We start from the raw sequence: 115,343 nt of genomic DNA, 5'->3' as shown, positions 1-115,343 counted from the left end.
CGGACCACGGTCGCGAAGGTAGCCGCGGGCGCCGACGTCGTCGTGACGTCGTACGCGATCTTCCGCCTGGACTTCGAGTCGTTCGCCGACGTCGAGTGGAGCGGCTTGATCCTGGACGAGGCGCAGTTCGCCAAGAATCACCAGACGCGCGCCAACGAGTCCGCGCGCCGCCTCAAAGCGCCGTTCAAGCTGGCGATCACCGGCACGCCCATGGAGAACAACCTCATGGAGCTGTGGGCGATGCTCGCGATCGTGGCGCCGGGACTGTACGGGTCACCGACCAAGTTCCGCGAGGACTACGTCAAGCCGATCTCGGGTGAGGGCGACTCGACGCCGCTGCTGGCCCGGCTCCGCCGTCGGATCCGGCCGCTGCTCCTGCGCCGCACCAAGGAGCAGGTGGCACCCGAGCTGCCCGAGCGGCAGGAGCAGGTGCTCCGCGTGACGCTGGACCCGAAGCACCGCCGGATCTACGACACGCACCTGCAGCGCGAACGGTCGCGGCTGCTGGGTCTGCTCGAGAGCTTCGACGAGAACCGGGTGGCGGTCTTCCGCGCCCTGACGACGCTGCGCCGCATGGCGTTGGACGCCTCGCTGGTGGACCCGGAGTACGAGGGTGTCCCGTCGGCCAAGCTGAGCCTGCTCGCGGACCAGCTCGCGGAGGTCGCCGCCGAGGGACACCGCGCGCTGGTGTTCTCCCAGTTCACGTCGTTCCTGGCCAAGGCGGCAGAGGTGTGCACGTCGCTGGGGATTCCGTACGAGTACCTCGACGGGTCCACCCGGAAGCGTTCAGAGGTGATCAACCGGTTCAAGGACGGCACCGCTCCCGTGTTCCTGATCAGCCTCAAGGCCGGCGGGTTCGGACTCAACCTCACCGAGGCCGACTACGTCTACCTGCTGGACCCCTGGTGGAACCCGGCGACGGAGGCGCAGGCGATCGACCGGACGCACCGGATCGGGCAGACGCGGAACGTGATGGTGTTCCGGATGGTCTCGGAGAACACCATCGAGGACAAGGTGATGGCGCTCAAGGCACGCAAGGCCCGGCTTTTTGATGCGGTGCTGAGTGATGACGCCGGAGCGTTCGCGGGCTCGCTGGGCCCGGAGGAGATCCGAGGCCTGCTGGAGGCTTGACCGCGGGTCGCACCGACCGCTGGTCGAGCTCCCCCACCGCTGGTCGACCTTGTCGGGACCCAGTCGGAACCGTTGGTCGAGCTTGTCGAGACCCCCGCCGGCCGCCCCCTACCCCTCGTCCAGCTCCACCACCAACCGCCGAGTTGCGACCTGTCGATACGCGTCCTCGACGATCGCCGCGATCTCGTCCCAGTCGACATCGACGTCGAGCCGCACCCCCAACCACCCACGCACCCCGACGTATGGCGGCCGGTAGAACCGGTCCGGTTCCTTCTCGATCGCTTCTTCCTGAGCGCCGGGCGCGGCCGCGCACCAGATCGCGGGCGGACCCCCGTGCCCGTGATCAGAGAAGCTCACGAAGGTCTTCTTCACGAACCAGGTAGGTGAGCCGTGGCTCAGCTTCTCGGTCACCTCGGGCAGAGCGAGGCAGATCTCGCGTACACGATCGAGCGGCTCGGTCACCAATGGACCTCCGTCGTCTCGTGGCGGGCGCTGTCCCGTCCCATCATCCTCTGACCGGTACCTTTACCCCGTGGCAGACCTGATCAGCGCTATCGCCGCCCTCCTGTGGCCCCTGCTCGTGATCGTCGTACTGCTGGTCTTCGGACGGCAGCTCCTGTCGAAGCTGAGAAACTCCGACGACGTGACGCTCGAGTTCGGCGGACAGAAGCTCAACTTCAAGCAGGCGACCGACCAGCAGTCGGACATGATCACCGACCTGCAACGCGAGGTGGCATCGCTGAAGCGACGGCTGGACCACGCGGCCACTGTTCCCGGGGAAACTACGTCCCGGCCAGGGGAGCGAACCCCGCCGGGCTACGCCTTGCCGGATCCCGAAGCGGAAGCCGCTGAAGACTCCGAAGGCGCTGTGTGGGGGCACGACGACACCTCTTGGATGCTGGAGGAACAGGAGCGCCGGATCTCGTTGCCGACCAGCCCCGCGCTCCGCTCGATCCTCTGGGTCGACGACCACCCAGAGAACAACGCGGTCCTCGCCGACTCCTGGCGGCGCGATGGCGCACACGTCGAGATCGCGCGCTCGACCAGCGAGGCGCTGCAGCTGCTCGAGCGCCATGCATACGGCCTGATCATCTCGGACATGGGGCGTCAGGAGGCGGGCGTAGACGTCCCGGACGCCGGGCTACGTCTGCTGACGAAGTTCCGGACGACCGATCCGGTGACGCCGTTTGTGCTCTACGGCAACGTCGGGCCCTTCGCGGTAACCGCGAAGGCGGCCGGCGCGACCATGGTGACGGGCTCGACGTTCGAGCTGATGGAGTTCGCGAGCAGCTTGGGGATGCTCGACCAGGTGTGAGGCCACGCGTTGGCCGGACCCAGCTCCGCTCGTCGAGCTCGTCGAGACCCCTACTTCCGCGTCGCCGCCAACGCCCACGCGACAAGAACCGGCTGGCCAATAAGCCGGAGCGCACGCTTGCGATCGGTGTCCAGGCCGAACCCGTCCCGATGCTCCACAAGCTGAGCGATATTTCCCGGGAACACTGCGACGAAGAATGCCGCCACCAACGCCCCGAGCCGACGTCGGAGGGGCTGCTTCCAAGTGGCCACTAGCGCGGCACCAAGGCCGATCTCGACAATCCCCGATCCGACCACGACGGTGTCAGGATCGACTGGCACCCAGGCCGGGACCTGGGCTTGGAATTCCTTACGCGCCTTGGTGAGGTGTCCGACGCCGGCCGTGAGAAGGACGGCGCCTAGGGCTACTTGGCCAATACCGCGGATGACGGTGCGGGTGGTTTCCATAGGGCCCATCTTGTGCCTTAGTAACGCCGTTCGGCGCCCCCGCCAGGCTCTCACGCCCAAATTGAATGGAGGTCGTGTGGACGACCTGCCGATTTGCGGCGCGGCTCACCCACCAGATCTGTTGTGCACCGCCACTGGCTCCGGATTCCCAGCGATCTTGGTTTCCAGTGCGCGGGGTGTTTCTAGGTCTGCTTCAACTGCCCGGCGACGGCAGCTCCATGTGCCTCAAGATGTGGAGGCGGTGCCCCTCCGCACCAGGAGTTTGGCTCAGTACAGGGGCGTCACAGAAATTTCCGATCGGCTACAGGTCAAGCGCCAGCTAGACAGGCACTATCGGCCGACGAGTGCCTGTAGCTCGCCAATCCGGATCTGGGTGCTGTTGCTCTGCCCCGGGACCTCGATTTGACCAGACTGGCCGCCGCCTTGCCATTCGACGGACCAGTACGCCGTGCCGGTCAGGGTGAGGTCGCCCGGAGTGCTGTTGAGCTCCGGCCCGAACCCACAGGTGGGCGACGGTTCCGCACTGTTACGGCCGTCATAGGGCGTGCCTGGGGCGTTGACCCCATCGCAGGTGATGGAACCGCGTGTGGTGCCGCTCGCGTCGGTGAGGGTCCACTCGACACGATCAAGCGTGCCCGTGGCACTGACAGTTAGTCCACCGTCACGCTCGGAGCGCGTAATCGGGCCGACAGTGTTCTCCGCGCGATTAGCGATCCACAGCCAGATGGGGAGTCCGATGGCACCCACTGATCCGGGATCGGCTGTGGACGGCGGCGGGGTGGATCCAACCTCTCCCATGGTGAGTTGCATCTGGGCGACGGCCCGGCGGGCGAGTTCCTCTGCCGAAGGCCCTGCTTGGGCTGGCGGTCCGGGAGCCCAGTCCAGCGTTGCACCTGGACACGGATCTGGCCCACCAACGCAATCGAAGGGGCTACATTCCACAATCACACCGTCTGTGTGGTCGCCCCAGACGTCCTTGTGCACATTTGGATCGTCCGTAGCCACGCGTACATAGCAATAACCATCCCAGGCACCGAACTCACTTGAGCATGGGATATCCCGTCCTTCGAGCTCACAAGTTCGAGGGCCTTCGCCATCTCCCTCATCACCACCGCCACCACCAGGATTTCCGCCACCACCGTCTTCCTCACATATCGTTTTAACGGTGCCGTCCGGTTGCAGAACTTCACGGCATTCCGCCGCAGCGGACGATATATCGACCGATAGAACGGTGAGGAGCGAGAGCATTGCCGCTAAAGCCACCCGGTAGGTCCAGGCGCTGCGGTCGACTATTGTCAACATGCCCGCTCCACTTGTCGGTCCTCAGCATCGATAGCCCAACCTCGGTCGCTGCCGTGATGCCGCATCTCATACAGGAGGTAGTAGCGCGTTGGAACACCAGACTGTCGCTTGATTTCTTCGCCGCTCTTTTCGAATGTTCGGACCTCAGAAAAATCAACGCATACCTCGAAGTTAACGCGCTCATAATTAGGTTCTGGCGCGCGATACCCAGTAGTTATAGCTGACTCGATTCGAGCAGCACCCGTCGTATATTGGCCGGCACCCAAGCTCTGCTCATAGGCAACTCCCATGGAGTCACGGATCTCAAAACTCCCCCAAAACGGGACGAGCTTTCGCTCCCAGTCCTGATATCCGTTGTTTGCTACCGACGCCGTCGTCTCGTAGTACTCAACGAGGCGCGCCTTCGCGTCTGCGATGTTCTTTGCCTTGATCTGCGCTGGCGTCGTCGGCTCGGGTGAGGCCGTCGGGGACGGCGACGTCGATGGGCTCCGTGACGCCGAGACCGATGCCGAGGGTGACGACGAGCCCGGGCCGGGGATCGCGCCTTGGACCGTCTCCGGCTCGAACACTCCTGAGCGCACGACCGCGAACCCGGCTACCGCAACGACTGCGACTCCGATGAGGATGGCGATGGTGCGCGTAGGCGTGATGGCGGACGAGACCATCCGGCGACTCCCTCAACTTCGGGCAGAACTCAGTGAACACGGCCGTAGCAAGAGTGCGCTATATCCGTCTTCCCGGCAAGGTGCTTCCGTGATAATTCACAACATCCGGCCAACATAGGACATGGGCAGCCCAGGAACTCGTCATGAGGCGCCTATGTCTGCGCGCAGACTCATATGTCTTCGTTGCGCATATGCAACCCGGGTGGCGGATGCTGGAATGCCTCTACAGGCTTGGGCTATGAGCGATTTCACCAGGCCCGATGCCGAGCACCGCCCCGATCGCGGCGACAAGATCGAAGGGAGCGGTTCGTGAGCTTCTTCCAGCGCACCGAGGACTTCCAGCCTGAAGGATTCGAGGACGTGGTGGGTGAGCTCGTCGACTCGATCCGACGTTCGTTCACCGGAATCGTGGTGGATCACCTCGAGGACCTGCTGGCCACCCCGGATCGCCACATGTGCCTGGTCGACCGCCACGTGAGTCTCACGGAGGACGACCGGGACTACACGGTCGACCTGCTGCTCTTTCACGTGACTCAGATGCGCTACATCGCTATCCAGGTCCAGGCCGGCCGGTTCGATCCAGCCCTCGTCGCCCGTACCCGTTACACGCTCGACCTAGTGGATGACCTGGTTCGTGTGCCCGACGTTCACGGCCCAACGGTTGGCGTCCTGCTCTGTACCGATGCTGCGGCTGACCAGCAGCCTGGGCCCGTCGCGATCATGCTCTACGACGGCGTGGCTGCCGCTGAACAGGCCGAACTCCCACTCTCGTTGGAGCTCACCGCGCTCATCGACCGCTGCCTCGACACGACCGGATCCCGGCCCTCGACGTCATGAGAATGCACGACACTGAAGACCTTGTGGTCCGACGCTAAGGTCAGCCGCCGTACAGGTCTTCCACCAGTCGCGCCCTCGCCTCAAGGATCTCCAAGCTGCCTGACGACGATACGGTCGTCCCCTCTCCCGCCACGTCGTACCAGGTCGGCTCACCGGCCAATCGGAACTGACCGTGCCAGGTGGTGGTGAGAGAGATGATCGCTTCGCCCGTCTTCGCGTAGGCGTGGGCGACCGTATGCGCTGGGTAGGGCGCGCCGGGGTCGCTGGTCACCAAGGGCGCCGATCCGTCGCCGAAGTCCCATGAGTAGTTGCTCGGGACCGCCCGGATTTCTACGGGTATGCCGAACAGACTGGTGCTCATTGTGCGGGGTTGGCTCTCGGTGAAGGCGATCGTGTCGACGTTGACGAGGGTCCAACCGTCCGGTGGCTGCACGTTCACCTCGGACGGTGCGATCTGCATCTCCTGGAACGCCTTCGCCGCGGCAGCCGGGATGTCTATCTGCTGGCGGCGTTCGGCCAGGCAGGACTCGTCCTCGACCAGTGCGGCATCTGACCAGCCGTTCGCTTCGCGTCGCTGCTCGAAAAGGGCGCCGACCGCATGTTCATCGTCCTCGCACTCAATCCCGGCGTAGGCGAGCTGGTGGCCCTCGTCGCAAGATTCGGCGAGCGCGGTAGCACCTCCGAGATCGCGGAGAAAGCACATAGCCGGAGTGACACGCCATTGGCGGACGGGCGGGTCATTCGGTACCGATCCCCCACTGCGGCCCTTCCCGACTTGAAGGCCTCGATCACCCGACCGGGCGATCGCTTCAACCGAAATTCGGTCGTACTCCGAGGTGCCGCTGAAGGTCGGCTGCTCTTCGGGCTGGACAACGGACAAGGCTAAGGCGACTACTAGACTCACCGCAGTTGTGGCACTCACGATTCTGGCCTCGGTGCGATCGCGACGACAACCCAGCGACCATCCTTCTGGGCAACCTCAACTCGGTGTGCTGAGGTCTGTGGTTCGGCGGAAGCAACTGCAGAGCCTGCCGGATCTAGCGTCGTAGATGCTTCCTGGGTCACCTCGACGTCCAGCGGGTAGATTCCCGTCAAGTCGTCACGAAGGTACTGGTCGAGAACCTTCACCTCAGTTGTTCCGCCTACGAAACGCTGGTCACGATCCTGGATCCGAGCCGTATCTCTCAGCGCTTGTTCGCAGAACCCACAAGCCCGGTGCGACATCGCCTCGAACTCCTCGGTATCCCCCGTCGCCATCACGTACGGGTAGAGCTCGATGAAGTACTCCGCGGCAGCAGCAGCTCCCTCTGCGTCGTCGCGCTCCATCGCTTCCGGCCGCTCCGGCTTGGTCGGCACAGACGGAGAGGGGCTCGCAGACGCGGTAGGCGTCGGATCGCCGGTTGGACCGGTACTCACCTCAGGGTCCGGAGCCGCACCCATGCAAGCGGACAAGGCCAGCCCAGCCGCCAAAACCAGCCCCGCAATACGCATCGCCGCGCCATCCATCCGCGTCCCCCTGCCACTCACGCCCCACCGTTGCATATCCGCAACGGCCAAGAATGACGCTAGCTCGGACGACGAGATCCGGAAAGTGGGTGCTGTGGATAACCGAGGTCGAGCCTGTCGAGACGGGTCTCGACAGGCTCGACCAACGACAGGGGCGGGTTAGCCCCGAGCGCTCCGGCCCGCGTCAGCTTCCCGGCGGCGGTCCTGCTCGTCCACCTGCGCCAGCAACTCCTCGGTGTCCGGCTCGGGCTCCATGGCGAGCTGCTCCAGGTGGTCGCGCAGGCGGTCGACGAGCCGGCCCACCGCGTCCCGTCGTCCAGAGGCGATCTCCGCGCGGATACCGTTGCGCCACGACCGCTCGTCCACGGGGTCGGCGAGCCGCCCCACCTGCGACGCGTGCCGTGCCATCGCCACGTCGCCGGCGAGCAGCGCGCGGCGCGCGACCTCGTGCGACACGTCCACGACGCCCGACGAGATCGTGTGCATCAGCTGCTCCGCCCACACGTACTTGCGCAGCGCCACACCCTCGAACGGCCGGCCGCGCACCAGGTCGAGGGCGGCCAGGAGGTCCGGCGTCGGGGTCTGCGTCAGGTCTGGACCGACCAGGTCGCAGAAGGAGTGCCAGTCCGTCCTGACCCCACGCAGCCGGTAGCCGGCGGACTCGAGGTCGGCCTGACCGCCGTCGTCGGCGGACCAGTAGCGCGGCAGGTACTCGAAGCCGTTGGCGTCCGTCCCGAGCCAGCGCCGCGCCCGCGAGACCGCGGAACGCCGGGTCGCGAGGTTGGGCTCGCGCGACGGCCACAGCGCCTTCGAGATGTCCGACCCGCGCGAACCAGGGTTGAACGCCAGGAACGCGATCAGTTCCGTGGCCTGCCGCTGGTGGGTGGACGGCAGCTCGACGCCCGTCGTACCGGCGAGCTCGACGGTGCCGAGCACCCGCACGACCGGAGCTTGGAGAACCTCGGTCTCGACCGGCTCGACCAAAGAACCAGGCTCGATCAACGAACCAGGCTCGACCCGCGAGACAACCTCGACCCGCGACTGCGGATCCGCGACGACCGGTGTACCCAGCGGCGGCGTCGCGACGCTCACCGCTGCCGTCGCCCACGGCGAGAACGTCTCGGTCTGCCCGGACGCCGAACCGCCGCCTCCGCTACCCGTCCCGAAACCGGGCGCCGGCGCGTGCCCGGCCCCCTCACCGACCGCGACGTCTGAATCCGCGGCACCGGCGCGGACAACATCCATCGGGATCTCCTCCAACGTCGGTTCGGTGCGGTCGATCGAACGGCTCCAGGTGGGGCCGGGTGCGGTCTCGGGATCGGCCAACAAGGCCAGGGCTTGTGCGTAGGTGGCGGCATCGAGCTGCTGTGGACGCACCGCGATGTAGGCGGGCATGAGGATGCCGCGAGTGGTGTCGCCGTTGGTGAGCTCGCCCGTGAGGTCGAGCGCCCAGTCGCCGACCTCGGCACTGGACGTCACGGCCGCGATGCCCACACCGGGCACTCGCTCCACCAGGCTCTCGAGCTTGGCGCGCTCGACCAGGCCGAGCCGCTCCCCCACCAGCAGGATCTCGGGTGTCCAGGCGTCCGTCGCCAGTCCGCGACCGCGCGCCTCGGCGACAGACCCTGCGCCCACCTGGGCGAGCGTCCGGTCGACGTCGGCCGCGCGGGCCTCCAGCTCGCGGATGATGCCCGCGAGGCTGGGGACGTGCCGGACCCGGCCCGTGTCGACGACGCCAGGCAGCTCGCCGAGCGTGCCGACCACTGTGACCTGCAGGTCGTCGGCCCAGAGGCTCGTCGCCAGCTCGACCGCGAGCGCCGCGAGCGTCGCCTGTGCCGCGGCGTCGGTGCCACGGATGTCGAGGCATGCGAGGTGCTCGAGGTCGAGCATGAGGTGCGTGTTCTCGTCGTCGTGGCCGACGGTGACGAGGGCCGGATAGGGCGCCTCGCCGGCGTCAGCCACGGCGGTCGAGGTCCGCGGCTCTCGCGAATCGACCCGTGCCGCCGCATCCGCGTCGCCTGCCGCGAGCTGCCAGACGAACCGGTCGGTGGTGCCGGCCCAGGGTTCGGGCAGGTCGGCGGCTCGATCGAGGTGGAGCTCGACGAACTCGCCGCTCTTCAGGCGTGCGACGCGTACGCCTGGAAGCGGGAGGCCGCGTTCGCGGTGCCACCTCGCGAGGCTCCGCAGCGCGCTGTCGACCTGGCTGCGCCCGAACGGGTCCTCGACGGTGCGGAGGTCACGTTCGAGCGCGCCTGCCGGCGTGTCCGGTCCGGGTACGACGACGGTCTCACCGGGCGTACGGCCCTTGTGCACGCGGCGGCGCTTCACGGCGACGAGCGCGATGAGCCCCGCGGCGAGCAGCCCGCCGACTCCGGCCACCGTGCGGATGTCCACGGTTTCGTCGATGTCGTCGACGACGTCGGACACGGCGTCGGACGCCGAGTCGAGCGGCGACGTGCCGCCGGCGGTGACGATGGCCGCTGCTCCGGCTGACGCCGTGGGCCGCGCGGTGGTGGCTCCGGCCACGTCAACGGTCGCCGAAGCCGACACCGGCGGCGCCGTCTCCACGGCGACCTCAGGTGCGTAGTCCCCGGCGACGGGTTCGTCACCGGTGAGCTCGTCGGGCAGTACCTCCTCGGTGACGGCGTCGCCGACCGAGGTCTCGCTCACGTCGGAGTCCGGTACGGGGGCGGCCTCTTCGGCCGGGCCGTCGGTGTCGGTCTCGGCTGTCCGCTTGTCATCCGACGTCGGATCGCTGCCCGTGGTGTCGTTGCCCGACGCCGCCTCGGCGGCCGAGGGCTCCTCCTGCGGCATGAGCTCGTCGGCGATCAGGCCGTCGCCGAGCGTCGTGTCCCCCGGCGTCCGGTTCTGCGGCGCCGACTCGTCCGGCTCGAGAAGGTCGTCGTTCCGGAGGTCCTCGGGTGTCACCTCGTCGAACTGAGGCCCGGTCTCCTCCTTACCCGCGGGCGGAGCCTGCGGGACGAGGTTTCCCTCCGCGGTCTCCTCCGGAGCAGGCTCCCTGGTTTCGGGGCCGCGGAGACCGGCGGCGCCGGTCCCTGCGTCCGCAGGGTCGGGCGTGCCCGTAGCTTCCGAACCGCTCTGGTCGTCGCCCTGCCCAGCACCTTCCTGCTCCGCGCCGGGCTCCTTGGGTCCCGCGTTCTGGCCGGCGCGGTTCGGCTCCGTGGCAGCTGGGGCCTCACCGGCTGGCTGCTCGTCCGAGGGCTGCCCCCCGCCCGGCTCCACGACGTCGTTCCCCGCACCGCCCGGCTCCTGGATGTCCTCCGGCTCGACCTCCACGGCGCCCTCAGGCGTCACCTCGGTATCCGGTACGGCCTGCTCCGACTGCTCCGGATCGGGCTGAACCGGCGCGGGCGGGGCCGACTTCTGTGCTCGCCCGGCCGCCCCGGCCGCGGACTCCACGCCCGGTCCATCGCTGCTCGACTCATCAGCGCCGGCGTCCTCCGGTGCCGACTCCGCGGGCCCGGCGGACTCGCTCGGCTCGTCGGCCCCGGTGTCGGCGCCCTGATCGGCGGGCTGCTCGGCCTCGTCGGCCGGCTCGTCCCCCTGCTCCTCGGTATCCGGCGAGGGCTGTGCCGCGTCGTCGGCCCGGTCGTCCTCGGCTCCGGTGTCCCCCGTGGACTCCCCCGCACCCGGGACCGTGACGGTCCAGCCGGGATATATGAGGTCGGGGTCGGTGAGCCGGGCCCCTCCTGGCTGCTCGGTGTCCCGGGAGGCCTCGTAGACCTCCGGATACTTGGTCCCGTCGCCGAGCTCCTCCTCGGCGATGCCCCAGAGCGTGTCGCCCGGCTCGACGACGACCTCTACGGCCTCGGCGCCCCGGTTGCGCACATCGACGGTGTCCTGCGGGTCGCTCGACCCGGCCGGTTCGGCGGTGTCACCGTGAGTGCTCTTCGACGGCGCGAGGCCGACCGGCTCGGCGCCACCGGCGTCCTCGCCGTCACCGGGCTGGCCGACCGAGGTCGCCGCGACCCCTACGTCGACGGACGCCGGAAGCTTCAGCACCCACCCCGGCTCGATCCAGTTCCCGGCGTCGAGCGCGTTGCCGTCGGCCTGGCGGACGCCGTAGTTGAGGTCGGCGATCTGCTTGAACAGGGCGCCGTCGCCGAGGGTGAGCTCGGCGATCCGCCACAGCGAGTCACCGGGCTGCACCGTGTAGGTGGCCGGCGGCGTCTCGTCGGCTCGGGCACGCTCATCGACCTTCTCGGCGGTGCCGGCAGCAACCTCGGCCACGGCACCGGGCGAGACCGGCGCGGACACGGCGGTCCCGGTCGCTCCTGTCTCGAGCGGCGCCGTCGCGGCCATTGCGGGCGCGACCGCCGGAGCCGCGACGAGCATCGTGATCACCGCGCCGACCAGCGCTGCCGCGGCACGCTGCTGCGTCCCGAGCCCGCGCACGTGCGGCGAACGCCGCCCGCGCAGCGCGGCGATCACCTCGACGACCACCGCGAGGGCGAACGTGAACCACGCGATCCAGCCGACGACCTTGACGAGCCCGATCAGCACGGAGCCGGTCACGTCGGGGCTGGACAGCATCGAGATGATCCGGTTGATGCTGACCGGTCCGGTCCACACCGGCCCGCCGAGTATCCACAGGCCGACCGGGATCCCGACGACGAGCGCGATCAGCAGCAACGCCGCGCCCAGTCCTCTGACCACGCGTACGCCCGTGCCTGACCGCGGTCCACCGGGCTCGCCCGTCACCGCACGACCCTGGACTGTCGAGGTGCTCATCAGGGTTCCTCCTGTCCTATCCCGCGGACTGCTCGCGCCTCGGCATCGGCCGTAACACTGAGCGAGCTGATTCCGATCAACGTGAGGAACGTGGTCTCGTAGGTGAGCTGGGTACCGACGTCGACGGTCGCACCGTTGACGGCGGTCACACCGCCCTGCACGCCCAGCGCGGCAAGAGTGTCGGCGGCGGCCTGGGTCGCGCGCGCGGGATCGATCTCAGGGGACAGACCCATCTGGGCGCGGTCGATCCGGATCTGCTGGGCGGCCGCTCGGGCCGCCTGGTCGGCGGCGTACTCGGCCTCGTCCTCGGCCTGCAGCCGGCCACCGCCGTCCACCACCAGGCCTATCGCGATGATGAGCGCGGGCACCATGCCGGCCGCGAGGATGTTGACCTCGCCCCGCTCGGCCCGCAAGCGACGTACCCACATCCGCCCGACCCCCCTGGTCATGACCGCCCCCGATAAGCGTCCAGCACCGATGTCCCGGTAGCACTGATGGTCCGTGATCCGGGCGCTCCCGGCAGCCCGAGATCGCGCAGCGGCACCACGCACTCCACCCGCACGGTGATCGTCCCGACGGTGCCGAGCGGCAGGTCGAACGCGTCGGTCGCCGGCGTGACCGACGTCGACGCGCAGCTCACCCCGGAGTTCATCAGGGTCGACGTCGCGGTCGACGTCGCCTGGGCGCCGGCCACGGCCGCCGTCCGGCTGATCGATGCCGCCCGCGCGGCCTCGTTCGCCGCTGACTGGACCACACCCTCGGCGAGCACCAGCCGCCCCGCCATCACGAGCAGCAGCCCGATGAGCAGCAGCATCGGGAAGACGACGACGGTGTTGATCGCGACGTTGCCACGCTCGGAGTGCCCGGGACTCATGGCCCCACCGCTCCGGAGGTGAACCGCTCCACCGGACCGGTGGCCGACTGCTCGATCTGAAACCCGAGGAACCCCGGCACTATCGACGGGGCCAGCCCCGTCACGGTCGCGGTGGCCATCTCTTCCCCACGTGTCACCAGCACATCGACCCTCGCGAACGCGTCGCGGCCACGAACGAGGCGTGCGGCAGCCTCCGCGTATCCCGAGTCGATGCTGCCACCCTCGACGCGAGCAGCCTGGACGGCCCCGTTGGCCACCGACTGGGCGGTGTTCTGCGCATGGAAATAGAGCACGCCCTGCACCATCCCGAAGATGAGCATCAGGACTATCGGGTACGTCAGGACGGTCTGGAGAGAGGTGGCACCGCGTTCGTCCATGCTCTACCCGCCGCCCTCGAGCTGCGCCATGTAGCGCCGGACCAGACCCTGGATCGCGGCGCCGAGTGCGACCGCGATGCCGAGGCCGATCACGGACAGCACCACCACCTCGATGGACTCCAGGCCGGCGTCGTCGGGCTCGCCGTCGCGTCCCGCCGCCAGCCGACGACGGAGCTCGGCCGAGCGCTCGGCGAAGCGGGTGTTGAGGGCGTCGACGCGACCACGCGCCGCTGCCGCGTGCAAGGACGCCCGTGCCGCGGCGCGCGACGCCGCCGACCGGCCCTGGCTCAGGTACTGGTTCATGGTGACTCCCGGGGGTGCTGTCGACTTCAACAAATGGGTAAGAAGCGGCTCGTGTGACACCGAGGGGGTGCCACGGGGGGAACCGGTTCAGGGCGCAGTCTGAAACATTGTGACCCCGATGGGAAATATAAGCATCAAAAAGTACACAAAAACTGTCATAGTCCCCGGCACGGTCATCCGCACGGTCGCGTCGTGGGCGAGCTGTTGCTCGACGTCGAGCTGCGCGTCGCGCATCGCCGCCGCCTTCGACTGGAGCTGGTCGTGGATGGCCGAACCCTGCGTGCCAGCGAGCTCCACGATGGAGGCGACCTCGCCGAGCGCGTCCACCTCGACCTCCTCGCCGAGCTCGCGCAGCGCCACCCACGGCGCCTGCCCCTCCCACCTGCTCCGTTCGAGCGCCGCGGCGATCCGCCGGAACGGCCAGGAACCGGCCACCTGTGCCGCGGCAAATGTCGCCTGCGTCGCGCCCGCGCCCGAGATGCGCTCGATCGCGAGCAGCTCGAGATAGGTCGACACCGCGCGGGAGAACTCCTGCCGGGCGCGCTTCGCCTTGCTCCGGGCGTCGAGGTCGGGCAGGAACCAGGCTCCGAGGGCGAACACGAGCGTCACGCCGAGCGGCACCGAGACGGGCATGCCCAGGTTCAGCATGCTCACGCACAGCCCGAGGAACGGCACCCCGACCAGCACGATCACCGTGCCGAGCGCCTTCTCGCCGTAATGGTCGGTGGCGGTCTTGCCGATGAGGTCGAGGTCCGAACGGGTGGGGCCCCAGCGGCCGAGCACCGAGACGGGCAGCCTGCGCTGCGCCCATGCCCCGAACGTCTGGGTGTACCGCTGGGTGGCGGTGAGCTCGCCGCCGTCGGACACCGTGATGGGCTCTACCTTGTCGTCGCCGCTCAGGCGGTCCAGCGCGGACTGGAGCCGCGGCGTCGACGGCAACAGCTCGCGCACCACGAGAAACAGGCCGAGCCCCGCGACGAGGCCGCTTCCCACTGCCCAGGGCCACATGTCAGGCCCCCCGCTCGTCGGGCAGGAACCGCGGGATCGGCTGGCCGAGGCTGATCCTGCGCATCCAGAGCAGGCAGATCACGTACGCGCAGAACAGGATCACCGCCACCACCTGGCCCAGCGGGGAGTCGTATCCGCGGAGGTACCCGGTCATCGCCGTGCCGGCCAGCACGACAAGGGTCACGATCGTCACCCAGCGCACCGTCGCGCGTCCGGTCGAGCGCTCCGTCTCGATCTCGCGCCGCGCCTTGGCCTGCGCCGAGAGGGACTCGGCGAGCTGCCGGAGCGCCGGTGCGACGGCACCCGTGCGGTTGTCCGACTCGAGGATCATCGCCGAGGCGATCATGTCCGCCGAGTAGTCGTCCATCTCGTCCGCCCACCGGTAGAGGGCGGGCTTGATGGGCTGGCGTGCCTCCAGGCGCGCCACGAGCCGGGCGAGCGAAGGACGCACGGACGGCGCAGCGCTGTGCAGGGTTGCCGCGATTCCCTGCTCCAACCCGACGGCTCCGCCGGACAGCACACCGATCAGCGATCGCACCCAGGCGGTCAAGTCGGTCAGCTTCTCCACCTCGTTGGACTGCGTGGTGGTACGGAACAGCGACGGCAGGCCCACGATCAGCGCCGGCACGATGAGGATGAGGGACCACCATCCGGTCGCTATCCCGATCACGAGGCCCACCACCGCGCCGATCCCGAGCAGCCTGCGCTGGGCATAGAGCGGACCGCCCTTGGTCAGGCCGAACAGCCGGAGCAGCCCGTGGAAGGGCGGCGTGGTCCGGACGGTCTTCGGCGTCGCCTCGTGCTTCTGCGAGCCGACGGCGACGAACCACAGCCCGAGGCCCAGGGCCAGGCCGACAACCACCGCGATGAGCGTGGTCATGGGTTCCCCCAGAGCCCGTCCCGGTAGTTCAGCAGACCCGCGTCGAAACCTTCTGCCTCCAGGTCGGCGAGGAACGACGGGGTTGTCTTGGGCACGGCGCGGCCGTTCGGGCCCGGCTCGAAGACGTCGGTGATCGCCACCGGGTTGCCGGCCTCGCCGCGCGTCACCTCGATCACCTCGGAGACGTACCGACGGCGGAGGCCGTCGGCCCCGACGTCGACCCGGAGGAAGACGATGAGGTCGACCGACTGCGCCACCTGCCGGTACGCGTACGTCTCGGAGAGCGTGGAGTCCTGCACGGCCATGCCGACCAGGCGTTCGACGACGTCGCGCGCGCCGTCGGCGTGCACCGTCGACAGCGAGCCGTTGCCCATCTGCATCGCCTGGAACATGGACACGATCTCGGGCCCGCGCACCTCGCCCACGATGATGCGCGAGATGTTGTGCCGCAGGGACTCGTACACGTTGACGTTCGTGTTGATCTCGCCCACACGACGGCCCGAGGTGTTCATCTCGCCGGAGCCCTCACGCGTGCGCAGGGCCACCACACGCTTGTGCTTCTCGGGCTCGAGGTGCAGGTAGAGCTCGTAGTCGGTCTCGATGGTGGCGATGGACTCCCAGGAGTCCAGGCCGGCACAGAGCGCTCGGAGCAGGGTCGTCTTGCCGGACCCCTGGCCCTGCCCGGAGACGACTATCGACTTGCGGGCCCGGACCGCGGCGGTCAGGAACTCGGCAAGCACCGTGTCGATGGTGTTGTTCCTGCGCAGCAGCTCGAGGTCCACCGACTGCAGTCGCTGCAGCCGGATGGTGACGCGCGGCCAGGGCACCACCCAGCCGACGGCGGCGAGCCGCACGCGACCGGGCAGGTCCAGGTTGAGGAACGGGTTGGCGCGCGTGAACGACCGCTCGTTCGCGGGGTCGCGCGCCGCGAGGAACTGCAGGAAGTCGATGAGCTCGGCGTCGGAGTCGGCGATGGGCTCCGCGTAGGCGCGGCGGCCGTCGCCCATCAGCATGAGCACGGGCGCGGTGCCCGTGATCTCGATGTTCTCCACGTCCGGGGTGTCGATGAGCGGCTGCAGCCGACCCAGCCGGAAGAGGGCGTCGAACAGCGCGCGCGTGACCTCTACCTGGTACTCCGGGGTCCAGTTGCGCTGGCCGCCGGAGAGCAGGGCGTCGTTGTGGTCGCGCACCACCTGCTGGATCAGCTCCTGGCCGAGCGCCTCGCGCTGCTCCTCGTCCAGCTCGCGCGTCGCGAGCGCCGTCGTGAGCCGTGCGGAGACCTCGCCGCGCAGGCTGTTGACCTGGCGCCAGAACTCGGAGTCGCGCAGCCGCGGGTTGCCGGGCTGGCCGTGATACTCCCGGCCGGCGCGGGCGACCGCCCCGACCCAGGGAGAGGCGCCGCCGCCGGACGAGGACAGGGCGCCGCCGTTCGTCGTCGAGGCTCCGGAACCTGTGGCGCGCGCGCCGCCCGCCGGTTCCGCGGGCGGGTTCCGGTACAGCGGCGGGGCCTGCCCGGGGCCGCCGTCGCCGGCGCGGGAGCGCTGGGGCAGGCCGGAGGCCTTACGGTCCGCCTCGCGGTTCTCCTCGTGGAAGATCGGCAGCGAGGAGAGGTCGGGAAACTCCGGGGCGGTCATGCGTGTCCCCCGCCGTCGCCGCGCCACGGCCCGCCGGCGTGCACGGCTTGCGGGCCGCCGTCGGCGTAGACGGGTGGGCGACGCGGGCCGGACCCACCGCCGCCGTCGTCGCGCGGGCCGGTGGCGAACCTTGCCCGCCGCTTCTCGACGCGCTCCTGGAGGCGCGAGATCACGGGCCCTGCCGACCGGACGAGCGGCGACGTCGAGTACTTGCGTCCTGCGGGCGACCCCACGGACAGCACCTCGGCGTTCACCGGGTCCCACGCGATCGAGCCCACGGTTCCGAGGCCGAGCGTGCGCGCGATCTCGTTCGCGTCGTACGGCCGGCCGGGCCCGACGGTCAGTGCGGTGAGGTTGGTGAGCTCCCGCGCGGCGGCGTCCACCACCGAGGTGCGGGACTTGACCAGCTCGCGCGTCACCGCGATGTCGGGCAGGCGTGAACCGGTGGTGATCAGTACCTGGTCAGCGAGCCGGACGAGTGGTTCGCGGTCCTCCCGCACGACGCCGCCCGTGCCGAGCCGTCCCAGGTCTACCAGGACGTCGATGCCGCCGCGTTCCAGCGAGACCAGCTGGTTGGCGAGCGGCCCCCAGAGGTTCGCGACGGCGGGGGCGGTGTGCGGGCTGACGATGCCGGGCAGCAGCTTCTTGTCCGGATCGTTTCGAACGAGAGGAATCGTCTGCCCCCAGAAGGAGGCTTCGAGGTCGCCGTGGGAGTGCGCGATCGCGAGCGGTTGCAGGCCGCGGTCGTGTGGCAGCTGGCCACGGAAGTATCCGGCGAGGATCGAGGATCCGGCCAGGTCTGCCTCCACGAGGAGCACCGGCCGGGGCCACTGGAGCGCCAGCACGAGGGCTGCCGTAGTGGTTCCCGGCGAACCCTTCGCGCTGGCGAGGGCGATGAGGGCCACGCGGATCACCCGGCCCCGACGGCGTCGATCACGATGGCCACGCGGCCGCTCGCGGCGCGGGCCGCGAGGTCCGCCGCGGTGGAGGACGTGACCTGCACGTCGACGACCGTCTGCTCACCGATGGCGATCGGCTGCGTCGAGACCACGGTGGCCGCGATCGCGAACGGTGCCCGGGCGGGCGGCTCGCCGCCGGTCGCGGGCGTCTCGACCACGCGCACGCTGTCGCCGGCCTTCAGGGCCTGGGTAGGCATCTGGTTGGGGGCGAGCGCGATGCCCACGATGGACTGCCCGGCCGGTGGCCGGAGCTCGGTCGCGACGCTGTCGGCCGTCAGGAGCTGACCTGCCTTGAGGTCGGCCGTGGCTACCTTGCCCGTCGTCATCTCGTCGATCTGGTCGGCGAGGACCGGCTTGAGCAGGGTCGACCCCGCCCCCACGGGCAGCTCGGCAACCCCGAGGTTCGCGGCCGTGACCGGGGCGCCCCGTGCGACGTCCTTCGTGATCGCCAGAACCTGGTAGGTCTGACCAAGGGTGCTGACCAGGTACACCGACCCGAGCACGCTCAGTGCCACGAGCGCGAGCCCGAGCGCGATGAGTGCCGGACGGCGGCGGGCGCGCGTCGGTTTGAGCGGCCCAGGGGGTGCGGGTCGCTGGGGTTTCGTCGCGGACCGGGCGTGCTGGTCCTGGTTCGCGACCTTCGTGCTACTGCTCACCGTGCCGTCTCCTCCGAGCCCGTCGGCGGAGTCCGCCTCGGGTTCCCCCGGTGCGGGACCCATCGAGGTTCCCATCCGTGCGCCTGTCTCCACCGTGCTCCCTGCCCCTGCTGGTCGAGGGCCTCCTGCGAGTGTCACGCGAGTGTCACCGCAGGTAATCCTCAACTACGCGGGCGGACCCGGCAGGTTGAACGCTAATCAGCGTTCCAGGTGACCGCTAGGTCAAGGAGACTTCAAAGTTGTGGAGATGGCTTGAATATTGAGTGACCTTGAAAGGATCTGCCGATTACGGGTCGATACCACGACTGTGGTGTTGACTCGGCAGGTCCGGCCATGAGAAGAGGGTCCCCCACTGCCTCGCCTGCGCAAAAACGGGCCGGGGTGAACTTTCGGACAGACCGAGAGGGCCCCGCTGGCGGTGGGGCCCTCTCGCGATGACATGAACTTCCGACAACTTCAGGGCTTCACGCACCCCCCAGTGCTCAGCCCGTCGGTCGCCGTCGTCCCTCACCGTCCCGTTCGCCCGGCTGTCCCCCAGACAGACCACCGGACTGAACGGCTTCCGCCAGCCGTCGCACTGCGCGACTCGCCCGCTGGCGCAAGGCTGCGTGCGAGATGCCCAGCTCGTGGGCCACCCGCCGCTGATAGTTCCCGCGACCCGAGCCGAGCTCGGCGTACTCCGGGAGATCGGGGTCCGGCGCGTACAGCCGCGCCAGAAGTGCTGACTCGTCCCGCGTCAGGACGCTCTTGTCGAGGCCCCACGCGATGACGTCGAGAACCTCGCCGGTCGCACCGAGCGACATGCTCGCGAGCGAGTAGACGACGTCCGGCTCGGGCTCGGGCGTCGTCGGCCGCTCGAGGACGGTCAGCGTGGTCGTGTCGGTGGGGATCTCCGCCACCCGGGGACCGCGGCTCGCCCGCCCGCCCTGCGCGTGCGGTGCCCGGTCGCCGACGACGCGCGTCAGGGTGTGCCCCTGCAGCCGCATCGCCACCCGGCTGCTGCGCTCGAGGTCGTAGTGGGTGATCGCGTCCCACATCGCGGCGGCGGCCTCCTGCTCGAGGTCCTGCACGTCCGGGTAGTGGCGGCGGGACCGGCGCACGATGGTGCGGACCGCGGGAAGCATGCACTGCAGCACCGCGCGGCCGGCGGCGAAGCTGCCGCCCGCGTGCTCGACGATGAGCGCGTACAGCACCTTGTCTGCGTCGTCGGGGGCGAGCTGCACGGTGCCACCCGTACGCAGTCCGGCGAGCTGCGGGAAACGTCCGACGAGACGCGCGATCTCCATCGCGAACGACCGCGTGCGGACCAGGTCGGCCCAGTCGTGGTCGAGCTCGCGCATCAGCGTCCCAGCTGGTGCAGGTGTACGTGCAGGCATGGCGGTTCCCCCCTCCGATCAGCCTTGAGTCCATCCGGGGGGTGTTGCCCGCCACTGTTGCCCGCTTCTTCTGGGCCTGTGTGACCTGCGTCACAGTCGGCCAAAACCCGGGCATCACCGATGTCACACGAACTGCCGACCTGCCATTTGTGCTGAGCAGACGCAAGAGACGTAGGAGACGGAGAAACGGGAGAGGCGAGATGAGCAAGGACGAGCTCGACCAGGCGCCCGGCGCCGGACTCGGCAGCACCGACCTCGGCAGTGCGGGTGTCCGCAGTGCGGATCCGGATGCACCGGACTTCGACCACACGTGGTCACTGCTTCGTGACACCGCTGAGGTGCACGCGGCCCGCGGTGAGGTGGCACCCCTGGTGCGCGACCTCATCGCATCCCTCTCCGAGGACCCCCTCGGCGAGGAAGACACGACCGTCCGCCTGACCGAGGCGCTCGACAGCCCTCGCGTACGCAGCGCCCGCGAGGCACGCGAACGCATCCGCGCGGACCTGCAGAACGAGGTGCGGACGCGATGAGCTCGCTCCTCGAACGCCGGCGCGGCAAGAAGGCGGCCAAGCCGGCCGAGCTGCCCGCCCCGGCCGACGGCGCCTCCAGTACCGGCTCGCCCTGGGCCGGAGGACCCGACCAGCCCGCGACTCCCCCGTCGTCGGGCGGCGGAGGCAGCGGTGGCGACGGCGAGAATCCCCCTCCCCAGGTGGTGGAGTGGTCCAACGGGCCCGCCCTGGTGACCAAGGCCTGGGGCGCGGTGCTCGCGCTCGCCCTGCTGGCCGGGCCCGCCGCCCTGGCGTGGACGCTGCTGCGCCCCCAGCCTGCCCCCGTGTCCGCGACTGCCGGTGCGGCGAGCACCGCGGAGGAGGCCGCCGCGAACGAGCGTGCGATCGAGCTCGTGGAGACCTGGCTGCGGGCCGACAGCAACGACCAGCAGCTCCTTGCCTCCCTGACGAACGCCCCGGTCGGCTCTCTTCCCCAGACGGGCCTGACCATTCGCGACTCGTCGGTGGCGCAGATCGAGCCGGCGGACGACGACGTGTGGTCGGTGACCGTCGGCGTCGACGTCGCGGAGCCGGCGCCCGGTTCGACACCCCCGCCCGCGGGCGACGGAGCCAAGGCCGGCGAGGAGACCGAGGTGCCGCTCGTGTGGGTGCGCCGCTACTTCCAGGTGCCGGTACTGGTCGACCGCACGGACACCGAGTGGTCGGGCCCCAACCTGGCGGTGACCGCTCTCGCGCTGCCCGCACCCGTCCCCGGGCCCGCCGCGGCCGCCGAGCCGCCGGACCTCGACTACCCCGAGACCATCTCTCCGACGTCCGCCGCCGGCCAGTCGGCCGCCGGGTTCCTCGCGGCCATGATCGCCGGCGACGGCGAGATCACGCGTTACCTCCGACCCGGCACGTCGATCTCCGCGATCACCCCGGCCCCCTACACGGCAGTGACCGTGTCGGGTATCAAGGGCACGCACGAGGTCACGGACGACCCTGCCGACGACGACGGTACGCACGCCCTGATCACCGCCGAGCTCACGCGGCTCGACGGCAACAAGACCACCGCCCAGTACGTCCTCACGCTCGTCGCGCGGGACGGCCGCTGGGAGGTGGCCGGCCTCGAGCCGGCCGTCCGTATCAACACGACGCCATCCGGCACGATCGACTCCGGCACCGCCGGAAACTAGAAGGAGAGAACCATGATCAACGAGATTGTTATGGCCGGCGGTTTCCTCGACCTCATCACCGTCAAGTCCGAGGAGGTCAAGAGTGCTATCGAATCGGTGACCTTCGTGGTCGTCATCCTCATGGTCGTCATCACGGCGGTGAAGACCAAGATGTCGATCGCGGCGATCCTGATGTCCGCGATTGTCGGCGGCATCGTCCTGTGGCTGGTGAACGGGGGCATCAACGTCACCTCCGACCTCGCCAGGGACGAGTTCGACTCCGCCCCGGCGATCGTGAACACACAGGTCGTGGACCCACAGACAGCACTCTGACGGCCGCTGGGTCCGACGGGGCCAGGCATATGGGCAGGATGCCGAGGGCACGACACAGGGTTGGTCAGGTGGGCGCTCTCGCGCGCCCAGCACGTGGTGAGGAGGGTGTCCGGTGACCGAGACCGCGAAGTTCTACACGAAGGCCCGCCGCATCCCCATGCTGGTGGGGAAGCTACCCAGCGGCGGGCGCATCTGGGGCGGCCCGTACACGATCACCCAGGTGGGTGCGGGCGCCGTGGTGGCGTTCGCGCTGTGGCAGACCGCCCCGCTGTGGGCGCGGCTGGGCGGCTTGATGAACATAGTGGTCGCCGTCGGCGTGGTCGTGGGCGTCGTCTGGGCAACGGGCAAGCTCCCGAGCAGCGGGCGCAACCCGGTCGCGTTCGTCATGGACGCGATGAACCTGACCACCAGCCCGGGGCGCCTGGCGGGCGGGCAGGTATCCCTGCCCAAGCCGCGGCTGATCACCCACCGGGTGATGGTCGTGCTGCCGCGACAGACCGTCACCCCGTCCCGTGCCGAGGCGGCGGCCGAGCAGTTCCGGCCGGCGGCCGGTGTGAGAGCCGGAACAGTCGAGCCACAGCCCCCAGCCGTGGCCCGGCCGATCCCGGCCGAGCTCCTGCCCGAGCTGACCGGGCGAGGGCCTTGGGCAGCAGCAGCGGCGGCGGCCGCCGCCGGACGCAAGAACGCCGACCTCACCGGCGTCGGGCAGCTGCTCGCCGGCAAGCCGCAGGACCCCGAACGCACGGCCCCCACCACCCCGCGAGAGGACTGAGCCCCCATGCTGAGCCACATCTCGGCCCTGACCGACGGCCTCATGTGGACCCGCACCGGGACCGTGTGGGCGGTCTGGCGCGTGTCACCTGTGCCGTACGCATTTCAGCCCGACGACAAGAAGCACGCCGCGCGGCGGCACCACACGGCGCTCTACCGGGCGCTGCGTGGCGAGTCCCTGCACCTCGGCCTGACGGCGGCCACCGACCCGGCGTCGGTGGTGCTCTCGATGATCGAGGGCGTCGACCTGACCGAGCGCGAGGCGTGGGCCGCCGAGTGCGAGGCCACCCTCGACTTCCTCGAGCAGATCCCGATCGGACGGCGCGTCCACTGGATCGCCGCACCCCTGGCGAACCCGGGCGCGAAGGCGTTCATGGAACCGCTGCACGCGTCCTGGACCACGCTCCAGGACACGCTGATGATGCCGCGCTCCGTACCGGGCAGGCATGCGGTGGGTGAACGGGCGGCGCAGGCGGAGGCACTGCGCAAGGAGATGCCCTCCGCGTTCGACCCCCGGCCGGCGACGGTCGCCGAGATGGCCTGGATGTTCGGCCACGCGATGCAGCGCGGCCTGGGGCTGGACACCGCGGTGCCCGTCGACGGGTCCCTGGACGCCGAGATGCACCTGTCCGGGCCCTCTGTCCTGCCGTCCGCACTGGTGGACCCGGCCGGGCAGACCGACTCGGAGAAGAAGCTGGGCCCGCTGCAGATCCTGAAGCGGCCCTACGTCAAGGTGATCGACCCGACCAACCCCGAGCTCGCCTCCTACCAGACGACGCTCGTGGTGAGCGATACGCCGTCGGGCGGGATCGTGTACCCGGGCTGCGAGTGGATAGGGCGCGTCGACGAGTCGGGAGTGCCCTGCGACTGGGCGATCCGCATGACCGTGCGGTCACGCGACGAGGTGACCAACCGCAACCGGCGCGCGGTGCGCACCCTGAACGACCAGTTCGACCAGCGCTCCGAGGAGGAGCGCGCCGGATCCTCCCTCGACACGACGGCACGCGCGCTCGGCGAGTACCAGGCGGTGATGGACGCGGACGAGCTCGAGGTGGAGGTCGACGCCACCACCATGTTCACGGTCTCCGGCCACACCCCCGAGCAGGCGCTGGACGACGCCCGCGACCTGACCAAGTACTTCGCCGCCATGCAGTTCTCGCTGCGCACGGACCCCACGATCCAGCCGACGCTGTTCGACGCCACCCTGCCCGGCATGCCGACGCCGCGGGCGGTGCGGGAGTACTCGCAGATCACCACCGCGCGGGCCTTCTCGGCGGCGGTGCCGTTCGCCACGACGGAGCTCGGTGACACCTCCGGCGCGCTGTTCGCCCTGGAGATCTCGAACGGAGCAGCACGGCCCAACCCGGTGTTCGTGAACCTGGCGGGCGCTACCGACAAGCTCGACGTCGCGCTGGCGATGGGATTCGTCGGCGAGCTGGGCGCGGGCAAGTCGGTGAGCATGAAGACGGTGGCCATGGACAACGTCGACATGGGTGCCACGCTCATGGCGGTGGACCACACCGAGATGGGTGAGTGGGGTGTCGCCGTCTCGGAGATCCCGGGCTCCCAGGTGGTCGAGATCTCCGAGGACGCCACGGTCTCCATGGACCCGCTGCGGATCCTGCCACCCGCCCAGGCACCCCGTGTGGCGCGTGCCTTCATCACGGTACTGCTGTCGGTGCAGACCAAGTCCGAGCAGAACGTGCTGCTGTCCAAGGTGCTCCAGACCGAGTACATGTGGCGGAACGAGATCACGTCGCTCGGCTCGCTCGCCCGGCACCTCGAGCAGGACTGCGAGTACCCGGGCGCCCGGATGCTGGCCGACGAGATGCGCATCTTCTCGGAGCTGGACTTCGGGCGCGCCCTCTTCGACGACTCGCTGCCGCCGCTCGACCTGAGCTCGCCGGCGATAGTGCTGCACACCCACAAGATGCAGCTGCCCTCGAAGGCCGACATGGAGCACGGGCACCTGTTCGCGGAGCTCAAGGCCGAGAAGGTGTTCGGCCGGGCCACGTTCGCGCTGATCGCTGCCCTGGCCAGGTACCGCTGCTTCGCCGACCGCTCCCGGCTCGACATCTTCGCCGCCGACGAGGCGTCCAAGACGATGTCGTCGCCCGAGGCGGCCGAGGAGATCGGCATGTTCATCCGGGACGGCCGTAAGCACAAGGCCGCCCTCCTGCTCGGCAGCCACGACGCGGAGGAGGACTTCGGCAACGAGGTGGTCCGCGGGCTGATCCCGTTCCGCGTGCTGCTGCGCCACCGGGACGCCAACCTCGCACGCCGCGGGCTGCGCTGGCTCCACGGGCTGCCCGTGGGCGCCCCGGTGGACGAAGGACTCGTCAAGCTCGTCACCGAGGGCACCGCCCCGGTGACCGACGCCGCCGTCGGCGTGACGGAGGAGCGGCGGGGCGAGTGCCTCATCCGCGACTTCCAGGCCCGGTACGGCCGGGCCAAGGTCATGGCGCCGCTGGTGGAGTCACGTGCGCAGACCGTCAAGACCACGCCGACGAGCTCCACGGGCGCGGTGATCGGGTCATGACCCGGCTGGCGCCGCTCGCGGCAGCGGCTGATCCAGGCGGTGGGCTGAACCTGGAGGACACCCAGGGCGTGAACATCGACCGGTTCATGCTCCAGTGGGACACGGGTTCGCCGTGGAACCCGCTGAACGTCGACTCCGAGATCTTCTCGACCCTCGCCGGCATGTTCTGGGTCTGGTACCGGGACATGGTCGCCGTGCAGATCTGGGTGCTCGACTGGGTGCTGGGCATGGACTGGCTCGGCTACATCCTGGCGCCGCTCGCGGGGCTGAGCATCATCATCCAGGGCATGATCGCGCAGATCGGCCTGCTCAACCTGATGCTGATCATCCTGGCGTTCGTGGTGGGCTTCTGGCTGCTCAAGGGCCGGTACGCGGGCGGGTTCATGGAGCTGTTGATCGGCTGCCTGATCGCAGCCCTGGCCACGGGGTTCCTCGCCAACCCGATGGCGACCATCGGCGGCGAGCAGGGCGTCATCATGCAGTCGCGGAACGCCGGCATGGACATCGCCACCGGTTTCGCGACGGAGGGTGCCTCGTTCGAGCGCGACTCGACGGTGATCCGCGAGGGTCTCAAGGGTCAGCTCGTGGACACCCTGCTCCGCGCGCCGCACCAGATCATCAACTACGGCACGGTCATCGACGGCACGGGCTGCGAGGACACCTACACCGAGAACGTCGGCCGGGAGAACGCGGTCGAGGCGATCGGTGGCTGCGACGAGGCCTACCAGGAGGCGGCGTCCACCGTCGACGCCGGCACCGTCGTCTCGACGCTCAGCCTGCTCACCACCGGCTTCGTGTTCCTGCTGCTGTCCGTGGTGATCGTCGGCGGCACCATCTTCGCGGTGCTGCTGCTGGGCTGGTCTGCGATCAAGCTGCTGTGGCAGCTCCCCGTCGGCGTCATCTCCAGCGGGACCCGCGCCCAGCTGTTCCGCACGTTCGCGAGCGTGGCGTTCGGCGCGGTCCTCGTGGCCATGGCCACGATGTTCCTGGTCGCGTGGATGAGGATGCTGCTCGGCTTCTACGACGCCACGAGCGGCCTGCCGTTCCTGGTACGGCTGTACCTGTTCAACACGCTGGTCATCGCGGGCGCCGTCTTCTACGTGCTCATGGGTGCCAGCGTTCGCCAGGCCCTGCGCGGCCTCGCCGACAAGCTCGCGGCTGCCGGCGTCCCCTCCCAGGTGGGCGAGCCCGCCGCGATGCCGTGGGACGGCACCGCGAAATGGCGTGACCGGTACAACAAGGCGAGGGAGTGGGCGGGCGTCGGCATCGGGCCCGCTCCGGTCAAGCCGAACGGCGACGGCGTCAAGATCGACGGCAACGACATACAGGCCGCCGGCCCGGCCGCCATGGACGGTACTCCTGGTGGCGGACCGGTGGGCAGCTCGGCGGGCGGCGGCGGGGGCATGCCGAACGGCGCGCCGGGCGACGACAACCGCACGGTCCCCATCCCCGTGGGCGCCGCCGGACAACCCGTGGGCCCCGACGGCACCCCGGCCGACGGGGACGGCAGCGGCAACGCCTGGACCAGTGCCGCGCGCACCGCCCAGGACGGATCGCCCGACGGCGGACGCGCGGGCACCGAGCCGTTGCCGGAGGGGACGAACGCCGGTGAGAAGCCGTCGAACGAACCCAGCCCGCACCTGCCTCCGACGGCCGGCGAGCGCCTCAGCGACCGGCTGGGCAGCGCGCGCCGCACGGGGACGTCGGTGGCGCTGCAGGCGGGGGCGATGGTCGCGAGCGGTGGTACCTCCGGCGCAGCCGTCGGCGCCTCGAAGGCGCTCAGCGTGGTGCAGAAGGCTCGCCAGGCCAAGCAGGCGCTCGGCGCCGCGCGTGGTCTGGGCAAGCGGGGTGAGCGGTCGAAGAGCGCCGCCCGGCTGGCCCAGTCGTTCAACGCGGCACGTCAGGGTGGGGCGCCGCAGGCCGGCGGGCCGCAGCCGTCGGCGATCGTCCACAACCCCGGCCGCCGTCAGATGCGGGGGCTGGGCCGCTGATGAAACGTGTAGTCATCGTGGTGATCACCGTGGTCGCTCTCGCGATCGGGACCTGGATCGGCTGGCCGCGCGAAGGCGGCTTCGTCGACCCGACCGCGCAGGAGAGCGACGGTGTCGTCACGCCCAGGGGGCAGGACGACTTCGCGAACCCGGAGGGCTCGCCCGAGAACGACCCGGGCGAGGTGGCCGCCTCCGAGGAGGTCGAGGGCGAGCCGGCGGCCGGCGACCCCGCCGTCGAGGTGACGGCCGAGCCGGAGTTCGACGAGACGGCGCCCAGCGAGCCGGTCGAGGCGGTCTGGGACGAGACCGTCCGGACGGCGGCGCGTGAAGCGGCACTCGCGACGATCACCGCGTTCGCTGCGACCGACCAGGCCGCTGACTCCTGGTGGGCGGACCTGAAGCCGATGCTCACGCCGCAGGCCCGGCCCGTCTACCAGGACGTGGACCCCCGGCTCGTGCCGGTCACCGAGGTGACCGGCGACCCGGAGGTCACCGACGAGACGTCGACGCTGCTCGCCGAGGTCGCGGTACCGACGGACATCGGTCCCTACACGGTGCTCCTGACCCGGGCCGACGGCGCAGCGCCCTGGCTCGCCGAACAGATCAGGCCGCCGGAGGGATCGTGAACGGCCAGGCCGCCGCCGGGATCGCGACGCGTGCGGTGGCACAGGCGGTCCGGTCCGGAGGCGGACGTCCTGGCAGAGGCAGGAAGAAGGACGATCCGGCCAGGCGCGCGGTGCTGGTGCTTGCCGTGCTGGTCGCCGCGGTCATGGCGGTGCCCGCGGCGGTGATCGCGATGGTCGTGCTCGTCGGCGGCGCGGTGAGCGAGAACCAGTCGCAGAACGGCTGCAGCATGTCGGCCTCTGTCATACCCGCGGACGGCCAGGCGGCGTCGGCCGGGGGCTTCACGGGCGAGCAGCTGCAGAACGCGACGGTGATCCTGCAGGTGGGCCAGGACCGCGGGGTGCCTGCCCGCGCCCAGGCCATCGCGGTGATGACGGCGCTCGGCGAGTCCGGCATGCGCAACCTGTCCTACGGCGACGACCGGTTCGGGGTGCGCAACCCGGACGGCACGCTCACGTCGTCGATAGGCATGTTCCAGGAGCAGAAGTGGTACGGGACCGTCGAGGAGCGCCTCGACCCCGTGCAGTCCTCGGGCCGGTTCTACGACCGCCTGCTCGCGGTCACCGGCTGGGAGACGCTGGAGCCGACGCTCGCCGCGCACAAGGCGCAGCGTAACGCCGACCCGTACCACTACCAGAAGTACTGGGACCAGGCGCTCCAGGTGATCCAGCTCGTCAGCGGGGCGGACGAGCAGGATCTCGAGGCGCTCTCCCGGTCGATCCAGGGCGCGGCGGCCGGTGCGCCGTGCATGTCCGGCTCGGTCGGGCACGCCGCCGTCGGCGCCGGCGGGTGGGCCAACCCGGCGGTCGGCTCCAAGGCGTCGGGGTTCGGCCCGCGCAGCACGGGCATCGCCGGCGCGTCGACCTATCACCTGGGCCAGGACATCGCGGCGTCCTGCGGTACGCAGGTGTACGCGGCCGCGGCGGGACGCGTGGTGATCTCCGGAGCGACCGGTTGGGGCACCGGCAACACGATCCGCATCGAGCACGGCCTGGGCCTCGACTCGACGTACGGCCACCTGCTCACCGGCACCAACCTGGTGCGGGTCGGTGAGACGGTGCAGGCCGGGCAGCAGATCGCGTCGATGGGCGGCGACTCGCGCATCGACCCGGCGGGTGCGGGCACGTCGTCGGGCTGCCACCTGCACTACGAGGTGCGGGTCAACGGTCAGGCGGTGGACCCCGAGCCGTTCATGGCGGCGCAGGGCGTGACGCTCGGCGTCGCCGCACCGGTCACCGAGTCGGTGTCTCCGGGAGACGCGACGGACTCCCGGGAACCCGCGGACGCGGCGGGAAGCTGACCTCTCGGCGATCGAGCGAAAACGGCTACGCGTAGAACCGATGAGTTCTGCTGATGCCGGACGTCGGTAAAAAAGAGGTCGCGATCATCGGAGGGAATACCCGACGATGTTCCGGCGTCGTTTAGACGTAGGTCGCGTGCAATGTCGCTCTCGATCTCGGCCCGCGCGCACCGTACCGAGAGGGCAAGCCTATGAGTACCGACATCCTCGACACATCCGACCACCTGAACGAACCACCTGCCACCACGCCCGTCGCGGGCGACGACGTCGCACCGGCTCGCGCCGACAAGCTGGCTCCCGGCCACTTCCGTGTCATCGCACTGCTCATGGCGAGCGCGTTCACCGTGATCCTGAACGAGACCACCATGGGCGTGGCCCTGCCGCTCGTCATGGAGGACCTCGGTATCACCGCGACCGTCGGCCAGTGGCTGACGACCGCGTTCCTGCTCACCATGGCGGTTGTCATCCCGGCGACGGGCTTCCTCATCAACCGGCTGGGCACGCGATGGGCGTACCTGCTCGCGATGGCGCTGTTCAGCACGGGAACGCTGGTCGCGCTGGTGGCCCCGTCATTCGGTGTCCTCGTCACGGGGCGCGTGGTGCAGGCGACCGGGACCGCGATCATGATGCCGCTGCTCATGACGACGATCATGACGATCGTGCCGCCGCACCTGCGCGGCCGGATCATGGGCAACGTCACCCTGGTCATCGCCCTGGCCCCGGCCATGGGTCCGACCGTCTCCGGGATCATCGCCGATGCCCTGGGCTGGCGCTACGTGTTCGCGATCGTCCTGCCCATCGCCGTCGCGGCACTCGTCGCGGGGCTGCTGTGGATCAAGGACGTGTCCGAGAAGGAGAACCACGCGCTCGACCCGCTCTCCCTGCTCTTTGCGCTCGTCGCCTTCGGTGGCCTGGTGTGGGGCCTGTCCGAGCTCGGCGAGTCCGCGCGCGGCGAGACGGCGGTCAACCCGTGGCTGCCGCTGGGCGTCGGCGTGCTGGTCCTCGGGGTGTTCGTGTGGCGTCAGCTCGCCCGGCAGCGCACCGACTCCGCCCTGCTCGACCTGCGCACCTTCCGCTCGAGGAACTTCTCGCTGTCGATCGGGATCATGGCGATCGCGATGCTGGCGATGCTCGGCACCATGGTCATGCTCCCGCTGGTGCTGCAGGACGCCCTGGGCTACACGCCCACCCAGTCCGGCCTGGTCATCCTGCCCGGCGGGCTGGCGATGGGCCTGTCCGGTCCCGTCGTCGGGCGCCTGTACGACAAGTACGGCCCTCGGCCGCTCATGGTCCCCGGCCTGATCGCGGTCGTCGTCGGTACGGGCATGCTCGCGTTCATCAACCCGGCGATGCCCTGGTACCTGATCGTTGTCTCGCAGCTCCTGCTGATGCTCGGCCTGAGCTGCACGTTCACTCCGCTGTTCAGCGCGGCCATGGGTGAGCTCGAGCCGCACCTGTTCTCGCACGGCTCCGCGACGATCAACACGGTGCAGCAGGTGGCCGGTGCCGCCGGCACCGCGCTCTTCGTCGCACTGCTCACCATCCGCTCCACGTCGCTGACCGACGCCGGTGCGGGCGCCGCCGACGCCCTCACCGGCGGAGCCAGCCTCGCGTTCATCGTGGGCGCGAGCGTGCTGGTCGTCGCGGTCGGCCTCGCCCTGATGGTCAAGCGTCCGGAGACGAACGGCGAGTTCCAGGGCGGGCACTGAGCCCGTGCGTTGATGGCTCACGCGACTTCGGTCCGTTGGTGAGCGGCCCACGCGACTTCGGTCCGTTGCGCTGAGATCGGTCGGTTGATTGACCGATCTCAGCACAACGGACCGAAGTCGTTCTCGTCTGCCGGCAACCGACCGAAGCTGGTGGCTCCTGCGGCTCCGCCGGGCTACCGGCCGAAGATCCGCCCGAGCAGGCCCTCGCCCTTCTGGTCAGCGGGGCGGGTCAGCCGGGTGACCTCGATCGGCGGCAGGCCGCGCAGTCCGAGCAGCCGGTTCGCCACGAGGATCGCGTCGGGCAACGCCGGCGGGTGCGCCCGGTCGGGTACCAGGCCGGCGGCCTTGAGCGTTTCGGGCACCGTCCCCGCGTCGAGCCGCTCGAGCCAGGTGGCCGGGTCCAGGTTCAGAAACTCCGGCTCTTGCTGGTCGCGCTTGTCGAGACCCGGTTCAGCCGGGCTCGCCGCGCTCGCCGTCCGCGCGACGAGCAGCGCTGCCAGGCTCTCCGCCCGGTACACCGCCCCGGCGCGCATCTCGTGGTCGAGCAGCAGGATCTGCCCGACGTGCCCGTTCGCGCCCGGTGCGAGATCGGCGGCGTAGACGTTCCCGGCGCCGTCGGTCCCCACGGGGAACCAGAGCGGCGAGCCGATCACCGACTGCACCCTGCCCGACGGGTCCTCGGGTGCGAACGTACCGGCGTCGGCGGTCCAGGTGCTGAAGCGTGCGGCGGGCAGGAACGCCTCCCGGAGGAAGCTGCCGCTCAGCAGCACTATCTCGAACCCGCCGAACCGGTCCTCCTCGGGCGCGAGCTTCAGATTCCCCGAACCCGCCGACGCGTACAGCGCACGCACCTCGTCGGGCAGGTGCGATCCCGCGGGCAGCTTCGCCTCGGCGGCGGCCATCTCGTCGGGCGACGCGCCGACGGCGTCGGGCATCCGCTCGGTGATCACGCGCACCACGGCATCCGGATCGGCTGACGGCGCGACCGCGGCGTCCGACGGCGGCACTATCGTCGCGAGGTACTGCGCCGGGAGCGTTCCCGGCTCCAGCACGACCTCGAGGATCGGCGTGACCGGCCCCGGGACGACGGACGCCGGCAGCCCGATCAGTTCTACGACATCACCGTCGGGACGACCGGCGGCGACCACCCGCACCGGCTGCTCGGCGTCCGGACTGAGCTCGGCGAGCGCGCGAAGCGCGTCGTCGAGATCTGCCTTCGGAACACGGCCGCCGGTCCGGGCGGCCTCGCGCGCGAGCTTGCGGTAGTGGTCGCGGCGGAGGTCGGCGTCGCCGTCGTCCAGGTAGGTGCCCTGCCACGCGCCGCGGCCGACGGTGCCGACGAACTCGCTCACGTCCGTCCCGGGCGGTGCGGAGCGCCGCAGTGCGTCGACGAACGGTTCCCAGGTCTGCCAGTCGGTGAGGCTCACCAACCACATGATGCCGTCTTGCTGCTGGGCGCGTCGGCTCGACGTTCCGTAGACTTCCAGCCATGGCCGAGGTACGGGTCTTCGCAGGTACCGGGGGTCAGCGCTTCGCTCACGAGATGTGCGCTGATCTCGACGTCGCGCTGAGCCCGATCAACATCCAGCGCTTCGCCAACGACTGCCTGCAGGTCCAGCTCCTGGAGAACTGTCGCGAGCGCGACGTGTTCCTGGTGCAGCCCGTGGCGCGCCCCACGCAGGAGAACCTGATGGAGCTCCTGCTGATGATCGACGCCGCCAAGGGCGCGTCGGCCGCCCGGATCACCGCTGTCATGCCGCATTTCGCGTATGCGCGGTCGGACAAGAAGGATGCGCCGCGCATCTCGGTCGGCGGCCGTCTCGTCGCGGACCTGCTCGAGACGGCGGGCGTGGACCGCATCCTCACGATGACGCTGCACGCACCGCAGGTGCAGGCGTTCTTCCGGGTGCCGACCGATCAGCTCAACGCGCTCCGCGAGCTCGCGGCGCACTTTCTGCCGAGCGACCTCTCCAAGGCCACGGTGGTCTCCCCCGACCTCGGCAACGCGAAGAGCGCGTCTGCGTTCGCCAAGATGCTCGGTGTTCCCGTCGCGGCGGCCGCGAAGGAGCGGTTCGACGGCGACCGGGTCGAGATCACGTCCCTGATCGGCGACGTCACGGGCCGCGACATCATCGTGCTCGACGACGAGATCGCCAACGGGTCCACGATCATCGCCATCCTCGACCTGCTGCGTGAGCACGGCGCGCGCAGCGTGCGGATCGCCTGCACGCACGGGATCTTCGCCAACGACGCGGTCCACCGCATCGCTGCCGACCCCGACGTGGTCGAGATCGTCACCACCAACACGGTGCCGTCGACGGGTCTGCTCGTGCACGACAAGCTGACGGTGATCAGCGTCGCGCCGGCGTTCGCCGAAGCGGTGCGCCGCATCCACAGCGGCGAGTCGGTCAGCGCCCTCTTCGACCCGACCCACGTCTGACCGCTACCGCGACCCACTGGCGAACACCCGACCACCCGTTGGTCGAGCCTGTCGAGACCCCGGAAGTTATCCACAGATCCCTCGACCGCCGCCCAGCCTCCCGGTTCGTCTGTCACCGTCGAGGTGTGGCGTACATGTACATCCTCAGATGCGCCGACGGTTCGTTCTACGTCGGCAGCACGGTCGACCTCGAACGCCGTCTCGGCCAGCACGACGCAGGCCAGGGCGCCGCGTACACCCGGCGTCGTCGGCCGGTCCAACTCGTTTACTGCGAGGACTTTCCGCGGATTGACGACGCATATCTTCGAGAGAAGCAGGTCCAAGGCTGGTCACGCGCGAAACGGCTGGCGCTCGTCGAAGGGCGGCTCCACGACCTGCCGCGCCTGGCTCGATCGAGGACTGGCGGCTCTGGTGGCTGAGTCCCACGGGTAGAGCACAGGGTCTCGACAAGCTCGACCAGCGGTTGGGTCCGATCAGCGGTTGAAGCTCACCGCTCCGCCCACCACTTCTTCAGTTCTTCCGTCGCCGCTTCCTCGCCCAGCGGGCCGCGCTCCATGCGCAGGCCCAGCAGGTACTTGTACGCCTCGCCCACCTCACGCGACGGCGAGATCCCGAGGATCTCCATGATCTGCGTCCCGTCCAGGTCGGGGCGGATCGCGTCGATCTCCTCCTGCTCACGCAGCGCGGAGATCCGGTCCTCCAGGTCCGTGTAGGCGTCGGACAGCCGCTTGGCCTTCCGCTTGTTGCGTGTCGTCGAGTCGGCACGGGTGAGGCGGTGCAGCCGCTCGAGGAGCGGGCCGGCGTCGGTCACGTAGCGGCGGACGGCGGAGTCCGTCCACGCCCCCTCCCCGTAGCCGTGGAACCGCAGGTGCAGCTCTACGAGCCGCGACACGTCCTTGACCACCTGCTTCTCGAACTTGAGGGCCTTGAGCCGCTTGGCCGTGAGCTTGGCCCCGACGACCTCGTGGTGGTGAAAGCTGACTCCGCCGCCTGGCTCGAACCGGCGCGTGGCGGGCTTGCCGATGTCGTGCAGCAGCGAGGCCAGGCGCAGCACCAGGTCCGGGGCCGGCACGGCGCCGTCCGGGCCGGTCTCCTGGGCGATCGCCTGCTCCAGCACGGTGAGCGAGTGCTGGTAGACGTCCTTGTGCCGGTGGTGCTCGTCGATCTCGAGCTGCAGCGCGGGCAGCTCGGGCAGCACCTGCTCGGCAAGGCCGGTGTCGACGAGGACCTCGAGACCTGCCCGCGGGTTGTCGCTCAGCAGCAGCTTGGTGATCTCCGCCTGCACCCGCTCCGCCGACACGATCTCGATCCGCTCAGCCATCGCGACCAGCGCGGCGAGCGTCCCTGGTTCCACGTGAAACGAGAGCTGGGCCGCGAACCGGGCGGCCCGCATCATGCGCAGCGGGTCGTCGTCGAACGAGCGCTCGGGGGCGATGGGCGTGCGCAGCACCCCTGCCGCGAGGTCGCTCAGGCCGTTGAACGGATCCACGAACGTCAGGTCGGGTACGCGCACCGCCATCGCGTTGACGGTGAAGTCGCGGCGCGACAGGTCTCCGTCGAGCGAGTCCCCGAACTCGACCAGCGGCTTGCGCGACGCCGGGTCGTACTTGTCGGTCCGGTACGTCGTCACCTCGACGACGACGTCCCCGCGCCGCGCACCGATGGTGCCGAACTCACGACCGATGTCCCAGTTCGAGTCGCCCCAGCGCGCGAGGATCTTCTGCGTCTGGTTCGGCGAGGCCGACGTCGCGAAGTCCAGGTCGTTGCTCGCCCGACCCAGGAACGCGTCCCGGACCGGACCACCGACCAGCGAGAGCTCGTGCCCGGCGGCGCGGAACTGGTCGCCCAGCTCGAGCGCGGCGGGCGCCATCTCGGTCAGCACGCCGAGCGCGCGCCGCAACAGATCCTGCTCAGGGGTAGACACAGCCCAAGATTCTCCCAGACGCAGCCGGGCAACACTCACCGCAAGATCACCCGCGCCGGCACACCCCCACCGGCAGACATGGTCCTGGCGTCCGAACCCGTGCCCGAAACCGCCCGCGCCCCTGCTCCTGACCTGACCAACGGTGCTCAGTCGGTAGTGTTGGGGCATGTCCACCCCAGTTCCGGCGAGCGACCGTCCTGACGGTCGCCCGGAGGTGCCCCCGCCGCCCGGCGGAGCGCCCTTGCGGGTGAATCCTGCCCGGCGCGCAGCGGCGAACAGCCCGACGCACCTGCCCGTCGTCGACGAGACCTCCGCGGGTGGCCTCGTGCTGCGAGGCGGTTCCGAACGGCCCGAGGACTTCAGTGCGGCAGTCCTGCTGCGCCGGAACCGGACGGGACGCCTGGAATGGTGCCTGCCGAAGGGACATCTCGAGGGTCGTGAGACGCCGCAGGAGGCGGCGATCCGCGAGATTCGCGAGGAGACCGGGATCCGCGGCTCGATCCAGGCGGAGCTCGGCGTGATCGACTACTGGTTCACCGGTGAGGACCGGAGAGTCCACAAGGTGGTGCACCATTACCTCTTGCGCGCGGAAGGCGGTCGCCTGACCGTGGAGGACGATCCGGACGGCGAAGCCGAGGACGCCCTCTGGGTCAGGGTCGACGAGCTCGCTGCTCGCCTGTCGTACCCGAACGAGCAGCGACTGGCCGTCGCCGCCCTGGATCTCCTCGAGTCATCGAGCAGTCTCCGGGACGCGCTGCGTGCTGACGCCTTCCCCACGGAGCGCCCCGACCTGCCATGACGCAGCACCCCGACCTCGCACACAGTTCCGCCCTCCGCTGGGCGGCCCGCCACACCGGCAAGACAGGCGCCGTGCTCCTGGCGGCCATGCTCCTTGCCGGGTCTGCCATGGTTCCGGCTCACGCCACCGGTCCGACGTCGGGAGGTGCCGCCGTCGGCACAGCCCCGGCTCCCGTCTCCGACAGGGTCGCCGAGGAGCTCTCCGAGGCTGTCCCCGCCGCGCCGTCGGCCCAGGGCACGGTCGACGTCTCGATCACCGACGTCTCGCACCCGACCGCGAGGCCTGGCGACGTGGTGACCATCCGGGCAAGGATCACCAACCACACCGGTGCCGTCGTCTCCGGAGCCAACGTCAACTTCGCCCTCAACTATGTGGCGATCACGTCCCGCGCCGAGGTCAGCGAGTGGGTCTCTGCAGACCTGCTGGACCCGGTCAGGGGCGTGCCCACCACGAAGCCGCTCGGGCGGCTGAACGCAGGTGCGTCCAAGGACGTCTCGTTCACCTACAACCCCGGTGTCCAGTCCCTGCAAGGCTTCGGCCCCCGCCGCTTCGCGGTCAGCGTCGACGACGTCACGGGCCGGCTCGGCATCGCGCGCTCGTTCCTGCTCTACGACGCCGACGGCGCCGAGCGGGCGCCCATGCGGCTCAGTGTCCTCGCCGGGATCACCGGCCCGGCCACCGACCCGGCGGACCACAGCACGACCGACATCGAGCTGGCGCAGCTGGCCGCCGCGGGCCAGCGGCTCGACGGCGTGGTCGAGGTCGCGGAGCACAGCAAGCTGTCGCTCGCCGTCGATCCCGCGGTGATGGCCGTCGCCGCGGCGTCGAAGGACTCCGCACTCATCGCCTGGTCCGAACGTCTCCTCGACGCCGCGGGCAACACGACCACCTACACGCTCCCCGACCGCGACCCTGACCTCGCCGCGCTCGCGCACGCCAACGTGGGCACCATCGGCCCGCGCAGCTTCCTCCGCGCCCCCCGTCTGGACGACTGGCGTGTCCCGAAGAGCTGGCGCAAGGGCCTCGCCTGGCCGGCCGACGGCGCCGTGCCCGACATCGAGACCCTCGGGCTGGCCGTCGACGCCGGCCGGCCGAACGTTCTGGTCAGCGGCGGACTGTCCAGCGAGAGCGGCACGGTGACCGGTCGGGCGGAGGTCGCCACCCCGTCGGGCACGGCACATGCCGCAGTCACCGACCCCACGCTGACCAGCGCCTTTCTCTCGGCGACCGACCTGTCGCAGGTGGAGACCACCAACGCCGAGAGCGCCGCCGACACGGGCTCCACAGGCACCACGACCACGGCTGCCGAAGGAACGCAACGCCTCCTCGCGGAGACGGCAGCCATCGTGAACCAGTCACCGGAGCTGCCCCCGACCAAGTCCATCGTGATGCCGCGGACCTGGACCCCGGACGCCGCGGCCGCGACCTCCGTCCTGGAGGCGCTCGAGGACGCCGACTGGGTGGAGACGACGACCCTGGACGAGCTGTTCGCCGAGGATGCGCCGGACGTCGCACGCGAGCCGCTCCCGAACCGCAAGGTGCACAAGGCCGAGCTCTCCCCGGCAAGCGTCAAAGCCCTCGAGCGCGCTCGGGACGCGATCGTCACCTTCTCGTCCATCGCGGTCGACGACTCCGCCCCGCTCTGGCAGCCGGGAGTCGCCCGTCTCGCAGGGCCGCTGGCGGTCGCACAGCGCGCGGACCCCGGCATCCGGAACCTGCTCGCCAAGCGGGTGCTCGAAGCTGCCGACAAGGTCACGCACGAGTCCGTGACCGTCGTCCCCCGCCAGGACATCAACTTCATCACCGACGTCGGCAACATCCCGGTGCGCGTGCGCAACACGCTCGACGTGGACGCGACGGTGACCGTCGTGCTGCGCCCCGACCACCCACGGCTCACGGTCGGCGATCGCAGCACCACGACCGTCCCGGCCGGCCAGGAGCTCGACGTGCAGGTCCCGGTCCGCGCCATCGGTTCCGGCGACGTCGACGTCGCCGCAGAGCTCCTCACGCCGGACGGCGCCAAGTTCACCGACGACTCCGCGTTCCAGGTCCGCGTCCGCGCGGGCTGGGAAGAGGTCGGCACCTGGATCGCCGCGGGCCTCGTCGGGCTGCTGTTCCTTGCCGGAATCTGGCGTACGGTGCGGCGCGGCCGCTCGCCGTACCGCGCCACCCGCGAGGACGTCGAAGAGGCGACCGGGACGGCGGCCGAGGCGCCCGAGCCGACCACCGCGACGGCGACGGACTCCGTGGCCGTCCGGGCAGAGTAGTGTTTCGGCCGCCGCACACTTCGGCCGCGCAGCACCGGGCAAGGCCCCAGACCACGGGAGTAGTCGCTTGACCCAGGAGAGAGCCGTGACCGTACCGACCGACCCGGCATCGGACCCCAGCTCGGAGACCGCGAGCGGTCCGGGCGCGCCCGCCGCGGCGCCGCCGTCCCGCGGCCTGGGCCGCAACTCGATGGTGATGGCCGCGGGCACCGCCGCCTCCCGTCTCGGCGGCCTCGTGCGAAACCTGATGCTGGTGGCCGCCGTCGGCTCGGTCGGCACGGTCGCCAACGCGTTCGACGTCGCGAACAAGCTGCCCAACGTGATGTTCGCGATCCTCGCGGGTGGCATGCTGAACGCCGTCCTGGTGCCGCAGATCGTCAAGGCGTTCCGCGCGCACAACACGCAGGAACGGATCGACAAGCTGCTCACCATCTCGGCGGTGGGGATCCTTGCCATCACCGCGATCCTCACCGGCGCAGCGGCGTGGGTGGTGATGCTCTACACGGACGGCTGGACGGCGGAGCAGCTCGCGCTGGGCACCGTGTTCGCGTTCTGGTGCATCCCGCAGCTCTTCTTCTACGGCCTGTACACCCTGCTCGGCCAGGTGCTGAACGCGCGCGAGCAGTTCGGGCCGTTCATGTGGGCGCCGGTGGCCAACAACGTGGTCTCCGTCGTCGGCTTCGGCGTCTTCCTCCTGGTGTTCGGCACCTCGCCCGAGCTCGGCATCAACGACCTGTCGGAATGGGACACCCCGCGCACGATCCTGCTCGCGGGCACCGCCACCCTCGGCATCGCCACGCAGGCGCTGGTGCTGCTGGTCCCCCTGCTCCGCTCGGGCTTCCGCTGGCACTTCCGCCTGGGTCTGCGCGGCATCGGGCTGCGCTCGGCCGGATCGGTGGCCCTGTGGACCTTCGGCGCGGTGGTGCTGGAGCAGGCTGGCGTCCTGTACCTGACCCGGGTCTCGGCCGAGGCAGGCGCAGCGAGCACACCCCTGGTGGCGGTCGCCGGTAACGGCTCCTACGCGCAGGCACTGCTGATCTACCTGCTGCCCCACTCGCTCGTCACCGTCTCCATCGCGACCGCCCTGTTCACAGGTATCAGCAAGGCCGCACAGGAAGGCGACACGGACCGCGTCCGTGACGACCTGTCCACTGGTCTTCGCACGATCGGCGTCTTCACGGTGTTCGCCACCGCCGCGCTGACCGTGCTGGCCGCCCCGGCCACGGCGTTCATCGTCCCCACGGCGGGCGAGGAGGGCACCGCGCTCATCGCGCCGGTGCTGGTCGCGCTCTCGTTCGGCCTGGTGCCGCTCGGCGCGATGGCCCTCATGAAGTGGGTCTACTACGCCTACGAGGACGGACGTTCCGTCTTCTGGATCACCGTGCCGTCCACGCTCGTGCTGGTGGCCGGGCTGATCGCCGCGCAGATCTGGCTGCCGATCGAGACCTGGGTGATCGCCGCCGCCGGCGCCTATGCCCTGTCGAACTGGATCACGGTGCTCCTGCGCACCCGGGGCCTCAAGACCAAGCTCGGCGGGCGGCTCGACGGCGGCCGCGTGCTCACGCTCCACGCCAAGACGCTCCTCGCGGCCGTTGTCTCCGGATTGGCAGGATGGGGTGTGTACCGGCTGGTCGGCGGGTTCGAGGTGCTCTCGTTCGGCAACGGGTGGGTGCTGACGATGCTCAGCGGCCTGTGGGTGTCGGCGCTGTGCGGTCTGGTCATGGTCGTCATCTACGTGGTGCTGCTCCGCCTGCTCCGGGTCCAGGAGCTCGACCGCCTGCTCGGCCCGCTGCTCGCGCGGCTCAAGCGCTGACCCACTCCGTCGTCGTACCGAAAGCGCAGATCGTTGATCTGCGCTTTCGTTGCGTCTCTGCGACATTTCGACGGGCTGTCGGCGGTTCCGCGTAGCATGGCGACGGTGCCCGGCCCCTGTGGTCGCGCACCTGCTACTGTCCCCCGAGCGAGCGAGGAGGTCCGCGTGAGCACCGTCGAGCCAGGCATCGTGCTGGTCGAGAGATACAGGCTTAGCCAGCAGGTGTCGACCGACCTCGCCGCGGCAACCGCCTGGGAGGCACACGACCTGATCCTGGGCCGCGAGGTCCGCGTGACCCTCGTGACCGGGCCCTATTCCGGTGATGCCCTGGACTCCGCCCGACGCGCCGCGCTCGTCACGGACCCACGTCTGGTCCGGGTCCTCGACGCAGGGTCCGATGCCGACGGCCGCAAGTACGTCGTCACCGAACCGCACACCGGTTCAACGTTGACCGAGATCGTCTCGAGCGGTCTGGTGGACGAGCAGCAGGCCCGGGCGATCGTGGGCGAGGCGGCCGCCGCCCTCGGCGTGGCGCACGCACGCGGTGTGCACCACACCGCGCTGCGCCCCGAGGCCGTGCGGGTGGACGGTCACCAGGTCCGGATCACCGGCCTGGGGCTCGACGGCGGACTCGCTTCCGGTGCGACGCTCAACGTCCAGCCCGCGCAGCTCGACGCTCAAGGGCTGGTGGCCCTGCTCTACTACGCGATGACGGCGCGCTGGCCCGGCCAGGATCTCGAGGCCGACTGGATCGCCAAGGACACCCTGATCCCGCTGCCCGCACTGCTCGACGCTTCCGGCGCTGTGGCGCCGCTGTCCACGCTGGTTCCCCACGTGGACCCCGACATCGATGCTCTGGTGGGCCGGACGTTCGCCGCGCCCGGCAGCACCGACGGACCGATGAACCCCGACGACGTGACCACGGCTCTTCAGCCGTGGGGAGAGGTTTCCGTAGTGGCATCGCTGCCTGGATTCGTGCAGCCCGAGCCGGAGGGGCCGCGACGGCAGTCAATCGCCGACGCTTTCGGCGCCGAGGGCACACCGCCCGTTCGACGCCCGGTCACCGGCCGGATCGCACGTAACGACGAGACGATGGCGACGGGATCGGGCAACGTGCCCGCTGGTTATCCCGAGCCGCAGAACGACTACACCTATGAGCCGCAGGTGTTCGGTGGGCACGCCCCTGTGCCGCCCCCGCCTCCGGATGGTGGTGTACCGGTCGGCTATGACCAGTTCGGCCAGCCTGTCGGCCAGGTTCCGCCTGGTTACGACCAGGCGCAGTACGCGCAGGAGGGTGCACCCCAGCAGTACCCGCCGCAGTACGCCCCGGCCGGTTACGACCAGGGCGGCGGCTACTACGGCCAGGACGGCGGGTTCGCCACCCAGCCCGCACCCAAGCGTGGCGGCGTCAACCCGACGCCGATCGTGCTCGGGCTGGTCGGTGTCGCTGTGGTCGCCGGGCTGATCTGGGCCATCAACTCGGTGCTCTCGCCTTCTCCGGAGCTGATCGCCGATGCTTCACCGTCGCCTGAGGTGAGTTCCTCGGCCGGCGCCGGCGGTGAGGGCGAGGGTGAGGGCAGCTCGCCGCCCTCTCCCCCGGCGCAGACGGAGGCGCGGCCGGTGATCGACTCGGCCGCACTGCTCGGCACGCTCGACTGGAACGGCGAGACCATCGACCACCCCGAGAAGGTCGAGCTCGCCTACGACACCGATCCGGCCACGTTCTACTACACGACCACGTACCAGCAGGCCGCGTTCGGTGGTTACAAGGACTCGCTCGGCATGGAGCTCAAGCTCCGAGAGCCGGCCTCGGTCAGCAAGGTCGAGCTGCTGACCAACACCCCGGGTGGCAAGGTGCAGATCCTGAAGGGCGGCGCGGGCGGTGAGGTGCTCGCCGAGGGCACCTTCTCGGCCACCACCACGTTCGAGCTGACCGAACCCGTCGTGAGCGATTCGTTCACCATCTGGGTGACCGAGCTGCCGCAGGCCTCGAACGGTTTCCGGCTGGAGCTGAAAGAGGTGGTGCTGAGCTGACCTCGTCAGCCAGCAGAGCAGTCCAGAACGCCGGTGGGAACGAACACATGATGTCGATGGTTCGTTCTCCCGGCGTTCTGGGCGTCTGGGCACCGGAACCGACGGTCCATCGAAGAATGTCGATGCCGTGTGGCGAGGTTCACGCCCGCGATGGCGCCGTAGGTGACCTGGCCTGGAACACTAGGACACGGTCGCGTGTTATGGCGTGTGCCCATGGAACTCGAGGAGAACACCTTGACCGAACAGACCACCGCTCCGGCTGCCGGGACCACCGACGCCCCCGTGCTCGACGTCGTCATCGTGGGGTCCGGCCCCGCGGGATATACCGCAGCCATCTATGCGGCGCGCGCAGGCTTTGCGCCCGTCGTCATAGCGGGCTCGGTCACTGCCGGTGGCGCGCTCATGAACACCACCGAGGTCGAGAACTTCCCAGGCTTCCCCGCCGGGATCCAGGGTCCCGACATGATGGAAGCCATGCGCGAGCAGGCCGAGAAGTTCGGCGCCAAGGTCATCTGGGACGACGCGGAGCAGGTAGAGCTGTCCGGTGACGTCAAGACGATCGTGACCGGCGGCGGCGACACCTACCGAGCCCGCGCGGTCATCCTCGCCACCGGATCCGCGTACCGCGAGCTGGGCATCTCCGACGAGAAGCGCCTCTCCGGACGCGGCGTCTCGTGGTGCGCCACCTGCGACGGCTTCTTCTTCCGTGACCAGGACATCGCCGTGGTGGGTGGTGGCGACTCCGCGATGGAGGAGGCCACGTTCCTCACCCGGTTCGCGTCCAAGGTGACCGTCGTGCACCGTCGCGACGACCTGCGCGCCTCGAAGATCATGGCCGAGCGGGCCCTCGCGGACCCGAAGATCGAGTTCGCGTGGAACAGCGAGGTCGCCGGCATCTCCGGTGACAGCAAGGTCTCGGGTATCAGCCTGCGCGACACGGTCACCGGCGAGATCCGGGACCTGGACGCGACGGGCCTGTTCGTCGCGATCGGCCACGAGCCCCGCACCGACCTGGTCAAGGGCCAGGTCGACCTGGACGAGAACGGCTACATCCTCGTCGAGGGCCGGAGCACCCGGACCAACCTTCCCGGTGTCTTCGCCTGCGGCGACGCCGTCGACCACACCTACCGCCAGGCGATCACGGCCGCCGGTTCGGGCTGCTCCGCGGCGCTCGACGCCCAGGCCTTCCTCGACTCGCTGAACGACTGATCTCCCGGCCGGTTCCCACCGACCCCGCCCCTCTCGGCCCTTCTGGGGCCACGAACAAGGAGATGCTGGATGAGCACCATCAAGGTCACCGACGACACCTTCAAGACCGAGGTCCTCGACTCTGACATTCCCGTCTTCGTCGACTTCTGGGCGACCTGGTGCGGCCCGTGCCGCATGGTGGCACCGATCCTCGAGGAGCTGTCGGAGGAGTACGAGGGCAAGATCAAGATCGTCAAGATCGACACCGACGAGAACCGCCAGACCGCCATGGACTACGGCATCGTGTCGATCCCGACGCTGAACGTCTACAAGGGCGGTGAGGTCGTCAAGTCGATCATCGGCGCCCGCCCGAAGCGCGCGCTGACCGAGGAGATCGACGAGGTCCTCGCGGGCTGACCCCGCACGCACCGCTACGAAGAGCGCGTGTCCGTCTCACCTGATCTCGTCATCGGGTGGCTCGGGACACGCGCTCTTTGTCGTCACTGACCACGTAGTCTCACTGTTTCGCCACGAACGGATACTCTGCCGCACACTGCCCCCGTGCGAGACTGGGCCGCGTGAACGAGCTTCCCGAGACCGCCGGTAACCGCCTCGACCCATGGTTCGGCGCGTACGCGGCACGAGCGCACGGTATGCGCGCCTCGGAGATCCGGGCACTCTTCTCGGTCGCGAACCGTCCCGAGGTCGTGTCGCTCGCGGGTGGCATGCCGTACCTCGAGGGCCTCCCCCTCGATGTCATCGCGGACACCATGCAGCGGCTCATAGCCACCAAGGGGACCACCGCCCTGCAGTACGGCTCGGGTCAGGGCGAGGAGAGCCTGCGCGAGCACATCACGCAGGTCGTCGCGCTCGAAGGCGTCTCCGCTCATCCCGACGATGTCGTCGTCACCACCGGCTCGCAGTCCGCGCTCGACCTGGTGACCCGCATCTTCATCGACCCGGGTGACGTCGTCATCGCCGAGGCGCCGTCCTACGTCGGAGCGCTCGGCGTGTTCCGGTCCTACCAGGCCGACGTCGTCCAGGTGCCGCTCGATGCCGACGGCCTCGTCCCCGCGGAGCTCGACGCGACGCTGACCCGCCTCGCGGCCGAGGGTCGCCGCGTGAAGTTCCTCTACACGGTCCCGACGTTCCAGAACCCGGCGGGTGTCTCGCTCTCCGCCGAGCGCCGCCCGCAGCTGCTGGAGATCTGCCGCCGGCACGGCGTCCTCGTCGTCGAGGACAACCCGTACGGTCTGCTCGGCTTCGACGAGGAGCCCTTGCCCGCGCTGCGCTCCTACGACAGCGACGGCGTGCTGTACCTCGGCTCGTTCTCCAAGACGTTCGCCCCGGGATACCGGGTCGGCTTCGTGATCGCACCGCACGCGGTGCGCGACAAGCTGGTCCTGGCGAGCGAGTCGGCTGTCCTGTCGCCCTCCAACGCCTCACAGCTCGCCGTCGCGACCTACCTCGAGACGTGCGATTGGAAGGCGCAGATCAAGGCCTACCGCGAGCTGTATCGCGAGCGACGCGACGCCCTGGTGGGCGCGCTCGGCGAACACCTCCCGAGCGCTTCGTGGAACGTGCCGAAGGGCGGGTTCTTCGTGTGGGTGCGGCTGCCCAAGGGCCTCGACTCCCGCGCCATGCTCCCCCGAGCCGTCACCGCGCGCGTCGCGTACGTCCCCGGCACCGCCTTCTACTACGACGGCAGCGGCGCCGACCACATGCGGCTGTCCTTCTGCTTCCCCACGCCGGAGCGTATCCGCGAGGGTGTGCGCCGGCTGGCGGGCGTCGTCAACGGCGAGGCCGAGCTGGTGCAGATCTTCGGCACCGCAGGTCGGCCCGATCCCGATACGGACGACGTCGAGAGCCCCGCTCCGGACCTGGCATGACGTCGTGCGCCGCGCCGGAAGTCCGGGCCATCCAGGAAATCGAGCTGTCTGGCACGATGGCAGCTGACCCGTCGATCACAACCGAGTGAGTCCCTCGATGACCAGTTCTGCCCCTGCTCCGTCCGCTCCGGCGTCCGCCGGCGCCGCGGGCCTCCCCACGCGCCCTGACGGGCCCGATGCCACGGACGGCTCTCCCCTGGTGGTCATCCTCGCCGGTGGACTGTCCCACGAGCGCGACGTCTCGCTCCGGTCGGGACGTCGGGTCGCGGAGGCGCTGCGCTCCACCGGCCTCCAGGTCGTGCTGCACGACGTCGACGCCGACCTCCTGGCGTTCCTCCGTGACACCCGCCCGGACGTCGTCTGGCCGCTGCTGCACGGCACGTCCGGCGAGGACGGTTCGGTGCGCGACGTGCTCGACATGCTCGGCCTGCCGTACGTGGGCACCGGCCCGCGCGCCAGCCGCGCGGTCTGGAACAAGCCGATCTCGAAGGCGGCCCTGCTCGATGCGGGCCTCTCGACGCCCGACTACGTGACGCTCCCCCAGAGCCTCTTCCGGGACCTCGGGGCACAGCCGGTGCTCGACACGGTGGTGCGGCGGCTGGGGCTGCCCCTCGTGGTCAAGCCGACGGAGGGCGGCTCTGCCCTCGGCGTCTCCGTCGTGACCCGGGTGGAGGACCTGCCGCGGGCGATGGTGGAGTGCTTCGCCTACGGCGAGACGGCGCTCATCGAGCAGGCAGTCATCGGTACCGAACTGGCCGTCAGCGTGATCGACGGGCCCGATGGGCCGGAGGCGCTGCCCGCCGTGGAGATCGTCGCGGACGGCGGCTACGACTACGCCGCTCGCTACGTCGCCGGCGAGGCCGAGTTCTTCGCCCCCGCGCGCCTCACCCCGGACCAGGCCACGCTGGTGTCCGACGTCGCAGTCCGTGCCCACCGGGCTCTGCACCTGCGCCACCTGTCCCGTACCGACCTGATCCTCGACGCCTCGGGCACCGCCCAGATCCTCGAGGTCAGCGTCGCGCCGGGCATGACAGAGATGTCCGTCCTGCCCCAGGCGATCGCGGCGAGCGGTCGTGACCTCGCGGCGCTGTACCGCAAGATAGTCGACACGACGCTGGCCCTCGCGCGCTGACGCCGTCGCATACCGCTGAAGCGACGCTGGGCCGGCATCTCCCTTGACGGAGATGCCGGCCCAGCGTCTTTGTGTGCTCCTACCGCTTCCGCGCGGCTCCGCTGCGGCGGTTCAGGCGCCGGAGGGCGGCTTGAGGAGGCCGCGCTCCTCGGGAGCCATCACGTTGAGGATCCGGTTGAGGTCTTCGACCGAGGCGAACTCGACGGTCATGCGGCCCTTGGTCTTGCCGAGTGCCACCTTGACCCTGGTCTCGAACCGGTCAGAGAGCCGGGTCGCCAGCTCGTCCACCGCTTCGCTGCGGGTGCCGGCACGCGGCGCCTTCCGGGTCTTGCCGTTGCTTCCGTCGGACTCCGTCAGCATGACGATCTCCTCGGTGGCGCGTACCGAGAGTCCTTCCGACACGATGCGCTGAGCGAGTCGTTCGATCTCGGCGCCGTCGCTCAGTCCGAGGAGCGCGCGAGCGTGTCCGGCCGAGAGCACGCCTGCGGCGACACGTCGCTGAACCAGCGGAGGCAGCCTGAGCAGACGCAGCGTGTTCGAGATCTGGGGACGGCTGCGCGCGATCCGGTTCGCGAGCTCCTCGTGCGTGCAGCCGAAGTCGTCGAGCAGCTGCCGGTAGGCCGCGGCCTCCTCGAGCGGGTTCAGGTCCGAGCGGTGCAGGTTCTCCAGGAGCGCGTCGCGGAGCATGTCGCCGTCGTCCGTCTCCCGGACGATCGCCGGGATGGTCTCCAGCTGGGCTGCCTGCGTCGCGCGCCAGCGCCGCTCACCCATGATGAGCTCGTACTCACCAGGGTGTTCCTTGTCCGGGCGGACGACGATCGGCTGGAGCACGCCGATCTCCCTGATCGACTCGACCAGCTCGTCGAGGTCTCCTTCGTCGAAGACCGTGCGGGGCTGCCAGGTGTTCGGCCGGATCGCCGTGACGGGCAGCTCGGCGAAGCGTGCGCCCGGGACCGGAAGGAGGTCTCCTGTTTCACGTGAAACGGAGGATGTCTCGGTCTCCTCACGGCTGAAGAAGGTGTCGTCGAGCGCGGACGCACCGGCACCCTCGGCAGCTTCGTTCGCGACCGAGAGCCGGCCGCTGGCGATCGCGGAGTCCCACTTCACGGTGCTCGGACGAGGACCGTTCGTCTTGACTGCCTTCTTCTCCGTCACGGGCTCCGCTGAGGCGGTGTCCACAGAGATGGTGCTCACCGGCACCTCGTCCGTCGCGTCCAGCGCCGGTGACGGACGCTCCTCCACGACAGTCGCGACCGATCCGCCCAGTGCGTAGTCGGCGCCGTCAGACTCGCCGGATCCTGTTCCGGCACCGAGCTCATCCGGCTCGGGACCCGTCGGGATCAGGGCGCCCAGGCCCCGCCCGAGCCCGCGTCGCTTCGCACTCATCGTGTCTCCTCGTCGGTTCCGGTCTCGCGCCCAGCGCGGACAGGCTTCGTCTCCATCGCCACGGTCCGCGTCGCGTCCCGCGTTTCACTGCGCATCAGTCCTGCGCTCCGACCGGCTCCGCCTGCATCGCACGACGCGGGCTCGAACCACCCTGGCCGCGCTCGGCCAGTTCACGAGATGCCTGAAGGTACGCCAGCGCACCCGTAGATGTCGCGTCGTAGGTCATCACCGTCTGCCCGTAGCTCGGGGCCTCGGAGATGCGAACCGACCGCGGGATGGTCGTCTTGAATGTCTCCGCCGGGAAGTGCGAACGGACCTCGCCCGCAACCTGCTGCGCAAGGTTGGTGCGGCCGTCGTACATGGTCAGCAGTATCGACGAGACGCGCAACTCCGGGTTGAGGTGGGAGCGGATCAGGTCGATGGTCTTGAGCAGCTGGCTCAGGCCCTCGAGCGCGTAGTACTCGCACTGGATCGGGATGAAGACCTCGCGGCCGGCCACGAACGCGTTGACCGTGAGGAGTCCCAGGCTCGGCGGGCAGTCGATGAGGACGTAGTCGATCCTCTCCTCGCCGGCAGCGACACGATCGGCGAGGTACTTGTCGATCGCCTTCCGGAGCCGTGTTTCACGTGAAACGAGCGAGACGAGCTCGATCTCTGAACCCGAGAGGTCGATCGTCGCCGGAACACCCCAGAGGTTCGGGACGTCGGGGCACTGCTGGATCGTGCTGGCCAGCGACTCCCCCTCGACGAGGATCTCGTACACCGACGGTGTCCCGGCGCGGTGCTCGATGCCGAGCGCCGTGGAGGCGTTGCCCTGCGGATCGTTGTCGATAACCAGCACGTTCAGGCCGGACTGGGCGAGACCGGCGGCCACGTTCACCGTGGTCGTCGTCTTGCCCACGCCGCCCTTCTGGTTGGCCACCGTGATGATGCGCGTCTTCGGCGGGCGCGGGAACTTCCGCCCCTGGAGCTCGATGCGTCGGCGAGCGTCCATCGCCAGTTCTGCGGCGACAGGCGTCGTATCGTCAACGGCCGGAACGGTTGCGATGAGGGCTGACCGACGCTCGTCATCGCCACCGTGCGGGCCGCCCGTGGGCTGCTGCGTGCCATTGGGCGTCTGCGCCGACCCGGACGTTTCACGTGAAACACCGGGAGCGGAGAGGCCCTGCACAGGAATCGGATCCGTCACGCGGCCACTGTAATCGCTGGCCGCGTCTTCTGGCTCGGACTCCGGCTCTGTTTCTCCGTCGAAATGTGTGAATTCCGCGTCCACGAGAACCACCGACTCGTCGTCGTCGACTGGCGTGGGCGGTCCGAGGACTGCCGGCGCAGCGTTCACCGCTGCATCGAGAGCCTCGCTCGCCCGGCGGATCGCGTCTGCCGGGACGGGCCGATCTGACGGAAGTTCCTCCATCTGATCAGGATCGATGTCGGCAGATGTCGCGTCGCTCCCCCACTCGGCAGCCCCGCGGTCCGCAGCGGGCTCCAGTACTTCGGTCGGTTCGGCCGACTCCGTCACAACGGTCATCTCTGGTTCCTGATCTTCTGTCTCGGAAGCGGGCATCGTCACGGACTCGATCAGCTCGCTCAGCGCAGCGACGCTCTTACCCTCATCGCCAGGGCGGTCCTGGCCCCAGACCTGGTCCCGCGGCACGTTGCTCGCGATCACGGGCTGAGGCGGCGCCATGTCCTCGGAAGAGATGGGCGTCGCTTCGTGGCTCTCCGCGCAGGCGGTCGCCGTCGCGGCTGCCGGAGGTTCGTTTCCCTCCGGCTCGGCATCAGCCACACCGGGCTCCGGCGCACCGAGGCTTTCGGTACCGGGCGCTGCGGCATCGGCTCCAGTCTCGGCGGTGGTGGCTTCACCAGTGGAGGCGGCGTCATCGGCGTTGGCTATGGAGTCACTCTTCGAGTCGCCCTCCTGACCTTCCACGCGGGCGCCGGCGTCCTCGGACTGTCCCGCGCGCGCTTCTTGTGGTTGAGGCGTGTCGCCAGGACCGTCGGTCTGCGCCAGGTGGTCATCCGGAGATCGAGGAGATCCCGAGAGCGCCGCGTCGTCGACCAGAGCACCCGTCAGGTCTCCGTCCCGCACGGGCACGGCGTCGTCCTGCCCGCTGCCGGCGTCTGACTCCGGCCGGTCGGCGAGCACGGTGAAGCTCGCCGTCCGGGCTTGCGCCATAGCTGTCGACTGCGCTCCCTGTGTCGCGGGCTCCTCCAGAACGGAGGCCGGTTCGGAAGCGGACGAGTCGGGCGCCGTCGTGGAGGCAGCCGACGCCGCAACGGACTTGGCTGCCGCTACTCGCTTGGACTTTCGTCTGAAGAAGCACACGCGAGTAACGCTAAGGTCGGCGGCCTGATCAGCACCGTCGAAACGCCGACCTCAGGGTGATCGGATCCACTCTTCGTCGGTATTCAGGCCCGTCCAGCACGAGGCGGTGGCGCCGAGTCCGAAAGATGCCCGAAGTCCGCTCCGCTGCTGCTGAAGATCCTGGGGTCAGGTTTCACGTGAAACAGCCCGCCGAAGAGCTCCGGATCAACCTGCATCGCCGTCGACTGGACGCCCTCTCCCCCTACGCGCTAGCGACCATTGGCGATTGACGCTTGCCCGGCATCGAGGAAACCCTGTCCCCCTTTTCTTCCTCCGCGCCACTGGCCCCCGATCCTCGACTCCGGCCGGCTGCGAACCACCACTGACGTTGCTCCGGCGCCGAGCCCGTTTCACGTGAAACACGCTCCTCAGTGCTGAGCCAGTTCCGCGCAAGGCGGACCCCCATCCCACAACCAGAACGGGGGCGGCCACCCACAGGCGCCCGCCCCCGTTCCACGTGAAACATCTTCCTCGCGAGGACTACTTCCCTCGACGCACCCGCACGATCGTCGTGGACTCCACGCCCTCGACGGTGGAGCCCTCAAGAATGTCCGGATCCCCCGCTGCGTACTTCCGCAGGATCTTGCGCGCCGGCTCGACCTCCTCCGCGACACTGCGGCCCTTGAGGATCACCATCTCCCCGCCTACGCGAACGAGCGGCATGCTCAACCGGACGAGCTTCGACAATGCAGCCACCGCTCGGGACGTCACGGCGTCCACCTCGAACGCGCCGTGGTACTCCTCCGCCCGCCCGCGCTTCACCTCGACGTTCTCCAGGCCGAGCTCGGCCACCACCTCCGACAGCCATGTCGTCCGTCGCTCCATCGGCTCGACGAGGATCACCTCGAGCTGCGGGCGCATCACTGCCAGCACCACACCTGGCAGCCCTGCGCCCGATCCGATGTCGGCCACCGACCCCGAGGTCGGAAGGTACGGGACGACCGCAGCGGAGTTCAGGATGTGCCGCTCCCAGATGCGTGGCACCTCGCGAGGACCGATCAGGCCGCGGAGCTCGCCCTGGTCACGGAGCATCTCGGCGTAGTGGGCGACGCCGTCGTACGCATCGCCCAGGAACGCCTTGACGCTGTCGCTCGTGCCGAGCGTCTCGCCGTCGGGCACCGCAGTGTCTCCGCCTGGCATCTCCTGTGCCGCCACGTCCGAACCCTCCACGTCTCGTCCTCCAGTCGCTGTCGAAAGTAGCCAAACACACCGAGGGCCGGTGCACGTCCTCAGGGACGCACACCGGCCCTCGGCCGAGGCCGATAGTTCAGTCGGTGACCGCTGCCGGCGTCCCCGCCGGCTGGACCACTACATACCGCTCGGGCTCGACTCCACGGGAGTCGCTGACCAGCCCGGCAGCCGCCACCGCGTCGTGCACCACCTTGCGCTCGAAAGCATTGAGGGGCTCGAGCTCGACCTCCTCGCCAGAGCTGCGCACCTGCTCGACCGCAGCCTCCGCGACCCGCGTGAGGTCGACGCGGCGAGCGGCCCGGTAGCCGCCGATGTCGAGCATCAGCCGGCTGCGCTCCCCGGTACGGGTCTGCACCGCGAGGCGCGTGAGCTCCTGCATCGCGTCGAGCACCTCGCCCTCGCTGCCGATGAGGTGTGCCAGCGACTTGGGGTCGTCCGCCACCACCTCGACAGCGGCACGGTCGTGCTTGATGTCGAGGTCGATGTCGCCGTCGAGGTCGGCGATGTCGAGGAACTCCTCGAGGTAGTCGGCCGCGATCTCGCCCTCTTCTTCGAGGCGCTTGGTCCGGTCCTCGGGATCCACGACCGGAGCCTCGGGATCGGGTGCCGCCGTACCTGTGCTCGCGTTCATCGTGCCTTCCTCCTACTTCTTCTGCTTGCGCTTGCTCGACGCGGTCGGGGTGGACCCGGGCGCCGTGCCGGACGGCTTCGGCTTGGAGCCCGGCTGCTTCGCCGGCGTCGTGCCGGCCGGCTTGGGCTTCGAGCCGGACTGCTTCGCCGGGGCTGCCTCAGGTGTCGCCTCAGGGACGGCGTCCTGGGGTGCCGACTGCGCGACGGCGGGACGCGGAGGCACCGCGCCCTTCTGCCGGTCCTTGCGCTTCGGCTGCACGCGCTGACCGCTCTTGGGCTGTTCCACCACGGGAGTCGCGTCCTCGATGACCGCGCCGGACTTGGCGGCACGCTTGGCGGCCTTCGCTGCCTGGCGCTCCTTCATCTGCTTCTCCGCGATGGAGCCAGGCGTCGGCATGCGCTTGATCGTGTAGTACTGCTGACCCATGGACCAGAGGTTGGTCACCGTCCAGTAGATGAGGACACCCACCGGGAAGTTCACGCCCGAGATCGCGAAGACGATCGGCAGCATGTAGAGCATGAGCTTCTGCGTCTGCGCCATCGGGCCCTCGAGGGCCGACGGGGGCATGTTCTTCATCGTGAGCTGGCGCTGCGTGGTGAAGGTCGTGACGCTCATCGCGACGATCAGCGCGATGACGACGATGCGGGAGACCCACGAGTCGGTCTGCAGGAACACGTCGCTGAGCTGCGCGCCGAAGAGCGTGGACGACTCGATGTCACCGGCGACGTCCCGGGTGATCGGGCCGATCGGGTCAGCGGTTCCCTCGGAGATCTGCTTGAGGCTGTTCAGCACGCGGAAGAGCGCGAAGAAGATCGGCGACTGCAGCAGGATCGGCATGCAGGAGGCGAACGGGTTGGTCCCGTGCTTCCGGTACAGCTCCATGGTCTCTCGCGTCATGTTCTCGCGAGACGCCGGGTCGGTCTTGCCCTTGTACTTCTTCTGCACGGCCTGCAGCTCGGGCTGGATCATCTGCATCCCGCGCGAGGCCTTGATCTGCTTGAAGAAGAGCGGGATCAGCACGATACGGATGACGATCACGAGAGCGACGATCGACAGGACCCACGCCGTCCCGGGACCTGCCGACATGCCGAGCGTCGTGAAGAGCCAGTGGGACCCGTAGATGATCCAGGCCACGACCCATTCGATCGGGTAGAGGAAAGCGAAGAAGTCCATCGGTCAAGAAGCTCCAGAGTCGGTGACGCAAAGTCTGCGGTGGCTGCGGTGTCGTGCCGGCGCCAGTGGCCGGGGCAGATCAGCCCTCGGCGTGGGTGTGCGCGCCGCGCACGGGCGGCACGTCGTCGACACCACCGAGACTCCACGGGTTGCACCGCAGCAGGCGCCACAGCGCGAGACCCAGCCCGCGCACGGCACCGTGACGCCGGAGGGCGATCAGGGTGTACTGCGAGCAGGACGGGTAGTACTTGCAGCTCGGGGGGCTCATCGGGCTGATGAACGCCTGGTAGAAGCGCACCATCCCCACGAGGAGGGTCACCGGGAGCCTGCCGATGAACGAGGGCTCGCGCGGTGGTGCCTCACCCTCGGGTGCGGGGGCGGTGGTCATCTCTTCCCGTCTCCGGTGGCGCGTGCGACCGCACGGCGCAAGCAGGAGTCGAGATCGCGTTCAAGGTCCGCATACGTTGCGGCCGACGACGGCGGAAGTGCGCGCACGACAGCTCGGGCAGTGCTCGGCAGGACCGAGAGCTGCTCGGCCGCGGCTGCGCGGAGCCGACGCTTCACCAGATTGCGCTGCACGGAGTTGCCCACAGCCTTGGAAACGACAAAACCGACCTGTGGAGTTCCCGATCCTGGGTCCGAGACATTTTCGTCCGGTACCAGGAGGTGAACCACCACGGTCGATCGACCTGCACGCGTGCCGCGGCGCACCGTCCGCTCAAAGTCGACGGAACGGCGCAGTCGGTGCGCCGCGGGCAACATGGCTCAGGCTGAGAGCTCGGCGCGACCCTTGCGGCGGCGGTCCGCCAGGATGGCGCGGCCGGCGCGGGTGCGCATGCGCAGCCGGAAACCGTGGGTCTTTGCACGCCGGCGGGTGTTCGGCTGGAAGGTCCGCTTGCTCACGAGGTACTCCAAGAACGTCGGGGTAGGCACACCGTCTGTCCTCGACGATGCAGTGAAAGTTGGCCGATCAGTACAGCGATCGGCCTCACCGACCCGGGGGCCTGCTCCACTGGTCGTGGTCGACGTCGAAGGACGTGACCCGAATCCGTATGTGGGCGCGCAGAAGTACCAGGAACGGCTGTATGACGTTACGCCGCCGATGCCCTCCGGGTCAAACCAGAACGGCGAGATCATGCGTGTCGGACGCGCCACATCGGGCGTCTCGACGGGGCGCGCGGAGGGCTCCGTGACCTGCCCCTGTACCACCTGTCCAGCGGCGATCCTGGCAATCCACAACCTGTGGACAACTGTGTGGGCGGTGCTCCATCATGGCAGACTCCAAGACACCCCCAGCACTCGCAGGACCCCGCGCACGAGACGAAGGAAAGCCAGTGGCCAACCCGGACGAGAACATCGGCGACGTCTGGGCACAGACCCTGACGGCGCTCGAGGCCCGGCCCGATATGAGCCCCCGGCAGCTCGCCTTCATCCGCCTGGCCAAGCCGATGGCCGTGCTGGACGACATGGTCTTCATCGCCGTCCCCCACGAGCAGACACGTACCTATCTGGAGACCGCGGTCCGCGACGACCTCGTGTCCGCGATGTCTTCGGTCCTCGGCCGGGACGTGCGCTTCGGCATCACCGTGGATCCCGAGCTGAGCAGCCGTACGCTCGCCGGACCCTCACAGATCTCAGGTCCGGCCACTCTCTCGCTCGAGCACGAGCCGCCGGAGCCCGAGCAGGCGCAGATGCCTATCGCCCCGCAGCCTGCGCCCAAGCCGTCGGCCGAGCCCACCCGACTGAACCCGAAGTACATCTTCGAGACGTTCGTCATCGGTTCGTCCAACCGGTTCGCCCACGCGGCCGCCGTCGCCGTGGCCGAGGCACCCGCCAAGGCGTACAACCCGCTCTTCATCTACGGCGACTCGGGGCTGGGCAAGACACACCTGATGCACGCCATCGGGCACTACGTCCACAACCTGTACCCGCACATCCGCGTGCGGTACGTGAACTCCGAGGAGTTCACCAACGACTTCATCAACAGCATCGGTGAGGGCAAGGCGGGTGCGTTCCAGCGCCGGTACCGGGACGTCGACGTGCTCCTCATCGACGACATCCAGTTCCTGCAGGGCAAGGAACAGACGATGGAGGAGTTCTTCCACACCTTCAACGCGCTGCACAACGCCAACAAGCAGGTGGTGATCACGTCCGACGTCCCTCCGAAGCAGCTCAACGGCTTCGAGGACCGCCTGCGCTCCCGCTTCGAGTGGGGCCTCATCACCGACGTCCAGCCCCCTGACCTCGAGACCCGCATCGCGATCATGCGGAAGAAGGCAGCGAGCGAGCACCTGGACGTGCCGGCGGACGTCCTCTCCTACATCGGCTCGCGCATCTCGACGAACATCCGTGAGCTCGAGGGCGCCCTGATCCGCGTCACCGCGTTCGCGAACCTCAACCGGCAGCAGGTAGACCTGGCTCTCGCCGAGATAGTCCTCAAGGACCTGATCACCGACGACGACGACACCACGGAGATCACGCCGGCCGTCGTCATCGCACAGACCGCCGCGTACTTCGGCCTCACCATCGACGACCTGTGCGGCTCGTCCCGGTCCCGTGTGCTCGTGACGGCCCGGCAGATAGCCATGTACCTGTGCCGCGAGCTCACGGACCTGTCACTGCCGAAGATCGGCCAGCAGTTCGGCGGGCGCGACCACACCACCGTCATGCACGCGAACAAGAAGATCGCGGGCCAGATGGCGGAGCGCCGCTCGACCTACAACCAGGTCACCGAGCTCACGAGCCGGATCAAGCAGCAGCAGCGCGGCTGATCCGAGAGATCCCGCACGGCGTCCCGAAATCGGACGACGCAGCACTTTTCACACCTATCCCCACCCCTGTGCACAGCCGTACCGGTGCACGGGGGTGTTGCATATCTGCACCTCCACAGGTCTATCCACATGCGGAACGGCGGGTTGCCGCGGTTTCACTTGGCTCGTCCCCAGCCCTGTGCATGCCCGCTGTGCAGAACTCGGCTCAGGACCCTGACCTGCCAGTACACACCTGGGGACAAGCCTGTGGACGGCTGTGGACGACAGGCCATTTTCTGTGGGCGGGGACCCCCGAATCGGTGGACAGCCTGTGTGTACAAACTGGCCGTCCACAGGTGTCCCCAGTTAATGCACAGTTGGGCCCACAGCTCCTCCACAGGAGAAAAGGGCCTCTGACCTGCACGAAGACCTGATATCCCCAGTTTCCACAACCCCTACTACTACTACGACATCTATCTCTAAGGGGGAATCCACACGCCTTCATCAGGCGGTCCGAGCGCTCGGCGCACCTCTTCGAACATTAGTACTAAGCCCGGAAGAAGTCCATCCACAACCTGCGCCGCTCGAGTGCCACGTGGTCAGCAACTCGCGTAGGGTTTCCCTCGACAGTCCAGGAACAAGAGGAGATGCAACGGCATGAAGTTCAGGGTCGAGCGCGACGTCCTCGCCGATGCCGTGACGTGGACCGCTCGCACGCTCCCCACGCGCCCGCCGGCTCCCGTACTTGCCGGCGTCCGCATCGAGGCAGATGCTCAGGGCGTCATCAACCTGGCCAGCTTTGACTACGAGACGTCCGCGCGGTCCGAGATTCCCGCCGAGGTCGCAGAACCAGGCACCGTCCTGGTCTCGGGCCGACTCCTGGCCGAGATCTCGCGGGCACTGCCCAACAAGCCGGTGGATGTCGCGCTCGAGGGCAACAAGGTTGTCGTCACGTGCGGCGCGAGCCGATTCACGCTCCTCACCATGCCTGTGGACGAGTACCCCGCTCTGCCCGGTCTCCCCGAGGTCAGCGGGACGGTCTCGGGTGATGCGTTCACGCACGCCGTCGCCCAGGTGACCGTCGCCGCGAGCCGCGACGACACGCTGCCGCTGCTGACCGGTGTGCGCGTCGAGATCGAGGGCGAGCGCATCACGCTGCTCTCGACGGACCGCTATCGCCTCGCGCTCCGTGAGCTCACCTGGACCCCGGCCACCCCCGGCTTCTCCGCGGTGGCCCTCATCCGAGCCCGCACGCTGAACGACGTCGCGAAGTCGCTCGGCTCGGGCGGGCTCGTGAACGTCGGGTTGTCCACAGGCCAGGGTCTCGACCTTGTGGGTTTCGAGGCCGGCGGCCGCCAGACGACCTCACAGCTCGTCGAGGGCGACTACCCGGCCGTTCGCCGGCTGTTCCCGGACAGCACACCGATCCATGCCGTGGTCGCGACCGCGCCCCTGATCGAGGCCGCCAAGCGCGTGAGCCTGGTCGCTGAGCGCAACACGCCGATCCGTCTCTCGTTCAGTGACGGCCAGGTCGTGCTCGACGCCGGTCACGGTGACGACGCTCAGGCTTCCGAGGCGCTGGAGGCAGTGCTGGTGGGCGAGGACATCGCCGTGGCGTTCAACCCGCAGTTCCTGCTCGACGGGCTCGGTGCGCTGGGCACCGACTTCGTCCGGCTCTCGTTCACGCACCCCAACAAGCCGGTCGAGTTCACCGGTCAGGGCAGCCTGGACGGCGAGGACGACTCCGCCTACCGGTACCTGCTGGTCCCGATCCGCTTCACGGGCTGACGGCTCGGGGGCTCTCCAGCGGACTGTCCCCGGTATCCACAGCCCACAACCGTCAGACTGGACAGCCAGCCTGCACCAAGGACGGCCGCCACGAGCGAGCCCGTTGATCGACCCTGGAGGAATCACGCACATGGTCACCCACATCGGCCTGGTCGGCCTGGGCAAGATGGGCAACAACATGCGGTCCCGCCTGCGCAAGGGCGGCATCGAGGTCACCGGGTTCGACCCGCGTCCAGAGGTCTCGGACGTCCCGACGCTCGCAGATCTCGCGGCTGCTCTTCCGGCGGACAAGCGGGTCGTCTGGGTGATGGTTCCTGCCGGCGAGCCGACGCGCGGTGTGCTCGACCAGCTTGCTGAGATCCTCAACGAGGGCGACATCGTGATCGAGGGCGGTAACTCGCACTATGTCGAGGACCAGGAGCGTGCCGCCGAGCTCGCCAAGAACGGCATCGGCTACCTCGACGTCGGTGTGAGCGGCGGTGTCTGGGGGCTGGAGAACGGCTACGGCCTGATGGTCGGTGGCGCTGCCGCCGACGTCGAGTCCGTCATGCCGGTCTTCGACGCGCTGCGCCCGGAGGGCCCCCGTGAGGAGGGCTTCGTCCATGCGGGCGGCGTCGGCGCCGGCCACTACGCCAAGATGGTCCACAACGGCATCGAGTACGGCCTCATGCAGGCGTACGCCGAGGGTTACGAGCTGCTCGCGGCCAAGTCCGACATCATCACCGATGTGCACGGCACCATGAAGGCATGGAGCCGCGGCACCGTCGTGCGCTCCTGGCTTCTCGACCTCATGGTCAAGGCGCTCGAGCAGGACCCGAAGCTCGCCCTCCTGGACGACTGGGTCGACGACTCCGGTGAGGGCCGGTGGACCGTGGACGAGGGAATCGACCTGGCGGTTCCGCTGCCCGTCATCTCGGCCGCGCTGTTCGCCCGCTTCGCCTCCCGCCAGGAGCAGTCGCCTGCCATGAAGGCGGTCGCCGCGCTGCGTCAGCAGTTCGGTGGGCACGCGGTGAAGTCGGCCGAGTAGCGCGCGGGACGTACGATCTCCTACCGATGTACGTCTCCCACCTCTCCCTGCTGGACTTCCGGTCGTATGCCTCGGCCGACGTGGAGCTCGAACCCGGGGTCAACGCGTTCGTAGGGCGCAACGGCCGGGGCAAGACCAACCTTGTCGAGGCGATCGGCTATGTCGCGACGCTCGGTTCGCACCGAGTCGCCACCGACGCGCCGCTCATCCGGTCGGGGGCCGAGCGCGCCGTGGTGCGGACCCGGATCGTCCGCGGCGACCGGGCAAGCACCGTCGAGCTGGAGATCACCCAGGGCAAGGCGAACCGCGCACGTATCAACCGCGGCCAGGCGGTGCGGGCCCGGGACGTGCTGGGGGTGTTGCGCACGGTGCTCTTCGCACCCGAGGACCTCTCCTTGGTCAAGGGAGAGCCGGACGGCCGACGGCGGTTCATGGACCAGCTGCTGGTCCTGATGATGCCGAGGGTTTCCGCAGTGCTCTCGGACTACGAGCGCGTGCTCAGGCAGCGGTCCGCACTCCTCAAGTCGGCCCGGGCATCACGAAGGTCTGGTGGCTCTTCCCGAGCGGAGAGCGCTGCGGCGGAGCTTGCGACTCTCGACGTCTGGGACGCGCGGCTCGCCGAGCTGGGCGCGGAGATCCTGTCGCTGCGAATCCAGCTGGTCGAGGTGCTGCGCCCAGCGGTCGCCGCCGCGTACGAGCAGGTGAGCGACGCCGACGGGGATGCGGAGATCGCGTATCGGTCATCGCTTCCCGCCCTCTCGGCGGGTAATCCACCGGAGTTGTCCACAGGCCCTGGGGATAACTTTGCCGACGTGGGACAGCTGCGCGACATGCTGCTGGAGGCCCTGGTCACAGCGCGACCGCAGGAGCTGGAACGAGGAGTAAGCCTTGTCGGTCCGCACCGCGACGACCTCGTCCTGACGCTCGGCGGGTTGCCGGCCAAGGGCTATGCGAGCCACGGCGAGTCCTGGTCGTTCGCGCTCGCGCTGCGCCTTGCATCATTCCGACTCCTTGGCGGAGATCCGCAGAATTCGGCGGATTCACCCGCTTTCTGGGACCCGGAACTGGGTACCGATGCTGATCCTGTGCTGATCCTCGACGACGTGTTCGCGGAACTCGACGTCAGGCGCAGACAACGGCTCGCCGACCTGGTGCTACCGGCTCGTCAGGTGCTGGTGACGGCAGCCGTGGCCGAGGACATTCCCGTCGCCCTGGACGGCGTACGGTTTCACGTGGAACCCGGGACGGTGACTCGTGACTGACAACTCTCCACAGGGGCCTGTGGATAACTCTGAGCCCCCTTTGACGCCGCCCTCCGAGGTGGCGCGTGCCGCTCTGAACCGGGCCAAGGCCGCGGCTCGAGCACGTGGTCTGCGGCCCGGATCGCCGTCACGCAGGTCTCCCCTGGCTGAACCGCGGTCGAGCGGATCGGGTCCGGGCGCCCGTGACCCCCAGCTGCTCGGGGCGCTCGTCGGGCGGCTGCTGCGCGAGAAGGGCTGGACCGAGGACGTCTCGGTGGGCGGGGTGATGGGCCGTTGGCGCGAGGTGGTGGGTCCCGAGATCGCCGACCACTGCACACCGGAGACCTTCGAGGACAAGGTGCTCGTGGTCCGCGCGGACTCGACGGCCTGGGCGACCCAGCTCCGGCTGCTCGCACCCACGCTGCGCAGGCGCATGGCCGAGGAGATCGGTGAGGGTGTCGTCGAGGAGGTCACCGTGCTGGGCCCGGCCGGTCCCGGGTTCCGGAAGGGCCCCCGCTCCGTCCGTGGCCCGGGTCCACGGGACACCTGGGGCTGACGTCAGGCCCTGTCGCCAAGCGCCCACATCGGTGTGGTGCCCGGACGGCTCGCCCAGGACCTGATCGTCCTGGATCCGATCGTCCGGGGATGCAGGAAGGGCCCCCGGCAGAAGCCGGGGGCCCTACTTTGCTCAGCTGCGCCGAGGCGTCAGCCAGGTGCTACTGGATCAGGCGCTCTGCATGCGCTTGCGGGCCCAGACCAGGGCGACGCCACCAGCGGCGAGCAGCGCGGCGAACGCGATGGCGCCACCGACGGTCGCACCGGTCGCGGCGAGCACCGGGGGCTCCTCAGCGGCAGGGCTCGGTGAAGCCGACGGCTCGTCGGACGGCACGGGAGCCGGCGGGACGGATGCCTCGTCGGTCGGGGCGACGGAGGGCTCCTCCGAGGGCTCGGGCTCCGTGACCGGGGGCTCGCTCGGCGTCGGCTCCGGCGTCGGCACGGCCGTGACGCAGGGCTCGATGGTCCCGCCGAAGTCCTTCACGCCCTGGCCGTCAGGAGAGTCGTACGAGACGGTCCAGACGTGCGCCACCGTCGCGTCGAGGGTGTCCCACTTGTTCTCGTAGCTGTACTCGTACTGCGGCTGGCTGTTGCCGGACTGGTGGCCGACCTCTTCGAACGTACCGGACTCGACCTCGGCGCCGTCGATCGTGACGACGACGGAGGCACCGGCGGGGTACATGTTGGCGGTGGCAGAGACGAACGAGACGCCGGCTGCGGCGTCGCAGCCCGCTTCGGCCCCGGGGATGTGAGCGGACGCGGATGCCGCGCCGACGACGATGCCGCCGAGGGTGAGTGCGGCGAGGGCGCCGCCCGCGAGAAGTTTCTTCACTGTGAAGTCCTTCGAGAGAGACTGGGCGCAAGTTGCGCAAATGACCGGTCGGCGCTATTAGAGCAGAAAACGGCAAATCAACGAAATGTCACCCTCTGCCCGTAAATTGTCTAACCTTCGGCAGCCCCGGGCATGACGCTTCGCGGACGATCCTGAGGGTGAAGGCCGCCCATGGCGAACAGGTGTGCGGGTCACGGTCGAGATGCATCCGCGGACCCCGGCCTGAGGGTCGATCGCGGCCTTGCCAGAGCGCCTGGCGACCCTCCCGGGACCCCTCCGGGAGCGCAAAAATCACCCTGTGGAGAAAGGTTGTGGAGGAGTGGCTACAAACGGCCTCGGATCCCGGGTTTTCGCCGCTCAGAAGGTAGTATGAGGGGGTCAACCGCGCCGGGTCCCAGGATCGTCCTGAGGCCCGGAACGCTGAGCACCGACGAGCCGTCGGATCGTACGTCAGCACCCGAGCACGGCATGGACCCTTGTGGGTCCGAGCCGCTCGTGCAGCCGCTGGTACGTCCGTCGTCGTGCACATCGTGTGCCTGAAAGACGAGGAGCAACCCCGCCCGTGACAGAGCGAATCGACGGCGGCTACGACGCCGGGAACATCACAGTCCTGGAAGGTCTCGAGGCCGTTCGTAAGCGACCGGGCATGTATATCGGATCGACCGGTGAGCGTGGGCTCCACCACCTTGTGTACGAGATTGTGGATAACGCTGTGGACGAAGCCCTTGCGGGCCACGCCACCGAGATCGACGTGCGGCTCCTGGCCGACGGCGGTGTCCGCGTCACCGACGACGGCCGAGGCATCCCGGTCGCGATGCACCCGACCGAGGGCAAGCCCACGCTCGAGGTGGTCATGACGATCCTGCACGCCGGCGGCAAGTTCGGTGGCGGCGGCTACGCCGTCTCCGGCGGGCTGCACGGTGTGGGCATGTCCGTGGTCAACGCACTGAGCTACCGCTTCATCTCCGAGGTACGCCGCGACGGGTACAACTGGCGCCAGGAGTACGCCGACGGCGGCAACCCGGTCACGGGCGTCGACCGGCTGGAGCCGCTCGGTCCCGACGAGGGCACCGGGACCACCCAGACGTTCTGGGCCGACGGGACGATCTTCGAGACCACCGAGTACGACTTCGAGACGCTCCGCGCCCGGTTCCAGCAGTACGCGTTCCTCAACAAGGGCCTGAAGATCACGCTCACCGACGAGCGTGCAGGCCACTCCTCGGCCAGCGACGAGGTCACCGGAGCCGAGCGCGAGGCCGCTGCGGACGACGTGGTCACCGCCGAGAGCCGGCCGTCGTCCGACGGGCAGGAGCCCGGCACGGAGTCGGACGGCTGGCGCACCGTCACGTACAAGTACGAGAACGGCCTGATGGACTACGTGCACCACCTCAACTCCGCGAAGCGGGTGGAGCTCGTGCACCCGGACGTGATCTGGTTCGAGAGCGAGGACACGGAGCGCAAGATCGCCGTCGAGATCGCCCTGCAGTGGACCAGCGCCTACAGCGAGTCGGTGCACACGTTCGCGAACACGATCTCGACCACCGAGGGCGGGACGCACGAGGAGGGTTTCCGTGCGGCCATGACCACGCTGGTCAACAGCTACGCGCGGGACAAGAACATCATCAAGGAGAAGGACGAGAACCTCACGGGTGACGACATCCGCGAGGGCCTCACCGCCGTCATCTCCGTGAAGCTCGGCGAGCCGCAGTTCGAGGGGCAGACCAAGACGAAGCTCGGCAACACGGAGGCCAAGACCTTCGTGCAGCGCGTCGTGCGCGAGCAGCTCGTCGACTGGTTCGACGCCCACCCGAACGAGGCCCGCGACGTCATCCGCAAGGCGATCTCCGCCTCGCAGGCCCGCATCGCGGCGCGCAAGGCGCGCGAGGCGACCCGCCGCAAGGGTGTCCTGAACGGTGGCGGCATGCCGGGCAAGCTCAGGGACTGCCAGTCGCGCTTCCCCGACGAGTGCGAGATCTACGTCGTCGAGGGTGACTCGGCCGGCGGCTCCGCGGTGCGCGGGCGCAACCCGCACAACCAGGCGATCCTCCCGCTGCGCGGCAAGATCCTGAACGTGGAGCGCGCGCGGCTCGACAAGGCGCTGTCCAACGCCGAGGTACAGGCGCTGATCACCTCGTTCGGCACGGGTATCGGCGAGGACTTCGACATCACGAAGCTCAAGTACCACAAGATCGTGCTCATGGCCGACGCCGACGTCGACGGCCAGCACATCTGCACCCTGCTGCTCACCCTGCTGTTCCGCTACATGCGCCCGCTCATCGAGCACGGTCACGTGTACCTCGCGCAGCCGCCGCTGTACCGGATCAAGTGGAGCAACGCCCCGCACGACTACGTGTACTCGGACCGGGAGCGTGACGCGTTCCTCGAGGCCGGCGCCGCGCAGGGCAAGCGGATCCCGAAGGACAACGGCATCCAGCGCTACAAGGGCCTGGGTGAGATGGACTACTCCGAGCTCTGGGACACCACGATGGACCCGGACCACCGGACGCTGCTGCAGGTGACCATGGACGACGCGGCCGCGGCCGACGAGATCTTCTCGGTGCTCATGGGCGAGGACGTCGAGTCCCGCCGAACGTTCATCCAGCGCAATGCCAAGGACGTGCGGTTCCTCGACATCTGAGGAACGAGCGCGCGAGCCCCACCAGGTGGCTCGCGCGCCCCGGCGCGATCGCCCACCCGGGCGTGCGGCGTCGGACACGGACATGGCGGCCCAGGAGACGAAGTGACACGCCCACCGGCGTGGAAAGGAAGTACAGACGGTGACGGACGAGACCCCCGGCGTAGAGAACTCCGACGACGGCATTCCGATGGAGGACGCCCGAGTAGCGGTGCACCACGGCCGTGTCGAGCAGGTCGACCTTCAGCTCGAGATGCAGCGGTCGTACCTCGACTACGCCATGAGCGTGATCGTGGGCCGCGCGCTGCCCGACGTGCGGGACGGCCTCAAGCCGGTGCACCGCCGCGTCATCTACGCGATGTACGACGGCGGGTACCGCCCGGACCGCGCGTACTCCAAGTGCTCGCGTGTCGTGGGTGACGTCATGGGTAAGTACCACCCCCACGGCGACACCTCCATCTACGACACCCTGGTTCGCCTGGTCCAGGACTGGGTGCTGCGCTACCCGCTGGTCGCGGGCCAGGGCAACTTCGGCTCGCCGGGCAACGACCCGGCCGCCGCCCCGCGGTACACCGAGTGCAAGATGGCGCCGCTCGCCCTGGAGATGGTCCGCGACATCGAGAAGGGCACCGTCGACTTCCGGCCGAACTACGACGGGCGGACCCAGGAGCCGGTGGTCCTGCCGTCGCGCATCCCGAACCTCCTGGTCAACGGGTCGGCCGGCATCGCCGTCGGCATGGCGACGAACATCCCGCCGCACAACCTGCGCGAGGTCGTCGAAGGCGTGCGCTGGCACCTGGCCAACCCCGACGCCACCCGCGAGGAGCTGCTCGAGGCGCTCCTGGAGCGCATCAAGGGCCCGGACTTCCCGTCCGGCGCGCAGATCCTCGGTCACAAGGGCATCGAGGACGCCTACCGCACGGGTCGTGGCTCCATCACGATGCGTGCGGTCGTCAGCGTCGAGGAGATCCAGAACCGGATCTGCCTGGTCGTGACCGAGCTGCCGTACATGGTCAACCCGGACAACCTGGCGTCGAAGATCGCCGACCTCGTCAATGACGGCCGGATCAACGGCATCGCGGACATCCGCGACGAGACGTCCGGCCGCACGGGCCAGCGCCTCGTGATCGTCCTCAAGCGTGACGCGGTGGCGAAGGTGGTGCTGAACAACCTCTACAAGCACACGCCGCTGCAGGAGAACTTCAGCGCGAACATGCTCGCGCTGGTCGACGAGGTGCCCCGCACGCTCAGCATCGACGCGTTCGTGCGCCACTGGACCACGCACCAGATCGAGGTCGTGCGCCGGCGCACCGAGTACCTCCTCAAGGAGGCGCAGGACCAGATCCACATCTACGAGGGCTACCTCAAGGCCCTCGACGCGCTCGACGAGGTCATCGCGCTGATCCGCCGCTCCCCCGACGCGGACGAGGCGCGGACCGGCCTGATGGAGCTGCTCACGATCGACGAGCTGCAGGCGAACGCGATCCTGGCGCTGCAGCTGCGTCGCCTGGCGGCGCTCGAACGGCAGAAGATCCTCGACGAGCACGCCAAGCTGCGGCTCGCGATCGACGACTACCTGGACATCCTCGCCAAGCCGGAGCGCCAGCGGGCCATCGTGGGCGACGAGCTCAACGAGGTGACCGAGCGCTGGGGCGACGAGCGCCGCACCACGATCCTTCCGTACGACGGTGACATGTCGATGGAGGACCTCATCCCCGAGGAGGACGTGGTCGTCACCATCACGCGTGGCGGTTACGCCAAGCGGACCCGGACGGACAACTACCGCTCGCAGAAGCGCGGCGGTAAGGGTGTGCGCGGCGCGCAGCTCCGCGAGGACGACATCGTGGACCACTTCTTCACGACGACGACCCACCACTGGATGTTGTTCTTCACCAACCTGGGCCGGGTCTACCGGGCCAAGGGGTACGAGCTGCCCGAGGGCGGCCGTGACTCCAAGGGCCAGCACGTCGCGAACCTGCTGGCCTTCCAGCCCGGCGAGAAGATCGCCCAGGTCCTCGACATCCCCGACTACGAGGCTGCTGAGTACCTGGTCCTTGCCACGCGGCGCGGGCTCGTGAAGAAGACCCGCCTCAGCGAGTACAACTCGCCGCGGTCCGGCGGCCTCATCGCGATCAACCTGCGGGAGGACGAGGACGGCGCCGCGGACGAGCTGGTCTCGGCCCGTCTCGTGAACGCCGACGACGACCTGATCCTCGTCTCGCGCAAGGGCCAGTCGATCCGCTTCCACGCGGACGACGAGTCGATCCGCCCGCTGGGCCGTGCCACCTCGGGTGTCACGGGGATGAAGTTCCGGGAGGACGACGAGCTGCTCTCCGCCGCCGTGGTCATCGACGGCGCCGACCTCTTCGTGGTCACCGAGGGCGGTTTCGCGAAGCGCACCCGCATCTCGGAGTACCGGGTCCAGGGCCGTGGTGGTCTCGGTATCAAGGTCGCCAACCTCGTGGAGGCGCGCGGCGACCTCGTGGGCGCACTGGTCACGTACACCGACGACGAGGTGCTGGTCATCATGGAGCGCGGCAAGATCGTGCGTTCCGCGGTTGCCGAAGTTAACCTCACCGGCCGGAACACGCAGGGGGTAACCTTCGCAAAGCCGGACAAGGGCGACAGGATTATCGCCGTCGCGCGCAACGCGGAGCGTGAGGACGCGGGCGATGCGACAGGTGCTGTGGACGAGATCTCCGACGGCGACTCCGCCGAGCGGGTTACCGTGGAAGAGATTCCGACCCCTGATGAAGTTCCGAGCACCCCTGAGCAGACCAGCACCGGACGCGAGGACAGCTGATGACGAGTGACAAGAGCGGGCCCGTGCGCACGGCGTCGCCCGAGCTCGATGAGGACCTGGAGATCACCCGGGATCGCAAGGAAGTGAACGGGGAGCAGGCTCCGGCCGAGACCCCCGACCCGAAGCAGGCGGAGGAGACGTCGAGCAAGAGCTCGGCGTCGACGAAGGCTGACGCCGCCGAGTCCGGCGCCGCGACGAGCGGCTCCGGCGCTGCGGGCGAGAACGCCGACCTGCCGGTTCCCGCCCCGTCGACGAAGCGCCCCGGGTCTGGTGCGGCGACCCCGGCGCCGTCGGCACCGGAGGAGTCGAGCATCCCGACGACGGGCGGCGTCTGGCGTTCCGCGTACGAGGCGGGCCGCACGGGCAAGGATTCCAAGCCCGCCACGCCGGCGGCTCCGGCCGTGCCTGCAGCTCCGGCTGCACCGGCCACGCCGGCCTCTTCGAGCTCGGCCACGCCGCCCAAGCAGGCCACCCCGCCAGCACCCCCCGCTCCGGCCACGCCGACGAGCAGCGAGCCCGTAGCCGGGCCCGGTCCCGTCTCGCCCAAGTCCGACACCCCGGCTCCGGCGTCCGACGCCACCGCGAAGTCGTGGAACCGCGTCCCGGCACCGACAGCCCCGCCGGCACCGCCGACCGCTGCCCCGGAGGGCACGGACGGCGTTCGAGCCGGTGCGATGAAGGCCGCGCAGGCTGCTCTCGACGCGGCTCGCAGCGCAGCCAAGAAAGTGACGTCGATAATGCCCGACGACGACGCGCGGTCGGCAACGCCCGCGAACGAGACCACGGCCCGGCCGGAGATGCACTACACGGCAGCCGGAGTGCGCGGAACTGCCGCCCCGGCTCCGGCCCAGGCCGCAGGTACGGCGCCTCAGCCGTCGTCGGAGCCGACTCCCGAGGCACCTCGTTCCGCTCCGGCCGGACCGCGCCGGGTGCGCCTCGCCATCTCTCGTGTGGATCCCTGGTCCGTCATGAAGCTGGCGTTCCTGCTGGCCGTGGCGATCGCGATCATGACGGTGGTCGCCACCGCGGTGTTCTGGTCGGTGCTGAACAGCCTCGGCGTGTTCACCACCATCCAGGACTTCGTGAAGGACGCCGTCGGGCCGCAGAGCGACGTGAACCTCACGCAGTTCGTGGAGTTCCCCCGGGTCATCTCGCTGGCGACTCTGATCAGCATCTGTAACATTGTCTTGTTGACGGCGATCGCCACGATCATGGCTTTCCTCTACAACATCACTGCAGCACTCGTCGGCGGCGTGCACATGACGCTGACCGACGACTGACGCCTCTTCGGCGTCACCCAGAGCGTTCTCGTGCGCTGCTGCGCACGACTCGATGCACGTCACACCGCGAACCGCGTTTTCGGTTTGGGACATCGTCCCGACCTGGGGTAATCTCCAGTGTCGCGGCAGCGTGCGGAACGCTCGCCCGGGGCTATAGCTCAGACGGTTAGAGCGCTTCCCTGATAAGGAAGAGGTCGGAGGTTCAAGTCCTCCTAGCCCCACTCCCGGACCTGCAGAGGCTCCTCAGGAGGAACTCGTGAAGAAGCTGCTGATAGTGCTGCTCGCTGCTGGAGCCGGCTACGTTCTCTGGCGCAAGCTGAGCGAGGACGCCGCGGGACGCGACCTGTGGTCCGAGGTCACCGACTCGCTCGACTGAGCAGCTCGCAGAGGGGCCATGGCGCAATTGGTAGCGCACCTGCTTTGCAAGCAGGGGGTTGGGGGTTCGAGTCCCCCTGGCTCCACCGCGATGACCTGCGGCGATACTCTCGCCGCAGGTCATTTTTTTGTGCCCTGGTCCTGGGGCCGACGACAGCATTCGCTCGCTCCGGACATGACAGGAGGGCCTGGCCGCTCTGGCCAGGCCCTCCTGTCATGGGGAAGCGGAGGTCAGCCCTCCTGCTTGCCCTCCCCCGCGTGCTTGGGCTTCGCGGGCGGAACCTCGTCCACCAGGGGCAGGTCCTCCGCCGAGTCGGCCGGAACCGCCTCGTCGAGGAGCGGGCTCTCGGTGGTCGCAGCGGTCTCGCTGGACCCGAGGTCGGTCTCCCCCGACGCCGGCGCTGCGGGGTCGCTACCGCCGCGCTTCTGTGCGGCGGTGCTCGCCTTCTGCGCCGTCGCCCAGGCCGCGTCCAGGACCGGAGCGGCCTTCTCCTTCGCGGCGTCCAGCACCGGGGCCGCCTTCTCCAGCACCGGTGCGGCCTTCTCCTTGGCCGCCTCGAACGCGGGGCTCGCCGCCGAGTAGGCCCGGGCGCCGAGGTCCTTGGCCGTCTGCGCGGCCTTGGCCCCCGCCTCCTTGCCCTTGGCGACGGCGGAACCTGCCGCCGCACCGACGCCGGACGAGTGCCGAGCGGCGCCGTTCGAGTAGTCGGCACTCGCGCCCTGTTCCCAGGGTTCGGCCCACGGGTCGGTCTGGGGCTGCGCACGCTTCCAGAACACGTAGCCGGCCACGGCCGCGCCACCGGCCGCCAGCGCTACGAGCCAGCCCTTCTTGGAGCCCTTCTTGTTGGCCTCTTCCGCCGCCTTGGCGACGGAGTCTGCCAGCGCGGCCTTGTTCTGTGCGGTCGCGGCGTTGGCAGCCGCGCCGTTGAACGCGGCGACCATCTTCGGCAGCAGGTCGTCCACGAGCTTGTCGTGTGCGGAGTCGATGAGTGGCGCTGCCTTGCCTGCGGCCTTCTCGACCTGGGGGGCGGCAGCCTGGAGGCTGTCCTGCCACGCCTTCTCCGCACGCGGCGTCAGCCACGCGATGAAGTCGTTCACGCGAGGCTGGGCCCAGTCCTTGGCGTTCGAGGCCCGGTCCTTGGCCTGGGCCGCTACGACCCCAGCCTGTGTTGCGGCCTTGGAGCTGACGTCGGAAAGCAGAGCTGCGGCCTCCGCCGCCCTCTCCTTGACCTTCTCGGTGTCGATCTTGCTCGTGTCCACGTAGTCGGTCACCTTCTTGCGGGTCATGAAGCTCCCCTCGAACTGTTCAAATAGTCCTCAAGATGCCACTCTGCCACCGGACGGGCCCACTGGCGAGGGCGAGCGACGTCGGTGCAGCATCAGCGGGCCGCTCCGTGGGAGGATTGATACATGTTCGCAATCCTGCACACCACCTCCGGTGACATCCGTATCGAGCTCTTCCCGAACCACGCGCCCAAGACTGTCGAGAACTTCGTCGGCCTCGCGACCGGCGAGAAGGCCTGGACGGACCCGCGGACGGGCGAGGAGCGCAAGGACCCGTTCTACGACGGCCTGATCTTCCACCGTGTCATCGAAGACTTCATGATCCAGGGCGGTTGCCCGCTCGGGACGGGAACCGGCGGTCCCGGGTACACGTTCAACGACGAGATCCACCCCGAGCTCCAGTTCAACGAGAAGTACATCCTCGCGATGGCCAACGCCGGCAAGCGTCGCAACCCGGTGACGGGCGAGATCGAGGGCACCAACGGCTCGCAGTTCTTCCTCACCACCGCGGAGACCCCGTGGCTCAACGGCAAGCACACCATCTTCGGCAAGGTCGCGGACGACGCTTCGCGCACGGTCGTCGACGAGGTCGGCAAGACCCGCACGCGTCCCGGCGACCGCCCCGTCGACGACATCACGATCACGTCGGTCACCATCGAGCCCTGAGGGACGGCGGCGACCGCGCCGCTCCCGCAGGATCAGGCACGACCAGCGAGTACTTGAGGACCGAGGGGACTGAGGACGTATCGCGATGAACGACCCGGCCGCCGACGAGCCGACCGAGGCCGAGGCTCCCGTGTGCCCGCGCCACCCGGACCGGGTGGCCTACGTGCGTTGCCAGCGGTGCGGCCGGCCCGCGTGCCCCGAGTGTCAGCGGCCGGCGGCCGTCGGCGTGCAGTGCGTCGACTGCGTCCGGGACGCGAAGCGCTCTGCCCCGCGCGTCCGGACCGTCTTCGGCGGCTCCGCCGACAGCGCTGCGGTCAATGGCCGGCCGGTCGTCACGTTCACCATCATCGGGATCTGCGTCGTGAGCTGGCTGCTGCAGCTGGTGACGGCGGGGGAATGGACGCGGCTGCTGTGGTTCTGGCCCGCGGGTGGTGCGGCCGAGCCGTGGCGTTTCCTCACGGCCTCGTTCCTGCACTCCACGTCGCCGCTGCACATCCTGTTCAACATGTACGCCCTGTGGATAACCGGGCAGTTCCTCGAGCCGCTGCTCGGGCGGGTGCGCTTCGGCGTGCTGTGCCTGCTCTCCGCGGTGGGCGGGTCGGTCGGTGTGCTGCTCCTCGCGGGCGACCCGTTCACGTCGAACGCCTGGGGAACGCCGGTGGTCGGCGCGTCCGGCATGGTGTTCGGCCTGTTCGGGGCGATGCTTCCCGTCATGCGGCGACTGGGCCGGAGCATGGGCCAGGTGGTCGTCCTGCTCGTGATCAACGGTGCGATCGGCTTCGTCGTGCCGGGCATCTCCTGGCAGGCGCACCTGGGCGGGCTCGTCACAGGAGCGCTGGTGGCCGCCGCGTACGCCTACGCGCCGAAGGACCGCCGCGCCGTCGTCGCCTGGGCGGTGCCGCTCGCCGGCATCGCGCTCCTGGTAGTCCTGGCGGTGGTGCGGTACAGCTCGGTGGGTCTCCTGTGACCGGAGCGGCGACGCCCCCGGCCTGGGTTCAATACCCGTACGACACGAGCAACTGGGCCGTTTCCGACACCTGGCGGTGTGTCACCACTCTCTTTTCCCCAGCTTTACCCACAGCTGTGGATAAATAGGGATACAGTTCCGCGGCCGCCTCAGCGCGGCCGCGGAACGCTCACTTCCAGCGCGTGGTCAGGCCGAAACCGACGATGATCAGGCCGAAGCCGACCGCGAGGTTCCACTGACCGATCTGCGGGATCGGCAGGCCGAGGCCGGAGCTCGTGAGGTAGAACGTCACGATCCAGACGAGGCCGAGGATCATCAGGGTCAGCATCACCGGAGCGAGCCAGCGCGGGTTGGTCGCCTCTCCGGGCAGCGCGACCTTCGCCTCGGACTTCTCAGCCTTGGGCGTGACCTTCTTCTTGTTGCGGGACTTCGACTCGGGCACGAGGCGGGCTCCTGTCCTGGGGTGGTCTGCCCGACGGGTGTGCCGAGCCGACGTCTGCTTTCTCTTGGACTAGCGTAGTGCTCCACAGGCCGCAGGCGTGACCAGACGCGTCAGTGGGTTTGTCGATTGTTGCAGGAGGGACGCGGTGACCGGAGCCGAACCGACCCCCGCGCCGTCCGCGAAGGACAGTGCGACGGGCTTTTTCCGCGCCTCGACGCGCGCGGGATGGCGGTCCTGGTTGAGCGTGGGTGCCGTGGCGGTGCTGGCCGGACTCATGTTCAGTGCGAGCGCTCGCCTGGCCGACGGCGGTGGTGCCGACACCCGTGATCCACAGGACCTCGCCCAGCTCGTCGACGCCGAGACGGGCCGGGTCTCGGAGCTCACCGAGCGCGCTGGCGAGCTGGACCGGGAGATCGAGACGCTGAGCGCTCGCACCGGCACCACCGTCCCCCGGCTGGACGGCGACCTGGTCGAGCGCGAGGGCGTGGTGTCCGGCTCCGAGCCGGTCAGCGGTACCGGGCTCACGGTGACGCTCGACGACGCGCCGTCGACGTCGGTCGGCGCGGGGCCTGGCGGGGTGGAGCCGCAGCCCGACGACCTGGTGGTGCACCAGCAGGACCTGCAGCACGTGATCAACGCGCTGTGGGCCGGTGGGGCCGAGGCCATGACACTGCAGGGTGAGCGTGTGACCTCGACGTCTGCGTTCCGTTGCTCCGGGAACATCCTGTTGCTGCACGGCAAGGTGTTCTCACCCCCTTACAAGGTGACGGCGGTCGGTAACCCGGCGAAGATGGAGTCGTCGCTGATGAGCTCCGAGGGTGTGCAGACGTATCTCGAGTACGTCGACTGGGTGCACCTGGGCTGGGACGTGCGACGCAGCGACAACCTCGACCTCCCCGCGTACGACGGCGGAGGTCTGCAGTATGCGACGGTTCCCGACGGTACGGAGGTCTTTGGATGACCCACGCGCAGGCCGGCCACAACGTGCCGCTGCCACAGGAGGTCTTCCCCATCGCGTATGAGCGCGGCCCCTCCGGCATGGGTCCGCGCAACGCGCGGCGCCCGAGCGGGTCGGCGGCGCCCATGCGGCCGGTCGCCTGGCTGATCGGCGTCCTGGGCGAGCTCCTGGTGACCGCCGGTGTCGTGCTCGGTCTCTTCGTGGTGTGGCAGCTCTGGTGGACCGACGTCGAGGGCGAGCGGGCCCAGAGCGAGATCATCGCCGAGATGGACTGGGAGGGCGCCCAGACCGGTCCGGCGACCTCCGTCGAAAATCGCGACTCGCCGCCGGTCATGAAGGAGCCGCCGGAGGCCGGGACCCTCTTCGCGCAGATGTTCATCCCCCGGTTCGGGGACGACTACATCAAGCCCGTCGCCGAGGGCACGGACAAGGCGACGGTGCTCGACACCATCGGCATCGGGCACTACAACGGCACGGCGATGCCCGGCGGACTCGGCAACTTCGCCGTCGCCGCGCACCGCACCACCTACGGCAAGCCGTTCAACCAGATCGCGGAGCTCAAGGAGGGTGACGCCGTCGTGGTCCGTACCAAGGAGAACTGGTACGTCTACAAGGTGACCGAGTCGAAGATCGTCCTCCCGCAGAACGTGGAGGTGATCGCGCCGGTGCCCGGGGTGACCAAGGACCAGGACATGCCGAAGCTGACCAAGCGGTTCATCACGCTGACGTCCTGCCACCCGATGTTCTCCGCGACCGAGCGGTACATCGTGCACGGCGAGCTCGACTACTGGTCCCCTGTGGGCGAAGGCAAGCCGAAGGAGCTGATGGGCTGATGTACGGGCTGTTGTGGCGGGCCATCCCCGGCCCCGGCTGGTTCAAGTTCCTGGTGTGCCTCGTGCTCATCTTCGGCGTGGTCGCCGTGTGCTTCACCGAGTTCTTCCCGTGGCTCAGCGAGTACATGCCGTTCAACGACACGACGGTCGGCGCCTAGCGGTCCTCGCCGTAGCATTTGACCATGACGCGCATCCTCGTCGTCGACAACTACGACTCGTTCGTCTATACGATCGTCGGCTACCTCGACCAGATCGGCGCCCGGACCGTAGTCGTCCGGAACGACGCCGTGCCCTCCCCCGACGCCGACGGCCGCTACTGGTACGACGACGGCTCCGGCTCCCCCGAGCCCTACGACGGCGTGCTCGTGTCCCCCGGACCGGGCACCCCGGCGGAGGCCGGCGCTTCCGAGGACGTCATCCGTGCCTGCGCCCGGTCCCGCACCCCGATGCTCGGGGTCTGCCTCGGACACCAGGCCCTCGCCGAGGTGTACGGCGGCAAGGTGACCCACGCCCCGGAGCTCATGCACGGCAAGACGAGCCTCGTCGAGCACACCGGCCAGGGTGTCCTCAGCGGTCTGCCCATCCCGTTCACCGCTACGCGGTACCACTCGCTCGCCGTGACGCCGGACAGCGTGCCGGCGGAGCTCGAGGTCACGTGCACGACGGCGTCGGGCATCGTCATGGGCTTGCAGCACCGGGAGCTGCCGCTGCACGGCGTGCAGTTCCACCCGGAGTCCGTCCTCACCGAGGGTGGTCACCGGCTGCTCGCGAACTGGCTGGAGACCTGCGGGCTCGAGGGAGCGGTCGAGCGGGCAAAGGGAATGGCGCCGCTGGTCACCACGTGACCGACGGCGCCATGCCTGTCCTGCGCTGACCGGTACCAACCGGTCAGCGCAGTCGCGCTACGGGAAGACGGGCTCGCCGTCGCCCTCGCCCTCTCCCTCGCCGCCGCCCTCGGCGGGACCGGTCGAGATCACGAGGCCGATGTAGGCGCCCTCCTCGACGGTTGTGCCGGGCGGCGGGTCCGAGCTGATGACCTGTCCGGCGGCGATGATGTCCGAGGCCTCCTCGGACGTCTGGTCACAGGTGATCTTCGCACCGGTACAGGCGACCTGGGCCTCGTCGAGCGTCTTGCCGACGAGATCGTTGGGCACCTGCGTCTCCGTGGGCTCCGGCGCCACCGCGAGGAAGATGGTGACCGCCTGCCCCTGCGGCACGTCACCCGCCTCAGGGTCGGTGCGCACGACGGTACCCGGCGGGTACTCCTCGGACTCCTCCTCGTCCCACTCGATGGTGCCGAGGCCGAGGTTCGCGAGCTGGGCGGTGGCGCCTTCCTTGGTCTGGCCGACGACGTTCGGGAGCGTGGTGTTGCCCGTCGAGAGGTACAGGACGACCTCGTCGCCCTCCTGCGCGGGCTGGCCTGCACCCGGCTCGCTCTTGGTCACGTTGCCCTCTGCGATGTTCGGGCTGTTCTCTGTCTGGGAAGTGCCGACGGTGAGGTTGAGCTCCTCGAGCTCGGCACGAGCGTCGGCCTCGGACAGGTTCTTCAGCTCGGGGACCGTGACCTGGCCCGGCGCGCCGGCGACGTAGACGGTGACCGTCGAGTCGGGTTCGACCTTCGTGTTCGCTGCGGGGTCGGTCTCCCCGGTCGTCCGGCCCTCGTCGAGGTCGGAGTCCTGGTCGATGGCCTGCTCGAACGTCAGTCCGGCCGCCTCGATCTGGGCCCTTGCGTCCTCGGCGGTCAGGCCCTCCGCGATGGTCGGCACGGAGACCGTCGTCGGCGCGCGGTTGTTGTTCGCGTTCTCCACCGCCATCGCGATAGCGATGGCCGCGACCGCCGCCAGGGCGATCCCGAGCAGCCACCACATGAGGGCCTTGCTCTTCTTCTCGGGTTCCTGCTGATCGCGCGTCGGCTGGCCGGGGTATCCCCCGCCGGGCGTGACCGGGCTCTGCTGCGCCGTCGCCGGGCCCCAGCTCGGGGTCGGCGACATGACCTGCGTGGCGCCGTATGCGGGCTGGCCCGCGACCTGCGTCGCACCCATCATGGCGCCCACCATCGGCGCGCTGATCTGGCCGCCGCGCATCGCGGACTCCAGGTCGCGCCGGAACTCGGCGGCGGTGCTGTACCGCTGCTCGCGGTCCTTCGTCAGTGCCTTGAGCGTGATGCGGTCCAGCACGTCGGGGACGTCCGTGGCGACCTCGGACGGCCGCTGCGGCTCCTGGCCCACGTGCTGGTACGCGACGGCCACGGGCGAGTCGCCCTGGAACGGCGGACGGCCGGTGAGGAGCTCGAACAGCATGCAGCCGGTCGAGTACAGGTCGGAGCGCGTGTCGACCTGCTCGCCGCGGGCCTGCTCGGGGGAAAGGTACTGCGCGGTGCCGATGACGGCGTTCGTCTGCGTCATCGTCGCGGCGGAGTCGGCCATGGCCCGGGCGATGCCGAAGTCCATCACCTTGACCGCACCCGTGGGCGTGATCATGACGTTGGCGGGCTTGATGTCGCGGTGCACGATGCCCGCGTGGTGCGAGTACTCCAGCGCGCTCAGCACGCCGACGGTGATCTCGACGGCCTCCTCGATGGGCACCGCCGCGCCGTCGGTCAGGATGTCGCGGACCGTGTGGCCCTCCACGTACTCCATGACGATGAACGGGACGTGCACGTCCTCGCCGGCGGCGTTCTGGTGGATGTCCTCGCCCGTGTCGTACACGGCGACGACAGCAGGGTGGTTCAGCGCGGCGGCGGACTGCGCCTCGCGCCGGAAGCGCACCAGGAAGGACGGATCACGAGCGAGGTCGGAACGCAGCACCTTGATCGCGACGGTACGACCGAGACGGGTGTCGTGGCCGATGTGGACCTCGGCCATGCCGCCACGGCCGACAAGCTCGCCGACCTCGTAACGGCCGGCGAGTACGCGGGGCGTGTTCTCCACCACTCATACGTCCTTAGATGTCATGGCCGTCTGCCTCAGGGCGTACGACTCGTTGAAAAACATCATCCCAGAAGCGGCTGCTGAGGCGGCTACCGGGGGATTCAGCGTTTCGCCGTGGATTTCGGAGGAACCCGACGGCTCCTGCAGAGCGCTGTTGTCGCCGCCTCCGGAGACCAGCGTGATGATGAGGACCACCAGGAGCACTGCGACGAGTGCGACGAGCGGCCAGGATACGCGGACCCCTATGCGGTCCTCGATCCCGCCCAGCCACCGCTGGATGTCCGACGACAGACTTCGTCTCTTCCCAGGGTGCCCCCCGGACCGGCCCTGCTGGGGGACCCTCCGCCCGTCCTGGCGTGTCGAGTGCAGATCGCGACGTGACGGGTAGGACCGCCCGCCGTTCCCTGCGCCGTTGCCGATCGACGGCGGCGGGACGTAGCCCGAACCGTGTGGTCGACCGTAGGCGTCGGTCCCGTACGTGCCCGACGTGGTGCCGTAGCCCGCGGAGTCCGCGCCGTATCCGGCGGAGTCCGTGCCGTACTGCCCCGAGCCCGGGCCGCCGGCGGGAGTGCCCGGCGCGGGCGAGTAGGGGCGCCCGTAGGCGTCCGTCCCGTGCGTGCCCGACGTCGTGCCGTATCCGGCCGAGTCGGAACCGTGGGCTCCCGAACCGAAGGGACCTGAGCCGTAACCGCCCGCGGGCGTGCCCGAGCCGTATCCGCCGGCGGGGGTGCCACGGTCCGGGCTCGGCGGCGCGGACTGCGCGTTCGTGACCGTGGTGTGCCGACCGCCGCTGGTCTGGCCGAACGGTGTCTGCCTGCGCGCGTGGGACGGACCGGGCTGCGCGCCCGCGCCGCTACGGCTGTTGCCCGACCGCTGCGGGCCCGAAGCCTGTCCGTCGCGGCGGGCCCGGCGCGCGTAGCGCGAGCTGCCGAACGGGTCCTCCGCGATCTCGGCGGCGAGCACGTCGAGGTGCCGCGCGAGCTGGTCCGCGGAGGAGATGCGCTGCGCCGGATCCTTCTCCAGCATCTGCGTGATGGTCTCGGAGAGCCCGGGGTGGACCGACGTCGGCAGGAGCGGGACCGGCGCGTTGACGTGCGCGATGGCGATGTCGACGGGCGTCCGGCCGGTGAACGGACGACGGCCCGCCGTGGCCTCGTAGGCGACCACACCGAGCGCGTAGATGTCGGACGCGCCGGTGGCCGACTGCCCCACCGCCTGCTCGGGAGACAGATACTGCGCGGTGCCCATGACCATGCCGGTGGCAGTCATGGGCACCTGGTTCTGCGCCACGGAGACACCGAAGTCGGTGATCTTCACCGTGCCGGAATGCTCCAGCAGGATGTTGCCCGGTTTCACGTCGCGGTGGACCACGCCCGCGAGGTGGGCGGCGTGCAGGCCGCGGGCCGTCTGGGCCAGGATCGGCAGAAGTCTGGCGGGTGGGAGCACCGGTTCGCGTTCGAGCAGGTCGGCGAGCGGCTCGCCCAGGACCAGCTCCATGACGAGGTAGCCGGCGCCGTTCTCCTCGCCGTAGTCGAACATCTGCGCGATGTTGGGGTGAACGAGGGTCGACGAGTTCCGGGCCTCCGTGCGCAGGCGACGAAGAAAGTCCTCGTTGCCCGTGTACTCCTCGCGGAGCACCTTCACGGCGATCTCGCGCGCGAGCTTTTCGTCGCGCGCCACCCAGACCTCGCCCATACCGCCCATGGCGATGCGCCGTACGAGCGTGTAGCGCTCACCGAGCGTCAGACCCTCGACCGGTCTCATCTCGAGATCGCCGCCTGCATGATCTGTCGGGCGATCGGCGCAGCCAGAGCGCCACCGGTGGTCTCGTTGGTGGACTGGCCCCCGTTCTCCAGCACGACCGCTACCGCCACCTGCGGGTCGTCGGTCGGGGCGAACGACGTGAACCACAGCGTGGGCGACCGCGGGTTGTCCTCGGCGGTGCCGGTCTTGCCCGCCACCTGGACGCCCTGGATCTGCGCGCCCTCGCCGGAGCCGTCGTTGACGACCTCGACCATCATCTCGGTGAGCGCGTCCGCCGTGGACGACGAGAACGGGCTCTTGTAGCGGCTCGGCTTCGTCTGGCTGACCAGCTCCAGGTCGCTGTCCCGCACGCTCTGGATGAGGTACGGCTCCATGAGGTCGCCGTCGTTCGCGACGGCGGCCGAGATCATGGCGACCTGGAGCGGCGTCATGCGAACGCTGCCCTGGCCGATGCCGGACAGCGAGATGCGAGCGGCCGAGTCGTCGTCCTCGTCGCCGCCGATGAGGCCCGGGTACGCACCGATCGTGGTCGTCATCGGGACGTCGATCGACTCGTTGAACCCGAAGTCCTTGAACATCCGCTGCATCCCGTCCTTGCCGACCTCGTTGGCCAGGTCGAGGAACGCGGTGTTGCAGGAGATCGCCAGCGCCCTCTTGAGCGTCATCTTGCCCGAGGGGTCGCAGGTCTCACCGCCGAAGTTCCCCACCTGACCGTTGGGGCCGGTCGTGCCGGGGAGCTGGTAGACGACCTCCGCAGGGATCTCGGAGTCGGGGGTCACGCCGTTGTACTCGATCGCGGCGGCCGAGGTGAGCAGCTTGAACGCGGAGCCGGGCGGGTACGTGGCGTTGATGGTGCGGTTGATCGTCGGCCCGTAGGTGCTGCGGCGCACCTCGCCGTCCTCGGAGTTGACCCGCGGCTTCTGGTTCAGGAGCTCGTTGTAGGCAGCGGTCGCGTCACCGGCGCTGTGCACCGCGATGGAGTTCGGGTCGAACGACGGCTTGGAGACCATCGCGAGGATGGCGCCGGTCTTCGGGTCCAGGGCCACGGCCGCGCCGGTGTAGTCCCCGAGGGCGTCCCAGGCGGCCTGCTGGACCTTGGGGTCGATGGTGAGCTCGACGGAAGAACCCTGCGCCTCCTCACCGGTGATGAGGTTCTGCAGCCGGTCGAGCCAGAGCGAGTCGTCCTCGCCGCCGAGGTACCCGTTCGCGAAGCGCTCGAGCCCCGTGTAGGTGCCGGTGACCGCGAAGAAGCCGGTCAGCGGCGCGTAGACGCTGGCAGCGCCCGCGTCCCCGCCCGAGTAGACGCGCTGGTACTTGTAGTCGTCGTCGACCTCCTCGGACGTCACGATCGGCTCGCCGCCCACGACGATCGGCCCGCGGTCGCGGCCCAGCTCGCTGTAGATGTTGCGGAAGTTGCGCGGATCCTCGTTCAGCTCGCCGGCGGTGACGAACTGGATCCAGGTCGTCGAGACCATGAGGGCCAGGAACATGGCCATCGCGACGGTCGAGAGGCGACGCAGGGTCGTGTTCACCGCTCCACCCCCCGGACGATCTGGGTCGCGTCGTCGGGCGTCGCACCTCGGCCGGCGCCGGCCTCGGTGCCCGCCTGGACAGGGCCCACGCCGGGGCCGCCCACCTCGATGGCGTCGCCGCCCACCAGTGCGGGCACCGGGTCGGCCAGCGCGCCGCGGGTGGGCAGGGCCGAGGGGCGTCGAGCGGCGTCGGAGATGCGCAGCATGAGGGCGATGACTATCCAGTTCGCGAGCAGGGAGGATCCGCCCTGCGCCATGAACGGCAGGGTCAGGCCGGTGAGCGGGATGATGCGGGTGATGCCGCCCACCACCACGAAGAGCTGCAGCGCCATGACGAACGCGAGGCCGCCCGCGAGCAGCTTGCCGAATCCGTCGCGCACACCGACCGCGTGGCGCAGGCCGCGCTGGACGATGACCAGGTAGATCAGCAGGAGCGCCAGCAGCCCGGTGAGCCCGAGCTCCTCGCCGAGCGCCGCGTAGATGAAGTCGGAGAAGGCGAACGGCACCCGGTCCGAGTAGCCCTCGCCCCAGCCCGCTCCGAACATGCCGCCGTGTGCCATGCCGAACATGCCCTGGACGATCTGGTACGAGCTGCCGAACTTGCGGTCGTACAGCTCCGGGTTGAGCGGGTCGAGCCAGACGTCCACGCGGGCCTGTACGTGGCTGAAGAACGACCAGGCGACGAGGGCGCCCCCGGCGAACATGGTGAGGCCGATGACGATCCAGCCCACCCGGTCGGTGGCGAGGTACAGCATGCCGACGAACAGGCCGAAGAACAGGAGCGACGTCCCGAGGTCCTTCTCGCCGATGAGGACCGCGAGCGACACGGCCCAGACGATCAGGATCGGGCCCAGGTCGCGCAGCCGGGGCAGCTGCAGGCCCAGGAACTTCTTGCCGGCCAGGGCCAGGGTGTCCCTGTTCGCGACCAGATAGCCGGCAAAGAACACCGCGAAGGCGATCTTGGCGAACTCGGCAGGCTGCAGCGAGAACGGGCCGATGAAGATCCAGATCTGGGCGCCGTTGATCTCCTTGCCAAGCCCGGGGACCAGTGGGAGGACCACCAGGACGACGCCCACGACCATCGCGGTGTAGGTAAGGCGACGCAGGCTCCGGTGGTCCCGGATGACGAAGATGATGACGCAGGCGAGAAGAATGCCGATCGACGACCACATGATGTGGCGGGGTGCGTTGGCACCGACCATCATGGTCGCCGGCGACAGGTCCAGCCGCAGGACCATGGCCATGCTGACGCTGTTCAGCAGCACCACGGCCGGCAGGATCACCTGGTCCGCGTACGGTGCGCGCAGGCGCAGCACGATGTGCGTGGTGAACGCCAGCGCGGCCAGGACTATCGAGTAGGTCCAGAAACCCTCGGGCAGATCGTCCTCGAGCGCGTAGCCGACCATCCACATGCCGCCCATGCCGAGGGCCAGCGCGACGACGAGCAGGATCGCCTCCGCGATGCGGGTGGGCGCCTTCTCCTCGAGCTGGAGGCCGCTCATCCGTTCGCCTCCTGGTCGGAGTCGTTCTTGGTGGTCGACTTGGGCGTCGGTGAGGAGCTCGCGTCCGGCTCGTCGCTCGTCGAGGGGCTGGGTGACGGCGACGGAGACGGCTCGGTCTCCTCGGCGGCGTCCGCGATGAGGCGGTCGGCGCGTCCGCGGGCGTCCTCGAGCGACGTGGCCCGGATGGTCTCCTGCACCCGGTCGGCGATGAATCCGGGCAGCTCGTCGACGCGGGTGCCGGTGAGCTCGACCGGGGTCGAGAACGTCAGGGGACCTGCCGTCGCCGGGATGCCCCGGAACACGGCGACCTGGCCGTCGGACTCACCGACGTAGTACTGGGTCTGGGTCCAGCGGTAGCCGCCCCAGCCTGCCAGGGCGAGGCCCACGATCAGGAGCAGCGCTCCGAGCACGGTCAGCCAGACCCGCTTCCTCGGCGGGATCTCCTCCTCGCGGGCCTCTTCCTCGAGGTCCTCGTCGGGCTGGATGTCCGGCTGGTACTGCTCCTCGTCGGGGGCGCCGGCGATCATGGCCTGCTCGAGGGTGTCGGCGAGGTCGTCGCGCGCCGCGTCGTCGGGCAGGACACCGACGGAGATCGGCGCGGGTGCGGGCTGGCCGCCCGACGGGACCGTGGACCGGGTGAAGCTGGTCACCGTGTCGCCGTCGATGCCGGAGCCTGAGGCGGGCAGGGCGGTCGGGGACGCGGGGTCGCCCGCCGCGGTCACGCCGGCGAGCGCGGCCGAGCCGACGATCTCCGGTGTGACGGTGGCTGCGGTGGTGGCCGCCGCGGCGTCGTCCAGGACGTCGGCCACGACGACGGTGATGTTGTCGGTGCTGCCCGCGCGCATGGACATCGAGACGAGCCGCTCGACGGCGTCCTGCGGGGTGGCGACCGAGATGAGGACCTCGGCGATCTCGCTGTCGGGCACGAAGCCGGACAGGCCGTCGGAGCAGAGCATCCAGCGGTCGCCGGGCACCGCCTCGCGGATCGAGAGGTCGGGCGTGAGGTCGAGGTCGAAGTCGCCGAGCACCCGCATGACGACGTTGCGCTGCGGGTGGGTCTCGGCCTCGTCGGGCGTGATGCGGCCCGTGTCGACCAGGTGCTGCACGAACGTGTGGTCGACAGTGACCTGGGCCAGGGTGCCGTCGCGCAGCAGGTACGCACGCGAGTCGCCGAGGTGTGCCATGGCCAGCGTGTTGCCGGACTTCAGCAGCGCTGTGACGGTGGTGCCCATGCCGGCCAGGTCCGGGTCGGCCGTCGTCGCGTCGACGAGGTCCTGCCTGGCGCGGTCGATCGAGCGTTCCAGCTCGGACATCGACTGGTCGGAGCTGTGGTCGGGCCGGTCGAGGGCCACGAGGGCCGCGATGGTCAGCGCGGACGCGACGTCGCCGCCCGCGTGCCCGCCCATCCCGTCGGCCACGACGAGGAGGTTGGGGCCCGCGTAGGCGGAGTCCTGGTTGTTGGAGCGGACGAGGCCGACGTCGGAGCGCGCGGCATACCGCAAGGTCACGGTCACGTGATGGTCATCCCTGGAGCTCGACGACGGACTGTCCGATCTGCACACCCACACCGGGGGCGAGCGGCAGGACACCCTGCACCCGCTCCTCGCCGATGTACGTGCCGTTCGTGGAGCCGAGGTCCTCCACGAACCACTGGCCGCCCTGGGGGAAGATCCGTGCGTGACGGGACGACGAGTAGTCGTCGTCGAGCACGAGCGTGCAGCTCGGCGCGCGCCCGATCAGCACGCCGGACGAGGTGAGCGGGATGGTGGTCCCCGTGAGCGGGCCTGCCACCACGACGAGCCGCGAAGGGCCGCCGCGCTGAGGAGCGCGGGGCGCGCCACCGGCCGGGGTCGGCGTCGGGGCCGGCCCCGCGAGCTCCGGCCGGCGCCGTCGGCCGCTGGGCGTACGTGGTCCTGCCAGGTCGCGCCGGAGCACGGCGACGGCGGAGAGCACGAACACCCACAGCAGCACGAGGTAGCCCAGCCGAAGCAGGGTGAACGTCAGCTCGCTCATGTCGGGTTTTTCACCAGTCCTCGTTGTCTGCACCGGAAGCACTGCCGGTCCAGAACATGATGCGGGTACGGCCGATGGTCATGGTGTTGCCATCGAGCAGGGTCGCCGCCGGGACCTGGTGGCCCTCGACGTACAGGCCGTTGGTCGAGCCCATGTCGGTCGCGACGACGCCGTCCGGCGTCACGCGGATCTCGAGGTGACGGCGGGAGACTCCCGGGTCGTCCACGACGATGTCCGCCTCGGCGTCACGCCCGATCACGGTCACCGGTCCGGTGAGCAGGTACCGCTGACCATCGATGTCGATCAAGGGGTGCCGGCCGGTCGGCGCGCCGGACGTCGCCGGAGCGACGCTTCCCTGCACGCTGCGCGACCGCACTGTGAAGCGGCCGGGCACCAGCTCGTACTGCTCGTCGAACGTCACGCTCACGGGGCCCACGAACGCATAGTGCTGCGTCGCCGCGTACGCCGTGATGTTGGACGCGAGCTCGTCGGCGAGGGTCTGTGCACCCCACGCCTCGATCTGGGCGAAGTCGTCGGGAGCGAGCTCGATGGTGAACTCGTTCGGGGCAACGGTACGGTCACGTCCGACGACCGCGGCACGGTCGTCCAGCTCGCGACGAAGCCTGCTCGCCAGTTCGACGGGCTTCACCTCGCCACGTCCCACCTTGGCGAACGCGTTGTTCATCATGCGCTCCACGCTCTTCTCGAAGCGGTCCAGGGCGCCCATGCCACCTCCTTCCGGGTCTGCGCCGGGCAGACTACCTAGATCGTATAGACCGGTCGGTCCCCGCAGACTCCATTACTGTGGATGTCCTGCGGATCTTCTCCGATCTTCCCTCAGGTGGCGCGGTGAAGAGAGGCGTGGGCGGATCCGCACGCTACCGGACCTGCGGCAGGACGTGAACCACTTCACGCTTATTGGATTCGGAGACGACGTCCGTGCCGTGCTAGCCTCTCATCCAGCAGCGCGCGAGTGGCGGAATAGGCAGACGCGCACGGTTCAGGTCCGTGTGCCCGAAAGGGCGTGGGGGTTCAACTCCCCCCTCGCGCACGTTGTTACGAAAGGCCCCGACTCATCGAGTCGGGGCCTTCGTCATGCCCGGGCTTCGGTACCAAAAAGTGATCCGATATGGGCAGTTCTACCCGCAATGTCAGGTGGCTCGGCCGGGATGGACACGGCCGAGGCGGCGACATCCGGGGATGTCACCGCCTCGGAGAGCCCTGATCCGGGGTCAGCGGATCGTCGTCGTCCGGTAGCTCGCTGCCGACTTGGTCGTGTAGCCGGCCAGGGACCCGGTCACGGTGACCGTCAGCTGCTTGCCCCGCACCCGCGTCGGGACGACGAACCGGCTGCTCGTCCGCGTCGCGATCGTGACGCCGTCCGCCTTCCAGACGTACGTGACCGACGACGGCACGGGCGACCACGTCCCGCGGCTGACCGTCAGTGTCGACCCGACCCGCATCGTCCCGCTGATCGTGGGCCGTGGTGCCGTGAAGGTCCCCGCGGCGACGATCGACGTCGCAGGGCTCGTCACCGACTTCTTCGTGTACCCGGCGCGGGAGCCGACGACTGTGACGGTCAGACGCTTCCCCTTCGCCGAGGCCGGCACCACGAACGCGCTCGACGTCTGGGTCGAGATGGTCACCCCGTTCGCCTTCCACACGTATTCCACGGACGACGGCGTCGGCGACCACGTCCCGCGGGTCACCGTCAGCGTGCGGCCCACCTGTGCCGTGCCCTTGATCGCCGGCTGCGGAGCCGTGAAGGTCCCGGTCGCGACGGTGGGGGCGCTGGTGGCCGACGACTCGTAGTACTGCTTGAGGCCGGTGACCGTCACCGTGATCCCCTTGCCCCCCGCTGACGTCGGGACGGTGAACGTGCTCGACGTAGCGCCCGTGACGGCTACGCCGTCGACCTTCCACACGTAGCGGTAGCTGGTGGGCGTGGGCGACCAGGTGCCTGGTACCGCGGTCAGCGTCGAGCCGACCTTCGCGGTTCCGGTGATCGTCGGAGTGGCTGTCGTGAACGATGCCGGCTTGACGGTGACCGTCCGCTCGAGACGGGAGTCGAGGAAGCCTCCATCCGCCTGGAATTTCAGGACCATCGGATAGGTGCCGGGAACCAGCTCGTCCTCGTCGCCCGTCCTGATCCAGCCATGACCGGTCCCGTCGAGCCGCGCGCCGTATCCGAACGCGAAAGGCGCAAGGTCGTCGAGGTAGAGCCTGGCGACCCCCGCAGGGACGAGCGAGTCGGACCGCACGTCGACGCCGATGGAGTCAGGCATCTGTCCGTAGTGCCAGGACGACGGGAGGTCGCTCTCGACATGCGTCGCAGGCATGCCGAGGACAACGACCTCTCCGCTCCATGATGCCGAGTCGGCTTCGCCCCAGCCTTCAAAGGTGAACCGGCCTGTGTACGTTCCCGGCTCGAGCTCGAGCTCGAAGTCACGCATGCACGCCGTGATCAGCCTGCCGTTCTGGGAGGGAAGGTAGAAGTCGTGGGACTGGCCCGGATCGCCGTCCACGCTGATCGTGACTGAGTTATTCGCCTCCCACCAGAGGGGTGATCCGTCTTCCGTGACGAGCCTGAAACAGAGCGTGTCGTAAGAGCCCTGGCGCCAGGTGGTCGGACCCGAGATGGTCAGCACGACCGGGCTGGGTTCGGCGAAGTCGAGCAAGGTCTCGACGGTGGTCGTGACGTAGGGCGAGCTGACAAAGGCAACGGCCGCCGTGTGGGTTCCGATCTGCTCGTGCTCGTCCTGCATCCAGGTGATCACTGCGGAATCGGGCCACAGATTCTCCGGTTCGAGCGTGTGCTCCTGACCATCGGGTCCCCGCACCGTGGTCTCCGCTCGACCGCTGACCGGTGTCCCGTCCGTAAGAGTGGCGCTCACCTCGAGGTTGAGGTTATCCGTGACACGCAACGGACGGTCCGCTGGCAATGCCGGCTCCACGGACACCTCAACCGGGACAGGGTCACCGACCATGATCGCCCAGTGCGGTTCGCTGCTGTAGTGGCCGCTGGTGACGGCCGAGAAGACATCCCGGCCGGAAGGGAGCACAGGCGGTGCCGAGTCATCGCTGCTGAGACCCCAGCTGAGGACTGTTCCGTTGTCGAGGGCAGCGGCACCGTCGCCGTCGCCCATCGTGGTGAGTGAGATGATCGAGCGTCCCGTCGGCGCGACCGCGAGCTGCCCTGCTTCCATCGAGATCACCCGACCATCCGCAGTGGCGGCGATCGCCTCGCTCTGACCCATCTGGATGCCGACGAACCGCGTCCCGGCCGGTGGTTCGATCACCGTCGCACTGGACCCATCGACACCGGCTGCGCAATACACGAGCGCGCCGTCGCTCCGGAGCGCGACCCAGCGCGTGTAGCTGTCTCCGGCGGAGACAGCTGTGTAGCGCAACCCCGCACCCGGATCACGCGCCTCGGGGCATCTCACGTTCGTCGAGGAACTGAGCACACCGTCTGACCGTAGCGCGAGGTCAGAGGAGATGGCCGTGTACGTCAAGCCCTCGGGAGGCGTCATCACGATCCGGCCGGCCGAGTCGACTACGACTCCGTCCGAGCGGAGCACTCTCCCACTCCCGAACCCCGCTGTCGACACTGCCGTATACCTCGTGTTCGGTGGAGCAGGCAGGTGATGCGTCAATTCATCGGACCCGCTGTACCGATGCAAATCGACGTGGCCGTCGCTCCGGAGCACCAGAAGGGCAAAGGAGTCAGCAGCGATTGCCGTGGCATACACACCGTCCGGGAGCGCCCCAGGCGCGTTGCTGCCGCCGAGGTCGCCCCACCCGGCCACCTGCCCGCCGTGCGGGCTCGGCATCCCCTCCTGGATGAAGGTGGGGTCAAGGGTCTCGGCGGCAACCGCGGCCACCGGGCTCGCCGGCGCCGGCGCGGCCTGGGCAGGCGCGGCACCGGCGGTCGTCGCGGCGAGCCCGAACACGAGTCCGGAGGCCACCACCGATGCATAAGCCCGTCTGGCCGAGGGAAGGAACCGCCGAAAGTCTGAGGTCGACATCGAGCACTCCAGCAGTAGCCGCGCACCACGCGCGGAACGACAAGTCGCGCGACTCTATCCGGCGCAACACCCGCAATTCCGCCGAAATCTGGCCTCCCGCCGTTTATCACCCGGCGAGGCGCCAGCACGCCCGGCGGCATCAGCGAGCCTCGCGGCTCAGGCTGTTCGGGAGATCTCCAGCCGGACCGGTTGCCCGACGGCGGCGGCCCGTCCCGGCGGGAAGCGCCCGTCCACCCCCGAAATCACGGACCCCAGCACGCTCGGGTGCCGTGTGCCCGTCGCCCCCGGCAGCACCCCGGGCAGGCCGTACCAGGTGTGCCAGCCCAGCACCGCGAACGCCAGCGCCTCCTTCGCCTGGCTCGGCACACCCAGTTCGTCGGACGTGCGGACGGTGACGCCGGGCAGCTCCGCCCGGAGTGCGGCCATCAGAGCCGGGTTGCGGGTGCCGCCACCCGAAGCGACGACCTCGGTGGCGGTATGCCGGACGGCGTCCGCCACGGTGCGGGCGGTGAGCGCGACGAGGGTGGCGAGCAGGTCCTCCGGCGTCGGCGGTGTGGGGCCGAGGCGAGCCAGCAGGTAGTCGAGGTGGAACAGCTCCTTGCCCGTCGACTTCGGCGCCTGGCGCGCGTAGTAGGGCTCGTCGAGCAGGCGTGCGAGGAGGTCAGGGAGCACCTGCCCGCGGGCGGCGAGAGCGCCGTCGACGTCGAAGGTGAGGCGGCCGTTCGTGACGTGGCGCGTGGCGGCGTCCAGCAGGGCGCAGGCCGGGCCGGTGTCGAAGGTGTGGGTCTCGACAGGCTCGACCACCGGAGGGGCAGGTTCGACCACCGGAGGGGCAGGCTCGACCGGCGGGGGAGTCGGGGGCAGCACCGTCACGTTGGCGATGCCGCCCAGGTTGAGCGCGACCGGCGAACCCGGCCGACCCGCCAGCCACAGCGCGTCGAACAAGCCGACCAGGGGAGCGCCCTGCCCACCCGCTGCGACATCGCGCGTGCGGAGGCCCGAGACGACGGGCAGCCCCGTCGCCTCGGCGATCCAGGCGGCCTCGCCGATCTGCAGGGTGCCGAGCACGCCACCGCCGTCGGGCGCCCAGTGGAAGACGGTCTGCCCGTGCGACACGACAAGGTCCGCGAGACCGGCGCAGAGCTCGGCAACCGCACGCACGGCGACGTCGGCGAAGGCCTGCCCGATCCCCGTGTCCAGCCTGCACACGGTCTCCAGCGTGGTGCGGGCCGGGGGAAGCGCCGCCACCAGTTCGGGCCGGAGAGCCGGCGGGTAGGGCACCGAGAGGTGTCCGAGCGGCGTGAGCGTCAGCGTGTCGCCCGCGAGCCGGAGCTCGCACGCGGCGGCGTCCACCGCGTCGTGGGACGTGCCGGACATGAGTCCGACCACGCGCAGAGCAGTCGATGTATCCCCAGGTGAAAACTGGTTTTCAGGCAACGACTCCACCATCAGATCGACTCCTCCGGTCGGGTTTGCGCCAGTGTTAGCCCCTTGGTCCCACTTTGCGTCACAATCTCCACCATGCTTGACGTCTCGATCGCCCCAGCTCCGGCGCCGGACGCGCCGTTCGAGGACCACATCGAATGGGCGCGCAACGCCCCTGCGACTCCTTCGACCCCCGCGGCGCTGTTCACCGACGGGCTTGCCGAAACCCCCGTCGGCGACCGTCTCACGATCGACGCACCGGAGTGGGACTACCCTGCCCTCGCTCGCGAGGTCGTGCTCAGGTCCCGGGGTGCCGTGCTTGACATCGGCACCGGCAACGGCGACTTCTTCGCGGGCCTCGGCCCGCTTCCGAGGGGTTCGGCCGCCACGGAGACCGGCCCCGCCTTCCTCACCGCTCGACGCCGTCTGGAACCGCTCGGCGTCGACGTACGCCGGGCGGAGCCGTCCTGGAACGGCGACATGCTGCTGCCCTTCTTCGACGGCCAGTACAGCGTGGTGCTCAGCCGGTTCAGCACCATCGACCCCGACGAGGTGGGTCGTGTGCTGGAGCCCGGCGGTACGTTCCTCACCGAGCAGGTGGACACGCGCGACGGGATAGTCCTCAACCGGGCACTCGGCGTGCCGCTCGGCTGGGACCCGGACGCCGTCACCGTCGACGTGGTCTCGGACGGGCTCGTCGCCTCCGGGCTGGAGATCGTCGAGGCCAAGGAGTACGCCGGCACCCGCACGTTCACCGACCTGTCCTCCGTGCTCTGGTACCTGCGGAGCGCGGCGTGGCAGGTCCCGGACCTCGCCGCCCTCAGCGCGTCCGCCGTCGCGCGGCACGAGGCAGGGCTGCGTGCGCTGCACATGCACTTCGCGACGGGCAACGTGCTCGTCGACGAGGCCCCGCGCATCCTGGTCACGGCCCGCCGCCCGTTCTGACGCGGGACGCCGATCGAGCCGGCCGGGGCCCACGTCTCGGCCGGCCGTGGCTAGCCGTGACCGGCAGGGCAGCAGGTGAACCAGAGGGTGAACTCCGACGGAGTTCCGCCGATCTCCGGCAGATATTGCTTCTCGGCGGCACACGCGACGCGCTACGTTCGCGGCGCCCGGGACCGACGACGGATCCGGTGCCCCGTCCTGTCACAAGTCGCGAAGGACCCATGAACCCCACACCCCTCGGTGACACCCACCGTGCGCTCGCTGGATCCCCTCTGAGCATCGCTCGGCGATGGCGCGCCCAAGCCTCGCTAGCCGCAATCACCCTGGCCGCCACGTCCCTCGTCGCGGTGCCCGCGTCCGCCGCGGAGACGGCCGACGCGCCCGTCTTCACCGGGATCGCCAAGATCTACGGTCGCGGGGCGGTGGACACCGTGCTCACCTTCGACGAGAGGGCCGGTGCCTGGTCGCCCGAGCCCGAGAGCCGCGCCTACACGTGGCACCTCAGCGACGACGCGCTGCTCGATGCCTCCGACGTCCTCATCGAGGGCGCGACCGACGCGACCCTCACCCCGTTGCCCGAACACCTGGGCAAGTACGTGATCGGCACGGTCGTCGCGACCGCGGCCGGCGCCACGAGCGAGCCCGTCACTGCGGCCACCTTCGAACCCGTGACCCCTGGCCAGCTGGTCGCGGGTCATGTGCGCATCCTGGGCACGGTTCAGGTCGACTCCTTGCTCACCGCCGACCCAGGCACCTGGCCGGAGGGTACGGCCCTTGCCTACCGATGGGTCATCAACGACAGGGTGGTCGCCAGAACGCCCACGTTCACCCCGCTGGCGACCCAGGAGACGAAGCTCCTGCGACTCTCGGTGGAAGTGTCGAAGGAGGGTTACTACACGCAGACCGGCCAGAGCTCGATCGAGCAGATCGTGAAGGCCACCCTCACCACCACGACGCCCCAGATCGACGGCACGGTGGTTGTCGGCGGCCGCGTCAGCGCCACCACCGGCCACTTCTCCCCCGAGGCGACAACCCTGAAATACCAGTGGAGGGCGAACGGGGAGCTGATCCCTGGCGCGACCAGCCGCAGCTACCGGATCCAGCCCGGACTGCACGGTGACAAGCTCACGGTCACGGTGAAGGGCGACAGGCCCGGCTACAACCCGAAGAGCGTCATGTCGGCGGCCTCCGTCGTCGCTCGACCGTTCGGTCGGGCACCCCACCCGATCATCAGCGGCACGCCCCGCGTCGGGCAGACCCTGACCGCTCACCGCGGCACCTGGTCGCCCACCCCCTCCGTGACCACCTATCAGTGGCTGGCCGAGGGCCGGCCGATCACGGGCGCCACGAGCCGCACCTACCAGCTCACGCGTGCCGAGCACGGCAAGAACATCTCCGTCGAGATCGTCGGCAGCAGGTACGCGTACCTGCCGACCACGCGCCGTAGCGCCGCCACCACCACGGTGGGGTGGGCGGTCACCACCGCCGACCAGGCGCGGGCACAGCTCACCGACTGATGCCGAGCAGGCTCGTCACCGCCTCCGCCATCGCCTCCGGTGGCACGTCCGTCCCGTGCCCGGGCAGGGTCACCCGACGTGCCGCCGGCAGCACCGCCGCCAGCGACTGTGCGGCGCGCTTGACGGAGGCGGCGCTCGCGGCGCCGTCCACCACGAGGACCCGCTGGGTGACCTGGTGCCACCGGCCCATGAGGGCTCGGTGGCCCAGGGTGATGCCCGCGAGGATCCGGCCGTCATAGGCGATGGTCGGGGCGATCGCCTCGAGGCCGGCCCACGAGGGCGACTCCCGCATCCGTGGCACGAGCCCGCACGGCATGCCGACCACGTCGAGGAACAGCTCGACGGCGCTGCCGGGGTCGCCCACCTCGACGCAGATCTCGACCCCGGCGATCATCCGCGGGTCGGCGGGCGGCTCGCCGCTCGCGACGTCGTACGTCGGCTCGTAGCAGAGCACACCCGTGACGCCTGCCCCCAGGTCAGCCGCCGCGCGCAGCGCGAGGAACGCGCCGGAGGAGATACCGAGCAGCGCGGCCGGACCCGTGACCTCCAGCAGAGCGGCGATGTCGTCGATCTCCCGGTCCACGCTGTACGGGGGGGTGTCCCCGCTCCCCCCACGCCCGCGCCGGTCGTAGCGCAGCGTCGTCGCCCGGTCGCCCAGGACGGACGCCACGGCGAGCGAGATGGGCAGGCGGTGGGCGAGCACACCGTCGACCACCACTATCGCGGGCACCAGACCGGGGGTCGGTCCGGTCAGGTCGTACGCGATGCGGGTGCCGTCTGCCGACGTCGTGAAGGAGTCGACGGTGGTGGTCGTCATGCAGGGCAGACGGATCAGCGCCCCAAAAGTCGTCGCTCCGACGGATGCTCGAGGCTATCGATCTCACGCTGATTTTCGCCGCGAGGAAAAAACCTGGGCGCCCGCCGCCCCGAGGCGTAAGTTCGTGGGCACATGAGAAAAGGAGGTGATCCGAGCAGTGATTTCACATCGGACCCATGAGGTGGTCGCGCGCTAGTCGCGTGACGCGCAAGCGTTTCGCGCCGACGCCGGTCGGGGGCTCAGCACGGGGCCTTCCTGATCTGCCAGGCGCAACGGGACAAGGTGGCGAATTTCTCGCGACCACCGGAGCCCGCGGGTGCCGTGCCCTCGTCCAGCACGGCTGACGCAAGTCACCCCGCGGGCTTTCCCGCGCCTCCGGCCGGGGAGAATGCTCGCGTGACTGCCTACCGCGTGATGACTGTCTGCACGGGAAACATCTGCAGGTCCCCGATGGCCGAGATCGTGCTCCGTGATCGTTTCGAGGCCGCGGGCCTCGGTGACTCCGTGGTCGTCGACTCCTCCGGCGTGAGCGACGAGGAGCACGGCAACCCGGTGGACCGACGGGCCCGCACGGTCCTGGCCGAGCACGGCTACCTCACGGGCGACGGGCACCACGCGCGCCAGGTGACCGCCGCCGACGTCGCCTCGCGGGACCTGGTGCTCGCCATGACCACCCGGCACGCGCGCAGCCTGCGCGGCCTTACCGAGCAGGGCGACCCCGTGATCCGGATGTACCGCTCGTTCGACCCGGCAGCCCACGGGCTCTCGGAGAACGAGCTCGACATCGCCGACCCCTGGTACGGCGGTCCGCACGACTTCGAGGTCTGCCTCGCCCAGATCGAGGCGGCCGCGGACGGCGTCGTCGACTTCGTGCGGGCGGAGCTCGGTGTGTCGTCCGGCGCGTGACCGGCTGACGTTTCACCCCACCCCGTCCGGCCCGGTGCGGGTCTGGCGTCTACGGTGAGGGGATGACCTCCGCGTCGTCGGACCGGCTGGTCGTCCTCACCGGGGCCGACGGCCGCCTGGGTTCCAGGCTCGCCTTCCGCGTGGCAGCGGCGGGCGGTCGGCAGCGCCTGCTGGTCAGCGGCGAGGGTACGGCGCCCCGCCTGCCCGACGGCGCCCCGCTACCGGAGGCCGAGGTCGTCGCCGTCCCGTCCGACGTCGACTCCAGGATCCTGACCAGCGCGTTCGCTCACGCCTACGCAGTTTTCCTGGTGCCTGGGAAGGACCGTCCTGGGCGGGTCGGCAAGCATCGCGCGGCGATCGACGCGGCGGTGCTCGCCGGGGTTCGGCACGTGGTCTACGTGTCGTCCGTGGGCGCGAGGCCGGACGCCATCTCGTCGGCCGCCCGCGACGACTGGCTGACCGAGGAGTACCTGCGCGGCACGGACCTCAGGTGGACGATGCTGCGGATCGGCATGTTCCACCGCACCCTCACCCTCGCGGTCTACGACGAGTCGTACGGATCGACACGCAACACGGTGCTCCGGGCGCCGGCGGGAGACGGCCGGGTCGCCTCCGTGTCGCACGACGACGTGGCCGATGTCGCCACCGCGGTCCTCCTCGACGAGGACCCGAGCCACCACGCGGGCCGGATCTACCACGTGACGGGGCCGGAGGCGCTGAGTCTCGACGAGGTGGCCGGGGTGCTGTCGAGCGCCGTGGGCCGCACCGTCCGGTACGCGCCGCAGACCGTGGAACAGGCGCGTGCCCTGTTCTACCGGTCCACCGCCGGCGAGGTGGAGGACTGGATCTCGCAGTGCCAGGCGATCGAGGCGGGGGTTCTCGCGACGGTGAGCCCGGACGTCAGGCATCTGGCGGGGCGGGAGGCGCGGTCGCTCGAGGCATGGCTCGACGACTATCCGACGGAGTGGGCGCACCTGCGATTACCGTCGGTCAGATGACGGGATTACCGTCGGTGAGATGACGAGCCTCTCCCTGGGTGTGGAAGACGGAACGACGCCCGAGCAGGCGTGGGAGCCGGACGTGCTGCCGGGTTTCGAACGCCTGACGTTGCCCCTGCAGCCGGACGAGGACGAGCCCGAGGTCGTGGCGACGCTGGTGCGTCGTGCTCGGCCAGCGCCGTCCGAGTCACCGGAGGACCCGCACGGGGACGAGCCGCGCCGGGGCATCCACCGGGTAGGCGCCGACAATCCACAGGTGGCACGCCTCTGGGACGAGCTGTCCGAGCTCGGGCGGAGGCTGCACCTGGGTGGTGCGGGACGCGCACGCCCCGAAGCGCCGTCGGCGGCCGCCGACGAGCCACAGGCCGCCGTACCTGACGCCGGCGTGGACGTGCTGTACGTGCACGGCTGGCTCGACTACTTCTTCCAGACCCACCTCGCGGACTTCTGGGAGTCGCTCGGGGTCCGCTTTCATGCCCTTGACCTGCGGCGTTACGGGCGGAGCCTGCGCGAGGGACAGACCCCTGGGTACGTGCGCAGCCTGACCACCTACGACGAGGACATCGAGGCCGCGCTCACCGCCATGGGGCACGGCCGGGACGCGGCGCCCGAGCGCAAGCTGGTGCTCATGGGCCACTCCACCGGGGGTCTCACGGTCAGCCTGTGGACGGCGCACAACCAGGAGCGGGTGGCCGGGCTCGTGCTGAACTCGCCCTGGCTGGAGTTCCAGCCCCGCGAGGCGGTGCGCAAGATCATGGAGCCCGGTATCCGGGTGCAGTCCGCGCTCGTGCCGCGCAGCCAGCTCGTCAACCTGGATCGCGGCCTGTACGCCCGCGCCATCTCCGCACGGTTCGACGGGGAGTGGGACTACGACGTCGCCTGGCGACCCGACGCCGGCTGGCGCGCCACCCCGGCCTGGCTGGCGGCGATCTTCCGCGGCCAGGACCAGGTGGCGCGCGGGCTCGGCATCGAGGTGCCGGTCCTGGTGCTGCTCAGCACACGCAGCACCATCCCGACTCGGTGGAGCGAGGACATGAAGAGCACGGACTCGGTCCTGGACGTGATCGGGATCGCCCGCCGGGTGCCCGACGTCGGCTCCCTCGTCACCCTCGTCCGCATCGCCGGCGGGCTGCACGACGTGACCCTCTCCGCGGCGCCCGTACGCGAGCAGGTCTGGAGTGAGACGCGGCGCTGGTTCCGCGGCTATGTGACCGCCCGGGAATGACGTGAGGCCGCCTGTTCGTCCGGATCCTGCGGCGTCTGGCGAACGAGGAGCCGTGGTGGGACCCTGGAAAGCAGGTGCCCATACACCGCCGTCGGGCACGAGGGGCGATGCGCCATGACAACGCACCAGGAGACCCACCCCCGGGCTCGCCGGGGTGGGCCGTATCTCGTTCGCAGCGAGACCGCCGTCGGGATCGCTGCGCTGATCCTCGGGATGCTCATCTCGCAGGGAGCTGCCGAGGGGGTGACGATCGCGGGCGGTCTCGCCATGGCCGTCGGCGCGCTGTTCGGCAGGTTCGGCGCTCGCTGGGGGCGCATGGCCGTGGCGGCAGGGCTGGGCTTCGTTGCCGGTTCCGTGCCCTACTGGCTGGTGACCGCTGTGGTCATCGTGACCGCGTACGGCTTCTGACCGGTTAGCGGGCCGGTCACCAGAACTTCCACCACGGGCGGCCCTCCGACGTCGTCGGAGCGCGTCGCGGAGCTGGCGGCGGACCGGACGACGCCGTCCGCCGCGCCGCGCGTCGGGCCTGCCACCGCGCGACCTCCTCGTCCACGTCCCTGGTGGGCGTGACGACGGGCGGCCCGCCCTGGAGCTGACGCCGGGCGTCGACGACGCGCGCGTTGAAGTCCGTGACGATCTCCCGGACCCGGACCTCCATCGCCTCGAGGTCCAGCTTGTCGTCCAGCTCGGCGGCGTCCTTGCGCAGCTGGGCTGACGGCAGCAGGCCCGTGATGTTCTCGCGCTCGATCAGGCCCTTGATCCACCAGTCGGGGTCGTGCGTCCCGGTCAGGCCGGGGATCGGCTTGCCCTGCAGGGGCAGGTTGTCGAACTCGCCGCGGCGCATCGCCTGGTCGACCACCACGTCGACGTAGCGGGAGCGTTCCTCGACGGTCATGCTGCCAGGCGTCTTCTTGCCTTCGTCACCCTCGTCGGGGTCGGCGGTGCCGGGGGAGCCTGCCGGTTCCTCGGCGCTCCCGGACTCCCGGTCCACGCGGTACTGCGCGGCCCGGCGGAGAGGGTCGTTGTCTGCGTCACCGCGCGATCCCGGCGCCATGGCAGCATGTTACAACTTTCACAAGCGGCCGGGAAGAGAGACCGCGCGCCACCCGCCGAGCGGCTTCGTGGGCGATGATGGCCGCATGAAGGTCTCTCGCCGGTCTCACGTGCCCCCGTTCGCCGTCATGGAGGTGCTCGCCGCAGCGAACGCGCGACGTGCCACCGGGGCGGACGTGCTCAACCTCTGCGCGGGGGAGCCGTCCACCGGCGCGTCCGACGTCGTGCGGGACCGGGCCATCGCCATCCTGAAGGACGGCACCCTCGGTTACACCGAGGCGATGGGCGTCCCGGCCCTGCGTGCGGAGATCGCCGGCCACTACAAGCGCTGGTACGACGTCGACCTCGACCCTGCCCGCATCGCCGTCACCACGGGCTCGAGCGGCGGGTTCGTGCTCGCGTTCCTCGCGGCGTTCGACGTCGGCGACCGAGTGGCCCTCGCCCGGCCCGGCTACCCGGCCTACAAGAACATCCTCTCCGCTCTGGGCTGCGAGGTCGTGGAGCTCGACTGCGGCCCCGAGACCCGCTATCAGCCCACGGTGTCGCAGCTCAACGAGGCCTACTACGGCGGCGGGCTTGACGGCGTCATGGTCGCCTCGCCCGCGAACCCGACGGGCACGATGATCACGCCGGCCGAACTGGCTGCGATTGCCGAGTGGTGCGCCGACCACGACGTGCGGCTGATCAGCGACGAGATCTACCACGGCATCGCCTACTCGGACGAGGTGGCGCAGGCGACGGCGGCGACGTTCGTCGGCCAGGGCGCGATAGTCGTGAACTCGTTCTCGAAGTACTGGGCGATGACCGGCTGGCGGCTCGGCTGGCTGGTGCTGCCCGACGAGCTGGTCGGTCCGGTCGACGCGCTCGCGGGCAACGTCGCGCTCTCGCCGCCTGCGCTCGCGCAGCAGGCCGGTATCGCCGCGTTCACACCCGAGGGGTACGCGGCCGCGGCCGACAACGTGGCCCGGTACGCGGCGTCGCGCACCCTGCTCCTGGAGCGGCTGGGCGAGCTCGGCTGGCGCCCCGTCGCACCGGCTGACGGCGCGTTCTACCTGTACGGCAACATCGCGGAGTTCGGCCTGGACTCGGTCACCTACTGTGCTCGGCTGCTGGCCGAGGCCGACGTCGCCATTACGCCCGGTACCGACTTCGACGGGGTGCACGGCCACGAGTGGGTGCGGCTGTCGTTCGCGTCGTCGCTCGACACCGTTACCCGTGCGGTGGACCGGATCGTGGCCTGGCACAAGACGCTCTGAGCCCTGCGGCGGAATCACCCTGTGGATATCCGCCCGTCGACCGATCTGGCGCTCGCGGCCTGGCAGGATCAGCGCTGCCCGGGCTCTCCGGTGACGTCTCTTCCTTATTGTGAGGCCACGACAGTGCTGTCCTACGTACGACGCGCGCTCGGCGCGACGGTCGCATCGATGCTCCTGATCACCGGCGCGGGCGTCGCGCCTGCCACCGCTGTGACCCGCGAAGGGACGGTCACCGTTTCCTCGGGCGGGTACGAGGTCACGGCGCGCGTCGTCGTGAGCGACCGCGACACGGCCACTCCGTACGAGGTCCCGGTCGACATCTACCTCGAGCACGACGGGACGGCGATCTCGCTGGACCAGGGGTGGGTGGTCGTGACCGACTCCGCGGGACATCAACTCGGCGGGATCTCCGGCCTCACCGAGGTTGGCGAGGGGCACCTCCGCGCCGTGCCGCGGCTTCAGAACGGCGCGCCGATAGGCGACTACCGCGTTTCCTTCACCGCGTTCGTCGACGTCCAGGGCGGCGCAGCTCCCGCGCTCGTGCGGATCGAGGCGGTGGACCTCGTGACGTTCCAGGTCCGGTACCGGACGATGCTGGAGGCTACGGCACGGTCGGGCAATCAGCCGACCGGAACGGCCACGACCGTGGCGGGGTCGATGGGGTGGCTGGTCCGGAACGCTGTGGGCGACTACGACCCCGTCGCGGCGACCGGCGCGGCGGTCGACATCGCCTTCGACCCCGAAGGGTCGGCGCCGCGGACGAAGGTGGGCACTGCCACGGTGAGCAGCACGGGCTTCTTTCGGCTGGACACCCGGGTGACGGTCCCTGGCCGGTGGTACGTCTCGTACGCGGGGACCACCGAGCTGAGCCCGGCGACCGTGCGCCTCACGCAGTCGGCCCGTTCGCGCACGCGGCCGGTGCAACAGGGCACCGCTACGCAGACCTCGGGCAGCGCCACGGCAGGCATTCGCGTGACCGCGCCGGACGTAGTGACAACGCTCGAGTCACAGGCTGTCCGGGTGGACTTCGGCGTGACCTCGTTCGGCAGGATGCGCTCCATCGCCGGCGTGCACCTCGTCAGCCGGCGTAGCGAGGGTACCTACCCCAATGGCCACCATCTATGGCCGGAACACAAGCTCAGCGGTGACGGTACGGCGGGCTACATCACGGCAAGGATGGACGCTCTGACCCCGCCTGGGGTGTATGACGTGGGTGCCGACGTCGTGATTGGTACCTGCACGAGGTCGCCCTGGCTTGCTTACCCGTCCTCGGGTGACTGCGGGATGAAGGAGGTGCGGATCGACGACGACACCATCACGACCCTCACCGTGAAGAGGGCAACCATCACCACGATCTCGGCGTCGCCGAAGGTGCTCGACGAGCCCCGGTGGGTCACGCTCAAGGGCTCGGTGCGGAAGCTGCAGCTCGTCAGCAACACAGAGGCCGCGTACCGCTACTCCGCGGAGGCACCAGTCAGGCTCTACTGGGACCCTGCCGGCTCCGCTGCGCCGCAGTACGAGAAGACCGTCTACACGAACTCGAGGGGTGTCTGGGCGGCGAAGTTCCTCACGAGCGCGTCGGGCCGCTGGGTCGCCGAGTTCCCGGGGACGTCGTTGAACGCGGCGTCCAGCCGCACGGTCTGGATCGCCGTCGAGTAGTCCCGGGTGCTGCGCGGCGTCACTGGCGCCGGCGCAGCACCTCCGGCAGGACCACCCACACGATCGCCAGCACCACGAGCACGCTCGCGCCGACGACGATGCCCTCGGTCCGCCCGACGACGACGTCGAACACCAGCAGGCTCGCGCCGGTCATCACGAGGGCGAGCACGGCGAGCGCTACCCGCGTGAGCCGGTCGGCCAGCGTGACGATGTGCCGCTTCATCTGCTGACGGAACAGCGACCGGTGGACGCTGACCGGGGCGACGATGAGCGCCGTGGCGATCACCGAGGTCACGACCAGCGCCAGGTAGACCGTGCGCTGGTAGTCGTCGAGATCGGCGAACGTCGGCTGGAACGGAAGCGTGAGCAGAAACCCCGTGAGGATCTGCACGCCCGTCTGCATCACGCGTAGTTCCTGGAGCAGCTCGTTCCAGTTTCGATCAGCGCGTTCGTTCGGTGTTTCCTTGCGTCCGTCGGCTTCCACGACCCCATTGTCGCAACTGTCGGGTACGCGTGAGCGGATGAAAAAATTTCACCCCTTCACATCACTGTCTCCCGTTGGCCCTCGTGTTTCACCCGGGGGAACATGCGGCTGGGGCGGGACGCGTCCGCGTCCCCGGGATGAGGGGCGTGGACTGATGAGAACCAAGATGCGTGTGCCGCTGAGCATGGCGCTCAGCGCGGTACTGATGATGACTGGCGTAGCCGCATCGAGCGGGGCCGCGACACCTGACCGTGCGGCTTCGCCCGGACCTTCCGCGGGGCAGAGCCGGTCCATGACCATGCGGGTGGAGGACGTCGTCGTCACCGCCAAGATCTCCCTGCCGCCGGGTTCGGAGGTGCAGGGCTCCATCCTTGGAACGCTCAGCATCACGCACAACGGGACGTCCGCAGCGATGCGGTCGGGCCGCATGACGATGGTCGACCCGGACGGCCGGAGCCTCGTGGGCGCGCAGTTCGCCGCCACCAGCACTGCGAACACCTGGACGTCCAGGGTGCCGCTGTCCGCGGACGCGAAGTCGGGCGTCTATCAGGTCAGCGTGGCCGCGGAGATCGCGGTCACCACGTCCAACGGCGTGGTCAACGTGCCGATCCGCACCGAGAACCCGGCGCTGGTGCCGTTCCGGGCGCAGCGGAACATCCCAGCGATCTGGACGTCTCCGTCGAGCGCGCCCGCCGGCTCCACGCTCTCGGTCTCGGGCGCCGCGAACATGCGCAGCCTGGGAACCGGCGAGTACCAGCCGGCCACCGGTCAGGAGGTGAAGGTGTACTTCGACCCGACCGGCGACGCGCCGGAGACGCTGCAGGCGACCCTCACCACCGACTCCCGGGGCTTCTTCACGACGCGCCGGACGCCGGTCGGGTCCGGCAAGTGGCGGGCCGAGATGCCGATGACCGATGCGGGCGCGAAGACCGTGTGGACGATCACCTCCTCGGCGCGGGAGCGCACCACGACGCTGCGCCAGGGTCAGGTCAGCGCTACCGAGAACGGTTACACCGCGGGTGACCACCTGATGACGCACGACGTCGTCGTCGGCCTGGCCCCTGTGTCGCGTCGGGTCGACGTCGGCAGCCTCGGCTTCACCGTCGGCGGCAAGTCGGGCTTCGTCAGCGCCGACAGCCGTCGCGGCGAGGGCAGCTTCCCCGACGGGTACCACGTGGAGCGCGAGATGACGCACGCCGGTGTCGGCACGAGCGCCGTGAACCTTACCTTCAACCCGACCATGCCTGCCGGTATCTACGACATCGGCATCCGGGACGCGATGAAGGCCTGTTCCGCACCGGACTGGGACGCCAACGACGCCGCCAGCGGCATCAGCAACTGCACGCACGACGTCCTGGTTCAGGACGACACCGTCACCACCATCGTGGTGAAGCGGGCGAGCACCACCACCCTCGCGGCGTCGGAGACGTCGTTCACCGGGCCGAAGACCATCACGCTCAGCGGTGAGCTGCGCAAGGTGCAGCTCGTGAGCGGCGGCGGCGCTGCGGAGAAGCCGGCGGCCAACACGTCGGTCGGTCTGTACTTCGACCCGGCCGGCTCGGCGGGGGCGACCCTCCAGAAGACCGTCACCACCGGCACGAACGGGACGTACTCGACGACGGCACTGACGAGCAGCTCGGGCACGTGGATCGCGAAGTACGCGGGCACCACCCTGCAGGCTCCGTCGCAGGCGACGGTGGCCATCACGGTCAACTAGTCGTCCTCGGCCGACGGCGGACAGAGGTCCGCCTTCGCCAGATGGTCAGGCATGGGCTCTCACGCGAGTCCATGCCTGATCGTCTGGTGGGGGCGGACCTTTGTGCTGGAAGCAAGTTCACCCGCCTCTTTGTGCGTAATCGTGAATCTGGGAAACGCCGGTCCTGGCAGGATCTGTGCTTGCTCCCGGTTCCCGGGCCCCATTCTCCCCGCGAGGTATTCCATGGTCGTCGGTGCCCGAAAACTGTTCGCCTCCGCACTCGGGCTGGCGCTCGTCGGGAGCTTGCTGGGTGCGCCCACAGCAGCCGGAGCCCCGACGGGCGAGGCCCGGGCGGAACTGTCCACGTACGACTACAGTGACGTCGCCGTCGCTCCGGACCGAGCGCCGGCCGGCTCGTCCGTTCAGGTTCATGGCTACGTCGGTCACGGTTGGAGATCGCCCGCTGCCGGCGAAGCCGTCACGATCTACTTCGATCCAGCCGGTTCCGCACCCCGCGAGGCGGTTGCGACCGTGACGTCCGACGACAACGGCTGGTTCGCCGCGACCTTCCAGCCCCGGACCTCCGGTACCTATGACATCCTCCGACCAGGCGAGGACGAGGACCCGGCCCTGGGTGTGCGTACCGCGACGTTCACGAGCCGTGAGGCGGCGCTGCCCGTCCGGTCGGTGGTGACCTCGAACACGCGGAGTGGTTCCACGGCCAAGGTCCGGGTGACGGTCCAGGACGTCGTTACGAGGGTCGAGCCGCAGACGGTCCATGTCGACGCCGGGATCCTGACCCCAGGCTTCCCGGGCAACTTCCGCGTCGTCGAGACGGGCCCGTACCTGATCAATCGCCGCTCCGAGGGGCGATACGGAGTCGGCCACGTCACCAGCGCGACGCAGGAACCTTGGCGGACGCACTACAGCGCGACCCGGACCTACCGGCTCTCCGCGGTGCACCCGGCTGGCCTCTATGACGTCGTCTTCGTGGGCCCGGTCGCCGTCTACACGGATCCGTGGGACGCGGATCTGGACGGGAACCGCCAGGCTGTGCGTGTCCCCATCACCAGTGACCCCATCATCACCATCCGGGTCCGTCGTGCCAGCACCACCACGATCGCTGCGTCGTCAACGTCGTTCACCGGTGCCAGGAACATCGAGCTGCACGGATCGGTGCGCAAGGTGCAGCTTGTCGGCGACTACTCTGAGGCCGCGAACCTCCTGGCGCCGAACACGGCGCTCAGGCTGTACTTCGACCCGGCCGGTCCGGCCGGCCCGGTCTACAACAAGACTGTCCACACGAACTCGCGCGGGGCGTACCGGACCTCTGTCATGACGAGCAGGTCCGGCACGTGGATCGCCAAGTACGTGGGTACCAGCCTCCAGGCACCGTCGAAGGGCTCCGTGACGGTCACGGTCCGCTGACCGAGCAGTCCGCTGGCTCGAAGGTCCGCCTCCACCACACGATCACGCAGGCATTTTCCGTTGGGAGCATGCGCGATCGTGTGGTGGAGGCGGACCTCTTGTTGTCCGCTACTCGCGCAGTGTTCCGACATTGATCGTCACGGTGGACCTTTTGATCGTGCTCCAGGCGATGCGGTCACCGGCGAGGCCGACCATCACGTGTCCTCTCGGACCGCTCTGGCCGATTCGCACCAGGTCCGGGCTGGCAGCACGGCTCGTCGCGGTGTCCCGCAGCAGATACGCGACGGCCCCAGATACCCATGCGACCGTGTCGCCATCTGCGGAGAGGGTGGACATGGCGTCGCCCATGGCGCCGTCCGCCAGACGCACGGCAACTGCCTCGCCCCCCTCGACGTCGGCGACACCGTTCACTCTTGGCACGACGACGACGTCACCACCCAGCAGCGCATACGTGACGACGTCATCCGTGATGTCGACAAACTCAACGGTTGTTCCGTGAGGGTGCTCCAGCGTGAGGACAGTCGTCTCGCGCCCGTTATCCCCGAACGAGGTGAACGTCGTTGTCGATCTGCGTCCGGCGAGCTCGTCGAGCGTGGCCACGACGATCTCGTCGTCGTCCGCACCGATCGCGGTGGTGTGTACCCCCAGGCTCTCGGGCTTGCCCGAGTCGATGGATGTCACCCAGGCCGGCATCGTCAACCACTCCGGGGTCGTCAGGTCGCTTGTGGAACCTGACGGAGCGCCTTCCTGGCGCCACGCCACACGCTGAGCGGTCACGGCAAGCCTGTAGTGGTACTGGCCCTCGATCTCGGTGATGGACCGGGATTCGTACCCGTCGGCCGTCACTGCGCCGCTTCGGGTGCCGCCTGCGGCCAGGACGATCCGATGTGGAGTCGGGTCGGTACTCTCCCTCGTGATCTCGAACCATGCTGCCCGGTTCCCGTGCGCGGTGAGGCTCTCGACCGTGGTGACGTCGCCGATCGTGCTCTCGCGATCCGCAGGTGTCACCAGCGGGGCTGCCAAGAGGTCGGTCGCACCGTCGTCGAGCGGGTTGACGCGACGGAGGAAGCGCGCGACGTCGTCGCCCTGTCGTGGAGCTCTCCAGAGAGTGCCGTCGTCGGTCAGCGCCTCCGGCGACACTCCGTCGCCCGGTAGTACAGCGTCGATCCGGACGTCGAAGCAGCGCGAGATCGGCCGTGCGTCGGTCACGTGGAACGTCACCCCCGGTCGCAGGTTCGTATCCACCTCCACGGCGCCTCTCGGCACGGCAGGCTCCGGCGCCTCGCACCTCGATGAGTCCGCGATCCCGAGCAGCTCTCGCACCTGCTCGCTCCCAGGAAGAGTTACGGTGCCGAGCCCAGGCACGGGCACAGGCCCCGCCAGTGCAAGCGAGAAGGCGACCACGGCCGCCGTCGTGCAGGCGCCCACTGCCTGCCACGACCGCCGACGCCGCAGCGCGCGCCGGCTCCCGGCAAGCACCGCGTGCGCGTCGAACCGGTGCTCCTCGACGGTGTCGGCACCTGCCCGGAGGCGGGCCAGGACATCGGTGTCATGGTTGCTCATCGTGCGTCCTCCTCGAAGATGTCGCGCAGGCGGGCGATCCCGCGTGCGTTGGCGGACTTGACGGTGCCGACGGCGATACCGAGCTCACGCGCCGTCTGCTCCTCGGAGAGGTCGAGAAGGTGGCGCAGCACCACCACCCGGCGCTGCGTGAGCGGCAGCAGGGACAGTGCGCGCATCACCTCGTCGCGCACGGCGACGCCGTCGGCGGGTCCGACGACGGATCCGGGCGGGACGGCTTCGGCGACCACCTCGTGACGGGTCCGGCGCCAGCCGTCGATGCGCAGGTTGATCAGGATCCGACGGGCGTAGGCGCGGGGCTCACCGGCGCGTGCCTTGTGCCAGGACCGGTAGGAGCGTTCGAAGGTCGCCTGCACCAGCTCCTCGGCGCGGTCCGGGTCGCCGGACAGGAGGAGCGCCGTCTTGTACAGGTACGGCCCGACGTCCTGCACGAACGTCGTGAACTCCTGGTCCTTGGTCCTGGTGATGTCGACCCGGACCAGCAGGCTGTCGCTCACCTCGGCGGACATGTTCGCGTGCTCTCTCTCGTCATGTCCCCCACCACGCGGGGGACTGCGAGAAAGGTTCCACGTCGCAGGGTCGGAACGCAGTTCAGATGCACGATGATCGGTTGACCACACCCACGCGAGGCCAACCCCGGACGAAGGAGAACCCCGTGAGCACTGATGTCCCGCAGCCGTTCGTGCTCGACCTGGCGGACCCCGCAGCCACCGACCTCGCGACGACCGGCGGCAAGGGCTCGTCCCTGGCGCGCCTGGCAGCGGCCGGCCTGCCGGTTCCGGAGGGGTTCCACGTCACCACCGACGCCTACCGTGCGGCGTTGGCGGGCGCGCCGCAGCGGGCGATCGTCGAGGCCGCGGCGCAGGTGGACCCGGACCGGCCCGAGACCCACGAGGCCGCGGCGGCCCGCATCGCCGAGGTGTTCGCGGACCTGGAGATCCCGCCGGAGGTGGCCGACGCCGTCCGAGCCGGGTACTCGAGCCTGAGCGGCCCGGCCCTGAGCCGCGGCGCGAGCGACCCGGCTGTCGCCGTGCGCTCCTCGGCGACAGCCGAGGACCTGCCGGGTATGTCGTTCGCGGGCCAGCAGGACTCGTACCTCAACATCCGCGGCGAGGAGGCGCTGCTGCGCGCGGTCCGGGACTGCTGGGCCTCCCTGTGGACGGCGCGCGCCATCGGCTACCGCGCCAGGCATGGCATCCCTGCCGAGGACGTGAGCCTCGCGGTGGTGGTGCAGCAGATGGTCCCCGCCGACGCCGCGGGCATCCTGTTCACCGTCGACCCGATGACCGGTTCGCGCGACTGGGTGGTGATCAACGCGGCGTGGGGGCTGGGGGAGGCCGTCGTTGGCGGTCGGGTCAACCCCGACACGTTCCTGGTGGCGCGTGTGGGCTACGCCGTCCGGGTCACGGTGAGCGACAAGGAGGTGCGCACGGTGCGGACCGACGACGGCACCTGGGACGAGCCAGTTCCGGCCGAACTGCGGCGTCGTCCGTCGCTCACCGACGTGCAGGCCGCTCAACTCGCCGCGATCGGTGTCCGCATCGAGGAGCTGTACGAGGCGCCGGTTGACGTCGAGTGGGCGGTGCACGACGGCCGGCCGTTCATCCTGCAGGCGCGGCCCGTCACAGGCACCGCCACGAGCAGTCAGAACACCGGCTTGCCGCCGGTGACCCCGAGCACGGTCCCCGAGACGTAGGACGCCGTCACGGGCGACGCGAGGAACACGAACGCCGGCGCGACCTCCGCGGGCTGCCCGGCACGGCCCAGGGGAGTGTTCGAACCGAACGACTCCACCTTCTCCTCCGGCTGGGTCGCCGGCTGCAGCGGTGTCCAGATCGGTCCGGGTGCTACGGCGTTCACACGGATTCCACGGGGCCCCAGCTCGGCGGCGAGGTTGACCGTGACGTTGTTGATGGCCGCCTTCGTCGCCGCGTAGTCGAGCAGGGACGTGGACGGCTGGAACGCCTGGATCGAGGAGTTGTTGATGATCGCGCTCCCCTCGCCGAGGTGCGAGAGCGCCGACTGGGTGACCCAGAACAGCGCGTACAGGTTGGTCTTGAGCACGCGGTCGAGCTCGTCGGTCGTCAGGTCCTCGACGGACCCCCGGCGTGCCATCTGGTAGCCCGCGTTGTTCACCAGGACGTCGAGGCCGCCGAGCTCGCCCGCTGCCCGGTGCGCTACACCGCGTGCGGTCGCCTCGTCCTGGAGGTCGCCCGGCAGGAGCGCGCACGTGCGCCCTGCCTTCTGTACCCATTCCGCGGTCGTGCGCGCGTCCCGCTCCTCCTCGGGGAGGAAGGAGATGGCGACGTCCGCCCCCTCACGGGCGAACGCGATGGCCACCGCTCGCCCGATGCCTGAGTCGCCGCCGGTCACCAGGGCCTTGCGGCCGACGAGCTTCTCGCTGCCCACGTAGCTCGCCTCACCGTGATCCGGTGTGGGGACCATCTCGTCCGTCGTGCCGGGTGGGTTCTGCTGCTGCGGTGGGAAGGGCTGGTCCTGGCTCATCTTGTCCTCCATCGTCGTGTGACGTGTCCGACCGATGTGGTGGCCTCTGCTCGACCCTCAAACACGCTAGCCCGTGCGCTGAGGGGTCGCATATCCCGTACCCTCAGAGCACCGGTTCTGCGTACCTGTTCTGGAAGGAGTGTCGTGACCTCCCCAACGACTCCCGGCGAGCCACCGCTCGATGAAACACTGGAGCAAGTGCTCGCAGGGGGCGCTCGCCCGCCCGTCGGCCGATACCGGCTGGAGCTGGCGACCGGCCAGTGGGCGTGGTCCGACGAGGTGTACGTGATGCACGGGTTCGAGCCTGGCCAGATCGTGCCGACGACGCCGCTCATGCTGTCCCACAAGCACCCTGATGACCGGGCGCGGGTCGACGGCCTGCTGCGCCGAGCCGCTGAGACCGGGCAGCCGTTCAGCTCGGTGCACCGCATCCGCGACGCGCAGGGTGACACCCGCACGCTGGCCGTCACGGGCCAGGGGCGGCGCGACCCTGCGACGGGCCGGGTGACCGAGCTGTTCGGCTACTTCATCGACGTCACCGAGTCGCACCGTGAGGCGGCGGCACGTGACGCGACGGCCTCCATCCAGGCCTCCGCCGAGCGACGGGCGGTCATCGAGCAGGCCAAGGGCGTGCTCATGGTGGTCTACGGCATCGACGAGGAGGCTGCGTTCGACCTGCTGCGGCAGGCCTCGAACCTGGCGAACATCGCTGTGCGGGACATCGCCTACTCCCTGGTGCACCTGTTCTCCGGGCCCGGAGTCACGGCGTTCCCGACCCGCGAGGCGATCGACGAGTTCCTGGAGAAGCCGGTCCCGCCGGAGGATCTCTGACGTACGCCGGCCGGGGCGTCATGCCAACCGTGCGGTAGCGGCAGCGAGCTGGTTGGGCCCAAGATCGGGACGTGCGCATAGCCACGTTCAACGTCCAGCACGGTCTCGGCCCCGACGGTCGCGTCGACAACAGTCGGCTGGCCGACGCGGTCGCGGCGCTCGATGCCGACGTCGTCGGTCTGCAGGAGGTGGACCTGCGGCAGGCCCGGTCCGGGGGAGCGGACCAGGCGCGGCTCTGCGCGGAGGCGATGGGTGCGGCCGACCACCGGTTCCGGCCGGCGCTCGCGGGACCGTTCCGGTACCCCGGCGTCCGGCGTCGTGCCCGCCGCGCGGAACGGCCGGACGTTCCCGGCTACGGCATCGCGCTGCTCTCCCGGTACCCCGTGCGGAGCTGGCACACGGTGCTCCTGCCGCCCGCCACCCCGTGGGTATGGGGTCGGATCCAGCTCGGCACCGACGAGCCCCGGGTGGCGCTCGCCGCCGTGGTCGACGCGCCGTCGGGGCCGCTCACCGTCGTGTGCACCCACCTCAGCGTCTACCGGTTCCCCACGGTCACCTGGGCCGGCGGGATCGTGCGGCGCACGGCGGGATACCGTCGCGGCACGCCTGGGGAACGGCATGCGGAACGGCAGGTCGACCACCTCCGGCGTCGGCTCGCCGGACTGCCCCGGCCGCTGGTGCTGCTGGGGGACTTCAACCTTCGCGGGTCGGTGCCGGCCGATCGCACGGGCTGGCGTGAGCTCGCGACGGACGACACCTTCCCCCGGCACGATCCCCGGTTCCAGATCGACCACGTGCTGTGGGACGGCGGTGCGGACGCCGGTCCGCCCGCAGCCGTCGGCCGGGCGGTGAACACGGGTGTCTCGGACCACCGGGCGCTCCTGGTGGACCTGTCGTTCACACCGCCGGGCGGGTAGCGGGCGGTCGGGTCACCCGACGAAGATGCAGAGTGGGTGGCCCATCGGGTCCGCGAAGACGTAGAGCGGTTCGTCCGGGTCGTCGGTCCGGTCGAGGAGCAGGGTGGCCCCGAGCGCGAGGGCGCGGTCACGCGCCTCGGTGAGCGCGGCGACGTCGGGCACGGTGGTGTCCAGGTGGAGCTGCTGCGGGATCTCGGACTCCGGCCACGTCGACCTCGGCAGCTCGGCCACCTGCTGGAACGCGAGGGGAACGCCGTCGTCGTTCTGCAGGACCAGCCAGTCCTTGCCGTTCGGGTCCGGCTCGCCGACCGGCGGCGGCTCGTCGCCGGGGCGGTACGAGAGTCCGAACAGCTGCCGGTAGAACTCGGCGAGGGCACGGGTGTCGGTGGTGTCGAGCACCACCGTGTTGATGCGCGGGTTCATCACGACAGCGCACCACATGTGGCGCCACCCGCAAGACGTCGGGAGGCCCGGCGCACGCAGCGCCGGACCTCGCGGAGGATCCCAGGAGACGTGGACCGTCAGGCGGCCTCGGCGTACGCCCGGTGGCTGACGGCGGACTGCGCCGCGGGCTCCCGGTCGTCCTGCGCGAGGTCCTCGACGACCGCCAGGGTCGGTGCGCTCTGCGCCTTCCGCTTCTTCGCGCGGAGCACGGTCGTCACCGCGTGCACGCCGATCAGGATGGCGGCGATGTTCGCAGCGGCGGACGGCCAGACGCCGTTCGATGCGGCGACCGTCAGCATGGTCACGCCGGCCAGCATGTTGGTGCCCTGGAACGCGAGAGAGTCGGCGTTCCAACGCCCGCGGCTGACCATGGCATAGGCCACGAGGCCGGCGACTGCGCCAACCCAGCCGAGAGCGGTGGCAACCATCATGAGGGTCATGGCAAGTACTCCTGGAGCTTTGGATCCGTAGGGACCGAAACGATTCGATAGCATGAGGGTTCCGGATCACCGGAGTCCATCAGGGGGTGTGGCGCGGGGCCCGGGAGAGCTGGGCGCGACCGCCGCCATGACCAAGCATGAGCCAGATTTGCCTTCAGCACAATCGAACGTTCGTGACTCCGGGATGTAGCATTGCTACATGCCGACGGACCCGCGAAGACTCGCTTTTCTCCTCGCCGTGCACCGTGCGGGCGGAGTGCTCGCGGCCGCTGATCTCCTGCATGTCACGCCCTCCGCCGTCTCGCAGCAGATCTCCCGCCTGGAGGCCGAGGAGGGTATCGACGTGCTGGACCGTGGGCCGCGTGGCGTAACTCTCACACCGGCCGGCCGGGTGCTCGCCGATGCCGCGGAGAGCATCGAGGCGGAGATGGTCCAGGCCCGCCAGGCCATCGCGGCCCTGGGCGGAGAGCTCACGGGCCGGGTGTCCGTGGGTTCCATCCAGACCGCCATCCGCACGGTGGTCGCACCGATGCTCGTCTCGCTCGCCGAACGCCACCCGCACATCGAGGTGGACGTGCAGGAGTACGACCCGCCGGACGCGACCCGCCGCCTGCGTGCCGGCGACCTGGACGCGATAGTCCTGGAGCGCGACGTCGACGTCGACGCCCCGGCACCGCGCGGCGCCCATGACGTCCCGCTGCTCGACGAACCGTGGCGCATCGTCGTGCCGACCAGCCTGCCCGCCCCGGAACGCATCGACGACCTCGCGGGGCTCATGTGGGTGGGCCCGCAGGCCGGATCAGCCGCGGACCGTGCGCTCGGTCGTCTCGCCGCCCAGCTCGGCACGGCCTTCGAGACCCGGCACGCCTACAACGACTTCGACACGGCGATCTCGCTCGTCGCGGCGGGCCAGGGCGTCGCCATGCTGCCCGCGCTGGCCCTGCAGCAGGAGATACCCGACAGCGTCGCCGTGGTGGCGCTCCCCGGTCTCGGCTCGCGGCGCATGGTGGTGCGGCACCGCCAGAACCGGCACGAGCCCGGACCCGCGGTAGGGGCGGTCGTGGACGAGATGGTCGCGGCGGCCCGCGAGATCGATCTCGGGTAGTCGGAGGCTCACAGCCATGCGGCGTCGCGGTCGACCTCAGTTGACGTAGGGCTCGGTTGAGCTCAGTCCGTGGTCGATGCGTTGCCGGAGGGCTGGATGGATCGGGTACTCGTCAAGGTGTGCCGGGTCGATCCACCGCACTTCTGACGCTTCGGAGAGCTGTGGTGTGATCTGTCCGCCGATCAGCCGGGCGCGTAGCCAGATGTTGATCGGTTGGCGTACCTCGTCGACCGTGTCGCCGTGCAGGTAGACGATGACGTGGTCGGGGGTGGAGAACACGCCGACCAGCCCGGTGACCTCGACCTCGAGGCCGGTCTCCTCGAGGCATTCGCGCGTGCCCGCTTGTCCGACGGTCTCGCCCTTCTTGACTCCGCCGGTGGGGATCGTCCACAGGTCGTTGTCGACCCGCTTGAGCAGCAGCAGGTGCCCGTGGTCGTTGCGCACGAAGACCGAGGCGGAGGTCTTCCGGCTGGTGGGTTCGGGCGCAGCGGGGTCGCGCCAGTAGTCGATCCGACGAGTGGCTTCGCTCATGTGGGGTCCACCAGGGATTGGGCGGGTCGGGCGGAGGCCCAGACCCGTTCGTACGACTCGACGTAGGTGTTGACCATCATCTCGTCGTCGAACCGGTAGATGGCGTTGTACAGCGGGGTGTCATGGAACCGGATCTCGACCTGGTCGGGCATCTGCTGCTCGTAGTAGGCCTTCACGGCGGCATCGTCCTGCGTGACCTGCATGCGACAGCTCGTAGGACTCCAGCATCGGCAGGGGTCTCCAGGGCATCCGCCACGCCGCTACGATGAGCCCATAACTGAAGATCTTCAACGGTCCCGGGCCTCGACAAGCTCGATCACCAGGACCGTGCCGCCAGAACCGTGACGGGAGAGTCCGGCCGGGCGGGCGTCTCCGCCGTCGGGCAGAGACGCCTCCGGAGAACCGGCGCCGAAGGAGCAATTTCCTCCCCGGGAATCTCTCAGGCCCCCGTACCGCCACGGTGAGGCAACTCTGGAAAGCGAGCCGCTCCGCCGTCGGGCAGAGGGGCTCCACCGACGGTGCAAGCCGGCGCGTCCCGCCCTCCTCCCGGATTCCGGGCGGAGCACGACGGACCGGCAAAACTCTCAGGTAGACGCGCGCCCAGGTGGGCAGGGTGTCGGATGACAGAGCGGGGAGGGACCGCAGTCGTCCCCACGCCCTCGGACAGCCAGGAGCCCGCCGTGAGCACGCCTTACAACCCCGACGTCTTTGCCGACCGGCATCTCGGCCCCCGCGGCCGCGAGGTCAGCACCATGCTGGACCAGCTGGGCATCGACACCATGGACACCCTCGTCGACCGGGCCGTGCCCAAGGCGATCCGCAGCCAGGTACCGCTGAACCTGCCGGCCGCCCGCACGGAGCCCGAGGTGCTCGCCCACCTGCGTGAGCTCGCCGGCAAGAACCAGGTGAAGACCCAGATGATCGGCCAGGGCTTCTACGGAACGCACACGCCCGCCGTCATCCGCCGCAACGTGCTCGAGTCGCCCGCCTGGTACACGGCCTACACGCCGTACCAGCCGGAGATCAGCCAGGGCCGGCTCGAGGCGCTCCTCAACTTCCAGACCGCGGTCGAGGACCTCACCGGGCTCGAGATCGCGAACGCCTCCCTGCTCGACGAGGCGAGCGCCGTCGCCGAGGCCGTCGCCCTGATGTGGCGCGCGTCGCGGGCCAAGGAGGGGTACGTCGTCCTGGACGCCGACCTGTTCGGCCAGTCGCTCGCGGTGGCGCGCGGTCGTGCCGAGGCGATCGGTCTCCCGGTAGTGGTGGCCGACCTCACCGGTGGCCTGCACGCAGGACTTCCGGCAGAGCTGCCCGCCGGCCAGATGGTGGGCCTCGTGGTCCAGCAGTCGGGTGCGTCGGGCCGCGTGCTCGACGCGCGCGGCGTGATCGCCGAGGCCAAGGCGGCCGGCGCGCTCGTGACCGTCGCGACCGACCTGCTCGCCCTCACGCTGCTGGTCAGCCCGGGTGAGCTCGGCGCCGACATCTCGGTGGGCTCTGCGCAGCGCTTCGGCGTCCCGCTCTTCTACGGTGGCCCGCACGCCGCCTACATGGCGGTCAAGAAGGGTCTGGAGCGCCAGCTCCCCGGCCGCCTCGTGGGCGTCTCGATCGACGTCGACGGCGCCCCCGGCTACCGTCTCGCCCTGGCCACCCGCGAGCAGCACATCCGCCGCGAGAAGGCCACGAGCAACATCTGCACGGCCCAGGCCCTGCTGGCCATCGTGGCCAGCATGTACGCGGTCTACCACGGCCCGGACGGCCTGAAGGCGATAGCGACCCGCGTCCACCAGCACGCGGCCAGCCTGGCGGGAGCCCTGCGGTCAGCGGGCGTCGAGATCGAGCACGACACCTTCTTCGACACGGTCCGCGCCGTCGTCCCGGGCAAGGCCCAGGAGCTCGCGCGCGCAGCAGCCGAGGCGGGCTACAACCTCTTCGTCCCGGACGAGAACCACCTCCAGATCACCACGGACGAGACGACGACCGCTCAGGACGTCGCCGCCGTGGTGCAGCTGCTGGGTGGGGTCTCGACAGGCTCCACCACCGGGACCGGCTCGGACCTCCCCGCGGAGGTGACCCGGACGACCGAGTTCCTGCAGCACCCGATCTTCCAGCAGCACCGCTCCGAGACGAGCATGCTCCGCTACCTGCGCAAGCTCTCCGACAAGGACCTCGCGCTCGACCGCACGATGATCCCGCTGGGCTCCTGCACCATGAAGCTCAACGCCACCGCCGAGATGGAGGCCATCTCCTGGCCCGGCTTCGCGGACATCCACCCGTACGCACCCGTCGACCAGACGCAGGGCTACGAGGAGCTCGTCCACGCGCTGGAGCAGCAGCTCGCCGAGATCACCGGTTACGCGGCCGTCTCCCTCCAGCCCAACGCGGGCAGCCAGGGCGAGTTCGCGGGCCTGCTCGCGATCAAGGGCTACCACGCGTCGCGCGGCGAGGAGGGGCGCGACATCGTGCTGATCCCGGCGTCGGCCCACGGCACGAACGCCGCCTCGGCGGCGCTCGCGGGCCTGCGGGTAGTGGTGGTGTCGACGGCGGACGACGGCGAGATCCTGCTCGACGACCTGCGCGCCAAGCTGGACCAGCACGGCCCCCAGGTGGCGGGCATCATGATCACGTACCCGTCCACGCACGGCGTGTACGAGGAGCACGTGCGCGAGGTCTGCGACCTGGTGCACGACGCCGGCGGCCAGGTGTACATCGACGGCGCCAACCTCAACGCGCTGGTGGGGCTCGCCCGGCCGGGCGAGTTCGGCGGCGACGTCTCGCACCTGAACCTGCACAAGACGTTCTGCATCCCGCACGGCGGTGGCGGTCCGGGCGTCGGCCCGGTGGCGGTCGCGGAGCACCTGGTGCCGTTCCTTCCGGGGGACCCGACGCCGGGGGTCTCGACGAGCTCGACCAGCGAGACGGGCATCCCTGTGGCCTCGACGCGGTACGGCTCCGCGGGCATCCTCCCGATCTCGTACGCCTACGTGGCCCTGATGGGACCGGACGGGCTGACCGAGGCGACCAAGGCCGCCGTCCTCACCGCCAACTACGTGGCGAGCCGCCTGAACCCGTACTTCCCCGTGCTGTACACGGGCCCGAACGGGCTGGTGGCGCACGAGTGCATCCTCGACCTGCGCAAGATCACCGCCGAGACCGGCGTGACCGCCGAGGACGTCTCGAAGCGGCTCATGGACTACGGCTTCCACGCACCCACGCTGGCGTTCCCCGTGCCCGGCACGCTGATGGTGGAGCCGACCGAGTCGGAGGACCTGGCGGAGCTGGACCGCTTCATCGCCGCGATGATCGCCATCCGCGGCGAGATCGACGACGTGGCGGCCGGCCGCTGGAGCGCCGAGGACTCGCCGCTGCGCGGGGCGCCGCACACCGCGGCGTCGCTCATGACCGACGCGTGGGACAAGCAGTACTCGCGCGAGCTCGCGGCGTTCCCCGTGGCGAGCCTGCGCGCCGGCAAGTACTGGCCGCCGGTGCGCCGCATCGACGGCGCCAAGGGTGACCGCAACCTGGTCTGCTCGTGCCCGCCGGTCGAGGCGTTCGCCGAGTGAGCTGTCAGACGACCCCGCACGTGTCAGACGTACAGGTCACCCGGGTGACCTGTACGTCTGACAACTCGCCGACGAGAGGATTGATCCATGGGTGAGGACAAGACCACCCCGCTCCACCTCGAGCACGTGGCGCTCGGAGCCTCGATGACGCCGTTCGGCGGCTGGCTCATGCCGCTGCGGTACACGTCCGACCTGGCCGAGCACCGCGCCGTGCGCGAGGCCGCCGGCCTGTTCGACCTGTCGCACATGGGCAACATCAACGTGACCGGTCCGGACGCCGCCGCCTTCCTCGACCATGCGCTCGTCGGGTACATCTCGAAGGTCCGCGAGATGGGTGCGCGCTACTCGATGATCTGCGCCGACGACGGCAGCGTGCTCGACGACCTGATCGTCTACCACGTCGCTCCCGGCGAGTACTCGGTCATCGCGAACGCCTCCAACGCGGAGCTCGTCCTCGAGAAGCTGCAGGAGCGCACCACCGGCTTCGACGTGGCGCTCAAGGATGTCCAGGCAGGCCAGGCACTGATCGCCGTACAGGGCCCGCGGGCCGCCGAGATCATGCTCGCGACGGCGGGCCTCGCGGAGGACGCCGAGATCTCCGGCGGCACCGCGTTCGCCGTCCTCAAGTACTA

102 protein-coding genes, 3 tRNA genes and 1 riboswitch (2 of these 106 running past the window's edge) are annotated in these 115,343 nt (G+C 69.6%); of the genes, 56 read left to right on the top strand and 49 right to left on the bottom strand.

Annotated features, from left to right (window positions below; genetic code table 11):
- Positions 1–1,131 carry the end of an SNF2-related protein gene (locus ACNYC2_RS28235; RefSeq protein WP_419704907.1) on the top strand. Its footprint begins 2,154 nt before the window's first position, so only the last 1,131 of its 3,285 coding nucleotides appear in the window; the start codon falls outside the window, past its left edge; it ends in the stop codon at positions 1,129–1,131.
- Positions 1,132–1,239: 108 nt separating this feature from the next.
- Here the strand turns inward: ACNYC2_RS28235 and ACNYC2_RS28230 are convergent, their stop codons facing one another.
- The gene (locus tag ACNYC2_RS28230; RefSeq protein WP_419704906.1) at positions 1,240–1,593 is read right to left on the bottom strand and encodes an MmcQ/YjbR family DNA-binding protein; all 354 of its coding nucleotides are present in this window, start codon (positions 1,591–1,593) and stop codon (positions 1,240–1,242) included.
- 70 nt (positions 1,594–1,663) lie between these two features.
- On the opposite strand from ACNYC2_RS28230, the gene ACNYC2_RS28225 reads away from it, so the two are divergent.
- On the top strand, positions 1,664–2,446 hold the full coding sequence (locus ACNYC2_RS28225; RefSeq protein ID WP_419704905.1) for a response regulator: 783 nt from the start codon (positions 1,664–1,666) through the stop codon (positions 2,444–2,446).
- 50 nt (positions 2,447–2,496) lie between these two features.
- Here ACNYC2_RS28225 and ACNYC2_RS28220 read toward each other — a convergent pair whose 3' ends face one another.
- The 3 genes from ACNYC2_RS28220 to ACNYC2_RS28210 all read right to left on the bottom strand — a co-directional run bounded on the left by ACNYC2_RS28220 (position 2,497) and on the right by ACNYC2_RS28210 (position 4,859).
- Entirely contained in the window at positions 2,497–2,892 is a 396-nt protein-coding gene (locus ACNYC2_RS28220) for a MauE/DoxX family redox-associated membrane protein (RefSeq protein WP_419704904.1), read from the bottom strand.
- Between the two features lie 330 nt (positions 2,893–3,222).
- Positions 3,223–4,194, bottom strand: coding sequence for a hypothetical protein (locus tag ACNYC2_RS28215; protein ID WP_419704903.1), 972 nt, complete (start codon positions 4,192–4,194; stop codon positions 3,223–3,225).
- Complete coding sequence (locus tag ACNYC2_RS28210; protein ID WP_419704902.1) at positions 4,188–4,859, bottom strand: hypothetical protein; 672 nt, start codon at positions 4,857–4,859, stop codon at positions 4,188–4,190. The genes ACNYC2_RS28215 and ACNYC2_RS28210 overlap by 7 nt, the downstream gene beginning before the upstream one ends.
- Before the next feature lie 309 nt (positions 4,860–5,168).
- Between ACNYC2_RS28210 and ACNYC2_RS28205 the strand changes: the two genes are divergently transcribed.
- The gene (locus ACNYC2_RS28205; RefSeq protein WP_419704901.1) at positions 5,169–5,696 is read left to right on the top strand and encodes a PDDEXK nuclease domain-containing protein; all 528 of its coding nucleotides are present in this window, start codon (positions 5,169–5,171) and stop codon (positions 5,694–5,696) included.
- 40 nt (positions 5,697–5,736) lie between these two features.
- Here the strand turns inward: ACNYC2_RS28205 and ACNYC2_RS28200 are convergent, their stop codons facing one another.
- From ACNYC2_RS28200 to ACNYC2_RS28140, 13 genes are all read right to left on the bottom strand, one after another.
- Positions 5,737–6,399, bottom strand: a complete 663-nt coding sequence (locus ACNYC2_RS28200; protein WP_419704900.1) for a hypothetical protein — start codon at positions 6,397–6,399, stop codon at positions 5,737–5,739.
- A 215-nt stretch (positions 6,400–6,614) separates the two neighbouring features.
- A complete protein-coding gene (locus ACNYC2_RS28195; protein WP_419707920.1) occupies positions 6,615–7,136 on the bottom strand; it encodes a DUF6318 family protein in 522 nt (173 codons plus the stop codon).
- Between the two features lie 225 nt (positions 7,137–7,361).
- Positions 7,362–11,954 (bottom strand): LysM peptidoglycan-binding domain-containing protein, encoded by a 4,593-nt coding sequence (locus tag ACNYC2_RS28190; protein ID WP_419704899.1) that lies wholly within the window; start codon positions 11,952–11,954, stop codon positions 7,362–7,364.
- Entirely contained in the window at positions 11,954–12,403 is a 450-nt protein-coding gene (locus ACNYC2_RS28185) for a pilus assembly protein TadG-related protein (protein WP_419704898.1), read from the bottom strand. The genes ACNYC2_RS28190 and ACNYC2_RS28185 overlap by 1 nt, the downstream gene beginning before the upstream one ends.
- Positions 12,400–12,828 carry a TadE/TadG family type IV pilus assembly protein gene (locus ACNYC2_RS28180; RefSeq protein WP_419704897.1) on the bottom strand — a complete coding sequence of 143 codons (429 nt, stop codon included), beginning with the start codon at positions 12,826–12,828 and terminating at the stop codon, positions 12,400–12,402. The genes ACNYC2_RS28185 and ACNYC2_RS28180 overlap by 4 nt, the downstream gene beginning before the upstream one ends.
- Entirely contained in the window at positions 12,825–13,205 is a 381-nt protein-coding gene (locus tag ACNYC2_RS28175; protein ID WP_419704896.1) for a TadE family protein, read from the bottom strand. The genes ACNYC2_RS28180 and ACNYC2_RS28175 overlap by 4 nt, the downstream gene beginning before the upstream one ends.
- A 3-nt stretch (positions 13,206–13,208) precedes the next feature.
- Positions 13,209–13,508 carry a hypothetical protein gene (locus ACNYC2_RS28170; RefSeq protein WP_419704895.1) on the bottom strand — a complete coding sequence of 100 codons (300 nt, stop codon included), beginning with the start codon at positions 13,506–13,508 and terminating at the stop codon, positions 13,209–13,211.
- An 87-nt stretch (positions 13,509–13,595) separates the two neighbouring features.
- Entirely contained in the window at positions 13,596–14,516 is a 921-nt protein-coding gene (locus ACNYC2_RS28165) for a hypothetical protein (RefSeq protein WP_419704894.1), read from the bottom strand.
- Between the two features lies 1 nt (position 14,517).
- A complete protein-coding gene (locus tag ACNYC2_RS28160) occupies positions 14,518–15,396 on the bottom strand; it encodes a type II secretion system F family protein (protein ID WP_419704893.1) in 879 nt (292 codons plus the stop codon).
- Positions 15,393–17,030: a CpaF family protein gene (locus tag ACNYC2_RS28155; protein WP_419704892.1), complete on the bottom strand. Its 1,638-nt coding sequence runs from the start codon at positions 17,028–17,030 to the stop codon at positions 15,393–15,395. Before ACNYC2_RS28155 ends, ACNYC2_RS28160 begins: the two co-directional genes overlap by 4 nt.
- Positions 17,027–17,935, bottom strand: coding sequence for a hypothetical protein (locus ACNYC2_RS28150; RefSeq protein ID WP_419704891.1), 909 nt, complete (start codon positions 17,933–17,935; stop codon positions 17,027–17,029). The genes ACNYC2_RS28155 and ACNYC2_RS28150 overlap by 4 nt, the downstream gene beginning before the upstream one ends.
- 5 nt (positions 17,936–17,940) lie before the next feature.
- Positions 17,941–18,645 carry a hypothetical protein gene (locus ACNYC2_RS28145; protein WP_419704890.1) on the bottom strand — a complete coding sequence of 235 codons (705 nt, stop codon included), beginning with the start codon at positions 18,643–18,645 and terminating at the stop codon, positions 17,941–17,943.
- Between the two features lie 482 nt (positions 18,646–19,127).
- Entirely contained in the window at positions 19,128–20,021 is an 894-nt protein-coding gene (locus ACNYC2_RS28140; RefSeq protein WP_419704889.1) for a hypothetical protein, read from the bottom strand.
- Between the two features lie 200 nt (positions 20,022–20,221).
- Here ACNYC2_RS28140 and ACNYC2_RS28135 point away from each other — a divergent pair, with 200 nt between their 5' ends.
- From ACNYC2_RS28135 to ACNYC2_RS28095, 9 genes are all read left to right on the top strand, one after another.
- Positions 20,222–20,551: a hypothetical protein gene (locus tag ACNYC2_RS28135; RefSeq protein WP_165827347.1), complete on the top strand. Its 330-nt coding sequence runs from the start codon at positions 20,222–20,224 to the stop codon at positions 20,549–20,551.
- On the top strand, positions 20,548–21,705 hold the full coding sequence (locus ACNYC2_RS28130; RefSeq protein WP_419704888.1) for a hypothetical protein: 1,158 nt from the start codon (positions 20,548–20,550) through the stop codon (positions 21,703–21,705). Before ACNYC2_RS28135 ends, ACNYC2_RS28130 begins: the two co-directional genes overlap by 4 nt.
- 12 nt (positions 21,706–21,717) lie before the next feature.
- Entirely contained in the window at positions 21,718–22,017 is a 300-nt protein-coding gene (locus tag ACNYC2_RS28125; RefSeq protein ID WP_419704887.1) for a hypothetical protein, read from the top strand.
- A 112-nt stretch (positions 22,018–22,129) separates the two neighbouring features.
- On the top strand, positions 22,130–22,789 hold the full coding sequence (locus ACNYC2_RS28120) for a hypothetical protein (protein WP_419704886.1): 660 nt from the start codon (positions 22,130–22,132) through the stop codon (positions 22,787–22,789).
- A 6-nt stretch (positions 22,790–22,795) separates the two neighbouring features.
- Entirely contained in the window at positions 22,796–25,327 is a 2,532-nt protein-coding gene (locus tag ACNYC2_RS28115) for an ATP-binding protein (protein WP_419704885.1), read from the top strand.
- On the top strand, positions 25,324–27,318 hold the full coding sequence (locus tag ACNYC2_RS28110; RefSeq protein ID WP_419704884.1) for a hypothetical protein: 1,995 nt from the start codon (positions 25,324–25,326) through the stop codon (positions 27,316–27,318). Before ACNYC2_RS28115 ends, ACNYC2_RS28110 begins: the two co-directional genes overlap by 4 nt.
- The gene (locus ACNYC2_RS28105) at positions 27,318–27,944 is read left to right on the top strand and encodes a hypothetical protein (protein WP_419704883.1); all 627 of its coding nucleotides are present in this window, start codon (positions 27,318–27,320) and stop codon (positions 27,942–27,944) included. The genes ACNYC2_RS28110 and ACNYC2_RS28105 overlap by 1 nt, the downstream gene beginning before the upstream one ends.
- Positions 27,941–29,242: a M23 family metallopeptidase gene (locus ACNYC2_RS28100; protein ID WP_419704882.1), complete on the top strand. Its 1,302-nt coding sequence runs from the start codon at positions 27,941–27,943 to the stop codon at positions 29,240–29,242. The genes ACNYC2_RS28105 and ACNYC2_RS28100 overlap by 4 nt, the downstream gene beginning before the upstream one ends.
- 191 nt (positions 29,243–29,433) lie before the next feature.
- Positions 29,434–30,951: an MDR family MFS transporter gene (locus tag ACNYC2_RS28095; protein ID WP_419704881.1), complete on the top strand. Its 1,518-nt coding sequence runs from the start codon at positions 29,434–29,436 to the stop codon at positions 30,949–30,951.
- Between the two features lie 173 nt (positions 30,952–31,124).
- On the opposite strand, the gene ACNYC2_RS28090 is transcribed toward ACNYC2_RS28095, so the two are convergent.
- Positions 31,125–32,378: an SMI1/KNR4 family protein gene (locus tag ACNYC2_RS28090; RefSeq protein ID WP_419704880.1), complete on the bottom strand. Its 1,254-nt coding sequence runs from the start codon at positions 32,376–32,378 to the stop codon at positions 31,125–31,127.
- Positions 32,379–32,440: 62 nt separating this feature from the next.
- Here ACNYC2_RS28090 and ACNYC2_RS28085 point away from each other — a divergent pair, with 62 nt between their 5' ends.
- Both ACNYC2_RS28085 and ACNYC2_RS28080 read left to right on the top strand, forming a co-directional pair.
- Complete coding sequence (locus ACNYC2_RS28085) at positions 32,441–33,391, top strand: ribose-phosphate diphosphokinase (protein WP_419704879.1); 951 nt, start codon at positions 32,441–32,443, stop codon at positions 33,389–33,391.
- Positions 33,392–33,525: 134 nt separating this feature from the next.
- Positions 33,526–33,810 carry a GIY-YIG nuclease family protein gene (locus ACNYC2_RS28080; protein WP_419704878.1) on the top strand — a complete coding sequence of 95 codons (285 nt, stop codon included), beginning with the start codon at positions 33,526–33,528 and terminating at the stop codon, positions 33,808–33,810.
- Between the two features lie 68 nt (positions 33,811–33,878).
- Here ACNYC2_RS28080 and ACNYC2_RS28075 read toward each other — a convergent pair whose 3' ends face one another.
- Positions 33,879–35,315: a CCA tRNA nucleotidyltransferase gene (locus ACNYC2_RS28075; protein WP_419704877.1), complete on the bottom strand. Its 1,437-nt coding sequence runs from the start codon at positions 35,313–35,315 to the stop codon at positions 33,879–33,881.
- A gap of 166 nt (positions 35,316–35,481) precedes the next feature.
- Between ACNYC2_RS28075 and ACNYC2_RS28070 the strand changes: the two genes are divergently transcribed.
- The 8 genes from ACNYC2_RS28070 (at position 35,482) to ACNYC2_RS28035 (ending at position 46,437) form a co-directional block, all read left to right on the top strand.
- Complete coding sequence (locus ACNYC2_RS28070; protein ID WP_165827349.1) at positions 35,482–36,114, top strand: NUDIX hydrolase; 633 nt, start codon at positions 35,482–35,484, stop codon at positions 36,112–36,114.
- Positions 36,111–38,381, top strand: a complete 2,271-nt coding sequence (locus ACNYC2_RS28065; RefSeq protein ID WP_419704876.1) for a DUF6049 family protein — start codon at positions 36,111–36,113, stop codon at positions 38,379–38,381. The genes ACNYC2_RS28070 and ACNYC2_RS28065 overlap by 4 nt, the downstream gene beginning before the upstream one ends.
- 85 nt (positions 38,382–38,466) lie before the next feature.
- Positions 38,467–40,194, top strand: coding sequence for a murein biosynthesis integral membrane protein MurJ (murJ, locus tag ACNYC2_RS28060; RefSeq protein WP_419704875.1), 1,728 nt, complete (start codon positions 38,467–38,469; stop codon positions 40,192–40,194).
- 165 nt (positions 40,195–40,359) lie between these two features.
- Positions 40,360–42,228, top strand: coding sequence for a protein kinase family protein (locus ACNYC2_RS28055; protein ID WP_419704874.1), 1,869 nt, complete (start codon positions 40,360–40,362; stop codon positions 42,226–42,228).
- A 213-nt stretch (positions 42,229–42,441) separates the two neighbouring features.
- Positions 42,442–43,437 (top strand): thioredoxin-disulfide reductase, encoded by a 996-nt coding sequence (gene trxB, locus ACNYC2_RS28050; protein WP_377141710.1) that lies wholly within the window; start codon positions 42,442–42,444, stop codon positions 43,435–43,437.
- Between the two features lie 69 nt (positions 43,438–43,506).
- Positions 43,507–43,833 (top strand): thioredoxin, encoded by a 327-nt coding sequence (trxA, locus tag ACNYC2_RS28045; RefSeq protein WP_357448134.1) that lies wholly within the window; start codon positions 43,507–43,509, stop codon positions 43,831–43,833.
- 236 nt (positions 43,834–44,069) lie between these two features.
- Positions 44,070–45,305: a PLP-dependent aminotransferase family protein gene (locus ACNYC2_RS28040; protein ID WP_419707919.1), complete on the top strand. Its 1,236-nt coding sequence runs from the start codon at positions 44,070–44,072 to the stop codon at positions 45,303–45,305.
- Between the two features lie 97 nt (positions 45,306–45,402).
- Positions 45,403–46,437, top strand: a complete 1,035-nt coding sequence (locus ACNYC2_RS28035; RefSeq protein ID WP_419704873.1) for a D-alanine--D-alanine ligase family protein — start codon at positions 45,403–45,405, stop codon at positions 46,435–46,437.
- Between the two features lie 111 nt (positions 46,438–46,548).
- Here ACNYC2_RS28035 and ACNYC2_RS28030 read toward each other — a convergent pair whose 3' ends face one another.
- From ACNYC2_RS28030 to rpmH, 8 genes are all read right to left on the bottom strand, one after another.
- On the bottom strand, positions 46,549–47,823 hold the full coding sequence (locus ACNYC2_RS28030) for a ParB/RepB/Spo0J family partition protein (protein WP_419704872.1): 1,275 nt from the start codon (positions 47,821–47,823) through the stop codon (positions 46,549–46,551).
- A gap of 94 nt (positions 47,824–47,917) precedes the next feature.
- Complete coding sequence (locus ACNYC2_RS28025) at positions 47,918–49,999, bottom strand: AAA family ATPase (RefSeq protein ID WP_419704871.1); 2,082 nt, start codon at positions 49,997–49,999, stop codon at positions 47,918–47,920.
- A gap of 669 nt (positions 50,000–50,668) precedes the next feature.
- The gene (gene rsmG, locus ACNYC2_RS28020; protein ID WP_419707918.1) at positions 50,669–51,328 is read right to left on the bottom strand and encodes a 16S rRNA (guanine(527)-N(7))-methyltransferase RsmG; all 660 of its coding nucleotides are present in this window, start codon (positions 51,326–51,328) and stop codon (positions 50,669–50,671) included.
- Between the two features lie 127 nt (positions 51,329–51,455).
- The gene (locus ACNYC2_RS28015; RefSeq protein ID WP_419704870.1) at positions 51,456–52,010 is read right to left on the bottom strand and encodes a protein jag; all 555 of its coding nucleotides are present in this window, start codon (positions 52,008–52,010) and stop codon (positions 51,456–51,458) included.
- A 12-nt stretch (positions 52,011–52,022) separates the two neighbouring features.
- Positions 52,023–53,183, bottom strand: coding sequence for a membrane protein insertase YidC (gene yidC, locus ACNYC2_RS28010; RefSeq protein ID WP_419704869.1), 1,161 nt, complete (start codon positions 53,181–53,183; stop codon positions 52,023–52,025).
- Positions 53,184–53,262: 79 nt separating this feature from the next.
- Entirely contained in the window at positions 53,263–53,571 is a 309-nt protein-coding gene (gene yidD / locus ACNYC2_RS28005) for a membrane protein insertion efficiency factor YidD (protein ID WP_419704868.1), read from the bottom strand.
- Positions 53,568–53,945, bottom strand: a complete 378-nt coding sequence (gene rnpA / locus ACNYC2_RS28000) for a ribonuclease P protein component (protein ID WP_419704867.1) — start codon at positions 53,943–53,945, stop codon at positions 53,568–53,570. Before rnpA ends, yidD begins: the two co-directional genes overlap by 4 nt.
- Before the next feature lie 3 nt (positions 53,946–53,948).
- Entirely contained in the window at positions 53,949–54,086 is a 138-nt protein-coding gene (gene rpmH, locus ACNYC2_RS27995; protein WP_108493057.1) for a 50S ribosomal protein L34, read from the bottom strand.
- Positions 54,087–54,517: 431 nt separating this feature from the next.
- Here rpmH and dnaA point away from each other — a divergent pair, with 431 nt between their 5' ends.
- The 5 genes from dnaA to ACNYC2_RS27970 all read left to right on the top strand — a co-directional run bounded on the left by dnaA (position 54,518) and on the right by ACNYC2_RS27970 (position 60,545).
- Complete coding sequence (dnaA, locus tag ACNYC2_RS27990) at positions 54,518–55,954, top strand: chromosomal replication initiator protein DnaA (protein WP_357448152.1); 1,437 nt, start codon at positions 54,518–54,520, stop codon at positions 55,952–55,954.
- Positions 55,955–56,590: 636 nt separating this feature from the next.
- Positions 56,591–57,721: a DNA polymerase III subunit beta gene (gene dnaN, locus ACNYC2_RS27985; protein ID WP_116677406.1), complete on the top strand. Its 1,131-nt coding sequence runs from the start codon at positions 56,591–56,593 to the stop codon at positions 57,719–57,721.
- A 130-nt stretch (positions 57,722–57,851) separates the two neighbouring features.
- Positions 57,852–58,748 carry a phosphogluconate dehydrogenase (NAD(+)-dependent, decarboxylating) gene (gene gnd / locus ACNYC2_RS27980; protein WP_419704866.1) on the top strand — a complete coding sequence of 299 codons (897 nt, stop codon included), beginning with the start codon at positions 57,852–57,854 and terminating at the stop codon, positions 58,746–58,748.
- Positions 58,749–58,774: 26 nt separating this feature from the next.
- Complete coding sequence (recF, locus tag ACNYC2_RS27975) at positions 58,775–60,010, top strand: DNA replication/repair protein RecF (RefSeq protein ID WP_419704865.1); 1,236 nt, start codon at positions 58,775–58,777, stop codon at positions 60,008–60,010.
- A 40-nt stretch (positions 60,011–60,050) separates the two neighbouring features.
- Complete coding sequence (locus tag ACNYC2_RS27970; RefSeq protein WP_419704864.1) at positions 60,051–60,545, top strand: DUF721 domain-containing protein; 495 nt, start codon at positions 60,051–60,053, stop codon at positions 60,543–60,545.
- 168 nt (positions 60,546–60,713) lie between these two features.
- On the opposite strand, the gene ACNYC2_RS27965 is transcribed toward ACNYC2_RS27970, so the two are convergent.
- The gene (locus ACNYC2_RS27965) at positions 60,714–61,376 is read right to left on the bottom strand and encodes a hypothetical protein (protein WP_419704863.1); all 663 of its coding nucleotides are present in this window, start codon (positions 61,374–61,376) and stop codon (positions 60,714–60,716) included.
- Positions 61,377–61,938: 562 nt separating this feature from the next.
- Here ACNYC2_RS27965 and gyrB point away from each other — a divergent pair.
- The 6 genes from gyrB to ACNYC2_RS27935 all read left to right on the top strand — a co-directional run bounded on the left by gyrB (position 61,939) and on the right by ACNYC2_RS27935 (position 68,555).
- On the top strand, positions 61,939–64,014 hold the full coding sequence (gyrB, locus tag ACNYC2_RS27960) for a DNA topoisomerase (ATP-hydrolyzing) subunit B (RefSeq protein WP_419704862.1): 2,076 nt from the start codon (positions 61,939–61,941) through the stop codon (positions 64,012–64,014).
- Between the two features lie 139 nt (positions 64,015–64,153).
- Entirely contained in the window at positions 64,154–66,814 is a 2,661-nt protein-coding gene (gyrA, locus tag ACNYC2_RS27955) for a DNA gyrase subunit A (RefSeq protein ID WP_419704861.1), read from the top strand.
- Complete coding sequence (locus ACNYC2_RS27950; protein WP_419704860.1) at positions 66,814–68,094, top strand: DUF3566 domain-containing protein; 1,281 nt, start codon at positions 66,814–66,816, stop codon at positions 68,092–68,094. Before gyrA ends, ACNYC2_RS27950 begins: the two co-directional genes overlap by 1 nt.
- Before the next feature lie 147 nt (positions 68,095–68,241).
- A tRNA-Ile gene (locus ACNYC2_RS27945) sits at positions 68,242–68,315 on the top strand.
- A gap of 35 nt (positions 68,316–68,350) precedes the next feature.
- Positions 68,351–68,470 carry a DLW-39 family protein gene (locus ACNYC2_RS27940; protein WP_274994665.1) on the top strand — a complete coding sequence of 40 codons (120 nt, stop codon included), beginning with the start codon at positions 68,351–68,353 and terminating at the stop codon, positions 68,468–68,470.
- A gap of 12 nt (positions 68,471–68,482) precedes the next feature.
- Positions 68,483–68,555: transfer RNA gene (locus ACNYC2_RS27935), tRNA-Ala, on the top strand.
- 145 nt (positions 68,556–68,700) lie between these two features.
- Here the strand turns inward: ACNYC2_RS27935 and ACNYC2_RS27930 are convergent.
- Positions 68,701–69,756: a hypothetical protein gene (locus tag ACNYC2_RS27930; RefSeq protein ID WP_419704859.1), complete on the bottom strand. Its 1,056-nt coding sequence runs from the start codon at positions 69,754–69,756 to the stop codon at positions 68,701–68,703.
- 123 nt (positions 69,757–69,879) lie between these two features.
- Here ACNYC2_RS27930 and ACNYC2_RS27925 point away from each other — a divergent pair, with 123 nt between their 5' ends.
- Positions 69,880–70,419, top strand: coding sequence for a peptidylprolyl isomerase (locus ACNYC2_RS27925; RefSeq protein ID WP_357448172.1), 540 nt, complete (start codon positions 69,880–69,882; stop codon positions 70,417–70,419).
- Between the two features lie 85 nt (positions 70,420–70,504).
- Positions 70,505–71,386 (top strand): rhomboid family intramembrane serine protease, encoded by an 882-nt coding sequence (locus ACNYC2_RS27920; RefSeq protein ID WP_419704858.1) that lies wholly within the window; start codon positions 70,505–70,507, stop codon positions 71,384–71,386.
- A gap of 169 nt (positions 71,387–71,555) precedes the next feature.
- Here the strand turns inward: ACNYC2_RS27920 and ACNYC2_RS27915 are convergent, their stop codons facing one another.
- Positions 71,556–71,828, bottom strand: a complete 273-nt coding sequence (locus tag ACNYC2_RS27915) for a cell division protein CrgA (protein ID WP_116673029.1) — start codon at positions 71,826–71,828, stop codon at positions 71,556–71,558.
- A 145-nt stretch (positions 71,829–71,973) separates the two neighbouring features.
- On the opposite strand from ACNYC2_RS27915, the gene ACNYC2_RS27910 reads away from it, so the two are divergent.
- Genes ACNYC2_RS27910 through ACNYC2_RS27895 form a run of 4 tightly spaced genes read left to right on the top strand, consistent with a single transcriptional unit; the run spans position 71,974 to position 74,464 of the window.
- On the top strand, positions 71,974–72,789 hold the full coding sequence (locus tag ACNYC2_RS27910) for a DUF881 domain-containing protein (RefSeq protein WP_419704857.1): 816 nt from the start codon (positions 71,974–71,976) through the stop codon (positions 72,787–72,789).
- Entirely contained in the window at positions 72,786–73,619 is an 834-nt protein-coding gene (locus tag ACNYC2_RS27905) for a class E sortase (protein WP_419704856.1), read from the top strand. The genes ACNYC2_RS27910 and ACNYC2_RS27905 overlap by 4 nt, the downstream gene beginning before the upstream one ends.
- The gene (locus ACNYC2_RS27900) at positions 73,619–73,777 is read left to right on the top strand and encodes a hypothetical protein (RefSeq protein ID WP_357448182.1); all 159 of its coding nucleotides are present in this window, start codon (positions 73,619–73,621) and stop codon (positions 73,775–73,777) included. The genes ACNYC2_RS27905 and ACNYC2_RS27900 overlap by 1 nt, the downstream gene beginning before the upstream one ends.
- A gap of 24 nt (positions 73,778–73,801) precedes the next feature.
- On the top strand, positions 73,802–74,464 hold the full coding sequence (locus ACNYC2_RS27895; protein ID WP_419704855.1) for an aminodeoxychorismate/anthranilate synthase component II: 663 nt from the start codon (positions 73,802–73,804) through the stop codon (positions 74,462–74,464).
- A 57-nt stretch (positions 74,465–74,521) separates the two neighbouring features.
- Here ACNYC2_RS27895 and pknB read toward each other — a convergent pair whose 3' ends face one another.
- From pknB to ACNYC2_RS27860, 7 genes are read right to left on the bottom strand one after another with little or no spacing between them, the layout of a single operon-like run.
- On the bottom strand, positions 74,522–76,552 hold the full coding sequence (gene pknB / locus ACNYC2_RS27890) for a Stk1 family PASTA domain-containing Ser/Thr kinase (protein ID WP_419704854.1): 2,031 nt from the start codon (positions 76,550–76,552) through the stop codon (positions 74,522–74,524).
- Positions 76,553–78,313 carry a protein kinase domain-containing protein gene (locus tag ACNYC2_RS27885; RefSeq protein WP_419704853.1) on the bottom strand — a complete coding sequence of 587 codons (1,761 nt, stop codon included), beginning with the start codon at positions 78,311–78,313 and terminating at the stop codon, positions 76,553–76,555.
- Positions 78,310–79,845 carry a peptidoglycan D,D-transpeptidase FtsI family protein gene (locus ACNYC2_RS27880; protein ID WP_419704852.1) on the bottom strand — a complete coding sequence of 512 codons (1,536 nt, stop codon included), beginning with the start codon at positions 79,843–79,845 and terminating at the stop codon, positions 78,310–78,312. Before ACNYC2_RS27880 ends, ACNYC2_RS27885 begins: the two co-directional genes overlap by 4 nt.
- Positions 79,842–81,347 carry an FtsW/RodA/SpoVE family cell cycle protein gene (locus ACNYC2_RS27875; protein ID WP_419704851.1) on the bottom strand — a complete coding sequence of 502 codons (1,506 nt, stop codon included), beginning with the start codon at positions 81,345–81,347 and terminating at the stop codon, positions 79,842–79,844. The genes ACNYC2_RS27880 and ACNYC2_RS27875 overlap by 4 nt, the downstream gene beginning before the upstream one ends.
- A complete protein-coding gene (locus ACNYC2_RS27870) occupies positions 81,344–82,861 on the bottom strand; it encodes a PP2C family protein-serine/threonine phosphatase (protein ID WP_419704850.1) in 1,518 nt (505 codons plus the stop codon). Before ACNYC2_RS27870 ends, ACNYC2_RS27875 begins: the two co-directional genes overlap by 4 nt.
- 7 nt (positions 82,862–82,868) lie before the next feature.
- Positions 82,869–83,360, bottom strand: coding sequence for an FHA domain-containing protein FhaB/FipA (locus tag ACNYC2_RS27865; protein ID WP_357448197.1), 492 nt, complete (start codon positions 83,358–83,360; stop codon positions 82,869–82,871).
- 10 nt (positions 83,361–83,370) lie between these two features.
- Entirely contained in the window at positions 83,371–84,087 is a 717-nt protein-coding gene (locus ACNYC2_RS27860; RefSeq protein ID WP_020017306.1) for an FhaA domain-containing protein, read from the bottom strand.
- A 240-nt stretch (positions 84,088–84,327) separates the two neighbouring features.
- On the opposite strand from ACNYC2_RS27860, the gene ACNYC2_RS27855 reads away from it, so the two are divergent.
- A tRNA-Leu gene (locus tag ACNYC2_RS27855) sits at positions 84,328–84,411 on the top strand.
- A 181-nt stretch (positions 84,412–84,592) separates the two neighbouring features.
- On the opposite strand, the gene ACNYC2_RS27850 is transcribed toward ACNYC2_RS27855, so the two are convergent.
- Both ACNYC2_RS27850 and ACNYC2_RS27845 read right to left on the bottom strand, forming a co-directional pair.
- Positions 84,593–86,659, bottom strand: a complete 2,067-nt coding sequence (locus ACNYC2_RS27850; RefSeq protein ID WP_419704849.1) for a hypothetical protein — start codon at positions 86,657–86,659, stop codon at positions 84,593–84,595.
- Positions 86,660–87,544: 885 nt separating this feature from the next.
- A complete protein-coding gene (locus ACNYC2_RS27845) occupies positions 87,545–88,837 on the bottom strand; it encodes an anhydro-N-acetylmuramic acid kinase (RefSeq protein ID WP_419704848.1) in 1,293 nt (430 codons plus the stop codon).
- A gap of 72 nt (positions 88,838–88,909) precedes the next feature.
- Between ACNYC2_RS27845 and ACNYC2_RS27840 the strand changes: the two genes are divergently transcribed.
- Entirely contained in the window at positions 88,910–89,758 is an 849-nt protein-coding gene (locus ACNYC2_RS27840) for a class I SAM-dependent methyltransferase (protein WP_419704847.1), read from the top strand.
- A gap of 221 nt (positions 89,759–89,979) precedes the next feature.
- A complete protein-coding gene (locus ACNYC2_RS27835) occupies positions 89,980–91,275 on the top strand; it encodes a hypothetical protein (protein ID WP_419704846.1) in 1,296 nt (431 codons plus the stop codon).
- On the opposite strand, the gene ACNYC2_RS27830 is transcribed toward ACNYC2_RS27835, so the two are convergent.
- Complete coding sequence (locus ACNYC2_RS27830) at positions 91,265–92,092, bottom strand: alpha/beta fold hydrolase (protein WP_419704845.1); 828 nt, start codon at positions 92,090–92,092, stop codon at positions 91,265–91,267. The genes ACNYC2_RS27835 and ACNYC2_RS27830 overlap by 11 nt on opposite strands.
- Before the next feature lie 414 nt (positions 92,093–92,506).
- Here ACNYC2_RS27830 and ACNYC2_RS27825 point away from each other — a divergent pair, with 414 nt between their 5' ends.
- The 4 genes from ACNYC2_RS27825 to ACNYC2_RS27810 all read left to right on the top strand — a co-directional run bounded on the left by ACNYC2_RS27825 (position 92,507) and on the right by ACNYC2_RS27810 (position 95,629).
- Positions 92,507–92,998 (top strand): low molecular weight protein-tyrosine-phosphatase, encoded by a 492-nt coding sequence (locus ACNYC2_RS27825; protein WP_419707917.1) that lies wholly within the window; start codon positions 92,507–92,509, stop codon positions 92,996–92,998.
- A 62-nt stretch (positions 92,999–93,060) separates the two neighbouring features.
- Positions 93,061–93,996 carry an NAD(P)H-binding protein gene (locus tag ACNYC2_RS27820; RefSeq protein ID WP_419704844.1) on the top strand — a complete coding sequence of 312 codons (936 nt, stop codon included), beginning with the start codon at positions 93,061–93,063 and terminating at the stop codon, positions 93,994–93,996.
- A 19-nt stretch (positions 93,997–94,015) separates the two neighbouring features.
- Positions 94,016–95,221 carry an alpha/beta hydrolase gene (locus ACNYC2_RS27815; RefSeq protein ID WP_419704843.1) on the top strand — a complete coding sequence of 402 codons (1,206 nt, stop codon included), beginning with the start codon at positions 94,016–94,018 and terminating at the stop codon, positions 95,219–95,221.
- A gap of 114 nt (positions 95,222–95,335) precedes the next feature.
- A complete protein-coding gene (locus tag ACNYC2_RS27810; RefSeq protein ID WP_419704842.1) occupies positions 95,336–95,629 on the top strand; it encodes a hypothetical protein in 294 nt (97 codons plus the stop codon).
- Positions 95,630–95,645: 16 nt separating this feature from the next.
- Here ACNYC2_RS27810 and ACNYC2_RS27805 read toward each other — a convergent pair whose 3' ends face one another.
- A complete protein-coding gene (locus ACNYC2_RS27805) occupies positions 95,646–96,275 on the bottom strand; it encodes a DUF1992 domain-containing protein (protein WP_419704841.1) in 630 nt (209 codons plus the stop codon).
- A gap of 85 nt (positions 96,276–96,360) precedes the next feature.
- Here ACNYC2_RS27805 and ACNYC2_RS27800 point away from each other — a divergent pair, with 85 nt between their 5' ends.
- Together ACNYC2_RS27800 and ACNYC2_RS27795 are read left to right on the top strand one after the other, a co-directional pair.
- Positions 96,361–97,530: a pyridoxal phosphate-dependent aminotransferase gene (locus tag ACNYC2_RS27800; protein ID WP_419704840.1), complete on the top strand. Its 1,170-nt coding sequence runs from the start codon at positions 96,361–96,363 to the stop codon at positions 97,528–97,530.
- A 168-nt stretch (positions 97,531–97,698) separates the two neighbouring features.
- A complete protein-coding gene (locus tag ACNYC2_RS27795) occupies positions 97,699–99,189 on the top strand; it encodes a hypothetical protein (protein WP_419704839.1) in 1,491 nt (496 codons plus the stop codon).
- Positions 99,190–99,208: 19 nt separating this feature from the next.
- Here the strand turns inward: ACNYC2_RS27795 and ACNYC2_RS27790 are convergent, their stop codons facing one another.
- Positions 99,209–99,673: a DUF6328 family protein gene (locus ACNYC2_RS27790; RefSeq protein ID WP_419704838.1), complete on the bottom strand. Its 465-nt coding sequence runs from the start codon at positions 99,671–99,673 to the stop codon at positions 99,209–99,211.
- Between the two features lie 292 nt (positions 99,674–99,965).
- Between ACNYC2_RS27790 and ACNYC2_RS27785 the strand changes: the two genes are divergently transcribed.
- Together ACNYC2_RS27785 and ACNYC2_RS27780 are read left to right on the top strand one after the other, a co-directional pair.
- Positions 99,966–101,390, top strand: coding sequence for a hypothetical protein (locus tag ACNYC2_RS27785; protein WP_419704837.1), 1,425 nt, complete (start codon positions 99,966–99,968; stop codon positions 101,388–101,390).
- 510 nt (positions 101,391–101,900) lie between these two features.
- Positions 101,901–102,797, top strand: coding sequence for a hypothetical protein (locus ACNYC2_RS27780; protein WP_419704836.1), 897 nt, complete (start codon positions 101,901–101,903; stop codon positions 102,795–102,797).
- Positions 102,798–102,905: 108 nt separating this feature from the next.
- On the opposite strand, the gene ACNYC2_RS27775 is transcribed toward ACNYC2_RS27780, so the two are convergent.
- Positions 102,906–104,201, bottom strand: a complete 1,296-nt coding sequence (locus ACNYC2_RS27775) for a hypothetical protein (protein WP_419704835.1) — start codon at positions 104,199–104,201, stop codon at positions 102,906–102,908.
- A 155-nt stretch (positions 104,202–104,356) separates the two neighbouring features.
- Positions 104,357–104,887, bottom strand: a complete 531-nt coding sequence (locus ACNYC2_RS27770) for a SigE family RNA polymerase sigma factor (RefSeq protein ID WP_419704834.1) — start codon at positions 104,885–104,887, stop codon at positions 104,357–104,359.
- A gap of 146 nt (positions 104,888–105,033) precedes the next feature.
- Here ACNYC2_RS27770 and ACNYC2_RS27765 point away from each other — a divergent pair, with 146 nt between their 5' ends.
- On the top strand, positions 105,034–106,074 hold the full coding sequence (locus ACNYC2_RS27765; protein ID WP_419704833.1) for a PEP/pyruvate-binding domain-containing protein: 1,041 nt from the start codon (positions 105,034–105,036) through the stop codon (positions 106,072–106,074).
- Here the strand turns inward: ACNYC2_RS27765 and ACNYC2_RS27760 are convergent.
- A complete protein-coding gene (locus ACNYC2_RS27760) occupies positions 106,023–106,883 on the bottom strand; it encodes an SDR family oxidoreductase (protein WP_419704832.1) in 861 nt (286 codons plus the stop codon). The two genes, ACNYC2_RS27765 and ACNYC2_RS27760, sit on opposite strands and share 52 nt — an antisense overlap.
- A gap of 198 nt (positions 106,884–107,081) precedes the next feature.
- Between ACNYC2_RS27760 and ACNYC2_RS27755 the strand changes: the two genes are divergently transcribed.
- Positions 107,082–107,714, top strand: a complete 633-nt coding sequence (locus ACNYC2_RS27755; RefSeq protein ID WP_419704831.1) for a PAS and ANTAR domain-containing protein — start codon at positions 107,082–107,084, stop codon at positions 107,712–107,714.
- Between the two features lie 71 nt (positions 107,715–107,785).
- On the top strand, positions 107,786–108,631 hold the full coding sequence (locus ACNYC2_RS27750) for an endonuclease/exonuclease/phosphatase family protein (protein WP_419704830.1): 846 nt from the start codon (positions 107,786–107,788) through the stop codon (positions 108,629–108,631).
- Positions 108,632–108,643: 12 nt separating this feature from the next.
- Here the strand turns inward: ACNYC2_RS27750 and ACNYC2_RS27745 are convergent, their stop codons facing one another.
- On the bottom strand, positions 108,644–109,054 hold the full coding sequence (locus ACNYC2_RS27745) for a VOC family protein (protein ID WP_419704829.1): 411 nt from the start codon (positions 109,052–109,054) through the stop codon (positions 108,644–108,646).
- Between the two features lie 98 nt (positions 109,055–109,152).
- A complete protein-coding gene (locus ACNYC2_RS27740; protein WP_419704828.1) occupies positions 109,153–109,515 on the bottom strand; it encodes a hypothetical protein in 363 nt (120 codons plus the stop codon).
- 199 nt (positions 109,516–109,714) lie between these two features.
- On the opposite strand from ACNYC2_RS27740, the gene ACNYC2_RS27735 reads away from it, so the two are divergent.
- The gene (locus tag ACNYC2_RS27735; RefSeq protein WP_116673055.1) at positions 109,715–110,620 is read left to right on the top strand and encodes a LysR family transcriptional regulator; all 906 of its coding nucleotides are present in this window, start codon (positions 109,715–109,717) and stop codon (positions 110,618–110,620) included.
- Positions 110,621–110,656: 36 nt separating this feature from the next.
- On the opposite strand, the gene ACNYC2_RS27730 is transcribed toward ACNYC2_RS27735, so the two are convergent.
- Entirely contained in the window at positions 110,657–111,151 is a 495-nt protein-coding gene (locus ACNYC2_RS27730; protein ID WP_419704827.1) for an NUDIX domain-containing protein, read from the bottom strand.
- Positions 111,148–111,354 (bottom strand): hypothetical protein, encoded by a 207-nt coding sequence (locus ACNYC2_RS27725; protein ID WP_419704826.1) that lies wholly within the window; start codon positions 111,352–111,354, stop codon positions 111,148–111,150. Before ACNYC2_RS27725 ends, ACNYC2_RS27730 begins: the two co-directional genes overlap by 4 nt.
- A gap of 132 nt (positions 111,355–111,486) precedes the next feature.
- Positions 111,487–111,616, top strand: a riboswitch (glycine riboswitch).
- A 155-nt stretch (positions 111,617–111,771) separates the two neighbouring features.
- Between ACNYC2_RS27725 and gcvP the strand changes: the two genes are divergently transcribed.
- Both gcvP and gcvT read left to right on the top strand, forming a co-directional pair.
- A complete protein-coding gene (gene gcvP / locus ACNYC2_RS27720) occupies positions 111,772–114,711 on the top strand; it encodes an aminomethyl-transferring glycine dehydrogenase (RefSeq protein ID WP_419704825.1) in 2,940 nt (979 codons plus the stop codon).
- Between the two features lie 87 nt (positions 114,712–114,798).
- On the top strand, positions 114,799–115,343 hold the 5' end (the start) of the coding sequence (gene gcvT, locus ACNYC2_RS27715; RefSeq protein WP_419704824.1) for a glycine cleavage system aminomethyltransferase GcvT. The gene runs 625 nt beyond the window's last position; the window shows 545 of its 1,170 coding nt (coding positions 1–545); its start codon is at positions 114,799–114,801; its stop codon lies beyond the right edge, outside the window.

Source organism: Promicromonospora sp. NFX87 (assembly GCF_048564965.1).
Taxonomy (GTDB): Bacteria; Actinomycetota; Actinomycetes; order Actinomycetales; family Cellulomonadaceae; genus Promicromonospora.
This window is presented reverse-complemented; position numbering and strand designations above follow the sequence as displayed.

Coding starts and splice junctions, on each gene's coding strand:
- trxB (WP_377141710.1), top strand. CDS start 42,442: ATGGAACTCGAGGAGAACACCTTGACCGAACAGACCACCGCTCCGGCT.
- ACNYC2_RS27865 (WP_357448197.1), bottom strand. CDS start 83,360: ATGAGCGAGCTGACGTTCACCCTGCTTCGGCTGGGCTACCTCGTGCTG.
- ACNYC2_RS28195 (WP_419707920.1), bottom strand. CDS start 7,136: ATGGGTGCGGCTCCGGACCCTGAGGTGAGTACCGGTCCAACCGGCGAT.
- ACNYC2_RS27810 (WP_419704842.1), top strand. CDS start 95,336: ATGACAACGCACCAGGAGACCCACCCCCGGGCTCGCCGGGGTGGGCCG.
- ACNYC2_RS28180 (WP_419704897.1), bottom strand. CDS start 12,828: ATGAGTCCCGGGCACTCCGAGCGTGGCAACGTCGCGATCAACACCGTC.
- ACNYC2_RS27800 (WP_419704840.1), top strand. CDS start 96,361: ATGAAGGTCTCTCGCCGGTCTCACGTGCCCCCGTTCGCCGTCATGGAG.
- gcvP (WP_419704825.1), top strand. CDS start 111,772: ATGACAGAGCGGGGAGGGACCGCAGTCGTCCCCACGCCCTCGGACAGC.
- yidC (WP_419704869.1), bottom strand. CDS start 53,183: ATGGACTTCTTCGCTTTCCTCTACCCGATCGAATGGGTCGTGGCCTGG.
- ACNYC2_RS28085 (WP_419704879.1), top strand. CDS start 32,441: ATGGCCGAGGTACGGGTCTTCGCAGGTACCGGGGGTCAGCGCTTCGCT.
- ACNYC2_RS28035 (WP_419704873.1), top strand. CDS start 45,403: ATGACCAGTTCTGCCCCTGCTCCGTCCGCTCCGGCGTCCGCCGGCGCC.
- ACNYC2_RS28040 (WP_419707919.1), top strand. CDS start 44,070: ATGCGCGCCTCGGAGATCCGGGCACTCTTCTCGGTCGCGAACCGTCCC.
- ACNYC2_RS27735 (WP_116673055.1), top strand. CDS start 109,715: ATGCCGACGGACCCGCGAAGACTCGCTTTTCTCCTCGCCGTGCACCGT.
- ACNYC2_RS27830 (WP_419704845.1), bottom strand. CDS start 92,092: ATGACGACCACCACCGTCGACTCCTTCACGACGTCGGCAGACGGCACC.
- gnd (WP_419704866.1), top strand. CDS start 57,852: ATGGTCACCCACATCGGCCTGGTCGGCCTGGGCAAGATGGGCAACAAC.
- ACNYC2_RS28215 (WP_419704903.1), bottom strand. CDS start 4,194: ATGTTGACAATAGTCGACCGCAGCGCCTGGACCTACCGGGTGGCTTTA.
- rsmG (WP_419707918.1), bottom strand. CDS start 51,328: ATGCCAGGCGGAGACACTGCGGTGCCCGACGGCGAGACGCTCGGCACG.
- ACNYC2_RS27860 (WP_020017306.1), bottom strand. CDS start 84,087: ATGGGCGCCCTGGACCGCTTCGAGAAGAGCGTGGAGCGCATGATGAAC.
- ACNYC2_RS27920 (WP_419704858.1), top strand. CDS start 70,505: ATGAACGACCCGGCCGCCGACGAGCCGACCGAGGCCGAGGCTCCCGTG.
- ACNYC2_RS28155 (WP_419704892.1), bottom strand. CDS start 17,030: ATGACCGCCCCGGAGTTTCCCGACCTCTCCTCGCTGCCGATCTTCCAC.
- ACNYC2_RS27845 (WP_419704848.1), bottom strand. CDS start 88,837: ATGGTGGAGTCGTTGCCTGAAAACCAGTTTTCACCTGGGGATACATCG.
- ACNYC2_RS27805 (WP_419704841.1), bottom strand. CDS start 96,275: ATGGCGCCGGGATCGCGCGGTGACGCAGACAACGACCCTCTCCGCCGG.
- ACNYC2_RS27840 (WP_419704847.1), top strand. CDS start 88,910: ATGCTTGACGTCTCGATCGCCCCAGCTCCGGCGCCGGACGCGCCGTTC.
- ACNYC2_RS28065 (WP_419704876.1), top strand. CDS start 36,111: ATGACGCAGCACCCCGACCTCGCACACAGTTCCGCCCTCCGCTGGGCG.
- ACNYC2_RS27745 (WP_419704829.1), bottom strand. CDS start 109,054: ATGAACCCGCGCATCAACACGGTGGTGCTCGACACCACCGACACCCGT.
- ACNYC2_RS28200 (WP_419704900.1), bottom strand. CDS start 6,399: ATGTGCTTTCTCCGCGATCTCGGAGGTGCTACCGCGCTCGCCGAATCT.
- ACNYC2_RS28185 (WP_419704898.1), bottom strand. CDS start 12,403: ATGACCAGGGGGGTCGGGCGGATGTGGGTACGTCGCTTGCGGGCCGAG.
- ACNYC2_RS28025 (WP_419704871.1), bottom strand. CDS start 49,999: ATGGCGCAAGCCCGGACGGCGAGCTTCACCGTGCTCGCCGACCGGCCG.
- ACNYC2_RS28125 (WP_419704887.1), top strand. CDS start 21,718: ATGATCAACGAGATTGTTATGGCCGGCGGTTTCCTCGACCTCATCACC.
- ACNYC2_RS28130 (WP_419704888.1), top strand. CDS start 20,548: ATGAGCTCGCTCCTCGAACGCCGGCGCGGCAAGAAGGCGGCCAAGCCG.
- ACNYC2_RS28175 (WP_419704896.1), bottom strand. CDS start 13,205: ATGGACGAACGCGGTGCCACCTCTCTCCAGACCGTCCTGACGTACCCG.
- ACNYC2_RS28140 (WP_419704889.1), bottom strand. CDS start 20,021: ATGCCTGCACGTACACCTGCACCAGCTGGGACGCTGATGCGCGAGCTC.
- ACNYC2_RS28115 (WP_419704885.1), top strand. CDS start 22,796: ATGCTGAGCCACATCTCGGCCCTGACCGACGGCCTCATGTGGACCCGC.
- ACNYC2_RS28160 (WP_419704893.1), bottom strand. CDS start 15,396: ATGACCACGCTCATCGCGGTGGTTGTCGGCCTGGCCCTGGGCCTCGGG.
- rnpA (WP_419704867.1), bottom strand. CDS start 53,945: ATGTTGCCCGCGGCGCACCGACTGCGCCGTTCCGTCGACTTTGAGCGG.
- ACNYC2_RS28190 (WP_419704899.1), bottom strand. CDS start 11,954: ATGAGCACCTCGACAGTCCAGGGTCGTGCGGTGACGGGCGAGCCCGGT.
- ACNYC2_RS27740 (WP_419704828.1), bottom strand. CDS start 109,515: ATGACCCTCATGATGGTTGCCACCGCTCTCGGCTGGGTTGGCGCAGTC.
- ACNYC2_RS27835 (WP_419704846.1), top strand. CDS start 89,980: ATGAACCCCACACCCCTCGGTGACACCCACCGTGCGCTCGCTGGATCC.
- ACNYC2_RS28210 (WP_419704902.1), bottom strand. CDS start 4,859: ATGGTCTCGTCCGCCATCACGCCTACGCGCACCATCGCCATCCTCATC.
- ACNYC2_RS27930 (WP_419704859.1), bottom strand. CDS start 69,756: ATGACCCGCAAGAAGGTGACCGACTACGTGGACACGAGCAAGATCGAC.
- ACNYC2_RS28135 (WP_165827347.1), top strand. CDS start 20,222: ATGAGCAAGGACGAGCTCGACCAGGCGCCCGGCGCCGGACTCGGCAGC.
- ACNYC2_RS28095 (WP_419704881.1), top strand. CDS start 29,434: ATGAGTACCGACATCCTCGACACATCCGACCACCTGAACGAACCACCT.
- ACNYC2_RS28220 (WP_419704904.1), bottom strand. CDS start 2,892: ATGGAAACCACCCGCACCGTCATCCGCGGTATTGGCCAAGTAGCCCTA.
- trxA (WP_357448134.1), top strand. CDS start 43,507: ATGAGCACCATCAAGGTCACCGACGACACCTTCAAGACCGAGGTCCTC.
- ACNYC2_RS27785 (WP_419704837.1), top strand. CDS start 99,966: ATGACCATGCGGGTGGAGGACGTCGTCGTCACCGCCAAGATCTCCCTG.
- ACNYC2_RS27825 (WP_419707917.1), top strand. CDS start 92,507: ATGACTGTCTGCACGGGAAACATCTGCAGGTCCCCGATGGCCGAGATC.
- ACNYC2_RS27815 (WP_419704843.1), top strand. CDS start 94,016: ATGACGAGCCTCTCCCTGGGTGTGGAAGACGGAACGACGCCCGAGCAG.
- recF (WP_419704865.1), top strand. CDS start 58,775: ATGTACGTCTCCCACCTCTCCCTGCTGGACTTCCGGTCGTATGCCTCG.
- ACNYC2_RS27950 (WP_419704860.1), top strand. CDS start 66,814: ATGACGAGTGACAAGAGCGGGCCCGTGCGCACGGCGTCGCCCGAGCTC.
- ACNYC2_RS27730 (WP_419704827.1), bottom strand. CDS start 111,151: ATGAGCGAAGCCACTCGTCGGATCGACTACTGGCGCGACCCCGCTGCG.
- ACNYC2_RS28030 (WP_419704872.1), bottom strand. CDS start 47,823: ATGAGTGCGAAGCGACGCGGGCTCGGGCGGGGCCTGGGCGCCCTGATC.
- ACNYC2_RS28070 (WP_165827349.1), top strand. CDS start 35,482: ATGTCCACCCCAGTTCCGGCGAGCGACCGTCCTGACGGTCGCCCGGAG.
- ACNYC2_RS27895 (WP_419704855.1), top strand. CDS start 73,802: ATGACGCGCATCCTCGTCGTCGACAACTACGACTCGTTCGTCTATACG.
- ACNYC2_RS27925 (WP_357448172.1), top strand. CDS start 69,880: ATGTTCGCAATCCTGCACACCACCTCCGGTGACATCCGTATCGAGCTC.
- dnaN (WP_116677406.1), top strand. CDS start 56,591: ATGAAGTTCAGGGTCGAGCGCGACGTCCTCGCCGATGCCGTGACGTGG.
- ACNYC2_RS27875 (WP_419704851.1), bottom strand. CDS start 81,347: ATGAGCGGCCTCCAGCTCGAGGAGAAGGCGCCCACCCGCATCGCGGAG.
- ACNYC2_RS27725 (WP_419704826.1), bottom strand. CDS start 111,354: ATGCAGGTCACGCAGGACGATGCCGCCGTGAAGGCCTACTACGAGCAG.
- ACNYC2_RS27770 (WP_419704834.1), bottom strand. CDS start 104,887: ATGTCCGCCGAGGTGAGCGACAGCCTGCTGGTCCGGGTCGACATCACC.
- ACNYC2_RS27905 (WP_419704856.1), top strand. CDS start 72,786: ATGACCCACGCGCAGGCCGGCCACAACGTGCCGCTGCCACAGGAGGTC.
- ACNYC2_RS28015 (WP_419704870.1), bottom strand. CDS start 52,010: ATGAACGCGAGCACAGGTACGGCGGCACCCGATCCCGAGGCTCCGGTC.
- ACNYC2_RS27820 (WP_419704844.1), top strand. CDS start 93,061: ATGACCTCCGCGTCGTCGGACCGGCTGGTCGTCCTCACCGGGGCCGAC.
- ACNYC2_RS27795 (WP_419704839.1), top strand. CDS start 97,699: ATGCTCCTGATCACCGGCGCGGGCGTCGCGCCTGCCACCGCTGTGACC.
- ACNYC2_RS28170 (WP_419704895.1), bottom strand. CDS start 13,508: ATGAACCAGTACCTGAGCCAGGGCCGGTCGGCGGCGTCGCGCGCCGCG.
- ACNYC2_RS28105 (WP_419704883.1), top strand. CDS start 27,318: ATGAAACGTGTAGTCATCGTGGTGATCACCGTGGTCGCTCTCGCGATC.
- ACNYC2_RS27885 (WP_419704853.1), bottom strand. CDS start 78,313: ATGAGACCGGTCGAGGGTCTGACGCTCGGTGAGCGCTACACGCTCGTA.
- ACNYC2_RS28080 (WP_419704878.1), top strand. CDS start 33,526: ATGTACATCCTCAGATGCGCCGACGGTTCGTTCTACGTCGGCAGCACG.
- ACNYC2_RS27760 (WP_419704832.1), bottom strand. CDS start 106,883: ATGAGCCAGGACCAGCCCTTCCCACCGCAGCAGCAGAACCCACCCGGC.
- yidD (WP_419704868.1), bottom strand. CDS start 53,571: ATGACCACCGCCCCCGCACCCGAGGGTGAGGCACCACCGCGCGAGCCC.
- ACNYC2_RS28110 (WP_419704884.1), top strand. CDS start 25,324: ATGACCCGGCTGGCGCCGCTCGCGGCAGCGGCTGATCCAGGCGGTGGG.
- ACNYC2_RS28165 (WP_419704894.1), bottom strand. CDS start 14,516: ATGTGGCCCTGGGCAGTGGGAAGCGGCCTCGTCGCGGGGCTCGGCCTG.
- ACNYC2_RS27900 (WP_357448182.1), top strand. CDS start 73,619: ATGTACGGGCTGTTGTGGCGGGCCATCCCCGGCCCCGGCTGGTTCAAG.